We start from the raw sequence: 114,025 nt of genomic DNA on the forward strand, positions 1-114,025 counted from the left end.
TAGAATGATGAAAAATTGAAAAATCAAACTGAAAATGTGCTAAAAATGTTAGAGGATAAATGAGTTTGCCTTTTTGAGGATAGAAGGGGTTGTTTTTTGACAAGAGGTGCAATATCCAGTTGATATATTTTTTTCAATTGTCTATAATAGTCTATATAGACTGTCATAAAAATGACAAAGAAAAACAGGAGGAATCTCAATTATGATGAGAGGAATTAATACAACCGTTAGACGATTGAGAAGAAAAGTCTTTGAAGAGGTTGCTGCACTTGGTTTCAAAGCAGATGCGGATACTTTATGTGATGATATGGAAGCAATTCCGTACGCGATGGTGAATGACGAGACCGAGCAGTACCGTGACAGCGTATACCGTGCAAGAGCCGTTGTACGTGAGCAGGTGAGACTTGCGATGGGACTTTCACTCAGACCAGAAGATAAGCCGGTGCATCTGACTGCCGGTGTAGAAGCAAGTAACATCTCGGATAAGTATTATGAACCGCCGCTTATGCAGGTAATTCCATCTGCATGTATGCGGTGTGAAGCAAAAGGTTACGAGGTCAGCAACATGTGTAAAGGTTGTCTCGCACATCCTTGTATGGAAGTCTGTCCAAAGGGTGCAATTTCCATGGTGAATGGCAGATCTTACATTGATCAGAGCAAATGTATCAAATGTGGAAAATGTAAGAGCGTCTGTCCATATGACGCAATCTCCAAGAAAGAGCGCCCTTGTGCAAAAGCCTGTGGCGTTAATGCGATTGAATCCGATAAATTAGGACGTGCATATGTCAATCCGGATAAATGTGTATCCTGTGGTATGTGCATGGTAAGTTGTCCGTTTGGAGCAATTTCAGATAAATCCCAGATCTTCCAGCTTGCAAGAGCACTCACGGAAGGCGAACAGATCATTGCCGAGATCGCACCTGCATTTACCGGACAGTTTGGAGATAATATAAGTGCAAGAAACTTAAAAGCAGCACTGGAAGAACTTGGATTTTCACAGGTATATGAAGTTGCACTGGGTGCAGATATTGGAGCTGTGGCAGAAGCACATCATTACGTGGAAAAAGTTACAACAGGAGAACTGCCATTTCTTCTTACATCCTGTTGTCCTTCGTGGGCAATGCTGGCGAAAAAATATTTCCCGGATATGATCGACGAAGTTTCCCAGGAGCTTACACCTATGGTTGCAACTGCACGTACGATCAAAAAAGAACATCCAAATGCAAAAGTAGTATTTATCGGACCTTGTGCAGCGAAAAAACTGGAAGCTATGCGGAGAACGGTAAGAAGTGATGTTGATTTTGTTGTAACATTCGAAGAATTGCAGGGAATGTTCGATGCAAAAGGAATTGATCTGTCTGAATATGAGGCTGAATCGTCCTTCCATAATGCAACTGGAGCAGGACGTGGATATGCGGTTGCAGGTGGTGTGGCATCTGCAATCGAAAAATGTGTCAATGAATACTATCCGGGTGTGGAAGTAAAGATTGAACATGCAGAAGGTCTTGCAGACTGTAAGAAGATTCTTTCTATGGCCAAAATTGGCAAAATGAACGGATGCTTGATCGAAGGTATGGGATGTCCGGGAGGATGTGTAGCAGGAGCAGGAACGAATATTCCGGTACCAAAAGCACAGAAGAAAGTACAGGAATTCGTAAAAGCATCCAGCAAACAGCTTCCGCCAAAAGAGCTTGGTGAAATCGAATTAAAGTAACAGCGGGTGAAGATACTAAAACCCGTGAAGAGGAATCATAAGAAATGCTGTCAAAGGCGGAATTTCATGCATCCTTTAATTTAAAAGAGACTATAAAAGAGACAGGCGTAAAGATTGACAAAACGTCTGTCTCTCTTTATAATTAAAAGTTAGTATTGATAAAAATATTTATACTGATTTGATACATGAATGTAGAGCAGGAGGAAATTATGCAGAAGTATGGCGTAAACGAATTAAGAAGAATGTTTCTTGAATTTTTTGAAAGCAAGGGACATCTGGCAATGAAGAGTTTCTCATTAGTGCCACATAATGATAAGAGTCTGTTATTGATCAACTCTGGTATGGCACCATTAAAACCATATTTTACAGGACAGGAGATACCGCCGAGAAGACGAGTTACCACCTGTCAGAAATGTATCCGTACAGGAGATATCGAGAATGTGGGAAAGACAGCCAGACATGGTACTTTTTTTGAAATGCTTGGTAACTTCTCATTTGGAGATTATTTTAAAGATGAAGCGATTCACTGGACATGGGAGTTCCTTACAGAAGTAGTGGGACTGAATCCAAATAGATTATATCCATCCATTTATCTGGATGATGATGAAGCATTTGAGATCTGGAATAAAGAGATTGGAATTCCGGAAGAGAGAATTTTCCGTTTTGGAAAAGAAGACAACTTCTGGGAGCATGGAGCCGGACCTTGCGGACCATGTTCAGAAGTTTATTATGACCGTGGAGAAAAATATGGTTGTGGAGAGCCTGGTTGTACAGTAGGCTGTGAATGTGACCGCTACATGGAGATCTGGAACAACGTATTTACACAGTTTGACAATGACGGACATAATAACTATACAGAATTAGAGCAGAAGAACATTGATACAGGTATGGGACTGGAGCGTCTGGCATGTATCGTGCAGGACGTTGATTCTATGTTCGATATCGATACATTAAAGGCTTTAAGAGACCATGTATGTAACATGGCTGGTGTGGAATATCAGAAAGATGATAATACAGACACTTCTATCCGAGTGCTGACAGACCATATCCGTTCTGTAACATTTATGATCTCAGACGGTATTCTGCCATCTAACAGCGGACGTGGCTATGTATTAAGACGTCTGTTACGTCGTGCATGCCGTCACGGAAGACTTCTTGGAATCAAGGGCGCATTCCTGGTAGAACTGGCACAGACCGTTATCGATGGTTCCAAAGACGGATATCCGGAACTGGAAGAAAAGAAAGACTTTATCTTTAATGTAATCGCAAAAGAAGAAGCACAGTTTAATAAGACTATCGATCAGGGATTGTCTATTCTTGCAGACATGGAAGAAGAGATGAAGAAGAACGGAGAGACTGTTCTGTCCGGAAAGAATGCGTTTAAGCTTTATGATACCTATGGATTCCCAATTGATCTGACAAGTGAAATCCTGGAAGAAAAGGGTCTGACTTACGATGAAAAGGGATTCGAAGAAGCACAGAAAGAACAGCGTGCAAAATCAGAAGGAACGTTTGGTACACACACCTACAGTGGTAAAGATGCCAGCGTATATGATCAGTTGGATCCTGAATTATCTTCTGAATTTGCCGGATATGACCAGCTGGATGTAGAGTCTGAAGTAACAGCTATGACAAGCGAGACAGAAGTTGTAGATGCACTGACAGACGGAGATAAGGGAACGATTATCGTTGCCAAGACTCCTTTCTATGCAACTATGGGGGGGCAGGAAGCTGATAAAGGTATCATCTGCACAGAAGATGGTGAATTTGCAGTAGAAGATGTTGTGAAGCTTGCAGGCGGTAAATTTGGCCATGTAGGACAGGTTACAAAAGGTATGATCAAAGTTGGCGACAAGGTGTCTCTGAAAGTAGACAAAGAAAATCGTGCGCTTGCTGAGAACAACCACAGTGCGACTCATCTGCTTCAGAAAGCTCTTCGTATGGTGCTTGGTAATCACGTAGAGCAGGCAGGATCCCTGAACAATGCACAGAGACTCCGTTTTGACTTTACACATTTCTCTGCCATGACAGCAGAAGAACTTCAGAAGGTGGAAGATATCGTAAACGAAAAGATCCGCGAGAACCTGCCGGTTGTTATTAAAAATATGCCGATCGAAGAAGCTAAGAAAACAGGAGCTGCAGCTTTGTTCGGAGAAAAATATGGAGACATCGTACGTGTTGTAAGCATGGGTGATTTCTCAATCGAATTCTGTGGTGGTACACATGTAAGCAATACGGGCAGCATCATGGCATTCAAGATCCTGTCTGAGACAGGTGTAGCCGCCGGAGTACGTCGTATCGAGGCTCTGACATCAAAAGGACTTCTGGATTACTACAGTGCCCAGGAGAAGAAGCTTCACGAGACTGCTAAATTATTAAAAGCAACACCAGAAAACATTGAAGAAAAAGTAACACATCTGATGAATGAAAACAAAGCGTTGAAGGGCGAAGTGGAAAGCTTAAAGAGCAAACTTGCCAAAGATGCCATGGGTGATGTTATGAACCAGGTAGAAGAAGTAAAGGGCGTGAAGTTCCTTGCTGCAAACCTGGAAGGTGTAGACATGAATGGTCTGCGTGATCTTGGAGACCAGTTAAAAGAGAAGTTAGGAGAAGGTGTGATTCTGCTTGCTTCTGTTAATGACGGAAAAGTCAGTCTGATGGCGACAGCTACAGATGGAGCTATGAAACAGGGCGCACATGCAGGTAACCTGATCAAAGCAGTTGCCAAATTAGTTGGCGGCGGCGGTGGCGGACGCCCGAATATGGCACAGGCTGGTGGTAAGAATCCGGCAGGTGTTGCAGACGCACTGAAGGCTGCGAAAGAAGCATTAGAAGGGCAGCTTGCATAAAATTTTACAGTCAATTAGCTGAATTTTGCAACTTTTACCAAAGTGTAAGAAAGTTATTGACGTACAGAAAAAATATGTTATAATCATATGTAGTGCAATAAAAATACCCGATCAGTCGTATGATGCACAATATAGGACTGGAGGGGAGGTTAGGTGTGAGTCTATGTCAAATGTAATCGTTAAAGAAAACGAATCGTTAGATAGCGCTTTACGCAGATTCAAAAGAAACTGTGCAAAAGCTGGTATTCAGCAGGAAATTCGTAAAAGAGAACATTACGAAAAACCAAGCGTAAGACGCAAAAAGAAATCAGAAGCTGCTAGAAAACGTAAGTATAACTAATATGTGCAGAAATAGAGTGTCATGTGGCACTCTATTTTTTATGCCGAAGTATGCAAGAGAAGCTACCGGTGGCAAGTGGCAGCTTCTCTGTATCCCTAAGTTTTCTCAAAACATTTTCCAACTTTAGCATGGCAACACGGAAAAATATTTTTTAAGAATTTCAAAAAAGATATTGACGTTTTAAAAATGCAGGTATATACTGTGAATCGTTGAAAGGCAAAGGTGCCATACCCATTAGGGTGTGGTGCCTTTTTTGTTTCTCAACAAAATTCAGAATGGATGAAAGTGAGGAGTTTTATTATGAGATTAAAAGATACGGGGCTTACAGCAGAAGAGTTAAAGGACATGGTTAATAAGTACATGGTAGAAACTTATGAAAGATATGACTTTATTGCAGAAAGAGCAGAAGGCATGTATCTGTATGATGAAGAAGGTAATGCATATCTTGATTTTTACGGTGGAGTTGCCGTTAACAGTTGTGGTAACAGAAATCCAAAAGTCATCGCAGCAATCAAGGATCAGTTAGATGATATTATGCATACATTCAACTATCCATACACTATTCCACAGGCATTACTGGCAAAGAAAATTTGTGACACGATTGGAATGGACAAAATCTTTTATCAGAACTCCGGAACCGAAGCAAACGAGTGTATGATCAAAATGGCAAGAAAATATGGTGTGGATAATTTCGGACCAGAAAGATATCACATCATCACAGCAAAGAACGGTTTCCACGGAAGAACATACGGAGCAATGTCTGCAACAGGACAGCCGGACAATGCAATCCAGATGGGATTCAAACCAATGCTTCCGGGATTTGATTATGCAGAATATAACAATCTTGAAGATTTCAAATCAAAGGTAACAGAGAACACGATCGCAATTATGATCGAGCCAGTACAGGGCGAAGGTGGTGTACATCCTGCAACACAGGAATTCATCGAAGGACTTCGTAAATTATGTGATGAGAAAGATATGCTTCTTCTGTTTGATGAAGTTCAGACAGGATGGGGACGTACAGGAGCACCGATGGCATACATGGGATATGGCGTAAAACCAGATGCAGTATCCATGGCAAAAGCAGTCGGTGGCGGAATGCCATTAGCTGCATGCTGTGCAACTGAAAAAGTAGCCAAAGCATTTACAGCAGGAACACATGGTTCTACATACGGTGGACATTGTGTAACATGTGCCGCAGGTCTTGCATCTGTTACAGAGATTCTTGATAATCACTTAAGCGAAAATGCAAAAGAGATGGGCGAATACATGAAACAGGAACTTGCAAAACTTCCTCATGTAAAAGAAGCAAGAGGACGTGGTCTTCTGGTTGGATGCGAATACGATATTCCAATCGCTGTAGAAGTAAAACACGGATGCCTTGACAGAATGGCACTGATCACAGCCATCGGAGACAGCGTAAATCGTATGATCCCACCACTTATCGTAACTAAGAAACAGATTGATGAGCTGATGCTGATCATGAGATCTTCTATCGAAGATGCCACTGCAAAATACGAAGCAAAATAGAACGTAGATAAAGCAGCAATTAATATATGACGATACCATTTATTTGATTCATAGAACTACCTTCAGAAGAGACAGTTCCCCGCTGTCTCCTCATACATACCACGGTATGTACCACAAAAAAGATCCAACTGCAGTGTGTGACTGAATTGCAGTTGGATCTTTTGCTGTCCGCATAAATAATATGTAAGAAAACAAGATATCAGAATTGTTTTCTTATGCTGTTCCGGGTTAGTTATCGTCCTCATCCGGTACAGGCTCCGGAACTTCTGTGACACCGTTGTATTCAATATCCGGAAGTAATTCAAAATAAAAATCTTGATATTCTTTTGAAAGGGCTTCAATGATTTCTTTTTGTACGGCTTTAAATTTTGAAATCGAAATCAGGTCACGGTTCATAGTAATATAAACACTGATCCATAATTTCCGGCCTGTGCGTAAGATATCATAATAAAGTTTGGTATCTCCGTATGTGGCAAGAATCGGGGATACGATATCTTTGATCTCCTGGACGGTTTCCTCTTCCGGTGGAAGTAAAAACAGATCGCGAAGTCCTGAAATTACAGTTTTTACAGGTACTGGAAGCATAAAAAAGGAAAGGATAATGGCAAGGATTGGATCCAGATAAGGAATCAACGGCTGAAACCATGCCCCGTGGATCATCTGTGGTAAGAAGAAAGCAATACACATACCAAGAGAAGCCACTGAATCAATCTGCCATTCCTGAATCTCCATTGTCACGATCGGCGACGTCAGCTGCCGGTTCATCCGGCGCAGCAGGAATATTACAACAATGCTGACAAGTGTCGCACTCATTTCAAAATATGCAACCATAGAAAAGTTCACATGCTGGCCGCCATGATATATAATCTGAATGTTATTAATGATCAGTCCGGTTGTAACCGCAATCATGATCACACCTTTTACCACAACGAACAGCGATTCTATCTGCTGGTATCCAAACGGATGACTTTCACTGGAAGGCTTGTACATCAAAGGTACCAGGGAAAGTGATACAAACACCATCAGAATCTCAACGCCATCATAGACACTGTCAAGAAGAACAGCCTGGGATCGTGTGATAACCGCCATGACAATTTCCAGAATTACGAATATCGTACTTCCGGTAATCGAAACACGGAGTGCAGATTTTTCGTATTTTTGTTTATTTCGACTAGAATGCATAGTGCACCTTCTCCTTTGGAAGCATCGAATCAAGTTCATGGTACAGGCGGGCGATTGGAAGACCAACTACGTTGTTATAATCTCCCTCGATTCCCTTTACATGGATGGCAAATGCCCCCTGGATTCCATAAGCTCCCGCTTTATCAAGGGAATCCCCGCTGTCAACATAAGTATGCAGATCTTGCTTGCTGACAGGATAAAAGGTAACATCCGTTTTCTCATAAAAAGTATGTGCGATTTTCTGTCCACGGATCTGACCAATAAATGATACACCTGTATAGACCTGATGCGTACGGTCGGCAAGCATCGAAAGCATGTCGAATGCTTCTTCTTTATCTGCTGGTTTTCCAAGAATCTCCCCCCGGTACGACACTATGGTGTCAGCGCCGATGACAAGGCAGTTTTCGGATTGGTACTTTGGATTATGCAGTATCTGTGATTCGAATACATCAAGAGCTTTTTGATGCGCCAGTTCCATGACAACATCAGACGGAATATCTTTTGTGATCTTTTCCTCAATCGCAGATGGAATCACATCAAATGTAAATCCTGCCTGTGTAAGCAGCTCCTGCCGTCTGGGAGAAGCTGATGCTAATACGTATTTCATGTCTTTTCTCCTTTGACTATCATCATATATTTACATACTCTGGATATGTAAATGTATTATAGCATAATTCACAAGAAGCCGGAAGTTAATGTTCACACGATTTTGTCAATCCGGTTTTGCCAATGCTTCACATTTAATTCTTTTTAGTTAAAATTATATTGTTAAAAATTGCATTATAACTATATATCCGATATAATAATAGCAGTTGAAGGACTGGGAGAAAAATGTAAAATAGTCAGATAAATATTTATAAAAAACGGAGGTAGCTATTATGTACATCAGCGAAATCAGAACAAAAGCTCCGGCAGACGAAAGAATGCCATTAGAAAGAAAAATGTATGATACACTGGAAAAGTTAAAAATTCCATATGAACAGGTGGATAATGATCCTGCTTCGTCGATGGAAGAATGTTCGGCAATTGATAAAGCAATTGGAACAGAGATCCGTAAAAACGTGTTCTTATGCAACCAGAAGAAAACGACTTTCTTCTTATTAGTAATGCCGGCAAACAAGGCGTTTGATACGGCCTCTTTCAGTAAAAAACTTGGCGTATCGCATATGTCTTTTGCTCCACCGGAGAAGATGCTGGAACACCTTGGAACCACACCGGGATCTGCAAGTGTCGCAGGACTTCTTACAGACGAAGATGATTATGTACAGGTAATCGTTGATAAAGAAGTAGCAGAAGCAGAGTGGTTTGGATGTAATCCTGGCATTAACACCAGTCATCTGAAATTCAAAACCAAAGACCTGCTCCAGAAATTCCTTCCGGCAATTCATCACCGGGCAAGGATTGTAGATCTGTAAGGAAAAAGAACACAGGCAGGGAGTAGATATAAAAAAATCATGAAGACAGCAGAGGATTTAAGACAGTTGCTGGAAAGAATCGATCACAGAGGATATCCGGCATATAAAGAAACAAAAGGCGCTTATCAGTTTGGTAAATATATACTTTTTATAGATCATGTACAGGGAGATCCCTTTGCATCGCCATCCAGACTGCATATTCAGGTACCTGGAAAAACAGCAGGACTTCCACGGGAAGATTATGATCAGCCATGTAAAAAACTGGCTGTTACGGACTATATACTGAGAAATTTTTCCAGACAGATAGAGCGGTATTCTTTCCAGGCACATGGTTCAGGAAAAAGCGGAATCATTCAGGTATCCAGATGCGGACAGGAGATCCTGGAGCGGACCGCCTGCGAAATTAACGGAAAGTCCGGTGATATCATCGTAAGGTTTGAAGTTGGATTTCCTGCAAGGGGACGTACGATACAGTCGGGAGAACTTCGGAAAATCTTATATGATTTTTTGCCCGTATGTGTAGAAAAGGCGTTGCTTTACCGGAATATGAATCCTGATACAGTAAGAAAAACGGTTGAACTTTCCGTAGATCAGACATATATCCGCGAACAATTAAAGGCAAAAGATCTGATAGCATTTGTAGCCGATGGATCTATCCTTCCAAGAGAGTCCGGCGTTTCGTCAAAGCCGATGAAAGGTGCAATTCCGTTCGTATCACCGGAGTCTATGAAAGTAACGATGACACTTCCGAATAAAGGAGCCATTACCGGCATGGGAATTCCGAAAGGAATTACCCTGATTGTCGGAGGTGGATATCATGGGAAGTCGACACTTTTAAAAGCTTTGGAATGTGGCGTATATCCGCATATTCCGGGAGACGGAAGAGAATATGTCATTACCGATGCAACAGCGGTGAAAATCCGGGCGGAAGATGGCAGAAGTATCCGGCATACAGACATTTCCATGTTCATCAATGACCTTCCGAACGGAAAAGATACGCATGCTTTTGATACCGAAGATGCAAGTGGAAGCACTTCACAGGCAGCGAATGTAATTGAAAGTCTGGAAGCCGGTGCAACCGTATTTTTGATAGATGAAGATACCAGTGCCACAAACTTTATGGTAAGAGATGAACTTATGCAGCAGGTCATTCACCGGGATATGGAGCCGATCACACCTTTTATTGAACGAGTGCGTGATATTTACGAACAGTATGGAATCTCTACAGTACTGGTAGCGGGAAGCTCGGGTGCATATTTTCAAATTGCAGACCAGGTGATCCAGATGGAGCGCTATATACCAAAAGAGATTACAAAACTTGCAAAATCTGCAGCAGCGCAGTATCCGGAGCTTAAGTTTCCGGATGCAAAACCACAGATGCCATCTTTTGACCGCAGAATCAAAAAGAATCCAGGCATACGTCAAAAAGGGCGTGTAAAATTAAAAACACAGGGAAAAGATGCAATCTCTATTGGTTATGAAACGGTTGATCTGAGATATGTAGAACAATTAGTAGATACAGAACAGCTTAATACGCTGGCGCAGAGCCTGAGGTATCTGGAAGAAGAGATATTTGACGGGAAGAAGACGCTCCGACAGGCAGTCACAGAGCTTTCAAAGGTTCTTAAGAGACAAGGGATTGCAGGCATCTGTGAGGGGACAGTCGTACCGGGGAATCTTGCTATGCCGAGAACACAGGAGATTTATGCCTGTATGAACCGTTACCGTAAGCTCGGAACACCAGCCGATAAGAAAGGAAAGTAATAAATATATGAGAGTAATTGCAGGAAGTGCAAGAAGAACACAATTAAAGACGTTGGAAGGTATGGATACCAGACCGACTACAGACAGAATCAAAGAGACATTATTCAATATGATCGCACCGTATCTTTATGACAGTGTTTTTCTGGATCTGTTTGCCGGAAGCGGTGGAATTGGAATTGAGGCGTTAAGCCGCGGCGCTATGGAAGCAGTATTTGTAGAAAAGAATCCAAAGGCAATGGAATGTGTAAAGGAAAATCTGAAAAAGACACATTTTGAACGCAAAGGAATGACAATGCAGATGGATGTAATGACAGCATTGTATAAATTAGAAGGTGAAAAACAGTTTGATTATATCTTCATGGATCCGCCATATAATAAAGAACTGGAAAAAAGCGTATTAACCTACCTTTCCGGATCATCACTTCTGGCAGATGAAGGGATTATTATCGTAGAAGCTTCGAAGGAGACAAATTTTGATTACGCAGAAGAGCTTGGATATACAATCATAAAAGAGAAAGAATACAAAACCAATAAGCATGTATTTTTAGAACCTGCAGGAAGGAAAGAGATATGTTAAGAGGAATTTATCCGGGAAGTTTTGACCCGGTTACATACGGCCATCTGGACATTATAAAAAGATCATCCGAAATGGTGGATGAACTGATTGTCGGAGTACTGAATAATAAAGCAAAAAGCCCGTTGTTTTCCGTCCAAGAACGTGTTAAAATGTTAGAGGATGTAACAAAAGACATGCCAAATGTTAAGATTATTCCGTTTGAAGGATTACTGGTGGATTTTGCCCACAAGCTTGATGCAAAAGTCGTCATAAGAGGACTTCGGGCAATTACGGATTTTGAATATGAATTGCAGATGGCGCAGACTAATCATAAGCTGGCGTCAGATGTGGAGACGATTTTCCTTACGACAAATCTGAAATATTCATACTTAAGCTCCACCATGGTGAAAGAAGTGGCAGCTTTTGGAGGGGATATATCCCAGTTCGTGCCAGAATATATAGAACAACAGGTATGGAAAAAACAGAAAGCAAAAGCATAAAAGGAGAGTGCAGATATTATGAGTAGCCGTATTGAACAGATTATAGAGGAGATTGAAGAGTATATTGACAGCTGTAAATTTCAGCCACTGTCAACAACAAAGATCATTGTGAACAAAGATCAGATGGATGAGCTTTTAAGAGAGCTGCGTATGAAGACTCCTGATGAGATCAAACGTTATCAGAAGATCATTGCAAATAAGGATGCGATCCTGGCAGATGCACAGGCTAAGGCAGACAATATGATCCAGGAAGCAAAGATCCAGACAAGTGAGCTGGTAAGTGAGCACGAGATCATGCAGCAGGCATATGCACAGGCTAATGAGATCGTAACAACAGCTACAGAACAGGCTCAGCAGATTCTGGACAATGCAACAAGTGATGCCAACGAGATCCGTATCGGTGCGATCAATTACACAGATGATCTTCTTGCACAGGCAGAGGCATCCATCGGACGTACATTAGATACATACACAACAAAATATGACAGCCTGGTTAATTCTCTTCAGGAATGTTATGACATGGTCCGCAATAACCGAGCAGAACTTGAGATTCCAACAGAAGAACCTCAGCAGGAAGCAGATGACTATGTGCCAGAAGAGTATCCGGTAGAAGATTATCAGACAGAAGATTATGCAGAAGAAGATTATCAGGAAGCTGCTCCTGCAGAAGAATATGATGATCTGGCAGGCGAGGATACGATTGACTAATGTCAGACTAATACGTATAAAAGCAATAGACGTAAGCGGATATAAGGAGACTGGTTACCACAGCGGTGACCAGTTTTTCTGCTATATATGGAAGCATGGGTATGTGGGTTTCAGATGTCATGGAATGAGTCTGCATCACACAGCACCATCCGCCAAATGTAGTTAAAGAAGCTGAAAAGATGATCTTGTAGGCGGCCGGATAAGAAGACTGTGCAATCATACGGATTCCGGTGCTTAATTCCAGTGTTGCATATAGCAGCAGCGTAAACGGATGCTCTGGGAAGAATTCAGATAAAATCCGGATAGCGATGGTAAAGAGCATCATATAACCACCAATCCTGGTAAGTGCTTCAAAAGCATTCATAATACATACGTCAAAGAGATCTGCCTGTTTTCTTTGAACCGGATCAGATTCCAGGAAAGATAAGGAAGACTCTGTTATGATATTCCCAGGCAAAGAGTAACATTTCCGGAAAAGAAAGCTTGATAATACCGGGGAAAGAAAGAGGATCAGAAGGAAGGGTGTTGTCAGTGCCGGATCTTGCAGATTCTGCTGAACTACATAGCTGATCACGAATACAGGGCTGGTATTATTACAGAATGATAACAGATAGGCGGCTTCCTTATAAGTAATCTGTCCTTTTTTCAACAGATCAGAAGTCGTTTTAGCTCCGACAGGGTATCCACATAAAAATCCACTCAGGACAGCAAAGGATCCATAATAAGACGTAGCAAAGATACGACAAAGAACTGGAGCTGCCACCCGGCATATCCATTGAAGAGCAGAAGTATGTATCATGAGATTATTCAGTATCATATAGGGCAGAAGTGTTGGAAGAACTGTCTGAAACCATAAAAGCAGTCCTTCACTGGCACCAAGAAATACCGTTTTCGGATATAGAAGCATCAAACAAAAAAAGGATAGAAGAAAGATAGTCAATACACGATGTTTTATCATAACAGACCTTTCCATGGAACAGAGAGTTGTCAATGTATTTATATGATAAAAACCACAAAAGTATTAATTCCTATTGTCTGCACAGTGGGTGTTTCTATGCTGAGTGAACAGTAACTGCAAATTATGATTATGTGTGTACAGCCGCTTATATCAGTTGATTTTTTTAGAAGTCTGTTAGATAATAGATAACAGCGTAATGTAAGAAGGAGTGTAAAAAATGTCAGTATTAAGTGAAATAGAACCAAAAGAAGTCTTCCGCTTTTTTGAAGAAATCAGTGCAATTCCAAGAGGAAGCATGGATACAAAAAGAATCAGCGATTATCTTGTAAAATTTGCCAAAGATCGTGACCTGAAAGTGATTCAGGATGAAGTGAATAACGTTATCATCTTCCAGCCTGGAACAGAAGGCTATGAAGACAGTGAGCCGGTTATCCTTCAGGGACATATGGATATGGTATGTGAAAAAACATCGGATTCAGACCATGACTTTAAAAAAGACGGATTAAAATTATATGTAGAAGATGGATATCTGAAAGCAAAAGATACCACGCTTGGTGGAGATGACGGAATTGCTGTTGCGATGGCACTTACGTTAATGGACAGCAATGATATCCCGCATCCACCGGTGGAGGTCGTATTCACTGTTGATGAAGAACTTGGGATGGACGGCGCCGAAGCGATTGATCTGTCCGTATTAAAAGGGAAAAAACTGATCAATATTGATTCCGAAGAAGAAAGAACCTTAACCGTCGGATGCGCCGGTGGTGTGCGTTACCAGTCACTGATCCCGGTAGAAAAAGAAACTGTATCCGGAGAAAAGATTGAGATCCAGATCAAAGGATTACTTGGCGGCCATTCCGGAGAAGAGATTCACAGACAACGTGGAAATGCTAATAAAATGATGGGACGCCTGCTTTATCATATGGAAAGCAAGGCTGAAATTTACTTAAGTGAGATATATGGTGGATCCAAGGATAATGTCATCGCAATGGAGGCTGTGGCTTCTATTGTAGTTGCTGAAAATGATGCAGAAAAGATTGTTTCAATGATCCGTGATATGGAAGCTATCTGGAATACAGAATTCATGGGAGAAGAGCCAGGACTTACCGTAAATGTACAGACAACAAAAGAGAAAGATATCGAAGTGTTCTCAAAAGATACTACGAAAAGAGTCGTTGGATTCCTTGCTGCATGCCCAAACGGACTTCAGGAATACAGCCGTAAGGTAGCCGGTGCTGCAGAAACTTCCCTGAATCTTGGAACTGTAGAGATGAAAGAGAACGGTGTTGAAGCAGCATTCCTGATCCGCAGCTCTGTAGACAGCAGAAAACAGCAGATTCTGGAACAGGTAGATGCTGTGACAAAAGCTTTCGGCGGAACAGGAACAATTTCGAGCACTTACCCTGCATGGCAGTATAATCCGGATTCACAGCTTAGACCGATTATGGAAGCTGCTTATAAAGAAGTGTATAAGAAAGATCCAGAAATCTGCATCATCCACGGCGGACTTGAGTGTGGGCTGTTCCTTGGGAAACGCCCGGATCTTGACTGTGTATCCTGCGGCCCGGATGTTTTGGACATTCATTCCTTTAATGAACGTCTGGATATTGCTTCGACACAGAGAAGCTGGGAATTCCTGAAACTGGTTTTGAAAAACTGTAAATAGAAACGAACAATAAACAGTACTCATAAAATCAAACATCAAAAAGTTCAAGAGTACAATTAGAAATGACGGAGGAAAAAATATATGAATCTGCCAGCAGCATTTGAAGAAAAGATGCGTGCACTTCTCGGAGATGAGTTCGATGCGTATATCGCCTGCTATGAGGAACCAAGATATTATGGTATGCGTGTTAATACAGGAAAAATCTCCGTAGAAGAATTTGAAAAGATTTGTCCATTTGAGATAAAGAAAATCCCATGGATTGAAAATGGCTTTTACTATGATGGAGATAAAGTATCTCCGGCCAAGCATCCATATTATTTCGCAGGATTATATTATCTCCAGGAGCCAAGTGCCATGACACCTGCAAACCGTCTTCCGGTCGAACCGGGAGACAAGGTACTGGACGTATGTGCAGCACCGGGTGGAAAAGCAACCGAACTTGGAGCAAAACTGAAAGGAGAAGGAGTTCTGATCGCCAATGATATCAGCAGCTCCAGAGCGAAAGGCCTTTTAAAGAATATCGAAGTATTCGGTATTGGAAATGTCCTGGTACTAAGCGAAGAACCGGGACGTCTGGAGAATTATTTTACCGAGTATTTTGATAAGATCCTGATCGATGCACCTTGTTCCGGAGAAGGAATGTTCCGGAAAGACAAGAAGATGGTAAAAGCATGGGAAGAACACGGGCCGGCATTTTTCAGTAATCTGCAGAGAAATATTATCCTGCAGGCTGCGAGGATGTTAAAACCAGGTGGTCTTATGCTGTATTCAACATGTACATTTGATCCAAGTGAAAACGAAAAAATCATTGAACACCTGAAACGTGAATACCCTGAGTTCCATGTCCTGGCAATGGAACCATATGAAGGGTTCTGCCCGGGCATACCGGAAGTAACAGAAGAAAAAGACGAAGAGCTTCGTAAAACCGTCCGCATCTTTCCTCATAAGATGAAGGGGGAGGGGCATTATGTTGCATTACTGCAAAAAGGTGACCCACTTCCGGTAAGAGAATTAAAAGCAAAAAAGAAAAACGGAAAGCTTCCGGCAGAATTAGAAGAATTCATGAAGCTGGTATCATGGAAGCTGGACGCATCCAGACTGGATATCCACGGTGAACGTATCTATTATATGCCGGAGGGACTTCCGGATGTAAGAGGCATCCGTTTCCTGCGGACAGGACTTTTACTTGGTGAACTGAAAAAGAACCGTTTTGAACCAAGTCAGGCATTTGCTATGTGTTTAAAGAAAGAAGAATATACACAGATCATCGATCTTCCGTGCGAAGACGAAAGAGTCAGACGCTACCTGAAGGGCGAAACCCTTGACGTAGATGACCTGACAGAACGGAAAGAAAAGGGCTGGTACCTGGTGTGTGTAGATGGCTTCCCACTTGGATGGGGAAAAGTATCTGGTGGAACACTGAAAAATAAGTATCTTCCGGGATGGAGGCTTTGTTAACCATGATGCGTCTGGATAAATATCTGGCGGAAATGGGTATCGGAACCCGTCAGGAAGTGAAAAAAAAGATCAGACAGGGCAACATATCTGTAAATGGGACCGTTGTAAAGGCCGCTGATACAAAAATCGATGAAAACCAGGATGAAATTATGGCAAACGGCCAGCCGGTTTCCTATGTGTCTTATGAATACTATATGCTGAATAAGCCAGCCGGAGTAATTTCCGCAACAGAAGACAGGAAAGATACAACGGTTCTGGATCTGATCAAAGACAAAAAAAGAAAAGATCTCTTTCCGGTAGGAAGACTTGATAAAGATACCGAAGGACTTCTTCTGATCACCAATGACGGGGATCTGGCACACAGGCTTCTTGCTCCGAAAAAGCATGTAGATAAAGTATATTATGCAAAGATCCGTGGAAAAGTAACAGAAGAAGATGTAAAACAATTCGAAAAGGGTCTTAATATCGGAACAGAAGACAAGCCCGAGATGACCAGACCCGCAAGTCTTGAGATACTGACAAGTGCAGATGAATCACAGATCAGACTTACTATTCATGAAGGAAAATTCCATCAGGTAAAAAGAATGTTTCTTGCCGTTGGAAAAGAAGTGACTTATCTGAAGCGTGAACGTATGGGAACTTTATGCCTGGATGAAAACTTGAAGCCGGGAGAATACCGGCCGTTAACCAAAGAGGAGATGGAACATGTCAGAAAATAGATTTTTACCAATCTGCAAAAAAGATATGGAAGAACGGGGATGGGACCAGCTGGATTTTGTATATATTTCCGGTGATGCGTATGTAGATCATCCGTCTTTCGGACACGCCATCATCACCAGGCTTCTGGAGGCACATGGCTTTAAAGTAGGGATCATTGCACAGCCGGACTGGAAAGATAAGAACAGTATTACGATTCTCGGAGAGCCGCGGCTTGGATTTATGGTTTCTGCCGGTAATATGGACTCCATGGTGAACCACTATTCGGTTTCAAAAAAACACAGAAGAACCGATGCATATACACCGGGTGGTGTCATGGGAAAACGTCCGGACTATGCGGCAGTCGTATATAGCAACCTGATCAGACAGGTATATAAGAAAACACCGATCATTCTCGGCGGGATCGAAGCGAGTCTGCGCAGAATGGCTCATTACGATTACTGGTCTGATAAATTAAAACGATCTATACTGCTGGATTCCGGAGCAGATCTGATCTCATATGGAATGGGAGAGCATTCCATCATTGAGATCGCTGAAGCATTAGACAGTGGAATTGCTGTCAGTGATATTACATTTATCCCCGGAACGGTATATAAAACTAAGAGTCTGGAAAGTGTGTATGATGCGGAGATCCTTCCGGGATATGAAGAAATGAAACAGGACAAGCTTTCTTATGCGCGAAGCTTTTATGTACAGTACTGTAATACAGATCCATTTTCAGGAAAAAGACTGGTCGAGCCGTATAATGATCATTTATACGTTGTACAGAATCCTCCGGCCACACCACTTTCACAGGATGAGATGGATGACGTATACGGACTTCCATATATGCGGACCTATCATCCTTCTTATGAAAAGGACGGAGGCGTACCTGCCATCTCTGAAGTAAAATTCAGTCTGATCAGTAACAGAGGATGCTTTGGAGGATGTAGTTTCTGCGCGCTGACGTTCCACCAGGGACGTATTATGCAGGTCAGAAGTCATGAATCCCTGCTGGATGAAGCGAAGATGATCACACATGACAAAGACTTTAAGGGCTATATCCACGATGTAGGGGGACCGACGGCGAACTTCCGGCAGCCATCCTGCCAGAAACAGCTCACACGAGGTGTATGTAAAAACCGCCAGTGTCTGTTCCCGAAACCTTGTCCGAATCTGAAAGTCGACCACAGAGATTATGTAAAACTTTTGCGGGAGCTGCGCGATATTCCAAAAGTAAAGAAGGTATTCATCCGTTCCGGAATCCGCTTTGACTATGTCGTAGCCGATAAAAATGATACATTTCTGGAAGAACTTTGCCGTTATCATGTAAGCGGCCAGCTGAAAGTAGCACCGGAGCATGTATCGGACGACGTTCTTAAACTCATGGGCAAACCGGAAAATGGTGTATACAAAGAATTTGTCCAAAAATATAATAAGATGAATCAGAAGATTCATAAAGAACAGTATCTGGTACCGTATCTGATGTCTTCGCATCCGGGATCTAAGATGAAAGATGCGATAGAACTGGCGGAACACATCCGGGACCTTGGCTATATGCCGGAGCAGGTACAGGACTTTTATCCGACTCCTTCAACGATTTCTACCTGTATGTATTATACGGGAGTTGATCCAAGAAATATGCAGCCGGTATATGTACCGAAGAATCCACATGAAAAAGCGATGCAAAGAGCACTGATCCAGTACCGCGATCCAAAGAACTATGATCTTGTCATGGAGGCTCTGAAAAAAGCACACCGCATGGATCTTGTCGGCTTTGACAAACACTGCCTGATCAGACCAAGAAAAATGGAAGGAAAGGCATCATATAAAGAAAATAACGGAAAAAAGAGCAGCAAAGATAACGATGCAGAAGCTAACAATAAACGTCGTACAACCAGCAGCCGCAGCAAAAACACGAAAAAGTTTTCTAATACAGGTGCTGTGAATCACAAATCAAACCATAAGAAAAAAGCAATACGAAATGTACACAAGAAGAGGTGATCCTATGAACATTGCAATTGTTACAGGCGCTTCATCCGGAATGGGTAAGGAATTCGCACTTCAGATTCCGCATCTGTATAAGAATCTGGATGAATTGTGGGTGATTGCCAGACGTACCGGACGGCTGAAAGAACTTCAGCAGGAAATCCACATTCCCTTACGGATCTTTGACGGTGATCTTCAAAGAGATTATATATTTGAAAAAATAGAACGTGAACTTTCGCGTAACGAAGCCAATATCCGTATGCTTGTAAACACAGCCGGATACGGAAAAATCGGTGTCATAAGTGAATTGGATACAAAGGAGCAATGCGGAATGGTTGATTTGAACTGCAATGCATTAACCCGTATGACCTGCGTATGCCTTCCATATATGAGAAAAGGCAGCCGGATCATTCAGCTGGCTTCTGCGGCTGCATTCTGTCCACAGCCTGGATTTGCCGTTTACGCAGCATCCAAAGCTTATGTATTAAGCTTTTCCCATGCACTTGAAAAGGAAGTCCGTAAAAAAGGAATCTCTGTTACAGCAGTATGTCCAGGCCCTGTGCGTACAGAATTCTTTGACCGGGCAGGTTCGCTGGTATCCGGCGAAAAAGAAGCACTGTGTGCAGATGCCAGAGACGTCGTAAAACAGGCACTGATCGACAGTGTACATGGAAGAAGTATGTCTGTATACGGCGCGTCCATGAAGGCATCAAGAATTCTTTCCAAAATACTTCCGGACTCGCTGCTGGCATGGGCCATGATGAAAATAAATCACATATAAGGAAGAGATAAGGAACGAAAAACACAAAGGAGCTGTCATCCCCGGACTTGTTCTGAACAGATGACAGAAAAAATGAGGCGGGGCATCATTATAGAATTTATATATAGAAAAGGACTGAAAATATGAAGACAGAAAAAGGTCAGAAAGGCTATCTGAAAGCCAGAAAACAAAAATATCTGATAGCGTCGGTCGTAGAATTTGCGGTTGTGATCGCTGTATTTGTTACAGGATATATCCAGACAGGTTCCAGACTGAATCTCCTTACGGTTGTTGCAGTCGTTGGATGCCTTCCGGCAGCAAAGATGCTGGTAGAATTCATTACCATGGCACCATACAAGGGAATATCAGATGAAAAATATCAGAAATTAGAAGAACATGCACCACTCATTTTACGTGCTTATGACATGATCATTACCAGCTCACAGAAAGTCATGCCTCTGGATGCGGTTGTTGTATCCGGACATGTGATCTGTGGTTATGCAAGTACCCCCAAGACAGACGAAACTGTACTTGCACAACACATGAAAGAAATATTAAAAAATAATCATTATGATAAAATGACGATAAAAATCTTCCATGATTATAAAGCGTTTTTATCCAGAGCAGAAGGCATGAACAATATTGCTGCTGTAGAGAAGAATGAATCATTACGAAGAGAACGTGCAATTTTGAAAATCATATTAAATATCTCGATGTAAAATCGTATAAAATTATATAAATTTACATCAAACGAGCAATCACAGGAGTGAACACTAACATATGAAAGAACTTATCATTCATGATAATGAAGCCGGACAACGGCTGGATAAACTGCTTCGGAAATATCTAAGTGAAGCACCGGGGAGTTTTATTTATAAGATGCTCCGTAAGAAAAACATTGTATTAAATGGTAAAAAAGCAACCGGCAATGAACATCTGAAAAAAGGAGACAGTGTAAAGCTGTTCCTGGCGGATGATACCATTGCCAAATTCCAGGCATCAAAGCCTGAACATGTGCAGCAGTTAAAGGGAACCGTAAAACCCGATATTATATATGAAGATCACAATGTTCTGTTTATCAACAAGCCTTCCGGGATGCTGTCACAGAAGGCAAAAGAATCGGATATCTCCGTTGTAGAAAATGTAACCGCCTATCTGTTAAATTCCGGACAACTCACAAGCGAAGACCTGCGTACCTTCAGACCTTCCATCTGTAACCGTCTGGACCGAAATACGAGCGGACTGATCGTTGCCGGAAAAAGTCTGGCCGGCCTGCAGCAGATGGGAGAATTATTCAAAGAACGTACTTTAAAAAAATATTATCTGTGTATCGTAAAAGGCAGAATCCAGGAGCCTGCACATATCCGTGGATACCTTTACAAAGATGAAAAGACGAATACCGTCCACCTCTCATCCAGACAGTTAAAAGACAGTCTTCCAATCGAGACGGAATATATGCCAATCGCATGGAATGCAGAAATGACATTATTAAAAGTACATCTGATCACCGGGCGTACCCATCAGATAAGGGCCCATCTTGCAAGTACCGGTCATCCGCTTCTTGGAGATTATAAATATGGCAACAGGAACTGGAATGACAGGTATAAAAAAGACTGGAAGATCGAAGATCAGGTACTTCACGCATATCAGTTAAGCCTTCCGGCAATGGAACAGGAGCTTGAAAATCTTTCCGGAAAAACATTCTACGCAAAAGTACCGGATCTATTCTGGAACTTGATAAAGGAGACGGCATGGGAACATGGAACTCAAGAGGCCTTAGAGGTTCTACACTAGAAGATATGGTCAATCGTACCAATGAATGGTATCTGGAAAAAAATCTGGCACTGATGCAAAAAATCCCGACACCGATCACACCGGTACGCATGGATAAAGAACACAGACAGATCACTCTTGCATACTTCGACCAGAGGAGTACGATTGATTATATCGGAGCTGTACAGGGAATACCGGTATGCTTTGACGCTAAGGAATGCGTGGCAGAGACATTTCCACTTCAAAATATTCATGAACATCAGGTAGAATTCATGAAGAATTTTGAAAAACAGCAGGGAGTTGCATTCATTCTGATCTATTATTCATCAAAAGATCTGTTATATTATATGCGCTTTGAAGAGCTATATAGATTCTGGATGCGGGCAAAAAAAGGCGGAAGAAAGAGTTTCCGTTTTGATGAACTGGATGAACGGTTTTTTATGAAATTTGCAAGGGGATGTTATGTTCCGTACCTGGATTCTCTAAATCTTGATCTGGAACTGCGGGATGAACTTGACAAAACGGATGAAACTGCGTATAATGCAAAGTGATTTTTTAACATGGTAGCACACTAAAGTGCACGAGAAAATATAACAATTTGGAGGACATATGAAGAAAAAACTACATACTCCGGAAGGAGTCAGGGACATATACAACGTAGAATGTGGTAAAAAACTTGCGTTAGAAGAAAGACTTAAGAAAGTATTTCATTTATATGGATATCACGACATCCAGACTCCAACGATTGAATATTTTGATGTGTTCCGTGAGGAAATCGGAACAACACCGTCAAATGATCTTTATAAATTCTTTGACAAAGATGGAAATACACTTGTATTAAGACCAGATATCACACCATCTATTGCAAGAGCATCTGCAACATTATTCAAAGACGAGCATCTTCCGATCCGTCTTTGCTATACAGGTAATACATTCGTCAATCATTCAAATTATCAGGGAAGACTTCGTGAAACAACCCAGATGGGAGCCGAGCTTGTAGGAGATGATTCTGTTGAAGCAGACGCAGAGATGTTAGCACTCGTGATCGAATCCATGCTGACGATCGGACTGAAAGAATTCCAGCTCTGTGTAGGTAACGTAGACTTTTTCCAGAGCATCATTGAAGATGCTAATCTGGATGAAGAAGCAGAGGAAAGAGTCCGTGAACTGATTGGAAACCGCAACTACTTCGGTGTAGAAGAATTTCTGGATAACATTCAGGCAAAGAGAAGTGCAAAAGAGGCATTTGGCGCATTAAATGAACTGATCGGTGGTGTTGAGATTCTGGAAAAAGCTGAAAATCTTGCACCAAATTCCAAAGGAGTCATGGCAATCAGACGTCTGGAGAGAATCTATGCGACACTGCGTCAATATGGCGTTGAAAAATTCGTGACATTTGATTTTAGCATGACAGGAACCTACGGTTACTATACAGGTATTGTTTTCAGAGGCTATACATATGGAACAGGAGATGCGGTAGTAAAGGGTGGACGTTATGATCATCTGATTGAAAAATTCGGAAAGAAATCACCATCTATCGGTTTTGCAATCGTAATCGACGAACTTGTAAATGCACTGACACGTCAGAAAATCCGTATTGTATATCCTAGAAAGAATACAATCATTGTATATGCTGACGGAAGACAGATTGAAGCAATCAGACTTGCGAAAGATTTCCGCAGAAAATCAAAAAATGCTGAATTGCTTAAGAAAAATCCGGTATGTACACTGGAAGATTATATCCGTTACGGCAATGACTTTTATGCAGGCAATCTGGTCTATATAGAAGAATCCGGAGATGTAACAATGGTGAATCTGGCTACCGGAGAGAAGAGAGTCGTAGAAAGTCGTGAATAGTGCAGATAGGAGTTAGACATTATGAGATACCTGACATTTGCCCTTGGCAAAGGCCGTCTGGCAAAACAGACATTAGAATTATTTGAAAAAATCGGAATCACCTGTGAAGAGATGAAAGATAAAGATTCCCGGAAACTGATCTTTACGAATGAAGAATTAAAACTTCGTTTCTTCCTCGCAAAAGGACCGGATGTACCGACTTATGTAGAATACGGTGCAGCTGATATCGGGGTTGTTGGAAAAGATACCATCCTGGAAGAAGGACGTAAAGTACATGAAGTACTTGATCTTGGATATGGAAAATGTAAAATGTGTGTATGCGGATATAAAGATGCGGCACCGCTTCTACAGCATCACGAACTGATCCGTGTAGCAACAAAATATCCAAATATTGCGAAAGATTATTTTTATAATACCAAGCATCAGACGGTAGAAATCATTAAACTAAACGGATCTATCGAGCTGGCGCCGATCGTAGGACTTTCCGAAGTGATTGTTGATATTGTAGAAACAGGATCTACCCTTCGTGAAAACGGTCTGGAAGTGTTAGAAGAGGTTTGTCCTCTCTCTGCAAGAATGATCGTAAATCCAGTCAGCATGCGTATGGAAAGTGCAAGAATCAAAGATCTTCTTACACGACTCCGTGAACAGATTAACAAATAAGAAATAGACAAATATGAGAGGATGGCGACATTATATGAGAATACAGCGTTTAACAAAAGATGCAAAAGAAAATCTTCTGGAAGATCTTCTGAAGAGAAGTCCGAATAATTACGGACAGTACGAGCAGGGGGTACAGGAGATTCTGGATCATGTAAAAGCCGGAAAAGACGAAGCAGTCTTTGAATATACAAAAAAATTCGATCACGCAGATATCAATGCCGAAAATCTAAAAGTAACAGAAGCTGAGATTGAAGAAGCATATAAAGAAGTAGATCCTGAGCTTGTAGAGATTATCCGTAAAGCTTTGAAAAACATCCGTACTTATCATGAGAAACAGAGACAGTATAGCTGGTTTGACAGCAAACCGAATGGAACCATTCTGGGTCAGAAAGTTACACCACTTCACAGAGTCGGTGTATATGTACCGGGCGGAAAAGCCGTATATCCATCCTCTGTACTTATGAATATCGTACCTGCTAAAGTGGCCGGTGTAGATGAAATTGTTATGGTAACACCTCCTGGAAAGGACGGGAAAGTAACAGCGAATACACTTGTTGCAGCCCATGAAGCCGGTGCAGATGTCATCTATAAAGTAGGTGGTGCACAGGCAATCGCAGCACTTGCTTATGGAACAGAGAGCATTCCAAAAGTAGATAAGATCGTAGGACCTGGAAATATCTATGTTGCGCTTGCAAAAAAGGCCGTATACGGACACGTAAGTATTGACGCCATTGCCGGACCAAGTGAGATCCTTGTAATTGCCGATGAGACAGCGAATCCAAGATTTGTTGCAGCAGATCTCTTATCCCAGGCAGAACATGATGAACTTGCATCTGCAATTTTAGTTACAACATCAGAAGAACTTGCTAAAAAGGTATCTGATGAAGTGGATGGTTTCTTAAAAGAGCTTTCAAGAAGTGAGATCATTCAGAAATCCCTGGATAATTATGGATATATCCTTGTGGCAGATACCATGGATGAAGTGATTGATATTGCAAACGAGATTGCATCCGAACATCTTGAGATTCAGACTAAGAATCCATACAATGTGATGACAAAAGTAAGAAATGCAGGAGCAATCTTTATCGGAGAATATGCAAGTGAGCCTCTGGGAGATTACTTTGCCGGACCAAACCACGTACTTCCGACAAATGGAACTGCAAAATTCTTCTCACCATTATCCGTAGATGATTTCATTAAAAAATCAAGTATCATCGGATATTCCGAAGAAGCACTCAGGGAAATCCATAAAGACATAGAAGCATTTGCAAAAGCAGAGCAGCTGACGGCACATGCCAACTCTATCAAAGTACGTTTTGAAAACGAAGATTAGAGTAAAAATCCCGGCAAACGCCGGGAGCACTTAAAAATAACTACAGGGAGGCGAGGAGCTATGAACAGAACAGTCACCAGAACAAGAACCACCAAGGAGACAGACATTACAATAACTCTGAACCTGGACGGAACAGGAAAGGCAGAGATTGATACTGGTATTGGTTTCTTTGATCATATGTTAAATGGTTTTGCAAGACACGGGCTGTTTGATCTGTCCGTTCATGCAAAAGGAGATCTGGAAGTTGACAGTCATCATACAATCGAAGACACCGGAATCGTACTTGGACAGGCAATCTTAGAAGCAATCGGGGATAAGGCCGGTATCAAACGGTATGGACATTTTATACTCCCAATGGACGAGACTCTGGCACTTTGTGCCGTAGATCTCTCCGGAAGACCTTATCTTAATTATAATGCGGAGTTTACTTCAGATAAGATGGGCGGTATGGATACCGAGATGGTACGGGAATTTTTCTATGCTGTTTCTTACAGTGCGATGATGAATATTCATCTGAAGATTCTCGATGGCATAAATGACCACCATAAAGCAGAGGCTCTTTTTAAAGCATTTGGAAAAGCGCTAGATATGGCAACCATGGAAGAGCCAAGAATAAAAGAGGCATGGACTACAAAGGGAAGCCTCTAAAAGGAGACACGGACAGACTATGAGCTATAAAAGATTAATACCATGTATCTTCATCAAAGAGGGAAAAGCTGTAAAATGGTTTGGTGATGACACCGTTGTATCGGACGACGTGATCGGACTTGCAAAATATTACAGCGACCACGGAGCTGATGAATTGATCGTACTGGATCTGTCAGTTTCTGATGAAGAACACGACGAAGCAATCAATCTCATGAAACGGATGAACCGGGTAATCCGGATCCCGATGATTGCAGGTGGAAATATTAAAAGACAGGAAGACATCAAAAAAATCCTGTACGCAGGTGCCAAGCGTGCCATGCTTAACTTTTCTAAGCCAGACAGTGTAAAACTCATTGAAGATGCTGCAAAACGGTTTGGAAAAGAAAAAATCGCTGTATCTTTGTATGATTTTGATGCATTGTTCAAACATCAGCATCTGATCCAGGATTATAGCAGTGAGATTATCTTCATGCACAGACTGGATCTCAACTCGATTATGAATGTTACAGATGTACCATGTGTGATCATCACAGATACAGAAGAGGAATCAGAATTATTTAAAATATTAAAGTGTCCGGGCGTACGGGGATTATCCGGTAAATATGTAAGCAGGACAGATATGGATTTTGTTGCATTTAAAGATAAATGCGCCGGGGAAGATATTAAGATGACTTCTTTTGAAAGTATGATGGAATTTTCACAGTTTAAAACCAATGATCAGGGACTTATCCCGGTTATCGTACAGCATTATAAGACACAGGAAATCCTGATGCTGGCTTATATGAACGAAGAATCGTTTTACGAAACGATCAAAACCGGAAAGATGACTTATTTTAGCAGAAGCCGTCAGAAATTATGGGTAAAAGGAGAGACCAGCGGTCACTTCCAGTATGTAAAATCACTGACGATCGACTGTGATCTGGACACACTGCTTGCAAAAGTAGACCAGATAGGTGCAGCCTGCCATACCGGTAATCCGACATGTTTCTTCCAGCCGCTGGTTGGAATGGACTACGATGAATCAAATCCTCTCAGAATTTTTGAATCTGTGTATGCTACCATTGCAGACCGTAAGGAAAATCCAAAAGAAGGTTCGTATACGAATTATCTTTTCGATAAAGGAATCGATAAGATTCTTAAGAAAATTGGTGAGGAAGCAACAGAAGTTGTCATTGCAGCAAAGAATCCAAATCCAGAAGAAGTCAAATATGAACTGGCTGATTTTCTGTATCATGCGATGGTGCTGATGGTGGAAAAAGGACTGACATGGGAAGACATTGTAAAAGAGTTGGCTGACCGCTAATTGTTATCGAAAGATATCATTTGCAGACCGTTTCTGATATACCTGTTCTTTTCGCATGACAGAAGCTTTTCATTCATATAATAGTTCTGAGGTGAGTGCATGTGAATGAAGCAGCGCAAAGAAGGAAAGAACTTCTGGAACAGACACGGTATATGTATCAGGAAACAGAGCTTCCTGCAGTACATCCAAGATACAGTTCATGGTATGGTGAACTGTATAAAACAGAAAAAACGGAACAAGGAAGTTTCGGATTACGTACATTTATCTGTATGATTTTATTTGCAGTATTTGTCTTTATGCAGAACGAGGGGAAAGATATCCTGCATGTAAGCTGTGCGAAAGTCATACAGGAAGTCAGTCAAAACACTGACATTACCGATGTATGGAAAAAATTACCATAGTGGAGTAAATTTGAGACCGTTGGTTAAAAATTGAAACTAACGGTCGTCTTATATTGAGGAGGAATACATATGTTAAAATTATGGATTGTTGGCGCATCCGGTCAGATAGGAACTGCTATTAATGAAGTACTGGACCCATTAGAGATGGAAGTATTCAACACAGATAAAGATGAACTGGATATCACGAATACCGATGAGGTTCTGAACTTTGGAGTCATCAACCGTCCTGATGTCATCATTAACTGTGCGGCTGTTACAGATACCGATCTGTGTGAAAAAGAACCAGAACTAGCATACCGTGTAAATGCACTTGGTGCAAGAAACTTAAGCATTGTAGCAAGAAAAACAGGTGCCAAGATGGTACAGATCTCTACGGATGATGTATTTGACGGAATCAGACATACCCCATATACAGAATTTGATGATACGAATCCAAAGACCGTATACGGACGTTCCAAACGTGCAGGCGAAAATTATGTAAAGGAATTTACCCATAAGCACTTTATTCTTCGGAGTAACTGGGTATATGGAAATGGTAATAACTTTGTCAACAGAGTGTTACATGTAGCAGATACCAAAGATGAGCTTCTGGTCGCTTCAGATCAGTTTGGTTCACCGACAAGTGCAAAGGATCTGGCACGCATCATTCTGTATCTGATCCAGACCAATGAATACGGAACTTATCATGCAACCTGCCAGGGAGTATGTAACCGTTATGAATTTGCACAGGAAATCTTAAAGCTTGCAGGAAAACAGATCAATCTGCGTCCGGTTATGACAAGTGAGTCAGATCTTTCTTCCGCAAGACCGGCCTATGCGGTACTGGATAACTTCATTCTCCGCATCATTAATGTATATGATATGCCGGAATGGAAGACTTCACTGAGAGAATATATGAATGAAAGAACGGAGGGCTAATATGGGAGAGACACAGAAGAAGGAAAAGAAGAAAATAGGACTTACAACGAAGATTTTTATTGCATTGCTCGCAGGAGCGGTATTTGGAATCGTTTTATGTTATGTGGTTCCAAGTGGACATATCAAAGATGACATTATCGTAGAAGGCGTACTGTATGTGGTCGGCCAGGGCTTTATCAAACTGATGAAGATGTTGGTTGTACCACTGGTATTCTGCTCGCTCGTGTGCGGAAGTATGTCGATCGGAGATACGAAGAAGCTTGGTACAGTCGGTGCAAGAACACTGATCTTTTATCTGGCAACAACAGCACTTGCGGTTACCGTAGCATTGTCTGTCGGAAACCTGATCAATCCGGGTGTGGGACTGGACATGAGCACGATCAAGACCAATGCAGCATCCGTAGAAACTATGAAGGCGACTTCGCTGACAGATACACTGTTAAATATTATCCCGGATAACCCGATTAATTCTCTTGCAAGCGGAGAGATGCTGCAGATCATCGTATTTGCATTGATCATCGGTGTGATCCTTGCAAAATTAGGAGAACGTGCAGAGACAGTTGCGAACTTCTTCAGCCAGTTTAACGATATTATGATGGAAATGACGATGATGATCATGGCACTTGCGCCAATTGGTGTCTTCTGCCTGATCAGCCGCACATTTGCAAATATCGGATTCAGTGCATTTGTACCGCTGGCAAAATATATGATCGGTGTATTGATCGCACTGGCAATCCAGTGTTTCGGTGTATATCAGATATTACTGAAAATATTTACCGGATTGAATCCTATGAAATTTATCAAGAAGTTCTTCCCGGTTATGGCCTTCGCATTCTCAACAGCAACATCAAATGCAACGATTCCGCTGTCAATTGATACCCTGTCCAAGAAGGTGGGTGTATCTAAGAAGATATCATCCTTCACCATTCCTCTTGGAGCGACCATCAATATGGATGGTACTTCGATCATGCAGGGGGTAGCCGTTGTATTTGCCGCACAGGCATTCGGAATCCACTTAAGTATGACAGATTATATTACTGTAATCGGAACTGCAACACTTGCATCCATCGGTACGGCCGGTGTGCCAAGTGTAGGTCTGGTAACACTGACAATGGTATTCAATTCTGTCGGACTTCCGGTTGAGGCAATTGGTCTGATCATGGGTATCGACCGTATCCTGGATATGACAAGAACTGCCGTTAATATCACAGGTGATGCTGTATGTACAACGATTGTTGCACACCAGAACAAAGCATTGGATAAGAGTGTATTCTATGCGGAAGAGAATTAGTATAAAATAACGGAATACTAAAGTATGCAAGAGAAAATATTTATTTTCTCAAATATATTTCCAACAAATAAAAACGTATCTTAGAAATGCTTCCCTTTCAAGCAGAGAGGGCATTTCTGAGATACGTTTTTTGATACCTGAGCATGCAAGAGAAGCTGCAACGTAGAAAGTTCCCAGTATACAAAATATGAACCAGCCTCTCGTATATATCAAAATATACAATAGAAGTTCCTGGCTGCAAGTGGCAAATTTTTGTATCACTATCTATTTAAAAGAATCACTTTACAGATAATGATACCTGTCTTTCTGGCGGATGAAAAATGTAATGGTCATGATAAGTGTCAGCGCCTCCGCAACACTGATCGCACTCCAGATACCGTTGATCCCGAACCAGATTGGGAGCGTCAGCACCATGATAACCTGGAACACTAATGTTCTAAGGAACGAGATGACAGCCGATATCAGACCGTTATTTAACGCGGTAAAGAACGATGATCCAAAGATATTAATACCAATGATCAGGAATGCAATGGCATATACACGGAAGCCTTGCAGTGTCATAGCGTACAGACCGGCATTGTAACCGACAAATATCTTAGACAGAACAGGTGCCAGTAACTGTGCGGCACCGAACAGGATCACGCCCCAGACCAGTATGATTGACATACTTTTTTTATACAGATTTTTAAGCTCTGCGTGATTTCCGGCACCATAATGATAGCTGATAACCGGGGCACAGCCAATCGCATAGCCTAAAAAGGTGGCAACAAAGATAAAATTGACGTACATAACTGCACCATAAGCAGCAACACCATTTTCTCCTGCAATCTTCATGAGCTGGAGATTGTATAATGCATTGACTAAGGACATGGACAAGTTAGTCATGAGTTCCGAGGAACCATTGGTGCAGGTCTTAAAAAACACACGTCTGTCGAATACCGGCTTTACAAAGTGAAGGAGGCTGTCGTTCTTACGGAAGAAATATACCACCGGGAGCAGACCGCCGATAAATTCACTGGTCATGGTTGCGAACGCGGCGCCTGCAATTCCAAAGTGTAATACACCGATGAACAGGGCATCGAGAACAATGTTTGTACAACCGGCAGCCACAATGACCTTCAGTCCAAGCTGGGGTTTTCCGGCAGCCACAAAGAAACTCTGGAAGACATTCTGTAGCATGAAGGCGGTCAGGGATATGCAGGAGATCCGTCCGTAAAGGGTACAATAATCAATCAGATCACCGGCGGCACCAAATGCCATGACAATCCGCCTCATAAATATAAAACTGAGAACAGATAACACAAATCCTCCGATAGCGGCAATCGTAACCAGCATCGAAAAATACTGATTTGCCAGTTCTTTCTTTCCTTCACCAAGGGTTTTTGATACAAAGGCACTTCCTCCGGTACCGATCATAAATCCGAGTGCACTGATTCCCATCAGGTAAGGCATAATAAGATTCACGGAAGCAAATGCTGATTTTCCCACAAAGTTCGATACAAAGATGCCGTCCACTACACTGTAGATGGAAGTAAATACCATCATAATAATGGAGGGCAGGATAAAACGAAGTAATTTTTTATAGGTAAAATGCTCTGAGAGCTGAATATTCATACGTATTCTCCTTTTTTATATTTACTGATATGGATGTTTACAATGAATGTAAATGAAAACATATAAGCTAAGTGATTATATGTTGTTTTTGATGTTCTGTCAAGGAAAATGTCTTTACACATATAAAACGAATTAATAATTAAATGTTCACAAACGATAAATCTATGCTACAATAAAAATTACGGTTTTATGCTTTAATTGAAGATATTACTATAAAAGGAGAGAGTTGTTTTGAAGAAAAATAAATATGAGATTGATATGTGCAATGGAACCATCATGGACAAATTGATTTCATTTTCCATACCACTGATGCTGTCAGGAATCTTACAGCTGATGTTCAATGCGGTGGATATCGTGGTAGTGGGACGTTTCAGCGGAAGTCAGGCGCTCGCAGCGGTGGGTTCGACAACGGCACTGATCAATGTGTTTACCAATCTTTTCATCGGAATCTCATTGGGAGCAAATGTACTTGCAGCGAGATATTATGCGGCCGGAAAAACAAAAGAAATGTCGGAGACGGTACATACGGCTATTGCACTTGCTCTGGTAAGCGGAGTGGTGATGGCGGTGACCGGAGTGGTCTTTGCCAGAGGCGCGTTGGAAATTATGGGGACGCCGGAGGATGTGATCGGTAAGTCTACGCTTTACATGCGGATCTATTTCTGCGGTATGCCATTTTTTATGATGTATAACTATGGAGCAGCCATATTAAGGGCCGTGGGTGATACCAAACGTCCGTTGATCTTCCTGATCGTATCCGGAGTGATCAATGCAGTATTGAATCTGTTCCTGGTCATTGTATTCCATCTGGATGTAGCAGGTGTTGGGATCGCAACTGTGATCTCTCAGCTGGTATCCTGTATTCTTGTACTGCGCTGCCTGCATCACACAGAGAGCAGTTATCAGCTTCACCTTGCAAAGCTCCGGATCAGATCCGTGTATCTGAAGCAGATCTTCGAAGTTGGGGTTCCGGCGGGAATCCAGAGTACGGTAATCAATATTTCAAATGCGATGCTGCAGTCATCGGTCAATTCTTTTGGATCGATCGCAATGGCAGGATATACGGCGTCGAATAATATTTTCGGATTCTTATATGTGTCGGTGAACTCCTTCACGCAGGCCTGTATGAGCTTCACAAGCCAGAACTACGGAGTGAAGAAATTAAAACGTATGGACAGGGTTCTGATCGACTGTATGATCCTTTCGGTTGTGGTAACACTGATTCTCGGAAGCAGTGTGTATGTATTCGGACCGGAGCTTCTGCACATTTATAGTGATCAGGCAGATGTTATCCAATACGGTATGGAGATATTCTCCTATACAACTGTTACGTATTTCCTGTGCGGACTGATGGATCTGTTCCCTGGAGCACTGAGAGGAATGGGATATTCCACAGTACCGATGATCCTTTCTATTATTGGTACGGTCGGAGTCCGGATCATCTGGATCTATGGACTGTTCCCGTCGCACAGATCACTGACCTTTTTATTCCTGTCTTATCCGGTATCCTGGATCGCGACAATTATTATGCAGGTGATCTGCTTCTGGTTTGTAAGGAAGAAGATTCACAGGACGATGACGATTACTGCAGATTAAAGCTACATAAAAATATAATATGAGTGTAAGAACATATTACAGAAGGCTCCCTGAGGTTTATAGCTTCAGGGAGTTTTTTGAAAATCTTGTAACAAAATATGAGTTCATGCGTCTAATAGATAACAGAAGGGAGGTGACAGGTACTTGAAGCTTGAGTTGGAAGAGATTTATAAAACCTATTTTCAGGATGTGTATTATTTCGTCCTCGCAATGAGTAAGGATCCGCATATTGCAGAGGAGATCACACAGGAGACATTTTTCAAAGCACTAAAAGGAGTAAAGCATTTTCAGGGAAAATGCAGTATCAAATCCTGGCTGTGTCAGATCGCCAGGAATGAATACATTTCTTATACCAGAAAAAAACACTGTACGGATCAGGAACTGACAGAACAGGCATATGGAGACGGAAAAACGGAAGGACCCGAACAACGTATGATTCGGAAGGACGAAGCCATGACGGTTTATCAGATCCTTCATTATCTGGACGAACCTTATAAAGAGGTATTTACACTAAAGGTACTTGGCGAATTAAATTATAAAGAGATTGCACAGATATTTGGAAAACAGGAGACATGGGCGAGAGTTACCTATCACAGGGCCCGTGTGAAGATTCAGGAGATTCTGGAAAGGAGGAGTACATAATGGTAAAGATTCCATGTGAGATCATTAGAGATCTGCTGCCATTATATCAGGATGATATATGCAGTGAAAAAAGCAGAACTGCAATAGAAGAACATATAAAAGAATGTGAATCGTGCAGGAAATATCTGAAAAAAATGGAAGGTGAGATTCCGATAGAAACAGATAGAATAGAAAGCACAGACGAGGAGTGGAAAGGATTCCGGGAGTTTTCGGAAAAAGTCTCAAGAAAATTAAACAGAAGGATCGTTATGGCGTGCGGAGTTGCTTTCCTGATATGTATGATGCTGACCGTGGCTCTATATTCGGATGCCTTTCAGTCTTATCATTTGTCAAAAATCGCGGCAGAGGATATAAAGGCAGAAGAAGTGTACCAGTTAAAGGATGGCAGACTGTATATACATGTACAGAGTAAACGAAGAATCACAGGACTGTCTTATCCTCAGACAGATATGGACACAGATACGAATACGGTGGCAGGTAAAGATGCGGTTGAAGCTGTACGCGAACCAAAGAATACTGTTGCATATGAAATATCTATGGATTCCAGTTTAAATCCGTTTAAAAAACTGATGTATATTACATTCAAAGAGGTAGCATATGTCATTCCATTTGAAGATGGACAGATTGTCGCAGAAAATGGAACAAAGATATCGGAATTTGACTATATTGGAAGTCCGGGGGAGAAAAAAATCCTGTGGCAGGAAAATGATGAGGTTAAGAAAGCACCGGCAAGAGTCGAAAAATTTGTGAAAGAATCATTGGCAAAAGAAGATGATCCGGTAGATGAAAATGCGGTGAACGTTTTCTGGATAAATCCAAGTATGCCGATCCAGTGATATGGAATGTAATTCCATGATATTTGGCAGTATTTAGAGGAGATTTAGTGTGTTCAACCATAAGTGGAGTGCTTTTCTGAGTGAAATATGGCATAATAAAGCCGACAGGAGGTGACGCATATGGTTGAACCATTAGAACTTGGAAGGTTTATATCGACATGCAGGAAGGAAAAGAATCTGACACAGAAGCAGCTGGGAGAAGAACTGGGCGTGACAGACAGAGCTGTGTCAAAATGGGAGAATGGAAAATCATTTCCGGACATCAGTCTGATTGAGCCGTTGTGTCAGATATTGGATATCAGTGTTAGTGAATTTATGCTTGGAAAAAGAATTGAACCGGAAAAATATCAGGAAGAGACAGAAAAAGCCTGGATAGCTTCGTTGGATGAACCATTATTGTATAAAATCCAGATGATCATATACATATTACAGATAGCTGCGGTTGCAGTATTACAGATTCCGCTTTTTGCACATGGAGTAATGCGAGTGAATGTTATATGTGCAGGTGTATGGTGTGCGCTTGTCTTTGCAGTATATTATCTGGATAAAAAGATTCCGGAAAGGAATCTGCGATATTCAAATCCGTGGATAGAAGGTATATTTTCAGTACTTTATTTCCTGAGCATTATGTTAGGGTTCTTTTTACGTAAAGATGAATGGGGAACATTACCGATGGCGGAACAGATGTCGCTTTGGGCGATGATTGTTGTTGGAGGTGTTTTTGTGTTTCTTGTGCGGGTGTGTTCGGCTAGGAAGAAGAGGAAAGTAAATTGATTAACTTCCGCCGCCAGTCACGACTTGAAGAACACCGTATAGGACACTTCTAGTGAATGTGGAATGAAGTTAGAAATACTTAGAGCGTGAAAATTTACGTTAAACTCAAATTACGAGTTGTCTGAACCCCGAACGGGGTGAGTTCTCGTAATTTGAGTTTGTTCTTAGTAAATTTCCACGCTCTTAGTGTTTCTTCCTCATGGAACCTGAACAAGAAGTGTCCTATACTGTGTTCTTCAAGGACCGAGAGGCCAACTCCGTTAATCAACTAAATAGAAAATAATTCTTGTGCATGTATCTCCACAGCGATATAATAAAAGAAAAACGTGGAGTGATCATATTGAAAAAAACATTATACCATGGTTCGCAAAATATCATTACAATGCCACAATATGGAAAAGGTGCAAGAAATAATGATTATGGAAAAGGATTTTACTGTACAGAAGAGATAGAACTTGCCAGAGAATGGGCGTGTGCAAAGCAGACAAATGGATATGTTAATTGTTATGAATTAGAATTATCTGAGTTGAACATATTAAATTTGAACAGTTCAGAGTACAATATTCTGAACTGGCTGGCATTACTTGCAGATAACCGGACATACTGGCAGAGGGGAAGTATTGCAGAAGAGGCAAAAAAATACTTGAAAGATAATTTTTTGCCGGATATTTCAGAATATGATGTGATCATAGGATACCGGGCGGATGATTCATATTTTGCTTTTGCACAGGATTTTGTTGCAGGTGTTATATCGATGCAAAAGCTTGCAGAAGCAATGAGGCTTGGTAAGCTGGGAGAACAGATTGTGCTCAAAAGTCCAAAAGCATTTGAACAGATAAAATATCTGGGGCATGAACTGGTGGATGCTGGAATATATTATGCAAGAAAAAAAGAACGGGAAAGAGAAGCGAGAAAAGAATATCGGCTCCGGCGCAGTCAGAAAGCAGATATTCGGGAACTATTTATTCTGGATATCATGAGGGAGGAAATGAAAAATGATGATCCACGCTTATTCTGAAGATTATCTGGTATCAGCACAGAGAATATTAGGAGATATGCTTGATTATGCAGTTAATACGTATGCATTTGATCCGGATTCATTTTATCAGATGTTTCTTGTGTCCGATGTTTCTTCACAATTTCAGGATGGCAATCCGACATACGTTGCCGGGAAGACCGGATGTGAGATTGTAAAAGAGATTATACATTCTGCAGGAATAGAGATGCAGGAATTAGAGGATGAAATGTATCTGGATAAGTCACCAGAATACTGGGCAGGCTGGGCACTGGCATATTATCAGTGGTATACAGGAAGAACGTTTATAAAGATATACAAAGTAGTGTCTGTACAGGAACTCTTAAATATGTATGATGTCTATCATGAAATGGATATTCAAAAGTTTGTCGATGAGATAAATGAACGATGGGAGGCCTTTTATACAGAAACCAATCTGAAAAGAATAAGATTAATTTCCGGGTTATCTCAGAGAGAACTGGCAGAATTATCGAATGTACCACTCAGACAGATTCAGCTTTTCGAACAGAGACAACGGGATATCAACCATACCAGAGCTATCGACGTACTGAAACTTGCGAAAATTCTGGGATGCAAAAGTGAAGAATTACTGGAAATCTGATTCAGATATGAGAATGGAGATAATATAGAAATTACCAGAGGAAAATTCATGAGAAAAACTACAATTATAACCAACGTACAAACCCGGCTCTTTGAGCTGCAAGACTTAAAATACCGTGATTTTCACGCAAAACTAATGCCGACAGTCAACAAAGAAAAGATCATCGGCGTTCGGACACCGGCACTTCGTATATTTGCGAAGAATTATGGAAAGACAGAAGAAGCAAAAGAATATCTGAAGATATTGCCGCATCAGTACTATGAAGAAAATAACCTGCACGGACTTTTAATCGAACAGATCAAAGACTATGATATTTGTCTGAAGGAAATAGACCGTTTCCTCCCATATATCGATAACTGGGCGACCTGTGATATGCTTGCGGTTAAGGTAGTGAAGAAACATCTGGACACCTTCATAGATGAAATATACCGGTGGATGGAATCTGACCATACATATACCATCCGGTTCGGTGTTAATATGCTGATGCGGTATTATCTGGAAGATGCATTTCGAATGGAATATCCGGAAAAAGTAGCACAGATCCGTTCGGAAGAATATTATGTAAATATGATGCGTGCATGGTATTTTGCGACGGCACTCGCAAAGCAGTATGAAAAGATATTACCATTTATCGAGGAACAAAAATTAGATGTCTGGACGCATAATAAGACGATTCAGAAATGCATCGAAAGCTACCGGATCACGCCAGAGCAGAAAGAGTATCTGAGAGGGTTAAAGATTAAAAAATGAAATCCATATCCATTTATACGATCACAAGAAATCAAAATATCGAACAGCTGCAAAAACTGGAACGTCAGTTATCGGGAAGAGACCATTTTCTGAAAATACGGGAATGGGAACTGGAAAGTATGAAAGCACTGACAGCCGAATTGGAAACCTGCATGGAGGATGTATATGCACTTCGTTTCTTTTATTCGTTTCAGATTCCGAGACTGGGAAAAGAATTTGATCTTCTGCAGATCAAGGAAGATCAGATTATTAATATTGAATTAAAAAGCGGTGTGGTATCGGATGAGGCCATTCGCAGACAGCTTTTGCAGAACCGCTATTATCTGTCGGTGCTTGGAAGAACGATTCATTCGTATACTTATATCAGCAGTCAGAACCGTCTGGTAAGACTGACGAATCATGATCATATAGCAGAAGCAGATTGGGATGAATTATGTAGACTTTTGAAAAGAGAAAGTCTGGATTATGACGGGAATATCGAAGCATTGTTCCGTGTAGAACTCTATCTGATCTCACCACTCAGAGAGCCGGAACGCTTTTTACAGAAAGAATATTTTCTGACGGCACAGCAAAGAGATATTGAACGACAGATTCTGAAAGAAATCCGGACAAAACATTCCGGCTATTACTGGTTCAGCGGACTTCCGGGGACAGGAAAGACGTTGCTTCTGTATGATCTGGCAATGAAATTGTCAGTGCGTCAGAGGGTTTGCATGATTCATTGCGGGGAATCAGGGAATGACTGGAGACTTTTGCATAAACGTCTGCGCCGGATAGAATTTCTGTCTGCCGGTCAGTTATCACTTCAGACAGTTAAGCAGACGATAACCAAAAATGTGTGTACGGAAGAACCATCTGATAAATTTTTAGAATCATACAGTGCTATTCTGGTGGATGAAGCACATCTGCTTTCCATGGAACAATTAAAGATATTAGAAGAGCGTAAAAAACAAATCCCGGTAATCTTCTCCAGTGATACGGAAGATATGATCTCGCCTGAAGAACTGGATCGTGAAATACCGCAGCGGCTTGCCGGTCTGCCGGATGTGCAGAGCTTTCATCTGACAAATCGTATCCGTACAAATGCAGAGCTATCTTCCTTTATCCAGAATATGATGGATTTGTCACGTAGGAAAGGGAAGAATGGTTATCCAAATATTGAAGTAGTGTATGCGAATGATGATACAGAAGCAGCATATTTGTTACAAGGCTATATGAGACAGGGCTATCTTATGAATTCAGATGAGAGGGATGTGAACCGCCTGGCGGTCGTGATGGATGAACGGTATTATTATGATGAGGACAGTTATCTCCGTACGAGAAAGATTTGTGAAGATACTTATGAGACAACTTGTACAACAATGTGTAGAGACAGGAAATCAGATATAAGGATTCTTTTTCACCAGTTGAATCAGGCAAAAGAGAAACTGGCGATTGTGATCAAGGATAATCCGGAAGTGTATGATACGATTTTGAATCTATTACAGAAAGAAAAATTGCCTGGTTTCGAAATGCATGGTATAATATCTCTCATGTAAAATATTAAATCAGAGAGGTTTTTACAATGGGAGAAAAAAATTACAGTAAAGTACCTGTATTTGAAAATGGACTGGCACAGCCTGTTTTCAAATTCACGGACGGAAAGACAGGAGAAAACTATGATCCTGCCACATCAAGTATCGTAAGATACTGCGTATATGTGGAATCTGACTACGACATGGACGGTGATGGAAAAAGAGATCTCGTCAAAGCATTTATTCAGGTTCCGAGAAGTGCTGTAGAAGGCAGTTATAAGGCGGCAACATTATATGAAGCACGTCCGTACTGTGCAGGGGTTCAGGCAGACGGATACGATCATATGAAAGAAGTAGAAAGCAAAGAATACCGCAAATTTGACTTTGCAGATCTTGACAAAGAAGTGCCTGCACGTATTCCGGAGGGGACGATCAGTGCCATGGATCTTGCGTTAAAGGCAGATCCGGCAGACTGGTATTATCCTGATAAAGGAAATAATAACAGCATGGTATATGAGAATCTGGATAATTTTAATTATTATCTGGTACGTGGCTTTGCAGTGGTCGTAAGTGCAGGATTCGGAGCACTTGGTTCAGACGGATTTAACTATGTCGGCTCCGAATATGAACGGGATGCGTTTAAGTTTGTTGTGGAATGGTTACATGGTGACAGAGTGGCTTATGCAGACCGTGAAGGAAAGATACAGACGAAGGCAGACTGGTCCAATGGAAATGTTGCCATGACCGGAAGATCTTATGCCGGAACCATGCCATTTGCAGTTGCAACCACAGGTGTGGAAGGACTGAAAACAATCGTTCCGGTTGCGGGTATCGCAGACTGGTATACACAGCAGAATATGCAGGGTGCACAGCGTTACTGGCCAAAAGAGATGCTGAATAGTTTCCTGGCATATTTCTGTTCCAGCCGTTATAATGATGAGACATTGTCAGAAAAACAGTTGGATGATATTGCAGCATTCCATCATGAGTTGAGTCTCCAACAGTTAAAATGTGGATTCGATTATAATCCGGAATTTTGGGGAGCCGGAAATTATCGTCTGCATGCAGACCAGATCAAGTGCAGCGCACTGATCGTACATGGATTCAACGACGAAAATGTATCTACAAAACAGTTTGAAATGATGCATACCGCATTCGAACAGGCAGGGCAGACAGTGAAGCTGCTTCTTCATCAGGGGCCGCATATCACCCCGACTATGCCAAATAAGAATTACGGAATCCTGATCGATGGAAAGTTCTATGATGATATCGTAAATGAATGGATCTCCCACTATCTGTATGGAGTAGAAAACAGTGCCGAAGAGATGCCGGAAGTACTTGCTCAGACGAACTATGACCAGAAAAAATGGGAAACAGAAAGTGCATGGAAAACAGAGCATACCATAAAGCTTACTTCAAAAGAAGAGAGTAAGACAGTGATTGATACAGACTGGGAAAAAGCCGGTGTCAGTGCAGAAAACTTCGATGATGTGATGGCACTGAAGTCTACAAATATGGCTCAGCGCTATGTGACAGATCCATTTGAAAAAGCCGTGACTGTACAGGGAACTGTATGCCTGAACTTAAAGGCAGCATTAAAAGACGGTAATATTGAAACAGATTTCGATCCGGAAAACAGAAACGATGTAGATACCCTGACCATGCAGCTTGGAGCATCCAAAGTATCTGGTAAGATGGATGATGTAGAGATCGCGGTGCTTCTCTGTGATGTATGCGATGAAGAGTTCGACAGTATCCAGACCGTAGACCCGGAAAGAAACATCGTTCCGGTAACGACGGTAAAAGAAGGCGGAATCATGAATGGCGGAGATCTTCCGGCATTTGATGAGGCAGAATTCAATACCGTACATAAAAAATACCGCGTGATCACACGTGCATTTGCAGATCTGTGTAATCCGGAAGCAGGTTATGCGCCGGAGACAGCACAGAACAGTATCGAGCTTAAAAAGGGCGAATATCATGATTACAGCGTATATCTCAATGCGACAAGATATACCGTAGAGCCGGGACACAGACTTGCAGTGGTTGTTGCAACAGAAGATCCGGTGAACTGCCTGATCCATAAGACATATTCAGTAGAGATTGATGACAGTTCTGTGATCGTGGAAGTTCCTGTGACAAAAGCGTGTGAGGACATGGGACTGAATAAAGCAGAATAGATGGAATATCTATCGGAAATGAGAAAAGTACGAGCTGCTGGTTGAAAACAGGATCACAACGGATGCAGTCTATCTGGAAGACGGGATTAAGATTCAGGCAGGGGCAGAGACTATTCAGGATGTGAAGACACGGATCATGGATATTGGAGAAATGTAGAATGAAAAAGTTGTAGAGACCATCTGACATTATTCGGATGGTCTCTTCTGCCATTTCTTTATGGTTATACCGTTCCGGTAATTGTCAGAGTGCTGAATCCCGGATTAGAACTCCATTCACCGGTAGTCTCGTTGACGGTAAATGTTGCTGCAGGAACAGTAACTTTTCCGGCACCGGTAGCAAAAGTACCGATAGTTTTATCATAAGTGTAGTCTTCACCTTCTGTCCATGTGCTTCCGTTAAAGGTGACAGTCAGATTAGAAAGTATTGGATTAAACGTATCGGTAACGATTACGGCCGTGGCTTCATTTGCAGGAACGTTTCCTTCATTCTGAATCAGGAACGTGTAGGTCAGGCTTCCGTTTTCAGTAACAGGTACCGGACTGATAGATTTTGTGATACCTAAGAGCGGCAAGGCTTCTGCATTTACTGTTTCCTTAGCGGTGATAGAAGTAATGCCGTCTCCGCTTGCAGTAACCGTATTTGTAATGAATGATTCATTGGCGAGAGGAGCGTATTGATTTACAGCTGTTTCATAGACCAGTGTCAGATTGCCATTTGCAGGAACAGTTAATCCAGAGAAGACAAGCGGAGGACCTGCGGTTACAGCAGGTGCAGCCTGTAACGTTCCGTTTGTATAGTATTTTACTGTGTTATCCAGATACGTTAACGGTGTCAGTGAAGTAGTAGAAAATGCATACGCACCAAGGTCATCTGTGAGTGTAAGTCCTGTAATCGGAGCGGTACCGGAGTTAATAATACTTATAATATAGGTGACGGTACCTCCCGGATGATAGGTATTTTTTACTGCAGTTTTCGAGATTGACAATACTTCGAGAATCTCACCGACGGCAATATTTGAATTAGTAACAGAATTTCCGTAACGGAGTTGTGCCTGGTTCGTAAATTGAGCCATATTTTTAACCTTCCTTTCATATATGTGTCTATAGTATAATATATGTCTGTCGAGTGAAATTGTCCGGAGAGTCTTTGGAGAAGATTCACAAAAATCGGACATTTCTAAAATTTATATTGAAAGCATGAAAATTGTAATCACTATTTACCAAAACAATCACTTCATGTTACAATGTGATACGTATATTTCTAAATAAAATACTTGTTTGAGCCAGCCTTCCAAATTTAAAAGCGCAGTACCAAACCGAATCATATGTGATTAATTGTAATTAATCCTCACCAAATAAAAGCAATTAGTGACATCAAAAAAGGAATTGTCGTAAAAGGCCGATTTTGGAAGATCAAAACAAAAAAATGATTATAAAAAAACAATTAAAAAACTAAAGAAAATTTCAATTTTATATTCAAATTAGCAAGCACGTGTTTTGTTTAATATTCACAATAATCAAGGAGAAATCATGAGAAAATTAGCATTAACTGATGATATTTTACTAAAAATAGAGAAACCAGCACGCTATATTGGCAACGAAGTAAACTCTGTGATGAAGGATAAGAAAAAGGTTGCCATAAGGTTCGCCATGTGCTTCCCGGACGTGTATGAGATCGGTATGTCGCATCTGGGCATCCAGATTCTTTATGATATGTTCAATAAGCGCGAAGATGTGTGGTGTGAACGTGTCTATTCGCCGTGGACGGATCTCGATCAGATTATGAGAGAGAGAAAGATCCCGTTATTTGCACTGGAATCCCAAGATCCGATTAAGGATTTTGATTTCCTTGGAATCACAATCCAGTATGAGATGTGTTATACCAATATCCTGCAGGTACTGGACTTAAGCGGCATCCCACTGGCAGCAGAGGAAAGAACGGACGAAGATCCGATCGTAATCGGCGGCGGTCCGTGTACGTATAATCCGGAGCCGTTAGCGGAGTTCTTCGACCTGTTCTATATGGGAGAAGGCGAGACAGTCTATGATGAGCTTCTGGATGCTTATAAGAAGAATAAGAAGCGTGGCGGAACGAGAAAAGAATTTCTGGAGATGGCAGCAAAGATCGAAGGAATCTATGTTCCTGCATTCTATGATGTAACTTATAAAGAAGACGGTACGATTGAAAGCTTCCGTCCGAATAACCCGCATGCAAAAGAAAAGATTAAAAAGCAGGTAGTCATGGATATGAGCAGTGCAACATATCCGGAGAAGCCAGTCGTTCCGTTTATCAAGGCAACACAGGACCGTGTCGTACTTGAGATTCAGAGAGGCTGCATCCGTGGATGCCGTTTCTGTCAGGCGGGAATGTTATATCGTCCGACCCGTGAGAAAGATATAGAAGTACTAAAAGAATATGCTTATAAAATGCTTAAGAATACAGGGCATGAAGAGATTTCCTTAAGTTCCTTAAGTTCCAGTGATTACAGTCACTTAAGAGAGCTTGTAATGTTCTTAATTGAGAACTTTAAGTCGCAGGGAATCAACATCAGTCTTCCATCCCTTCGTATTGACGCATTTTCACTGGATGTGATGGGACAGGTACAGGATATCAGAAAGAGCAGCCTGACATTTGCACCTGAGGCCGGATCACAGCGTATGCGTAATGTGATCAATAAAGGACTTACAGAGGATGATATTCTTGGAGGTGCCGGACAGGCGTTCGACGGCGGCTGGAATAAGGTAAAGCTCTATTTTATGCTTGGACTTCCGACAGAGACGGAAGAAGATATGAGAGCTATTCCGGAACTTGCAGACAGAATTGCCAGACGTTATTACGAGATTCCAAAGGATCAGCGTAATGGAAAATGTCAGATTACAACGAGTACATCGTTCTTTATTCCAAAGCCATTTACCCCGTTCCAGTGGGCAAGAATGTATACAAATGAAGAATATATTTCAAGAGCTGCAATCGTAAAGCATGCGTTCAATGAACAACTTAACAGAAAGAGCCTGAAATATAACTGGCACGATGCGGAAGTTACTGTGCTGGAGGGTGTCTTCGCAAGAGGTGACAGAAAGACGGCAGCAGTGATCAAAGAAGCTTACCGTCTGGGATGTCTGTATGACTCCTGGAGTGATCAGTTTGATAATGACAAATGGATGCAGGCCTTTGAAAATACAGGAATTGATATTGCATTCTATAATCACAGAGAACGTCCGCTGGATGAAGTATTCCCATGGGATTTTATCGACATCGGTGTGACAAAAGAGTTCCTTAAGAGAGAATGGAACCATGCAATGAATGCAGAAGTAACACCTAACTGCCGTATGAAATGTTCCGGCTGTGGTGTTGCACAATGGAAAGGAGGTGTCTGTGTTGAAAATAAGAATTAAATTCCGCAAATATGGGGTGATGCGTTTCATCGGACACCTGGACGTGATGCGTTATTTTCAGAAAGCAATCCGGCGTGCAGAGATCCCGATCGCATTTACAACCGGATACAGCCCACATATGATCATGTCATTTGCACAGCCGCTTGGAGTCGGTGTGACAAGTGACGGAGAATATTTTGATATTGAGATTACAGAACCAATTGCTTCTGAAAAAGCAGTTGCACAGCTGAATGCTGTGATGGTAGAAGGAATTGAAGTCATCAGCTTCCGAGAGATTTCATCGGATAAGAAAGCAAGTGGTATGACGATCGTAGCTGCTGCAGATTATAAAGTAACATTCCCGGAGACGTTCCAGCATGCAGAAGAGATCCGTACACTTCCAGAAAGCTGGAAAGAGAAAGTGGATGCGTTCATGGCACAGCCTGAGATTGTTGTATTAAAGAAAACAAAGCGTAGTGAAAAAGAAGTAGATATCAAACCAATGATCTATAAGATATCTGCGCTGGATGATGGTATCTATATGTATCTTGCAACCGGAAGTGAGCAGAATCTGAAACCGGATCTGGTAGCGGAAGCATTCTTAAAGTTTGCAGGTGAAGATCCGGAGACAACACCGGTGCATATTCACAGAATAGATGTGTATGCTAAGAATCCGGAAGCGAAAGACGGACAGACAGAGTTTGTTACTCTGGAAGACCTCGGAAAAGATATTTTATAAAATTAGAATTCCATCCATCTGACAGGAGTGATAAAATATGAGTAAAAAGGAAGTAAAGACAAATGCAATGCGTATGCTGGACCGTGCCAGGGTGTCCTATACGTATGAAGAGTATGAATGCGATGACTTCACAGACGGTATCCAGACAGCAGATAAGCTCGGATATGATCATGCGCTTGTCTATAAAACACTGGTTACAACCGGGAAGACCGGGAATCATTATGTATTTGTAATCCCGATCGAGGCAGAGATTGATTTTAAAAAAGCAGCGAAAGTAGTCGGTGAAAAGTCACTGGAAATGCTGCATTTAAAAGACCTGACGAAAGTAACGGGATATGTACGCGGCGGCTGTACAGCCATCGGTATGAAAAAACAGTTTCCGACTGTGATCCAGGAGGATGCAAAAGAACTGGAATATATGCATGTCAGTGGCGGTAAGCTTGGTATGCAGATCCGTCTTGCACCTCAAGATCTTCAGAAAGTCGCAAAAGCCGAATTTGCTGATGTGATCAGACAGTAAGAAGATAGTTTTCCGACAGGATTATAGATAAAATATTTTCCGGAATCTGATTAATGTATGTATATTTATGCAGTACTTCTAAAAATGAATCCTTATTTTTCTGCATATTAACACATTATTGCATTGAAGTGAACGCGAAAATGATGTAAGATAAATGCAGTTATGTTGTTATAAACAAAAGACAAAATTCATTTTTATGAAAATACTTGTTTGGAGGAATACGAAAAGAATATGAAAAAAGTTGTAAAATTTGGTGGTAGTTCGCTTGCAAGTGCCGAGCAGTTTAAAAAAGTAGGTAACATTATCAGAAAAGAGGAATCCAGAAGATATGTCATTCCATCCGCACCTGGTAAACGTACGCCGGATGATACAAAAGTAACAGACATGTTATACAGCTGTTATGGACAGGCTATCCTTGGAGAAGATGCTGAGAAAGATTTTGAAGAGCAGTTAGAAGCAATCAAAGAAAGATATAACAGTATCATCAGAGGACTGAATCTGGATCTGAGCCTGGATGAGGAATTTAAAACAATCCGTACAAACTTCAGCAAGAAGATTGGCCGGGATTACGCTGCTTCCCGTGGAGAATATCTTAACGGTATCATCATGGCTGCATATCTTGGATATGAATTTATTGATGCTGCAGAAGTAATCGTTTTTGATGAAAATGGTAATTTTAACGGAGACAAGACACACGAAATCCTTTCCGCAAGACTGGAACAGACAGAACGTGCCGTTATTCCTGGATTCTATGGTGCAAAGCCGGATGGAAGCATCCAGACTTTCTCACGTGGTGGATCCGACATCACAGGTTCAATCGTTGCAAAGGCAGTACATGCCGATATGTATGAGAACTGGACAGATGTATCAGGTTTCCTGATTGCAGATCCAAGAATCATCAAAAATCCAAAACCAATCGATGTAATTACATATAGAGAACTGCGTGAGTTATCCTACATGGGAGCAACCGTTCTTCACGAAGATGCTATTTTCCCGGTACGTAAAGAAGGAATCCCGATCAATATCCGTAACACCAATGCACCGGAAGATAAGGGAACACTCATCGTAGAAGATACCTGCAGAAAACCTCGTTTCACAATCACAGGTATTGCAGGAAAGAAAGATTTCGCATCTATTACGATTGAAAAAGCAATGATGAACTCCGAAGTCGGATTCTGCCGCAAGGTTCTGGAAGTATTTGAGAACAATCACATTTCCATTGAACATATGCCGTCTGGAATCGACACTATGACTATCTTTGTTCATAGAGATGAGTTCGAAGAAAAAGAACAGGATGTCATTGCCGGAATCCACAGAGCAGTAGAGCCGGATTTCCTGGAACTGGAATCAGATCTTGCTCTGATCGCAGTCGTAGGAAGAGGTATGCGTGCTACACGCGGTACTTCCGGACGTATCTTCGCAGCACTTGCACATGCAAATGTTAACGTAAAAATGATCGACCAGGGATCCAGTGAGCTCAATATTATCATTGGTGTCAGAAGTCATGATTTTAATGCTGCAATCAACGCAATTTACGATATCTTTGTAAATACAATGATTTAATCATTCGTTTACTAACTGTATCCGCTGACCAGAGTCAGCCGGACAGTTAGATTAATTAAAAATTGGGGAGGCTTTTATTAGCTATGAATATTATGTTTTTTCTAAAGCCGAAAAGAGATCTGGCCTACATCTATGATTATCACACATTACGCCAGGCTTTGGAGATTATGGAATATCACAAATACTCCTGTGTACCGATATTAAATAAAGAGGGGAAATATATCGGATCTATCACAGAAGGAGATCTTTTATGGTCGCTGAAAGAACTGAACATCTTTAATATCAAAGAAGCAGAATCCATCAGTATCATGAAGATCAAACGCCGTGTCGATTATCAGTGTGTCACTGCTGAATCGAACATGGAAGATCTGATCGGCCGTGCAATGGAACAGAATTTTGTACCGGTCATTGATGATCAGGAACATTTTATTGGTATTATTACCAGAAGAGATATTATTGGTTATTGTTATGATAAATTGAAAGAATGTGGAGAACAAGATGATCATTGATTTTCATACACACATATTTCCAGACAAGATAGCCGGGCGTACGCTCGACTATCTTTCTGGTATTATAAATTCCAGACCGTTTGCGCCTGGTTCTTATACCGGACTTCGTGCTTCCGGCGAACAGGCGGGCGTGGATATATCTATTGCGCTCCCTGCCGTGACAAAAGTATCACAGATTGATTCTGTCAACCGTTTTGCTTCCAGATACCTGGAAGGTCCTGTGATTTCCTTTGGCGGAATACATCCGCAGGCTTCTAATTACAAAGACATCTTACATGATATCAAAAGCATGGGATTAAAAGGGATCAAATTACATCCGGATTATCAGGACACTTATTTTGACGATATCCGCTATGAACGGATCATTGACCGTGCCTCCGAACTGGGGATGATTACCGTTGTTCATGCCGGAGCCGATCCAAAATGTCCGGATGATGTACACTGCACACCTCAGATGGCACGTAAAGTAATTGATGAAGTAAGACCGGAAAATCTTGTACTTGCCCATATGGGAGGTCTCGTAATGTGGGATGAGGTCGAAAAATATCTGGTAGGACAGGATGTATATTTTGACACTGGAGTCGTACTGGACCGCATGCCACAGGAACAGTTTATCCGAATGGTACGCAGTCATGGTGCTGACCGCATTTTATTTGGAACGGATTCACCATGGGCAGATCAGAAAAACTTTGTAACGATATTAAATTCTATGCCGCTTACATCTGATGAGAGAGAAGCGATATTTTCCGGAAATGCCATGAAGCTGCTTGGTCTGTAAGGATAATTTTATTGTTTTTTCGGCTTAAAATCGTCTGGGTGAAAAAAATAGCAAAAATATAAAAATTATTTCCAATAACACTTGATTTTTCAAAAATCATATGCTATTATCTTCTAGTATGCCGCACAGCGAGGTTGAAGTTCTGCTGAAATCATCAGTCAGACACCGTAACTGGCGAGTAATGATAATAGGAGGTGCCATATGTACGCAATTATAGCAACAGGTGGTAAACAGTACAAAGTAGCCGAAGGCGATATCATTAAAGTAGAGAAACTTGGTGTAGAAGCTGGAGAAACTTTTACATTTGACCAGGTTCTTGCAGTAAGTGACAACGGATTAAAAGTTGGTAACCCAACAGTTGAAGGTGCAACAGTTGAAGCTTCTGTAGTTGAGAACGGTAAAGCTAGAAAAGTTATCGTTTACAAGTACAAGAGAAAATCTGGATACCACAAGAAAAACGGTCACAGACAGCAGTATACTGCAGTTAAGATTGAAAAAATCAACGCTTAATATTGGAGAGCATCCATGATTCATGTAACGATCTTTCAGAACAAGTACAAAGAGTGTGTAGGTTTTCAGACAGAAGGACATGCCGAATATGCAGATCCCGGACAGGATATTGTATGTGCCGCTGCTTCTATTCTGGTGATCAACACGATAAATGCAATTGAAGAATTCACGGAGGATGATGCAAGTCTGATTTCCGAAGATGAGTCGGGAATGATTTCCTATCATCTGAATCATCCCTCGAAGGATGCACAGCTTTTGCTGAATACGATGATACTTGGTCTCGAACAGATGGTAGATGATGACAACTATGCAGAATATATTGATTTAACATTCGAGGAGGTGTAACAACCATGATGAAATTAAACCTTCAGTTTTTCGCTCATAAAAAAGGTGTAGGTTCTACAAAGAACGGTAGAGATTCTGAGTCTAAGAGACTTGGTGCTAAAAGAGCTGACGGACAGTTTGTAAAAGCTGGTAACATTCTTTACAGACAGCGCGGAACAAAGATTCATCCAGGAATCAATGTAGGACGCGGCGGTGACGATACATTATTCGCACTCGTTGATGGCGTTGTAAGATTTGAAAGAAAAGGAAAAGATAAGAAACAGGTTTCTATCTATCCAGTAGCTTAATTATGAGTTGAAAAAGTGCGTTGCAATGATTAACTTCTTTCGGTTATGATGCAGCGCGCTTTTTTTAACTTCCGTTTATTTTATATAGATGAAAGGAATACAGTATGTTTGCAGATAGAGCAAGGATATTTATTAGAGCAGGTAAAGGCGGAGATGGACATGTAAGTTTCCGTCGTGAGAAGTACGTGGCGAATGGCGGTCCGGACGGCGGTGACGGCGGACGTGGCGGTGACGTTATATTTGAAGTCGATGAGGGACTGAATACACTTCAGGACTACAGACATAAAAGAAAATTTACAGCAAAAGACGGTGAACAGGGCGGAAAGCGCAGATGTCATGGTGCAGACGGTGAAGATATTGTCCTGAAAGTTCCAGAAGGAACCGTTATCAAAGAATCAGAATCCGGAAAAGTCATTGCAGATATGTCCGGAGATAACCGCAGACAGATCATCTTAAAGGGTGGTAAAGGCGGCCTTGGAAATCAGCATTTTGCAACTGCAACCATGCAGGTTCCAAAATATGCGCAGCCTGGCCAGCCTGCAAAAGAATTATTCGTAGATCTGGAATTAAAAGTCATTGCAGACGTAGGGCTTGTAGGTTTCCCAAATGTTGGTAAATCTACATTCTTATCCCGTGTAACGAATGCACAACCGAAGATTGCGAATTACCATTTTACAACTTTGAACCCGAATCTTGGAGTTGTTGACCTCCCAGATGCACCGGGATTTGTCATTGCAGACATTCCTGGACTAATCGAGGGTGCTTCTGAGGGAGTGGGACTGGGCCATCAGTTCCTTCGTCACATTGAACGTACCAAATTGATGATCCATGTAGTAGATGCAGCTGGTACAGAAGGACGTGATCCGGTCGATGATATCTATAAGATCAACAATGAGTTGAAAGCTTATAATGCTGATATCGCCAATCGTCCGCAGGTAATTGCTGCCAATAAGATCGACGCGATTTATACAGAAGATGATCCGGTTCAGCGTCTGAAAGATGAATTTGAACCACAGGGTGTCAAAGTATTCCCAATTTCCGGCGTTACCGGACAGGGAATCCAGGAATTACTTTACTATGTATCGAACGAGTTACAGCATCTGGATCAGGAAACAATCGTATTCGAACAGGAATATTTCCCAGAAGAGGAGATTCCAATGAACGATCTTCCATATACGGTTGAAAAAGAAGATGATATGTATGTAGTAGAAGGACCGAAGATTGAGAAAATGCTCGGTTATACTAATCTGGATTCCGAAAGAGGATTTGCATTCTTCCAGAAATTCCTCAAAGAATCTGGTATTCTGGAGCAATTAGAAGAGGCTGGAATTCAGGAAGGTGACACAGTACGTATGTATGGTCTGCAGTTTGATTATTATAAATAATATGTGCAGACATTAGAATAAAGGAGAAAGAAATGACAACAAAACAGAGAGCTTATTTAAAAGGTCTTGCCATGAATCTGGAACCGATTTTTCAGATTGGTAAAAACAGCATGACACCGGAAGTTACAAAAGCAATCCAGGAAGCCCTGGATGCAAGAGAGCTGGTTAAGATCAGTGTCCTGAAAAACTGTGCTGACGATCCACGTGCCATCGCTGAAGTAATTGCCGAGCGTACACGTTCCCAGGTTGTCCAGGTTATCGGCAAGAAGATCGTATTATACAAAGAAGGTAAAGACAAACACAAGAAGATTGAACTGCCAAAATAAATTCAGGTAGGAGATTCGATTCAAATGAAAATAGGAATCATGGGAGGAACATTTGACCCGATCCATAACGGTCATTTAATGCTTGGCCATGCCGCTTTTAGGGCATTTCACCTTGACAAGATATGGTTTATGCCAAACGGAAACCCTCCCCACAAAAAAAGTTCTACAATAAAATCAAGTGCACAGGACCGGATGGAAATGACACGCCGCGCGATTGCGCCTTATCCGGAATTTGAATTACAGCCATATGAAGCATTACGCCAGGAGGTTTCCTGTTCTTATCAGACAATGGAATACTTTCATGTGCAATATCCGGATGATGAATTCTATTTTATCATCGGTGCCGACTCTCTTATGGCAATTGAAAGCTGGGTTCATCCGGAACGCTTATTTCCAACCTGTACGATTCTTGCCACCTATCGTGATGAGATCCGCACAAAAGAAGCTATGCTTGAACAGATCAGACATCTGAATCAAAAATACCATGCGAAGATCCGGCTGCTTGAGACATCCCTCATGCCGGTATCTTCCCATGAGCTCCGTGCGAAGATGAAAGCAGGAGTGCCGGTTGAAGCATATATCCCGGCTTCTGTAGAAACTTATATTCAGGAACAGAATTTATACAAAAAAGAAGGAAAAGAGTAATGGATGACAAGATTTTGAAATTACAGCATACATTAAAAAAAGAACTCGATGAAGATCGTTATCAGCATACCCTCGGAGTGATGTATACCTCTGCATCTATGGCCATGCGTTATGGCGCAGACGTTACACAAGCGCTTTTAGCCGGTTTACTCCATGACTGCGCAAAATGTATCCCTGGTGATAAAAAAATCCATCTCTGCGAAAAATACGGCCTTCCTGTATCAGATGTAGAATATGAAAACCCAGGTCTTTTACATGCCAGACTTGGTGCATATCTTGCAGAAAAAAAATATCATATTCATGACCAGGAGATTATCCATGCAATCAGCAGTCATACAACAGGACGTCCTGGTATGTCTCTCCTGGAAAAGATTGTCTTTATTGCAGATTATATCGAACCCGGAAGAAGAGAACTTCCAAATATGAAAGAAGTCCGACCTCTGGCTTTTAAAGATATTGATCAATGCCTTTACCGCATTCTGGAAGATTCCCTGGTCTATCTTAATAGCAGGAATATCTCTGTAGATCCTATGACACAGAAAACTTACGATTATTATAAAAACGAACTAAAAAAGGAGGCATAATCCTATGAATCAGGCGAAAGAAATGGCACGTATTGCATTTGAAGCGCTGGAAGATAAGAAAGGAGAAGATGTCTGTGCAATTGATATCTCATCCGTATCCGTTCTTGCAGATTACTTCGTAATTGCAAACGGAAACAGTGACAGCCAGGTACGTGCACTTGTTGAAAACGTAGAAGAGAAGATGCATAAAGCCGGCTATGCCGCAAAAGAAACCGAGGGACACAGAAGTGGCGCCTGGGTTCTGATCGATTTTGGCGATATCATTGTTCACATCTTTGATAAAGAGAACCGTCAGTTCTATAATCTGGAGCGTATCTGGAGTGACGGAAGAAAAATTAATGATGTAAATGAATTATAATTCTATAAAAACATCATATGCATAACACAAAAGCATCATATGATATAATATGTTATTCATATATCATTCATCCGGGTATTATACTTCGTAGAATGATATATGAATATTTTTTATTATATTGTACGATGCTTTTAAAATAAAATATTCTAATTAAAATTTAATTTGATATCTAATTGAAAAACCGGAAAACGCCTATTACTTTTCCCATAATCTGCACATCTTTTACAATGATCGGCTCCATGGTATCATTTTCCGGCTGCAGTCTGTATATTCCTTCTTCTTTAAAGAATCTTTTTACAGTTGCTCCATCTTCAACCAGTGCAACTATCATCTCACCGTTGTCCGCAACAGAAGTCTGTTCTACAAGTACGTAATCCCCATCCAGGATTCCTGCATTGATCATACTTTCTCCATGTACCTTTAACATAAATGTCTGCTTATTCGGCATATATTCCATCGGAACAGGGAAGTAGTTCTCGATATTCTGTTCTGCAAGAAGTGGTTCCCCTGCAGCAACATGCCCTATGATCGGAACATTTACCATTTCACGACGATTAAAATTAAACGAATCATCCAGAATTTCAATTGCACGTGGTTTTGTAGGATCCCTTCTGATGTAACCATTTTTTTCAAGAGTCTCAAGATGAGAATGAACAGAAGAGGTCGACTTCAGATGTACCGCCTCGCAGATATCTCTGACTGAAGGTGGAAATCCTCTTTCCAGTATCTGTGATTTTATATATTCTAGTATTTCCTGCTGTTTTGCACTTATTTTACCCTGTGCCATATGTATACCCTCCTTAAAATTTTCTTTCCGATGGATGTGTATACTTTATTTTACCATAGTACAGCCAAAAACGCAAACAGATGTTTAGAAAATATGTTCGAAAATTTTATTGACAAACGTTTGTTCTGTGTATATAATAGCAGTGTAGAGAACAAACGTTCGCAATTGATGAATTTCCGCGTAATCTGTCGTTTTTAGTAGAGGATGTCATCAATCGATACTCTTTCACATATTCATATCATTGAGGAGGGCATTTATATGAACAGAGAAAACAGACCATCTGGTAACAGCAATAACAAAAATCACAAAAACATACCACAAAAGAACAGCAGACGTAAAAAGAAAGCAGCATATAAACTTGCCGGCATACTCTTAACAGTCATAATTGTTATCGCATTAAGTGTTTTTCTCAGCGACCGACTGGTGAGTGCACATGACAATGCCGGTAGTCATTCATCCGACAGACCAAAGTATTATAAAAGTATTCAGATCAAAGCCGGCGATACGTTATGGCAGATTGCAGAGCAGAATATGTCTGATGAATATGATTCCATTACGGATTATATCTTAGAAGTAAAGCGGATCAATAATCTTGCATCAGATAACATTCAGTCAAGTCAGTATCTGATGATTCCATATTATAGCATGTAGGAATATGGAGCCAATATTGTTTATCCCCAATATTACAAAATATAAAGTAACAGTATAAAATAACAGTAGTACAAAAACTGATACACAAAATAAAAGCTGAAACACTTACATAATAGCAGCTTACATCCGAGGCAATGAATGAAAAAAGTAGTTCATTGCCGATTTCTAAGTGATTTCAATCTATACGACAAATACCAATTTTTCCAATAGATGTAGACGTACTCACGCATATCTGCTATAATTATATTGATTTTCGGGTTCATTGCCGATTTTCGAAATCACAAAATTTTGTTGTATTTTTATCTTTTATTGATTACTTATTTTATTTTCATACTATTTATTTTATGATCTACGATTTATAAATGGAGGTTTCTTATACTTATGATTGACTATTCATCCGATAATACAGCCAGCACGGCTACCAACAAAGTTCATACATATCATGAAAAAAATCAAATTGACCAGACACTTCGTTTGCGTGAAGTTTTAAAATCGTTGCCACCTTTTGTTAAGGACTATTTTCGTGCAATGGAACCAAAATCATCCGTCCGTACACGTATCAGCTATGCTTACGATATCCGTGTGTTTTTTCATTTTCTTTTGGAAAATAATCCTGTATACAAGAATTATACTCTGGACCAGTTTACGCTTCAGGATCTGGAAAGTCTGGAACCTGTTGATATTGAGGAATATCTGGAATACCTGAAGGTTTATAAACGCGATGATGACGGCGAACTTATTACCAATGGTGAAAAAGGCCTTGCCCGGAAAATGTCGGCACTTCGAAGTTTTTATGGATATTATTACAAACACCGTATGATTCAGAAAAACCCGACTCTTTTAGTCGACATGCCAAAACTACACGATAAAGCAATTATACGTCTGGATACAGATGAAGTTGCTATGTTACTGGACTTTGTGGAATCTGCCGGTCAGCATTTGTCCGGTCAGGCTCTTGCATATTATAAAAAAACCCGTGAACGGGATCTTGCAATATTGACACTTTTACTTGGTACAGGAATCCGTGTCTCTGAATGTGTAGGACTTGATCTGAAAGATGTTGATTTTAAGAACAATGGAATTATGGTAACCAGAAAAGGTGGCAGCCAGATGGTTGTATATTTTGGCGATGAAGTTGCCAAAGCTCTTCAGAATTACATAGAAGGTGATCGAAAAGCTACTACGCCCCTCTCCGGCCATGAACAAGCTCTGTTTTTATCCACACAGCGCAAACGCATGGGTGTCCAGGCGATTGAAAATATGGTCAAAAAATATGCCCGTCAGGTTACTCCTAATAAAAAAATCACCCCCCATAAGCTGCGTAGTACCTATGGTACTTCCCTTTATAAGGAAACCGGTGATATTTATCTGGTTGCCGATGTCCTCGGGCATAAAGACGTTAATACAACGAAAAAGCATTATGCTGCCATTGACGATCACCGCAGACGCGTTGCTGCATCTGCCGTAAAATTGCGTGAATTATAAGCTAAAACAATATACACCACTGCCCTCTCTGCCAACTCAATTTACCGCAATACACAACTTCCTTTATATATTATTTGTCTTCAAAAACTTCTGGGCTGTCAGATATTCATAAGAATTAAAATTCCTGTAATTAATATCTGACAGCCCAGAGGTTTTACATTATTTACTATTTATTTACTTTTTAAGATAGTTTTTAAGAGTTTTACATCTCTCTTTCATCTATACTTTGTTATAATTATAATTTCGGATCGGTTATGCTCTCTCTTAATGCTACCAGCTGTTCAATTGCTTCTGCTGTTCCATCAATACCAAGGATTGAGCTGTCAAGACAGATATTATAACTTTCTGCAGCTCCCCATTTTTTGTTGCTGTAATAATTATAATAGCTGGAACGTCTTTTGTCTGTTTTCTTAATAAGTTCTTTTGCTTTTGCATCTGTCAGGTCATAGATTCTTGCGATTCTGCGGATACGTGCATCCATATCTGCATGTATAAATACACTCAATACGTTGCTATATTCTTCCAATGCATAATCTGCACATCGTCCTACAAGGATGCACGGTCCTTCATCCGCAATCTTACGGATTGTGTCAAACTGTGCCAGGAATATCTTATGGTTGATTGGCATATCTGTATAACTTGAAGATGGATATCCAAATGAGTAAGAATCCATTACCAGTGAATAGAGAAAGCTATTCGTCGGTTTTTCATCATGTGTTTCAAACAATTCTTCGCAGATACCACTTTCTTTTGCAGCTCGTTCTAACATTTCCCTGTCATATAACTTAATTCCCAGATCTTCCGCAACCTTATATCCTATCTGGCGGCCTGCACTTCCATATTCCCTACCGATCGTAATAATTGTATTCGTTTTTGCCATATAAATCACGCTCCTAAAAATAGTATATGTATATTATACAGCAAACTTAGATAAATGTATAGAATTTTCGCATAATTTAACAACATTTATTCCTTAGTCTGTCTAATAATTCAGAGAAGTATTCCGGAAGTGGTGCATTTACTTCCAGATATTCTCCTGTTCTTGGATGTATTACCCCTAATGTCTTCGCATGCAGTGTCTGTCCCTGAAGTCCCTTAAACGGACATTTCTTTGGTCCATACACCTCATCTCCCACCAGCGGATGCCCGATGCTGGCCATATGTACACGGATCTGATGCGTACGGCCGGTTTCAAGCTGGCATTGAATATAAGTATACTCTCCAAAACGCTCTAATACTTTATAATGTGTCACTGCATTCCGTCCGTTCTTACAATGCGTACTCATCTTTTTCCGGTCCGTCGGATGTCGTCCGATTGCTGCATTGACCGTCCCTGAGTCTTCTTTTATGTTGCCGTGAACGATTGCTACATAAATTCTCTGGATAGAATGCTCTTTCAACTGCTCCGACAGACTCTGATGTGCCATATCATTTTTACATACAACCAGTGATCCGGTCGTATCCATGTCAATCCGGTGGACGATTCCCGGACGCATACATCCATTAATTCCAGAAAGTTCATTACCACAATGATACATCAATGCATTGACAAGTGTTCCGGAATAATGTCCGGGTGCAGGATGCACAACCATCTGTTTTGGTTTGTTGATCATGATCAGATCTTCATCTTCATACAGAATATCTAATGGAATGTCTTCAGGCTCTATATCCGGCTCTTTTGCCTCTGGCATAGTTACTTCTACCCTGTCTTCAAAAGAAAGCCTGTAATTGGATTTTACAGGCTTCTGATTGACTTTCACATATTCCTCTTTGATTAATTTCTGTATATAAGATCTCGATCTGTCTTCTAACTCTTCTGAAAGATAGCGGTCCAGACGCTGCCCCTCTGTATTATGATCGATGAAATACTCTTTCAAGTTCTTCCTCCTTATAATAAAACAAAACTAATACTATCAGCAAAAATGCTGCAACTGTTACATAGATATCCGCAACATTAAAAATCGGGAAATTGATCAGTTTAAAATAGAAAAAATCAACTACGTAATTCAGTCTGATGCGGTCAATACAATTACCAAATGCTCCAGACAGGATCAATACTGCACAAATACGAAGCGGCAGATACTTTTTTTCCATCGGAACCTTCCCATAAAACCATATTACAACAAGCGAGATTACTAGCACGCTGATGTAAAAAAAGATTCTCTGATTCTGAAACAGGCCAAATGCAGCTCCTCTGTTTTCCAGATATTCCAGTTGGAATACATTCCTGATCAGGACATACGCTGATTGTCCTTTTAGTTGCTGTACAACGATTTCTTTGGTAAACTGATCCAGAAAGACTAATATACATACACTAACAACGGCCATCATATAGTGTCTGATACGACCGTTTTGCTTATTGCTATTTTCAATACTCATACGCTTTCATACTCCTCGACATGCTACTATATAATCTGACATTTCTATGATCAGATATATTTACGAACAGAGACCATATAACGTCCCTTTTTTGTTTCTGACAGAATTCCCTGATAAGATATTCTTCCTGTTTTTCTTACAGAAATGATGTCGCCATCTTTCAGACGGTATCCATTACTGGTAATTAATTTTCCATTTACAAATACATTTCCTGCTTCAATCTGTGGTGTGATCTTACTTCTGGAAACCGGATACGCAAGCGCAAGTACACTGTCCAGACGGATCGATGATACGGTTCCCTTTAATTCTTCATACCGTGGTTCATAATCCATCGCAAACTGGTCACTCAGTGCCGTCTTTATATTTGTATGGCGGATCTTTGTCAGATTATCCATGACATACTCCACCATTTCTTCTTTTACAAATATAACTGCTCTCTGGTCTTCAACAATAATATCACCTATTTTGCACCTTTCAATTCCTAGATTCATTAGTGCTCCAAGATAATCTCTGTGATTTAATTCTTCCGCAAAACGCTTGTTAGCCGGCGTGATTTCTATTGTCCGAACAGGATATTCATAATCATAATAAAGAGCATCAGGTAGAAATACAGCCATCTGACGCTCTGATAAGTCATAGCCACCGTATGTCTCGTATTGAGATAAAAACATATCTTTCGGTGTCGTATGAAGAATATTCAATTCATTCAAATTAAGAAAGTCAGAAAATACAACGATTCCTCTGTTATATGCCAGCCGTGATAACTCTATCAGCCGTTTCTGCAACATACTTTCTTCTTTATTCATAATTAAAATCTAGACCTCATAGACGAAGAATCCAGGGATGTATTAAGAAGATCCTGTAAATCTCCGGAAATGTCTACATTTGTAGGTGTTACCAGGAATATGTAGTTTGAAATCTTCTGAAGATTTCCACTAATTGCAAATGTAGCACCTGAAGTAAAGTCAATGATACGCTGTGCAATTTCAAGATCCAGACCTTCCAGATTCAGGATTACTGTGCGTCCGCTAAGTAATGTCTCTGTAATTTCTCTTGAATCTTCTACAGAAGTTGGTTTAATCACACAGACTTCCATATTAACAGTCCTTCTTGCAGGCTGGCGCATCGGAGTTACTTTATTATTAGCGAATGAAGATTTTACTTTTGCTGATCCATGATCTTCTTCTTCGTATTCTTCCGTTTCCCTTTCTACTTCTTTTTTCGGTCTGTGGAAGAAACTTCTCTTTGGTTTCTCTTCATACTCATCTTCATATTCGTCATCATCGAAGAAATCATCATCATCAAAATCGTCTTCTCCGTCATCTAACTTCATGATATTTAAGAACTTATCTAAAACACCCATTTTTTAATAAATCTCCTATCTTCCGTTTATACTTGCTGCGTGTAGTCACGCGCTCCAAAAATTCCGGTTCCTACACGGACCATAGTGGCCCCTTCTTCTATGGCAACCTCATAATCATTTGTCATACCCATAGAAAGAATGCTCATAGTAATATTATCAATGTTTTTCGCTGCTATGTCAACAGATAATTTCCGTAATTCCGCAAAAATCGACCTGTTTTCTTCCGGATTCTCCACAAATGGTGCAATTGTCATCAATCCTTTTACCCGGATATGTGAAAATTTTGAAATCTGTTCAACAAACTCCGGAACCTCTTCTGGCATGAGCCCGAATTTACTTTCTTCTTTTGCTACATTTACTTCAATCAAAACATTGGCTGTCACATTATGCTTTTCTGCTTCTTTATCTATCGTTTCTGCCAGACGGATAGAATCTACTGAATGGATCAGATCTACTTTATCAATAATGTATTTTACCTTGTTCCGCTGCATATGGCCGATCATATGCCAGTGAATATCTTTTGGCAGGACTTCATACTTTGATGCCAGCTCCTGTGCTTTATTTTCTCCATTTACGCGAACACCGAGCTCATATGCCTCCTGAAGCATTTCCACTGGTTTTGTTTTGCTTACTGCAATCAGTGTTACTTCTTTCCTCTTTCTTCCGGCACGGTCACACGCTGCCTGAATATTTTCCTCGACTTTTTCAAGATTTTCTTTTAACATATATTACCACTCCTTTTTAAGATACCACATCGCCCTCATGGACATCTTTTCCATTTAAAGCAATGTGATCATAATTTGACAGTCCATAATTATCGCCATTTTGTATAATATAATACTCATCACTTTCGCACAGAATCTGTATCTGTCTGAACACAGCATAACCACGATTAATGTTATAAACACCTTTTAGTTTTCTGGTTTTTTTAATTTTATAGCTGTCTTCAGAATCTGGTTTGCGAAGTGTTGTATTTTCTTTAAAATCATCTTTACTTACATATACCAGTCCATTGATGGCATCCCGGTAATAAATGTTAATGGACTGAAATTCTGCATGTTCTTTTCCGGTGTCAACCAATACTCCGGTAGCATTGCTATTCCCACCCTGTGTCAGATAGTCGTCCGGAATCACATAAAAACTTTTTGTTGTAACAGCCGATTTTGGAATTTTAAGTCCCGACTGGTCCTCTAAAACTAATTCTACATCCACAAAACGGTCTTGCGCATAACGTACCATAGAATTGTCAAATGTCAGATAACCAAGATACGATCCATTGACCTTTTTTACAGAAAATACAGCTGTCATCGTCTCATTATCTTTCGGGAACCTCACCTGTACACTCAATGCATCCTTTAATTCTTTTGCAGTCTGCTTTCCAAGCGGCACGATCAAGGTCCAGTCATCATCACTGACAATTTTATATACCGGATCACCGGATTTGATCTTTGTATTATTTTTCTGCTCTGTTTTGTTATAATTTTTTTTACTCAACATTTCCGGTGTCACATCAGCCGGTTTTATATTCTCAAATCCATCGGTTGAGTACAGAATAATTCCATCCGCTTCTGCAGAATAAATTGCAAGCCCGTCGGTATCCGAATCCACCATCTGAGCCAGCTGCTCTTGCTTGCTCTGATTTGACTTGCCATCCAGTATACTGTCGATAGAACTGCGAAGTGTATAGATATCACTAAAACTTTCATCTACATAATTTTCACAAAATGTCTGTGTCTTCTGTCGAATCGAGTCCTGCTCTGCAGATGTAAGTTTCTGTGTCTTTTTTTTGTCCTCCTCAAATTGAAGTTTTTGATCTGAGAGAGCATAAACTTCAGTTTTCGCACCCACTTTACTTCCTTCTGATACGAAATAATTCACATATCCCTTTCCATCCGAACGTATGACGGTTTCATTACGCAATGCCAGTCCTGTATACGTACTATCCCGCAAAATAGACCCTTCTCTTACCTCATAAACGGATATATGTTGTGCTGTCAGATATAATAATACTGTCATCACAAGATAAATAAATACAACACCAAAAATAATAATTCCTATATTAACATGCTTTTTCTTCTGGTACACCTTTATATTGGATGCATCATTTCCAGTCAAAATTCATAGCCTCCTGTTCTGTACTCATTTACTCCAATAAAATTATTCTAATAATTTTAAAGCAGCGCCATCCAGATAGTGAAACCTCTTTCCCTGATAGCTGTCCGCTGTCTCCATCATCAAAAAAAGCTTATCCCGCAGCTTCCACCAGCTGGTATTCCAATTGCAGAATACCGCATCTTTTTCCGGAATACGGCTAAACAAACGCTCAACTGCTATATCTGGCTTCAGATATTCCAAAAATAACATTAACCGCTGCAAATATTCTTCTTTTGAGCATAGCGTTATTGTATCATTTTCATACGCTTCGCACAACTGCGTGTTTTTTGCAATATACAAAGAATGTACTTTTACAATCTGGATTGGAAGTGCAGACAAGATCTTTGCAGTTTCTATCGCGTCAATCGTTTCATCTGATGGAAGATTCAAAATAACATGTGTACATATCTCAAACGAATATCTGCTGATACGAAGAACTGCATCGATGAACTCGGCCAATCCATGTCCACGTGATATGTATTCTAATGTACGGTAATTAACTGTCTGTAGTCCAAGCTCTATGGTAATCTGTATTCCGGTTCTTCCCCGTATTTCATCCAGGACATCCAGATAATCTTCCCTGATACAATCAGGTCTGGTAGAAATTGCAATTTCCACAATATCCGGAACCTTTGCCGCCTCTTCCATATATTTACGGAATTTTTCAAGTGGCAGAAATGTATTGGTATAATTTTGAAAATAAGCAATAAACTTATGTGCATGATAACGTCGTTCAATATATGTCCTTGTTTTCTCCAGTTGTTCTGCCACCGGTACACTCTGTTCCATTGCTTCGAATCCGGTTCCATTTTCCGCACAAAAAGAACATCCTCGACCTGTAATTCTGTTCGGACAGGTTACCGGCAGATTAACCGGAAGCTTATATACTTTCTCGCCATATCTTTTTTTTAGATAATCCGAATACGGATAATATCGTTCATTTTCAGCCATTATTTTATTCCTTTCAAAAATAGTGTATATTAATTCCCACTTCTGTTCATACTGATAGCAGAAGATAAAAGGAGGATACTTACATGAAATGGTTTGATAATACGGCACTTACACTTGTTATCATCGGTGCACTTAACTGGCTTCTGGTAGGGGTATTCCGTCTCGACCTGGTAGCCCTTATCTTCGGAAATCTGACCTGGATTTCCCGCATTATCTATACTTTAATTGGTTTATGCGGGCTTTATCTGATCAGCCTTTATGGAAGAATAAAAAGTTCGTCCTAAAAAAGGGGTATCCGTTATCAGGATGCCCCTTTTCAAATTTTTTATTCTGGAATTGCTTCTACGATTGCCGTCATATCTTTATATAAGAGAGACTTGGTATCTGCATTCATCACAATAGAAATATATGGATGATCATCCTCTTCTGTCAACAGGATCAGACAGTTTCCTGCTAAATCCGTAGTTCCGGTTTTTCCACCAATTACAGTTACATTATCCGGCTTTGCGGCCTCTCCGGTGGCATAAAAGTTCGTCGGCTCCCATGTTACACTCCGGACGGTTCCATCACTGCCTTTAATATTGACTGTATGTGATTTCGCACGGATAATTTTTACAAAATCATCATGCTTGATACACTCATTAAATATCAGATAAAGATCATAAGCTGTTGTATAATGATTATCGTTATGTAACCCATTTGAATTAACGAAATGTGTTCCGGTTGCCATCAGTTTTTTTGCTTCTTTATTCATCATGTCTGCAAATGCTTCTTCGCTTCCGGCTATGTAATCCGCAATTGCCACTGCATTATCATTTCCTGAATGAAGTAATAATCCATACAACAGATCTGACAATTTCATCTGATCACCCGCTTTGATTCCGCAAGTCGCCTCATCCGCAGCAAAATTACTTACATCTGCATCCTGAGACACTGTTACGACATCTGACAGATCTGCATTTTCCATTGCTACCAATGCTGTCATAATCTTTGTCGTACTTGCCGGATATACTTTATCAAACATCTGATAAGAAAAGTCTACTTTTCCGTTATCAACATCGAACAGAGCTGCTGAATGTAATGTACCTGTCTCCGTTTTTGTGATTCCTTTCAGATCAACATCATCCGATGCTACACACAGATCTGAAGCAAATAATTTCCCTTTGTATACATTTTTATTATAATTTTCTGTTTCATATTCTGCCACAACACCTTTACCGCCGAAGATAGTTCCTACACCAGAACATCCTGTTGCCACAACAGTGGTAAGTGAAAGCATGGCTATCATTTTTGAATATCTACCGATACATCTCACGCCAGTCTAAGTCTCCTCTATCTATTGCTAATATAATAATTTCAGCCGTAGCAAGATTGGTTGCCAACGGGATATTATAGGTATCACACATACGGATAACATCATTCAGATCTGGATCATGAGGCTTTGGATTTGATGGTTCTCTTAAGAAAATCAGTGCGTCAATGTCATTCTGTGCAATCTGAGCCCCAAGCTGTTGCTTTCCTCCTAAAGGACCTGCGAGATATTTATGAACCTTCAAGTTCGTAACTTCTTCTATTAATCTTCCGGTTGTCCCTGTTGCATAAAGATTATGTTTACTTAATATACCTCTATATGCAATACAGAAGTTCTGCATTAATGCTTTTTTCGAGTCATGTGCTATCAGACCTATATTCATTGTCATTCACTCCTTACTGGTATTTTTTCGGTTGTAATCCAACGTTCAAGACAAGTCCTATTCCAATATATAAACTTACAAGAGATGTCAGACCATAGCTGACAAATGGTAATGGAACTCCGGTATTCGGCAAAATTTTAGTAGCAACACCAATATTGATAAAACTCTGTATGCCGATCAGCCCTCCGACACCACAACATATAATTCTTCCTGCAAGGTCTTGCGATCGTATCCCAACTAAGATACATTGTATCACAATTAACAGTAATAACGCAATAATTATACATCCTCCAACAAAGCCTAATTCTTCACCGATGATTGCAAATATAAAGTCCGTCTGAGGCTCCAGTATAAAGTTACCATTCTTTACAGAGGTTGTCGTATTGTTATTCAGTCCTTTTCCGGTAAGTTGTCCAGATCCGATGGCCATAACAGAATTTTTCTGCTGATATGCTTCATCACTTTCATACTTCTCAGGCTCAATAAATGCAAGGATTCTGGCCTGCTGATAATCCTTCAGAATTTTCTGATTTGGCTGGACAACAATGCTTAGAAAAATAACTGCAACCGGTATAAGAATCACCAGAACCGTTCCGATGAATTTATAACTAAGTCCTGCTACATAGATCATCAGGCAGATCATAAGTGCTGTACAAATTGTAGTGGAAAGATTTGGCTCAATTAAAATAAGTGCCAGTGGTATTCCTGCTAATACAGCATACTTTATCAATGTAAATTTATCACTGACCTCTTCTTCATGTTCCATCAGGAACTTGGCAAAAAATATAATAAGTAATATCTTTGCCACCTCTGATGGCTGGAACTGCAGAAAACCAATCTTGATCCATCTGGTTGCACCATTTACATTTTCACCAAAAAGTTTTACTGCCACCAGCATAATGATCGAAAGCACATACAATACCCAGTAAAAGTTTATAATCCACATATAATCAATCAGTGAAACTACGATCATGGCAACCATTCCAATCACTACTCCGAGAATCTGTTTGCTCTGAAGAGATGATTTTGCACTACCTACAACCAGAATACCAATAACTGACAATATTGCTACAAGTGCTACAATTCCGAATTTATAATTTTTTAAATGATATGGTTTAGTAAATCTATGTGATCTCACGTTTCTTCTCCTGCTATTTTTATCACTACTTGTGAACGGGTAATCTCTACTTGAAAATTCTCTTCAGTAATCTCCATATATTTTGAAAGGGTTTCGTACAAATCTTTACAGATGTGTTCATATGCAGATGGAGTACACTGTACCCGGTCTGACACAACCAACGCCTTCAGGCGGTCCTTTGCAATGGACACAGAAGAATTTTTCAACATATCAGAAGCCTCCTAATTCTTCTTGAATGCATGGGAAAGTCTTGAAAAGAATCCTTTTCCTGCCTCCATGTTCATATAAGGGACTTCCATACCCATAATACGTTTGCATATGTTCATATATCCAGTTCCGGCTTTTGACTCCATTCCAATTACCGGCTCTCCCTGATTCGTGCCGATTACAACTTGCTCGTCGTCCGGAAGAACACCGATCAACGGAACCGAAAGGATCTCTGTCACATCATCAACCGACATCATATCCCCACGTTTAACCATATCCATACGGATACGGTTAATGATCAGATCAATCTGTTTGATGTGGTTTTGCTCCAAAAGACCTATGATACGGTCTGCATCCCTGATAGACGATACCTCCGGTGTCGTAACTACCAGTGCCCGGTCAGCTCCGGCGATGGCATTTTGGAAACCTTGTTCGATTCCCGCAGGGCAGTCCAGAAGTATGTAGTCAAATTCTTCCTTTAACTCTGCTGTCAGTTTTTTCATCTGTCCAGGCGATATGGCTGACTTGTCTTTTGTCTGTGCGGATGGCAGTAAATAAAGATTTTCATATCTGCTGTCACGGATCAGTGCCTGCTTCAAGCGGCAGCTTCCTTCAATTACATCTACCAGATTATAGACAACCAGATTTTCCATTCCCATTACAACATCCAGATTTCTAAGTCCAAGATCTGTATCGATAATGACTACTTTTTTATCCAGTTTTGATAATCCGGCTCCTATATTGGCAGTTGTTGTTGTCTTTCCAACCCCGCCTTTTCCAGATGTAATTACTATAACTTCGCCCATGAATAACTTCCTCCTATAACTGGTTTTACTTCAATTTCTCCGATACGCAGTCTCTTCGGCTGCATATGAAGTGCTGCGATCACAGCATCTTTACGCCCCGTAGCTCCGGCGATCACGGTTCCATAGATGGTCCCTGTTACAATTACATTGCCCTTGGAGGCAACAGTAGCTCCCTCCTCAATATCACCGATGATCACTATGCTCTGTTCTGATTCCAGAACCTGTCTTCCTCTTAAAGTACCTTTATAGAACTGTCCGTCTCTTTCATGGACTGCTTCCAGACTTTCATCCAGCAGTTTTTTATGGACCTGTTCTGTAACCGTATTTTTTTCAATAATACACAGTATCTTTATATCAGCAGCCGACTCGATTGTCTCCGTCAGCTGCTGTTCTTCTTCTTTTGTGAAAGAACGGCCTTCATATTCCACGATCATCTTTGCATGATTAAAAAACTTTGTTGCTGCCTTAAATTTCCCACTTACATCCTCTAAAAGTTTTTCAAACGGGTGATCCGGATTAAAATATATGGTAATGCCGTATTTGTTACTCTTGATGAGTACAGAGTCTTTCACATAGAATCATCCTTTCTTTTTTAATCACCAGCACCTGTTCCTGTACTGATACCTGAAGCTTCCCCTGTAATCAGTTCGTCCTCCGGTGTTACCTGATAATAGTATTCCATAACATCATTTCCGACCTCCGCTGCAAATGTTGAACTGTAACCATTCGCAATACGGATTGCAAATGCAATCTCTGGATCATTGCTTGGCGCAAATCCAACAAACAATCCATGGTCCGGATGTGTCTTACTCTGCTGTGCTGTACCCGTTTTTCCGGATAACTGCACATTACTTGCATTCAATTTTGTAAAGATATCTCCATGTTCTGAAGTTACAACTGCCCTCATACCTTCATGCACAGCATTCCACGTACTTGATGATACATCTGTAATCTTATTTTTCACTTCAGGAGTATAATCTTCTACTACATTGCCTTTGCTGTCTGTTACTTTATCAAGAATGCTTAAATTATATACTGTTCCTTCATTAGCAACTGCAGTAATATATCTTGCCAGCTGACTGGTTGTATAGTTATTCGTACCTTGTCCAATCGCAGATAATACTGCGTTATCATCTGAAATCTGTGGTTCTGATTCCGGAATCTCCATGCCGGATGTCGCCCCCAGACCAAATTCCTCTGCATATTTCTGTAATCTCGCAATTCCTCGTTCACTTGAGTAATAATTCTGCGTCGTTTTGTTATCTGTTGTATCTCCGGTTTCCTGTGCTTCACCTGCACTGTTTAACCCAAGTCTGTAACCGACCTCATAGAAGAAATCATTACATGAATGCTGAATTGCCTGCGATACTTTCAAATTACCATGTGCAGATGGATAAATCCAGCATCTTGGATTTGGAGTTACTCTTTTATATACTCCCGCACAGGTAATATACGTATTCGTATCTATCACACCTTCTGTCAATCCTGCGATTGCCGCAAGCGGCTTGTAAGTAGAACCAGGCGCTGTCTTTTCCTGTGTCGCATTATTATAGAATGGACGTGAACTATTCGTAAGCAATTTACTGTAATAATCAGAATCCATAGTATTTGCAAGTTTATTGTTGTCATATCCCGGATAAGATACGCACGCAAGTACTTCTCCGGTCTTCGGATCCGTCGCTACCATAGAACCGGTACAAGGCTCCAGACCAATCTGTCCAGGTGTGATCTGTAATGACTGGATCTTACTACGCATAAAATCATAGGCTGCAACCCTTCCGGCTCTTAACCCATTATACTGCGCCTCATCCATTTCCAGGACTCCCTGTTCATAAAGCATCATACATACCTGACGTCCTGTTATAGTTCCGGACTTGATCATATACCGATATACCAGCTTATCAAAGCTGTTGTCCGTATTGATATAATCCATAATATAGTTCACGATTCCCTGATATACTTCGCTTGAATCCGAATATTGTTCATTCGAATTCACATAATTCTTCAAAAGGGATGTATCTACCCAGTTTTTGGAAATTGCATAATTCAGGTACGTATATACATTAATGGATTCATCTTCTTTCCAGGCTTTATACGTATCATCATTTGTATCAATCGCTTTTGACATCAATACACCGGTTCCATTTGTCAGGACATCCGTTACAAGATAGGTCAGATAAGCCTGTACTTCTTTTGGCTGATCACTGTAAGCAGCAGCCTTTTGATTATTAAAGATATCAGTAAGTGAATTCTTCACCGTTTCTTTTCTGCTGGCAAATAATGACGCAACCTGTTTTTCAGCATCTCCGGCATTTGCATCAGAAAAATGCGTCATATCAAGAACATCATTTCCTATCATTGCATTATATACATCACCAATCGGAATAACCACATCACTTCCGTCATCTACCTTATTACGGTCAAAATCCAGGCTGTTCTGAATCTTAGTAAGTAATACACCCGCCAATTCCTGTTCCAGAATGTTGTATGCTGCTTTCTGAAGGTTTGCATCAATGGTCAGATACAGATCATTTCCTGCTTTCGGCGTTTTTCCTTTTACCGTTTTTATAACCTTACCTACATTGTTAACGTAGAGTTTTTCGCTTCCTTTTTTCCCTTGCAGCTGTGCATCCATGGTTTTTTCAATTCCAGATTTACCAACTGTATCGGTTTTACTGTATTCTTCCTGCTCAGACTCACTCAATGCATCGAACTCTTCCTGGGAAATCTGTCCGGTATAGCCAATGATATTTGCAAAACACTTACTGTCGGTATACTTTCTGAGCGTTTCTTCTTCTACATTGATTCCTGATAATTTGTCAAGATTTTCCATTACATCTGCAACAGTAGCTTCACTGACATCTTCGGCAATTGTTGTTGAGATATACTTCTGATAGCTGTTCAGCCAGATCTGATAACGGATATTGATCAGCTTTAATACCATCGATTTTTCCATATTCTCTTCGTCAATTCCAAATTTCTGCTTGTCTGTGCAAAGATAATGAATCACCTCATCAGCTGTCAGTGCTTTTTGCTTTGCAGACAGCTGATCGATCGTAGCTTTTCCATACACATCCGCAATAAAGCGTAATTTCTGTGTCTCATTTTGAGCAACAAACTGATAATTATTATTGCTGTCAAGAATAATACCAAAGTTATTAATCACGGTATCTCCGTTAGATTCTACCATCTCAATAACTGTCGAAATAGTTTTATTCAGTACTTTGTTCTGCTGTGCGATACTGTCATAAGATCCATTATCTTCAATCGTTACCGAATAAGCCAGTTCATTATAAGCGAGCAGTGTACCATTGCGGTCATAGATATTTCCTCTGGTTCCCTGTATCTCTTTTGTCTTCTGTATCTGCAGTTTATAATCATCGAGATACTCCTGCCCTTTTACAATCTGTAAATAGAATATTCTCTGTACCAGTATGGCTGACGTAATGCAAAACACAACGATCAAGACGAATATTCGAGATTGTACGATTCCTGCAATTCCGGATTTTATCCGTTCCCATAAACTATACAAATTTGCTTGCACTCCTTTGTTCTTCTGCTTCTAGTTTCTTATTAATGTGTAATATAATCTGATAAAGGACTAATGTTACCAGAATCGTGTATACCAGTTCCGGCAGAATTATCTTTCTCAGATACGCTTCAAAAGCAAAGTCCCCCCGTAAAAGATACATACAAAAGTATGTAACCAAGCCATATATCAATTCACTGACTGCAATCAATGCAATCGGTAATTTGACATCATCGTCATAAAAAAGTCTGCGAAGTGATCCATTCATATAGCCGATCACTGCAAAAAGTAATGTGTAAAATCCAAGGGTATTCCCCCAGAACACATCTATCAGGAAGCCAGACACCACACCTACTGCAAGGCCTTCTTTTTTCCCACGCATCAGACCAAGCGAAGACGTAACAATAATCAACAGATTCGGCTTGATCGACGCAAATGATAACTTGTGAAATAGTGTACATTCCATAAGAAAGCAGACTATAATAATAATAAAAGTTATTACTTTTCTTTTCATATATAGTTCTCCTTTACTGACCGTCTCCGGATTCCTGCTTTACAAGCTCATTCTTGGTTGTTGTAATCACAAGTACCTCCTGAAGCTTTGTAAAATCAACCGCAGGCGTAATATATCCCGATCTGGTCAGATTATTAGAATCTACCTTTATATCACTGACATATCCGATAAACAATCCCTGTAGGAACCGGTCGCTGACATGAGAGGTAACAACCTGCTCACCAACTTCTATTTTATTATCATTATTTGCCAGTTTTTCAAAACGGATTCTTCCATTTTCCATCTGTTTCAGATCACCTCTTACGACACAGGTATCTGATGTTGAAAGGATCATGGCACTGATATTACTTTCATCATCTATGATCGAACGAACTCTTGCATAATGCGGGCCGACCTCTGTCACAATACCTACAAGACCACTTCCAGCAAGTACATTACAGTTTTTCTTAATTCCATCCTTGCTTCCTTTATCAATTGTAAAATCACTGAACCAGTTTGTTCCGTTATTGGAAATGACATGTGCACCGACTTTCTTATAATCAGAATAATTTTCATCCAGTTTATACAATTCTCTCAGTCTTTCCAGTTCGTATTGTTCCTGACGAAGTCTTGTATTATCGATTGTCAGATCGTCTACTTTCGACTGCAGCTTTTTATTTTCTTTTTTCATATCCTGCAAGGTTTCAAAGTTATCTGAAAGATCACTCATATAGCGCCCTACATATCCAATTCCTTTTTGCATCGGAATCACTGTATAATTTGCAACAAAGCTGATTGGTCCATTCCCTCCAGTGATGCGCTCAACTCCCATTAAGATAACGCAGATCGTAATAACGATCATCAGCCAGTATTTACTTGGAAGGGAAGATTGATTATTTGTCTTCATTATCTCATCCACCTATAATTATCTTCTATCATTGAAAATGCCAGTTTTTTTAATTCTTTTGACATAATAATGCGCTTCAATCCATTCACTGCGCAGATATCCGGCTGAAGTGCAGATCTTGACTTAATCCCTACCATCTGCTCGATATACAATTCCAGCCCCGGCATATTTGCAAGTCCTCCTGTCAGGAATATTCCATTTTCATAGATTGCTTTTCGTACCTCCGGAGGTGTTCTGTCTAATAAAGAATTAATTGATTTGACGCATTCTTGCAGATGTTCCTTCATTGCAGCGCGTACCAGTGTGATCGAAATTGGTTTTCTCATCGGAACTCCTGTAATCAGATCACGTCCCGCTACAGAAAGCACTGCATCTGATCCTCTGGCAAACACATCAAAATTCTTTCTTAATACCTCGGCTGTCTGCCGTCCAATCAGAAAGTCATGACTATGTTTTACCAGATTAATGATTCCCTGATCATAAGTAGAACCACCAACCTTAAGTAATCGGTTAAGTACCATTCCTCCACCTGCAAGCACAGATAATTCAGTCGTCTCACCACCAAAGTTTACAATCATAATTCCTTTTGTATTCTGAATATCCAGGTTCAGTCCTACCGCATCTGCAATGGACCGTTCTACAATATTTACCTCTTTCGCCTTCGCTGTCGAGTGGATGACCAGATCAAAAAAGGCTTTTTTCTCTACTTCCGTGACATCTGTCGGAACTGCAATTACATACTCAGATCCTCTTGAAAATTGTTTCCCTCTTTTCAAAAGATTCTGTAGTAGAAACTGCATATCATTGAATCTGGAAATGACCCCCTCCTTCATAGGAAATGTGATTTCAATATTGGATGGTGCTTTTCCATACATACGAAACGCATCATCTCCTACTGCAAATATATCGCGATCACGGTTATCTTTGAATGCGATCACATTTTTTTCTTTCCAGATTGTATCTTTTTTCTTATCATAGACCTTGATCTCATAAGAGCCAAGATCTAATCCGTATACATTTCTTGCCATCTGACAGAATCCTTTCTATCCTACAGCATTCCCTCTTCCCGAAAACTAATATAACAATTATTGCCAATCACAATATGATCTAACAGTTCTATTCCGATCAGTGCTCCTGCATCCAGAATTCTTTTTGTTGTCAGCATATCTTCCCGGCTTGGAGTTGGGTCACCGCTTGGATGATTGTGTAAAATTATAATAGACACAGCATTTTTTTGTAATGCTTCTACAAACAGCTCTCTTGGTGTGATCAGAGACGCATTCACAGTTCCTTTTGAAATAGTTGTCTCACCAAGAAGCCTCGCTTTTGAGTTTAGCATCAATAGCTTCATATGTTCCTGCTTTTCGTGCCGTAAATCTTCCATATAATATTTAGCAATCGTTTTTGGATCTGTAAAGCTTACCATTTCGTGATACGAAGCCTTTGCAAGTCTTTTTGCAAGTTCCGATATGCACGAAATCTGTATCGCTTTTACATTCCCGATTCCTCTGATTTTCATTAAGCGTTCTTTATTGAACTGGTGAATTCCAAGAATCCCGCTTTCTCCGGCATGATACAGGATCCGTCTGGATAACTCTATGGCATTTTCACCTCTGGTTCCTGTTCTTAATAACACTGCCAGCAATTCAACATCGCTTAAACTTTCTGCCCCCAGGCGAAGACACTTTTCATATGGTCTTTCCTCTGGCGGCATTTCTCTTATGGTATTTGATTGATTCATAGCTTTTCTTTAGATTCGCACGACACTCATACCTGGAAACTGCCCTGACAGTTTCCTTTGCATACTTAAGTATACAAAAGTCTTCACTCTCTGTATAAGTTACAAGAAACGATATATGATAATGGAAAGAATCACGCCAATGATACTTGCCATGGTTATGTTTATCGAAAGCCCGAATGTAACGACCAACACTCCCAGGTTTAGAACGATTGGTTCGTCTATCCCGAAGGATTGTCCATAGCTCAGCCAGGATAATGCCGGTATATCTTTTGCCAGCGTTCCGATAAAGCCACCAAGAACAACTCCTGCTAACATCAGCAGAAATAAAGCCCAGGCGTTTTTACTTCCTGCACCTTTCATATGTACTCCTCCTCGTTTTTCCTATCTAAAAACTCAATACATTTTATCATATTTCAGAAAAAGTGTATAGGTTTATCCTATTAAAAAATTCTTAAAGTTATTTTCATTTTTTGTTTAAATATAGGCGTTTTTTATAAAAATTGTCACTAATTTGTCACAAACGGGCGATATATAGCAGCAATCATTTCCGCAATCTTCATTCCGTCCATAGCAGCTGATGTGATTCCACCCGCATATCCAGCGCCTTCGCCGCAAGGATAGATTCCTCTAAATTCACTTTGCAGCGTTTCATCTCTGGTGATACGCACCGGTGACGATGTTCTGCTTTCCACACCGGAAATAACTGCATCCGTTCTTGCATATCCCGGAAGCTTCTTATCAAATGCAAGCACTCCTTTTTCCAGAGATTCTGCAATGATCTCAGGAAAGATATTTCTTGTATTAGCCAGTTGGTACTTCCCTTTCATCTGAGGAATGACTTCCCCGAGTTTTACCGATTTTTGATTTTCACAGAAATCACCAAAAAGCTGGACCGGAATCTTTCCGTTACCTTCCCTGTATGCTGCTTCTTCCAGTTTTCTTTGAAATTCAACGCCTGCAAGTGGTTCATCACTTCCGAAATCTTCCGGTGTTACGGTGACAATTACTGCACTGTTGGCATTTTTCCCATCACGCTTACTGTAACTCATTCCATTTACCACAAGTCTGCCTGGTTCAGAAGATGAATTTACCACATAACCACCCGGACACATGCAGAATGTATAGACTCCTCTTCCATTTTCCAGACTGGCAGTCAGTTTATAAGGCGCCGCCGGAAGTTCTGTCTGATACTTTCTGGAATATGATTCCCCATACTGATCTTGATTGATCATTTCCTGCGGATGTTCCATGCGCACACCAACAGCAAAAGATTTCGCCTGCATTGGAAGCCCGTGTCTGTACAGCATAGCAAATGTATCTCTCGCACTGTGTCCGATTGCAAGTACCGCCAGTTCTGTCTCCAGAATATATGATTCTCCGTTTTTTAAATCCTGTACTTCCAGCGCTTTCAAAGTCTCTGTACCGTTCGTCTTCTCAGTCCGGATATCAGTAACCTGTGAATAAAACCGCACCTCTCCGCCGTGTTCACAGATATACAGCCGCATTTCTTTTACTACCGAGGACAATACATCTGTACCGATATGTGGTTTACTCTGATACGTAATCTCCTCCGGAGCCCCATGTCTGGTAAAAATCTGCATAACTTCTCTTCCACGGCCGTCTTTGTCTTTTACGAGCGTATTCAGTTTTCCATCCGAAAATGTTCCAGCCCCGCCTTCTCCAAACTGTACATTTGATGCAGGATTTAATACTCCTGTCTTCCAGAATGTTTCCACATCTCTGGTACGTTCCTCTACATCGGCTCCCCGTTCAAGAAGAATCGGGCGGTAGCCATGCATTGCAAGCATATAACCGCAGAACAGGCCTGCCGGTCCGGTTCCAATGATTACCGGGCGGTGTTCTAATACCACTTCTCCGCTATCAGGGAAATGATAAATATTTGGCTTAACCTGGAATTGTACCTGCTTGTTTTTTACATTTTTTCTTACTTTTGCTTCGTCTTTCACCTGCACATCGACAGAATACACATAATAAAGCTCCGGCTTTTTTCTTGCATCGACCGACTGCTTTCTGATCTGCAGTTCAAGAAGTTCGTCTCTTTTAATACGAAGTGTTTTTAATACTTTTTTCTCCAAATCTTCCTTTGTATGCTCTATATCCAGTTTCATCTGGTTAATGCGAATCATGCTCTGCTCCCCTTATCTACTTCACTTTTTAACGTTTACATTTTGCCGCAGCAGCACCGGCAAGATATCCCGTTGCCCATGCCCATTGAAGATTATATCCACCACAGATTCCATCCACGTCCAACAATTCTCCTGTCAGGTAAAGATCTTCTATGTATCTGGATTCCATAGTATCCGGATTGATTTCTTCGGCACTGATTCCTCCTGCGCAGACCTGCGCATTATCAAATCCATTCGTAGTCTCAATTGTTACTACGTTTTTCTTTATTGCCTGCACAAGACTTTTCATCTGTTGTTCCGAGATTTCGCCTACTTTTGTATGCATACGGATACGTGCCTGCTCCAGAAATCTTGGAATCATTTTCTGATGAAAAATACCTAGAAGATACTCTCCGCTATTCATCTGTTCCCGTCCTTCTTTTCTCTTTAAAAGAAGTTCCAGAAGTTCCTTTTCCGATTTTTCAGGAAAAAAATCCATCTTTACTTTCACTGTTTTTTTGCGATATAGTGCTCCGGAAATAAAACGGCTAATCTGAAAAACCGGTATTCCGGATATTCCATATGCGGTGATCTGAACCTCACCATGATCGGATGCGGTTTCTTTTCCATCACAGATTGCAGTTACTTCAGCATCTATACGGACTCCCGCAGCTTTTACAAATGGATGATTCTTCACTTTCAGCTGTACTAACGCAGGCACCACCGGTACCATACTGTGTCCCAGACTTTTTGCCAGTGCATAACCGCTTCCATCCGATCCAAGCTTTGCATTTGCCTTTCCACCGCAGGCCAGTATAACTGCATCCATTTTCTGCTTTTTACCGGCAGATCCTGTTTTCACCCAGAAACCTCCTGACACAGGCACTACCTCCGTAACCTGTGCATCCGTACAGACCCGTACATGCAGGCGTTCCAGCTCCAATTTTAGTAACTCCAGTACAGTAGAAGCCTGATCCGACATAGGATATATGTAGTTTCCTCTGGTTTTTGTCATAAGACCGAGTGATTCGAAGAATCTTAACGTATCTTCATATCCAAACCGGTCAAGCACCTTTTCTACTGCCGGCATATATTCACTTCTGAAATATGCCGGTTTCATATCTTTATTAGTCAGATTGCATCGCCCATTGCCGGTCGCAAGAATCTTCCTGCCAGCCGCATCTTTTTTTTCATATACCGTGATCTGTGCCTGATGATTTGTTCTTGCCGCTGCAATTGCCGCCACAAGTCCGGAAGCACCTCCACCGATAACTGCAATTTTCTTCATCTGAGATTCCTCTTTCATCGTTTTCATCTATTTATTATAAATTAACAATTCCTGCTCTTACGAGGTATTCCAGAGACATTAATATACCAAGCTTTGCATGTGGCCATGTAAGTCCCCCCTGGAAATAAACCGCATACGGCGGCTTGATCGGTCCATCCGCACTAAGCTCTATCGATGACCCCTGTACAAATGCTCCGGCTGCCATAATGACATCCGAATCATATCCCGGCATCGGCCATGGCTCAGGAGTAACATAAGAATCCACTGGTGCAGCAGCCTGAATTCCCTTGCAGAATTCAATTACTCCTTCTGGAACTCCAAACTCTACCGCCTGGATAATATCATGTCTGCTCTCTGTTCCATTCGGAATTACCGGGAATCCAAGCTTTTCATAAATGTTCGCAGCAAAAATAGCTCCTTTCAACGCCGAAGCTGCCACGGTCGGTGCAAGAAATAATCCCTGGTAAAAATCTTTCATCACGCCAAGTGAAGCTCCTACCTCTCTTCCAAGTCCCGGAGAAGTCAGACGATATCCACATGCATCGATCAAATCCCCACGCCCTGCAATATATCCACCAATCGGTGCAAGACCGCCGCCCGGATTCTTAATCAGAGAACCTACTGTCATGTCCGCTCCGACATCACTTGGTTCTATTGTCTCAACAAATTCACCATAACAGTTATCCACCATACAGATCAGATCTGGTTTAATCTCTTTTACAAACGCAATCAATTCCCCGATCTGCTTTACCGAAAAGCTCGGTCTGGTCTGATATCCTTTGGAACGCTGAATCGCAACCATCTTCGTCTTGTCATTGATTGCCTTTTTAATATTCTCGTAATCAAATGTACCATCTTCCAGCAGATCCACCTGGGAGTATGTAACGCCATATTCCGCAAGCGAACCATTCGATGGACGGATTCCGATCACCTCTTCCAGAGTATCATATGGCTTTCCGGCTGGTGCCAGAAGTTCATCTCCAGGTCTTAAATTCGCAGCAAGTGCAAGAGAAAGTGCATGTGTTCCGCAAGTAATCTGCGGGCGTACCAGCGCACTTTCCGTATGAAAAATAGACGCATAAACCTTTTCCAGTGTATCACGTCCCTGATCGTCATATCCATACCCACTGGCGTAATTAAAGCATCCCGCACTGACACGGTTATCCTGCATCGCTTTTACTACTTTCAGCTGATTATATTCCGCTACTTCATCAATTTTCTCAAATCTGTCCTTCAGATCCTTTTCTATATTTTTTCCAAACGAAAGTACGGTCTCCCGGATTCCCATTTCGTTATAGATTGTATTCATTGATATCATTCTAAATTTATGTCCTTTCGTATTTTGATTTTCTTTTATATTGCTTCTGCAATCTTAAACCGCAGCGACTCACACATTGCATCGAATGTCGGATTGATAGATGGAATTCCCCGGAGTACGGCTGCTGCCTCCTGATATTTTTCCATATCATAAAGAAGTGAAGCCCTGTTGAGATCAAACATTGCCTTTTCTCCCTCATAACGGATCATATGCTCCAGTCCGAGAAGTTCTCTGTACGCAAAACCGGTATCCTGGCTTCTGGAATATATGTCCATCAGTTCATTCATTTTACGTAAAAATTTGGATCTGCCTCTCATCTTTTTTCTCAGCATATTCTTCCCTCCAGATGTGATATCATTGCTTTTAGGATGTTCTCTTCATCGTAATCATATACATCCTTGTGAATCCACGTAACCTGACGCTCCCGCCTGAACCAGGTCAGCTGCCGCTTTGCAAAATGCCTGGTATCACGCTTAATCCTATACACCGCCTCTTCAAGACTGCATATACCGTCCAGATAATCAAGGATTTCTTTATATCCCAGCCCCTGCATGGACACCATATCCCTGGTACATCCAAGTTCTTTCAGATGTTTTACCTCATCTACCAGACCTTCTTCCATCATAAGGTCCACACGCTGATCAATCCGTTCATACAGCTTTTCTCTCGGCGCATCCAGAACAAAATATGTGAATTCATACGGTGATTCTTTCTGGCGCTCTTCTTCGTTATGCTCAGACATTTTCTCTCCTGTCTGGTGATAATATTCCAGCGCCCGTATAACTCTTTTTACATTATTTGCATGAATATCTTCTGCCGATTTTTCATCAACCGCCTTTAACATATCATGTAGATAAAGGCTTCCTTTTTCCTTTGCAAGTGTTTCTAATTGTTCTCTGTATGTATCGTCTTTTGGTGTCTCTGTAAAATCAATATCATAAAGTAGTGCCTGTATATAGAAGCCCGTTCCGCCAACCACGATCGGAATATGTCCATTTGCATAGATCTGTTCCATTGCTTTTTTCGCCATCTGTTGAAAGCGGACCACATGAAATTCCTCCCATGGCTTCAATTCATCTACCAGATAATGGGGAACTCCCTGCATCTCCTCCGGGCGTATCTTTGCTGAACCAATGTCCATGTATTCATATACCTGCATAGAATCCGCAGAGATGATTTCTCCGCCAATTGCTTTTGCAAGTCCGATGGACGCTTTTGTCTTTCCTACAGCCGTAGGTCCTGTTAGAACTACTAATGGTTTCTTCGTCATATCTATACTATCCTCTTGAATTTCTTTTCCAGTTCTCTCTTTGTCATTGCAATGATCGTCGGTCTTCCATGTGGACAATGATATGGATTATCCAGTGAAAGAAGTTCTCCGATCAGCGCATCTACTTCCTGTATCGAAAGCTTCATATTCCCCTTTACCGCCGCCTTGCACGACATAGACGCAATCTTCTCATCAATCAGGTCCAGTGAAAGATTTCTCGTGATTTCATCCGAAAGACTATCTATCATCTCCATAAGAAGATCTTTTTTTGCAATGCTGAACAGATTATCCGGAACCGCACGGACAGCATAGGAATCCTGTCCAAATTCTTCTATTTCAAATCCGATACGTGTAAACTGATCCATATAGGTTTCCAGAAGCTCCGCCTCCTGCATGCCAAGTGTCAGCACAATCGGTGGACTGATCATCTGGGAGGTAAATTCTCTTGTTTTCATGGATTTTAACGTCTTTTCATACAGGACACGTTCATGTGCCGCATGCTGATCTATGATATAAAGGTTATTGCCATACTCTACCAGCCAGTATGTCTCAAACACCTGTCCGACTACTTTATACTTCTGCATAGCCTCTCTTGTCAGCAGATTATCTTCAAAAAGCTCCATCTGTTTTGCATTTTTAGCTATGTCTGTATATTCCTGCTGTACATTCTGTTTGTTCTGCTCCTGAGACTTTTCCGGTATAACACTGGACTCTTCCGGTACAACATTAGCCTCCTCCGGTGAAGACAGTTGTTTTTCCGCCATATATACATTTTTCTCTTCCCGTACAACATTATACATACCAGCTTGTTCTGCGTTCTTTGATATATACTGGCTTTCTCTCTTCACATTTTGTAAGGCATCTTTTTTACTTTCTGCCGTATTTTGCTGCATATCTGATGCCTGATTTTGCAAGCTTTCCTGATTTTTCTGTAAAGAATCCTTCGAAGCTTTCCGCTCTTCATATTCTGCCATCACACGTTCTTTCATCTTGTCCATAAAATAATCAAGATTCCGTTCCTGCGGTGGTGGAATAACAGCCTTTTTCACTTTCTGCTCCGTTCTCACCGGTGCAGCCTTTGGCTCCGGCATCTCTACATGCGGGATCAGCTGTTTTTCATGTAATCCCTGCTCGATTGCCGCATAGATCGTATTATAAACTTCCTGCTGATTATTAAAACGCAGCTCCATCTTTGTCGGATGCACATTTACATCTACGTGTTCCCCGTCGATTTCTATATGAAGTACTACGAACGGATACTTGTGCTGCATCGTAAAATCTTTATATCCATCTTCAATTGCTCTGGCAATGATATTGTTCTTTGCATAGCGTCCATTAATATAATAATTTTCAAAATTACGGTTTCCTCTGGAAATAACCGGCTTTCCAAGGAATCCTGTAATCTTAATTCCGTTGCTTTCATAATCAGCATTTAAAAGATTTGCCGCAATTTCCCTTCCGTAAATATGATAGATCACATCTTTTAATTTCCCATTTCCAGAAGTGTGTAGCTTTGACTGTCCATTATTAATAAACTGAAATGAAATATGTGGATGAGAAAGTGCCAGCCTGGTCATCAGATCCCCTACATGACTTGCCTCAGTCATCGGTGTTTTCAGGAATTTTCTTCTCGCCGGCGTATTATAGAATAGCTGACGGATGATAAAGGTTGTTCCATCCGGTGCTCCGGTATCTTCCAGATCTTCTTCTTTTCCGCCCGCAATACGGTACAGCGTTCCAAACGTCTGATCCTTCGTCTTTGTGATCAGTTCCACCTGTGATACCGCTGATATACTCGAAAGCGCTTCCCCACGGAACCCCAGAGATCCTATATGCACCAGATCATCCACGGAACGTATCTTGCTCGTAGAATGGCGCAGGAATGCAGAACGGACATCTTCTCTGTCTATTCCGCATCCGTTATCTGTAATTCTCATAAATGAGATCCCGCCTTCTTTAATCTCGACCACAACCGCTGTCGCTCCGGCGTCAATTGCATTTTCCACCAGCTCTTTTACTACTGATGCCGGTCTTTCAATCACTTCTCCGGCTGCAATCTTATCAATTGTAATAGGGTCCAGTACCTGAATCTTACTCATATATTACCACCTGTTCTTCAGTTTGTTCTGAAGCTGATATAACGTATTCAGCGCATCGATCGGCGTCAGATTCGCAAGATCCAGTTCCTTGATCTCCTGGATCACATCATCATCTTTTACCGTATCAAACAGAGACATCTGCGCCAGATCCACTTCATCAAAATGTTTTGCCTTGGGTTTACTATGCTCCTGTCCTTGTACAGCAATGTCCTTGATATGTCCGGTTACATCTGCCTGTACCAGTTCTTCTACGATTTCCTTTGCCCTGTCTGTTACCGACTGCGGCACACCTGCAAGTCTTGCAACCTGGATTCCATAGCTCTTATCTGCTCCACCTTTGACAATCTTACGAAGGAAGATGATATCATCCCCTTTTTCCTTTACTGCGATACAGTAATTATTCACATTATCAATCTTACCCTCTAATTCGGTAAGTTCGTGGTAATGCGTTGCAAATAACGTCTTTGCGCCAAGCAGTTTACTGTTACTGATGTATTCAATTACTGCCCACGCAATACTGAGTCCGTCAAACGTACTGGTTCCACGACCGATCTCATCCAGGATCAGAAGGCTCTTACTCGTTGCATTCCTTAATATATTCGCCACTTCCGTCATCTCTACCATAAACGTACTCTGCCCGCTTGCCAGGTCATCAGAAGCTCCCACACGCGTAAATATACGGTCAACCACACCAATATTGGCAGAAGAAGCCGGTACAAAAGAGCCAATCTGCGCCATCAGGACAATCAGGGCCGTCTGTCTCATGTATGTCGACTTTCCTGCCATATTCGGTCCTGTAATTACAGAGATTCTGTTCTTTTTATCATTCAAATATGTATCATTGCAGATAAACATGTCATTGGAAATCATCTTTTCCACTACCGGATGACGTCCGTCTTTAATATCGATCACTCCACGGTCATTCATCTTAGGTCTGACATAATTATTCTGTTCTGCAACCAGTGCCAGTGATGCAAATGCATCCAGCTTTGCAATTGCCTTGGCTGTATTCTGGATTCTCACCACTTCTTTTCCAATCGTATCCCTGACTTCGGAATACAATTGGTATTCCAGAGCATACAGCTTATCCTCCGCACCAAGAATGGTATCTTCCAGTTCTTTTAATTCCGGAATGATATAGCGTTCTGCATTGGCAAGGGTCTGTTTTCTCGTATAATAATCCGGCACCAGATCTTTGAAAGAATTTGTAACTTCCAGATAATACCCAAAAACCTTATTATACTTGATCCGCAGATTCTTAATCCCTGTCTTCTCCCTTTCGTCAGATTCCAGTTTCGCAAGCCATTCTTTTCCATCGGATTTTGCACTACGAAGCTTATCTACCTCCGCATTATAGCCATCCTTAATAATCCCGCCTTCCTTCATGGCAATCGGCGGATCTTCTTTGATGGATTCACTGACCAACGTACACAGATCTTCCAATGTATCAAGTCCATCATACAGTTCTTTTAAAAGCGGTGTCTGCATATCGCTTAAGATACATTTGATATGTGGGAGCATCGCAAGAGAACTCTGGAATGCGATCAGATCTCTTGGATTCGCTGACTGATATGTAATCTTACAAACCAGACGTTCCAGATCATAGACCGGAGACAGGTACTCTCTGATCTCTTCCCTTGAAATCGCATTTTTCATCAGCTCATCCACTGCATCCAGACGCTTCTCGATCGCATTTTTATCAATCAACGGCTGCTCGATATATTTACGAAGGGCTCTTGCCCCCATTGCCGTCTTCGTCTTATCCAGCACCCAGAGAAGAGAACCTCTTTTCTGTTTGTCACGGAGTGTCTCACACAATTCTAGATTACGTCTTGTAGAACTATCCAGAAGCATATATTTTCCAGAAGCATAGATCGTCAGATGGGAAATGTGTGACAGATCTCTTTTCTGCGTTTCTACCAGGTACTGAAGCAACGCCCCTGCAGCAATCACTCCGCAGTCATAATCTGCAAGTCCAAGGCCTTCGATCGTTCCTGCATGAAAATGTTCTTTCAGTATTCTCTCACAGATTGCATCATCAAAATACCAGGAATCCAGGGAATATACCGTGATACCAAGTTTTTCTTTTAACAATTCAAAATCCATGCCACTCATATAGAACGCCTCATTACAGACCAGTTCTGACGGCATGAATTTGTAAATCTCATCAAATAATTTTTCTGCATTTTCAATCTCTGTTACCATGTACTCGCCTGTCGTTACATCTGCAACAGATACTCCAAAACGGTCCGAAACATAGGCAATACACATGATATAATTATTCTTGGTCTCATCTAATGCCTGTGTATCCAGGTTCGTTCCCGGTGTTACAATTCTTACAACATCTCTTTTTACAAGTCCCTTTGCAGTCGCCGGGTCTTCCATCTGTTCACAGATTGCTACTTTATAGCCTTTTGATACCAGCCGGTTCAGATATCCGTCTACCGCATGATAAGGAACGCCGCACATTGGCGCACGTTCCTCTAATCCACAGTTTTTTCCAGTTAATGTTATCTCAAGTTCTTTCGAAGCAGTCAGCGCATCGTCAAAGAACATCTCATAAAAGTCTCCCAATCTATAAAAGAGGATGCAGTCCGGATATTCCTTTTTCGTCTGCATATACTGCTGCATCATTGGTGTTAATTCTGCCACTTTTCTTCTCCTCTTGTCTTTTTTGTTTTTACATTTCATTATAGCATTTATATTTTGAATTTGAAAGGATAGATTTTCTCACAAAATGTGGCTTCTCTTCTCCATATAAGAAATGAAGAATATTCGCACTTAGATATATCCCGACCGCACACAGCACGGAAAATAATATCATAAACGGCAGACAAATCTGGCCAAACAGCTGAAACGGCATCCGGCTGTAATCCCACACATGAAGTGCCAGCCATTTATTCACGATAATCCCGGTTATAAACTCCATGGCGGTTACGAAGATACTGCATCTTATGACCTGCCTGAAAAAATCATCCCGCCAATGCACCACACGTCCCTGATAGGTAAAAAACATCATACAGATTCCACCCAGTACGAACATCGACCAGTGTGAAAATCCACGGAAGATAACCTCTAATGAATAATAGATCCATCCTCCCACACCCCATAAAAATAAATATTCACTGATTTTTTTCATACAAAAACGCCCTCACTATCTTGTTAATTACTACATAGTTTGAGCGTTTTCTTTCTGAATTATAATACAATTATTCTGCCAGTTCTCCCAGATAATAGAAACCTTTGCATTCTGTCAGTCTGACATCAGCCAGACGGCCGATCATTCCCTTATCTCCTTTGATATGTACCAGAAGATTATTACTTAATCTTCCTGTTACCATAGTCGGATCATGATCACTTACCGATTCGATAAGCGCTGTCTGAACAGTTCCTTCATGAACCGAGCATACCTCAGCAGCAATCGACTGTACTTCTTTTAACAGTCTGTCAAAGCGGTTCTTCACCACATCTTCCGGCACCTGGTCTTCCATTACAGCAGCCGGTGTACCAGTACGCTTAGAATAGATAAATGTAAATGCACTATCGTACCGGACCTTTCTTACAATATCCATCGTCTCTTCAAAGTCTTCTTCCGTCTCTCCCGGAAATCCCACGATGATATCCGTTGTAAGCGAAATATCCGGCACAGCCTTTTTAATCTTCTCTACCAGTTCCAGATACTGTTCTTTGGTATAATGACGGTTCATCTTCTTTAAGATACGGCTGCTTCCGGACTGTACCGGCAGATGCAGATGTTTACAGATTTTCCTGGATCTTCCCATTACTTCAATCAATTCATCGGACAAATCTTTTGGATGCGACGTCATAAAACGGATACGTTCCAGTCCTTCAATCTGTTCGATCTTTTCCAAAAGCTGTGCAAAGGTGATTGGATTTTCCAGATTCTTTCCATAAGAATTGACATTCTGGCCAAGCAGCATAACTTCCACGACACCATCATCTACAAGCTGGCGGATCTCTGATATGATTGCTTCCGGATCACGGCTTCTTTCTCTTCCCCTTACATACGGTACAATACAGTAACTGCAGAAATTATTACAGCCAAACATGATATTGACTCCTGATTTGAACGAGAACTTACGGTCATTCGGAAGGTTCTCTACGATCTTATCTGTATCTTTCCAGATATCGATCACCATGCGCTGTGATTCAAAACGTGTCACAATGAGTTCTGCAAATTTAAAGATATTATGTGTTCCAAAGATAATATCTACATAACGGTAGCTTGTTTTTAATTTTTCTACTACTTCCGGCTCCTGCATCATACACCCGCAAAGCCCGATCATCATATGTGGATTTTTTTTCTTTCTCGGCTTTAACTGTCCCAGACGGCCATATACTCTGGTATTCGCATTCTCTCTTACGGTACACGTATTAAAAATGATAAAGTCAGCTTCCTCTTCCGGTGCTTCTACATAACCAATCTTTTCGAGAATTCCACACAGCTTTTCTGAGTCTCTGGCATTCATCTGACACCCAAACGTCGTAACGCAAAATGTCATCGGACGTCCCAGCTCTTCAGACTGCTTCTGTACATATGCTTTTGCTTTTTCCATATAATAATATTGACGTGCAGTATCATCTACAGGCGGTTCTTTTGTAATATCTATATCGTAATTTACATTATTAGGCATTATCCGTAACTCCTTTGTATTATTTAAAAATCAATTAATTATTATATCGTGAATCGCCATACTTTTCAACGAGAATTTAGACAAACTGCTGTCTGTTCTCATCATATTCATAATCAATTGCCTTTAAAGTATTTACAATCTCTTCTTTTTCTACATCCAGATCATCACACAATGCATCCAGATCATAATAATAATCCCTGAGCTTTGTATTCACTACGCTTAATAACAGCATAGGATCTTTTGGTAATCCATTTGCCATCCCGCACACTCTCCTTTGTAAATATATTTGTTATAAACAAAAATTATCTTCCATCTCTTCCAATGGATATATGCACTCCTCTGTCACAATTTTCTGAGGACGGATATCATATTCCTCCCATGGAATCTCCGGATACATCTGAAGTTCAAATGCTACGGCAATTGCATAAAGCTCTGGGTGCTTTTCCAGATATTTATCATAAAATCCGCCGCCGTATCCAATCCGGTGTCCATCTTTATCAAAGGCAACTCCTGGCATGATCATCAGCCCTTCTTTTCCATCTGCCTTCTGTTCTCCTGCAGGTTCAAGAATTCCATAGACCCCTGGTTCCAGTTCCTGTCTGCTTTCTACAAGATAGAATTCCATCTCTGATCCTTCTACCTTAGGAAGCCATACGTGCTTTCCAAGCTTCCACGCTTCTTCCATAAGAAGTTCGGTTCCAACTTCACCATTATAATTCACATAACAATAAATATCCGTCTCTTCCAGAAATCGTGGATGCCGGATGATTTTTTCTGTAATCTCCTTTGTAGCTTCCTGCCACGCAAGCGGGTCCATTTCTTTTCTGAGACGGATGATCTTATGTCTAATTTCCTTTTTTGTTTCCAAATTTCTCACCCAGATTCGTAATACTTCCATCCTGTTCTTTGATAGAAATGTTGTTAAGCTGTCCTCTTAAGTTTCTTTTAAAAGAATCAATGTATTCTCTTCTTAAGATCTGCTGTTCTTTGAGTTCTGCTTCCGTTAATCCTTCTGCTTTTGATTTGTGATACAATTCATTGATTCTTGCTACTTTTTTATCGTCCATTATCTTTTGTCCTTTCCATTTATCTATCATTAAAAATATCCATACCCATATAATCTAACTGGAATAATTCTCCAGAAATCCATATAAAGCCTGTGTGTTTTCGATATATTTTCCGTTTTTTATTTCTTTTTGAATTGTTTCCGGTAATTCTGAAAAAAGAATGTCTGTATATTCATACGCTGTTTTTTTATCTTTCAGATATACGACAACATATCCATTACGCTCCATCAGATAATAACAGTCTTCTTTTAATGCCTGTCCGTCCGCAGTGACTGTAGTCTGTTTCTCATCTGCTGCCTTTCGCTGTTCCTGCGCTTTTATCTCTGCCCTTAACTCTTCTTTTTCCCTGTTTAAGCTCACCTGGTACGCCGCAGTAACTGCACAGGCCATCAGTAACATGCATATCAAAAAACCAATACCATACTTATTTTTCATAGATAAGACTCCTTTTTTGGTACAGTATTGGTCTATATGAATGGATTTATACAATCTTTCTCAGTGTTTTTTCGATCAGAAGTCCCTCTCTTTCAGGAAAATCATATTTTTCACTTTCTCTTATACATGCGCAGACAAATGCATGCGATGCCTGTACACTTTCCAGCAATGTATTTCCCTGCATGATTTTTGCAAGAAACATTCCGTCAAAAGCATCTCCCGCGCCGTGGAATTCCTTTAACACTTCTCCATTGCCGATATAAAGAAATGCGTCATCTTCGTATAACACGATTCCCTTCTTGCAGTCATCTTTTGGAACGCTGGTAACGATCATATCTTTCGCCCCTGCTTTACGCAGTTCCTCGCAAAGATGTAGCACATTTCTGTGATTTCCCGTAATCTGATATTCCTTTCCTGCCAGCAGATACATTTCTGTCAGGTTCGGAAGAATAATATCCGCATATGGAAGGAGCTTTCTCATCGCCGCTCCATAAGTTTCATCAAAATTTGAGTAATATTTCCCATGATCTCCCATGATCGGATCTAATATAACCCTGGTTCCCGGGAACTGGCTGATAAAGTAAATTACCGCATCAATCGTATCTGCATTGCCCAGATACCCGACAAATATCGCATCAAATGCAATCTCTTCTTTTTTATAATGATCGGCACATGCTCTTATATAATCTCCCGGAACGTGAAACACAGCCGGCGTTCCATAGCCTCCAGTGTGTGTCGACAGAAGAACCGTAGGAACCGGACACGCTTCAATACCCATCATACTAAGAATCGGTGTCATATTCATCGTTGCTGCTTTTCCCACACCACAAATATCATGTAATAATGCAATCTTTTTCACTGGTCTCATCGTCTTATCTGTATTCTCCTCTTATCAAATGTAATTTCCGGCATATTTTTACCAGAAGTGCGCCCTTTGGCATTCCCTTTAATTCACTTTCTGTAATTCCACCCAATGCAACAATTGCAACACCGTAAGTAATTACAGCAGCTACCAATGCCAGAAGTGTCGCAATATATGGACTTATAAACAATTCGAATATCAGATGTACCAGCATTGCAATCACACCCATAATAACCGCTGCAAGAGCCGGAATTGCAAATGTCTTTTTCTTTTCCTGTACATATCCGATTCTGCTGCGCAGTGCTTTTGCATTCAGGATACAGATCGCACCTGCAAATATAATTTTACTTAATACGACTGCGTAAATGTTCCATTTTAATACTACCAGCATAATAAACAGAGCCACAATATGTATTGCCAGTGAGATTGCTGCGTTCTTAACCGGAGTCATCATATCGTCCAATCCCTGTAATACAGAGTTTGTAACCGTCGACAGGCAGAAGAACACAACGGACAGTGCTCCCAGCTGAAGCATCAGTGCAGCAGTTGTATTGTCCTGTGTAAAATACAATAAATCCAGAATTGGTTTTGCAAGCGTAACAAAACCAACTGCACACGGAATCGCAATCAGCATGTTAAAACGGCTGACCATGTTGATCTTATCATGTACCTGCTTTCTGTTTCCCGTCTGTACAGTTGCCACAAGACTTGGTACAAGGGATGCCGCAAGTGCACTGGATATTGAAAGTGGAACATTGATCAGTGTACTATACTGTCCCTGGAAGATACCAAGAAGGCTTGCATACTCTTTCTTTGTGAATCCCTGCGCCGCCATAATATTATTAAAAAGTGCCGTATCTACAAAGTCACTGATATTATATACCGTTGCACTTAAGATAACCGGTGCGATTGTAATAAACAGTACTTTGTATACTCTTTTATATCCTTCGGTTCTTTTAGATGTATCATTTTTCATCTTGCGTTTGAAGACTTTATTATACGCAAGGAATACGATCCCGACAAATATAAGCGCACTCAGTGCACCAAGAACAGTTCCAAGTGTTCCACCTGCTGCCGCATACGCCGGACCAAACGACTTATCCCCATGTGTTTTCCCAACTGCTTTTCCTGCATTCAGTAACACATACGCACCTACGATAGATACAACCGCATTTACGATCTGTTCAATTACCTGTGAAATTGCTGTCGGGATCATCGTTCCGATTCCCTGGAAAAATCCACGCAGCACACCAAGCAGTGCTACGACCAGGATACAAGGTGCCAGCACGCGCAGCGCATAAGCACTTTTATCCAGATGCATAACCGTTGTTGCTATAAAATCCGCACCAAAGAACACAAGCAAAGCAACCAGACCACCTGCCAGAAGTGCAAATGTCATTGCCCCACGGAAGATCTTATGTGCATTTTTATACTCTCCTACTGCAACTCTCGCCGATACCAGCTTTGAAACCGCAAGCGGCAGACTGTACGAAGTCAGCATCAGAGCCACCGAATAGATGGAAAAAGCTACCGAATAATAACCATTTCCTTCCGTTCCAATGATATTCAGAAGCGGAATACGGTAAAAAGCCCCGATCAGCTTTGTGATAACTCCCGCGATTGCTAAGATCGATCCCTGCACCAGGAAATTTTTCTCATTTTTTTTACGTTGTTCAGACATACATCTACTAACTCCATCATTTTGTAAAATTTATTCCGATCACTATCTTGGAATATCCAGACGTTCCATGATCTCTCTTTGTTTCTGTTCCATCACCTGACGTTCTTCTTCTTCCATATGATCATAACCTGTTAAGTGTAACACAGAATGTGCAATAAGAAAAGCATATTCTCTTCTCGGACTGTGTCCGTACTCTTCTGCCTGGGAGAGGACTCTTTCTTTGGATATTACGATATCCCCAAGCGTCAGTTCCCCACTTTCCGGATCAAAACAGTCTTCCTGCTCTTCCAGAAAGTCAAATGTACCAGGACTTGGATAATCGATCATTGGAAATGATAAAACATCCGTTGCCCGGTCAATTCCCCTGAATTCTTTGTTCATCTCATGGATCTGTGCATTTTCTGTTAAAAGCAGATTCACCTCTGCCTCATATGGGCATCCCACATAATCCAGCGCCTCTTCTACTACTTTTTTTGCCAGTTCTTCACACTCCAGAGGAAGCTTTACCTCCCCTTCTTCTTCAAAATACAATGTCATGATCTTCGCCTCTTATCTTTTCCTTTATACTTTGCATCACTTCCGCGACGGTTCTCGTGTTTACTTTCATAATCTTCATAAGCCTTAACAATTCTCTGTACCAGTGGATGACGTACAACGTCCTTACTCGTCAGATGACAGATGCTGATATCCTCAATATCTTTTACAACTCTTGTCGCAACATCAAGTCCCGATACCTGACCGGATGGAAGGTCTTTTTGTGTCGCATCTCCTGTAATGACCACCTTAGAACCAAATCCGATTCTCGTAAGGAACATCTTCATCTGCGCAGGTGTCGTATTCTGTGCTTCATCCAGAATAATAAATGCATTATCCAGGGTACGTCCTCTCATATAGGCAAGCGGTGCAACCTCAATCAGACCTTTTTCCGAATTCTTCATAAAACTCTCGGCTCCCATGATCTGATACAGTGCATCATAAAGCGGACGAAGATACGGATCGATCTTACTTTGAAGGTCTCCCGGAAGGAATCCCAGCTTTTCACCTGCCTCGATAGCCGGTCTTGTAAGAATGATTCTTCCTACTTCGTTATTCTTAAATGCAGTAATTGCCATTGCCATTGCAAGATATGTTTTACCTGTTCCCGCAGGACCAAGTCCGAACACGATCATCTGTTTACGTATCGCATCCACATATTTTTTCTGTCCCAGCGTCTTCGGTTTGATCGGCTTGCCCTGCAGGGTATGACAGATAATGTCTTTGTCGATCTCCAGAACATTTTCCTCACTGTCTTCCATTACAAGTGCCAGTGTATAATCTACATTCTGTTCCTGAATGGTATTCCCTCTTTTGGAAAGTTCTACAAGCTGGTCTAATACTTTTTTTGCCTTTTCTACTTTCAGTGCATCTCCCATGATTTTTACACTTTCCCCCCGCGCGATCAAGGTGACATGAAGTGCACGCTCTATTTTTTTTGCATATGCATCAAACTGCCCGAACACATTTGCCTCGTGCTCCGCAGGTATATCGATGACTGTTTCCATTAATCCCATGCATCAATCTCCATTCTTCGTTTCTTTTTCCTCTTCCGTATGCAGAACAGGAACCGGTGCCCCGGGTACCTGCTTTGCGACAGAACATCTGATCCTTAGTGTTCCTTTTGCATAATACGTCCCGGACCCTGTGTATATTTTAACATCATTCTGGATAATTTCTACCCCTTTTTTCTCCATTTCTTTACAGTCCCGGTGAAAATCCGCTGATAATATAGCTCTTGCTTTCTTTACAGAATAGTTCCTGTTCATTTTTTTATACGGAAGTATTTCCCTTCTTTCTATGATAACCGGAAGGACATTGGCAATCCGGATCTTCATCTGATGCGTCTTTTTTACATAATATTCATAAGTATTCTTCGTCTGTCCAAGTGTTCCAATACATGTTCCGATCCTGACTGCGTATTCTCTTTTCCGGATTGTCTGGATCCCATCCATGTAATATTTTTTTACAGGATAGGTTTCGGAAAGTTCCCGTTGATAGTTTACACTGGTTTCTCCAATAATATCTGCATCCGAACTACATGCCCGGTAACCGGTTACTTCTTTTTCATCATTACAGATCGCAATCTGCCCAAAGACCAGTGTATCTCCTTTTTTTACCGTGTCGCCCGGATGTACGTTGGGGGTTCCGGATCTTGTTACGACTTTTATAATTCTGCAGTTTTCTGTTGCAACAAGATCGGTGTGTTCCTCTTGCTTTTTGTCCTGTTCTGTCATCCCATCTTCGTTTTCCTTGATACGGACGACCAGACGGCATCCGTCAACCGATGCTGATACCCATATGATCTTATCGTAATGTTTTCTAAGTTCCTGTACGATTTTCTGACAATCCACCTGCTTTTTTCTCATTCCTTCTTCCACTTTCTGTGATGCCAGAAACCGTTTTAATGTCTCTTTTGTATATGCAGAGTTCCCTTTGATATCTACATTCCATATATATCCGGACAGGTTCCACATCATAACCATACACAAAAGAATTCCGCCAAACAAAAGATATCTTTTTCTATATCGGTGTAAAAGAAAAGGAAGACCGTTACGCTGTATAATCAAAACCTTCGTATCCGTCTTCCTGACAATCTCTTTTAACCTGCGGAATCCATCGATCGTAAGATTCATCTCATACGCTCCCCGGACCCGTTTCAGATTCCATATATATATCTTTTTATAGCGGCAGGCATTCAGGAACCGCTCTGGAGAATAGCCAGTTACACGGATTCTGACATAACCTTTCAGATACCAGATGACATTTTCAAACAATCCATTTCCTCCTACTTCTGGTATTCAATCGTCTTAATCTGACCATGGATCATCATTTCATCATTCGTATAGTATATAACTTCCAGTCCTTTCCCTTGAATCCTGATCTGTCCGCATCTGGACTGCAGCCGGATCAGCTGGTCTGTGTATTCTGTCATTCCCCTGTAATTTTCCACACATATATCGCAGGTTCCTGTAATTGTAAGAATCGGGAGCCCCATTGCTACATCTTTTGGGACTCCCGACACCTCTGCCGCTTTTTCTTTCCATTCCTTATGTTTCATAAAAATACCGCTTCGGTAATTTGTATTACTCTATGCACCACGGCTCCTATATATGACTTTCGGATTATATTTTACTGTCTTAAGCCTTCTGGATCCATGCTGCTTTTCTGTATTTCATGATAGGCTTCGGCATAAAAATATTCCTGTGAGTTCACCGGTGCTTTCTCGTTGATCACACGCTGATAATTACCATCCGGGCCAAGCTGTCTTGCTTTCTGATTATCCGAAAGCATAATATCAAACATCTCCTGTAATTTTTCCTGCAATTTAACATCGTATACCGGAGCTGCAACTTCTACACGTCTTACCGTATTTCTTGTCATGAAATCTGCCGATGCAATATAATATTTTCTCCGTTCCTGACTTCCGAAAATATAAATTCTCGAGTGTTCCAGGAATCTTCCAACAATGCTGATGATACGGATATTTTCTGTCTTTCCTTCTACTCCCGGCAGCAGACAGCAGATACCACGGACGATCATGTCAATCTTCACACCTGCTTTTGAAGCTTCAATCAATTTATCAATAATCTTTTTATCTGTCAGGGAATTCAGTTTAAATCCAGCGTACGCTTCTTCCCCGTTTCTTGCATGTGCAATCTCCTCATCCAGCATATCCAGGACCTTATTCTGCAGGCACTTCGGAGCAACGAGCAGATGCTTGGAATGCTCTACCACCTCTCCTTTTGATAATGCCTGAAATACATTCGATGCCTCCAGTCCAATCTCTACATTTGCAGTCATAAGAGACAGGTCTGTATACAGACGGGAAGTCTTTTCGTTATAATTTCCTGTACCGATCTGTGTAATGTATTCAATCTGTCCACCGTTTTTCTTTGTGATGAGACAAAGTTTTGAGTGCACTTTATATCCATCCAGGCCATAGATTACCTGACATCCGGCGTCCTCCAGACGTCTGGACCATCCGATATTATTTTCCTCATCGAATCTGGCTCTGAGTTCTACTAACACTACCACTTCTTTTCCGTTTTCTGCTGCCTCTATCAAAGCTTCTACAACTTTACTTTGCTTTGCAACGCGGTAAAGCGTCATCTTTATCGAGATAACATCCGGATCTTCGGCAGCTTCTGTCAGAAGATGCAGGAACGGCCGGATGGATTCATATGGATAAGAAAGGAGTTTATCTTCCTCTTTGATCTGCTCTATGATACTTTTCCCATCCCGAAACTGATCCGACTTCTGCGGTGTCCTCTTTGGGAAATATAACTCTGTATTTTTTCTGAGCAGATCCTGGATCTGAAATACAAAAGACAGATCAAGCGGTGTCGATGACATAAACACATGACTTTCATCCAGCTCCAGAAAATCACACAATACCGCAATTCCCTTTTTATCTATTTCCCTGGAAAGTTCCAGACGGACCGGTGCCAGTTTCTTACGCTGTTTGATCAGTCCTTCCATGAATTCACGATAATCCAGATCTTCGTCATATAATGCATCTGCATCGATATCTGCATTTCTTGTAATACGAAGCAGGGATTTGGACTTAATCTTATATCCTTTGAATACAACCGGTGCAAAATGAAGAATCAGTTCTTCTGCCAGCATGTAAGTGCCCGGCATTCCAGGTACCGCAATCAGTCTTCCAAATATGTTGCTGGTACATGGAATGATTCCGAGACGGTCTTTCTTTCCTTTTGTTCCAAGAACAGCAACGGCATAAATTTCTTTATTCTTTAAAAATGGAAATGGCTGTCTTCTTCCCACTACGGTAGGTGAGATCAAAGGTGCAATCTCCGACTCAAAATAGCGTTCCAGATAAAGAGCTCCTTCCTCATCCAGTTCATTAAACCGCAGGATACGGATCCCCTGTTCTGCCACCCGTGCCATCAGATCTTCATATACCGCTTCTTTTCTTTTATTGATCTGTCTGGTACGTTTTAGGATTGCATCGATCTGCTCCTGTGATGTCATACCTGTCTTATTTTCACAGATGACTTTATCCAAAAGAGTCTGATCATACAACGATCCGACACGCACCATAAAGAATTCATCCAGATTGCTCTGGTAGATGGAAGCAAATGTCAGTCGTTCACACAGTGGAACCTCCGGATTTTCCGCTTCCTCCAACACTCGTTCATTGAATTTCAACCAGGAGAGCTCGCGGTTCATATATGTTTTACTCATAGTTTTATTACTCACCTTTCCATTTGTATTTTATTTTTTTGTTTTCCTGAATGTTTATTCCAGTATTCCTAACATAGCATAGTATTTCCAAACTCTTATTAGCTTTATGTTAAATCTATGTAAAATATGATTTTATTTATTTTTTGCTTCCATTCCACAATAATTCCGAATAAGATCATTTTTAATCTGTTTGCGTGTTCTTCTTTTATACCAGCTGTATAAAAGACTCTTGCAAATCGGAAAAATACTAACATTTTTACCATAGTTTTCCGTGATTATTGGTGCTATAATGAGTCATATTATTTACTAGGAGGTTTTATCTATGCATACATCAGTTCTTGTTTTGATCATATTGGCACTTGTTATTGTTGCATCGGTCATTACATCCATCATTACATATTTTATTTTGGCCGGAAGGAACAAACGCATCCGTCTTGCCGAACAGTACCGCCAGCTTGGAATCACCGAACAATATCTGAAGATTCAGGAAGACATCGAAAGATATATCAAGTCAGAAAATATCAAGCTCACAACTGCTTCTCCTGTAAAAGCTCCGGATTTTGCATCTGCGAATGCTGCCGATACCGAGGCTGGATCGAAAGATCTATGGTTTATTGTACGTGGAAAAGATAAGAATACATCAGAAAAGATTTTTGAATACTGGCACTTCGTATCAGATCAATCCATCTGGCGATGTATACAGCGCCAAAAGAAAAACTAAATATACAGAGAATCTGCCACTGGCAGCATACTTAGGTATAAAAAAACAAAATCTGTTCTTACAGCTTCATAGACATAACAAAATTCCGGTAGTATATATCATAAACTACTCCAAAGGTAATCTTATTGATATCACACTACCGGAATTTTTAATTTTTTATCTGTTCTTTTTTATACACTTTTTGCTGTGAGAATCCTCTACCTCTTACTTCATTCACATTTCCAATGATCATAAATGCATGCGGATCCACTTCCTGCACAAGCTGATTCAAACGCATCAGCTCTCGGTTCGAAACCACAGTAAGAATCATCGGCTGATCATTTTTCAAATATCCTGTCTGTGTATACACAAGCGTCGTTCCGCGGTCAAGTCTTTCTTGTATCAGACGGTTCAGTTCTTCATACTTTTCAGACATAATCTCCACTTTTGTTCTGGTTGATCCCATCAGAAGAACTTTGTCTAAGATCACCGTATAAATCAATACCAGTAAGATTCCATATACAATTTCTTCTTTATTCGTAAACAGCATCTGTGAAATCAGGATCACAAAATCAAATACATATAACATCACGGACACCGGAAGTCCGAATTTCTTATTCAGTACTAATGGTGGAATATCCATTCCTCCGGTTGATGCGCCGCACCGTATAACGATTCCAATTCCCATACCGATCATCAGACCACCGCATATGGTTGACAGCATCTTGTCATCTGTTACATTCTGGATCGCCGGCATCTGCTCAAGTACCCCTAAGATAACCGGATAATAAAATGTACTGACCAGTGTCGTAAGTGCAAATTTCATTCCAAGAACCACTGCCCCAAGTAAGAACATCAGTGTATTAAAGATTAATACAAATGTATGGATCGGAAGTCCAAAATAATGATGGATTGCAATACCAAGTCCTGTCGTTCCACCTGTGATCATATCATTCGGCAGAATAAACATAACGATTGCCAGTGCATAAACTGTATTCCCCAACAGGATCATACACAGATTTTTTAAATTAACTTGCTTCATAGTTATACCCTCTCCTGACATTTTCATCCTTATCAGTATAAAGGATGATACTTTCTGAAACAAGATTTTTATCGTATCTTATGTAAATTTTTCTGTTGATTTTTTACAGAGATTATTCGTGTTCTCACATTTTCAAATCAGTCCAAGCTTACAAAATGCATTCCACAATCCGTCTTCATCTACATCATCAGTGATCAGATCGGCCATCTCCTTTATCTCTTCTCCACCATTTCCCATTGCCACTCCTGTTGCACAGCATGAAAGCATCGGAATATCAACTTTTGCATCACCAAATGCAATCGTATCTTCCACAGATGCCCCAAGATATTCAAGAAGTGCCAAAATGGCAGAGGATTTATTAATATTTTTCAATCCAATATCTCCAAAGAGTGCCGTCTCACCTCTTCCGCCCCAGGTACCATTCTGAAGATTCACAAACACTTTGCACGCTTCTTCATAATCCTGGTAACTATTCAGTATATAAGAAATCTTATTAACATCCCTGCGGTAAAGTCCGCCTCCAAATATCATATCCGGAAATGCTTTTCTTACTGTAATCTGTTCAGCATCCGGATTCGCCTTTCTTCTGGCGTACTCCTGCATGACAGGACCTGCTGCCGTTTCAAAATTTCTGCTGGCAAATAATCCTTCATTGCTCTCCAGATAAAATTCAAGTCCCTTTTTCATCAGCCAGTCTACAATCTCTGTACACTGTTCTTTACTAAATGTCTTATGAAAGACAATCTCTCCTGCATGCTCTACGTAACTTCCGTTTCCGCCGATCATGCCATCCAGTCCTATTTCCCATAGTTCCGGATATACTTCTGCTTTACTGCGTCCGGTACAAATATATACTTTATGGCCATTTTTTCTGGTCTTTCGAATTGCTTTCACTGCGGATTCCGGTATGTGATTTTCATAATTTACCAGCGTACCGTCTACATCCAGAAATATGATTTTGTTCATTTATAATTCTTCTCCATTTGTCTTGATTACATTCTGGTACCAGTAAAATGATTTTTTCTTCAGACGTGCAAAATCTCCGGTTCCGTCATCATAACGGCCTACATAGATCATACCATAGCGTTTTGCATATTCACCGGTAGATGCAGACACCAGATCAATACATCCCCATGGTGTATATCCCATCAGATTTACTCCGTCTTCCACTGCAAGCTTCATCTGTTCGATATGTTTTCTTAAATATTCAATGCGGTAATCATCCTGTATGGTTCCATCTTCTTCAATGGTATCTTTTGCTCCCAGGCCATTTTCAACAACCATAAGTGGAAGTTCATAGCGGTCGCTCAGATCATTTAACGCATAACGCAGACCTTCCGGATCAATCTGCCATCCCCAGTCGGATGCTTTCAGATAAGGATTCATTACCCCGCCGAGGATATTGCCTTCCCCGCTTTCTTTTGTCGGATCTGCTGTCTGGCAGGAAGACATATAATAAGAAAAGGTAATAAAATCAATCGTTCCGTTTTTCAGAATTTCGTCATCTCCCGGTTCTTTGGTGATGGTTACGCCCATCTCTTTTAACATGTTGTCTGCATAAGCAGGATATGCTCCCCTTGCCTGTACATCCGTGCTGAAATAGTTATATATACGATTATATTTCTGACACTCCAGGACATCTTTGGGATTGCAGGTCAGAGGATAACTACTCATATAAATCATCATGTTTCCAACTTTGTACTCCGGGTCGATTTCATGCGCCATTTTTACAGCAAGTGCAGATGCCACAAACATATGATGCAATCCCTGGTATCTCTGCTGTGGAATGTCCGGCTGGTTCATGAATTCTGTCGGATTCTCAAGGTCATTTAAGATTCCCTGGTTCAAAAGTGCTCCCATTGGTGCAACTGAACTGTTGATCTCATTGAATGTCAGCCAGTACTTTACTTTTCCTTTATAGCGTGTAAAAATTGCACGGCAATAATTCAGATAATAGTCAATCATTCTTCGGCTGACCCAGGCATTACATTTCTTTGTCAGCCCGAATGGAACTTCATAGTGAGAAATGGTGATTAGAGGTTCGATTCCATATTTCAAGCATTCATCGATCACTTCTTCGTAATGCCTAAGTCCAGCTTCATTTGGCTCACTTTCATCCCCGTTTGGGAAGATTCTTGTCCAGCTGATAGAAAAACGATAGCATTTAAATCCCATCTCGGCAAATAATGCAATGTCTTCTTTAAAACGGTAATAATGCTGTATTGCATCATGGCTTGGATAAAAAGTTCCTTCTTCCAATACTGGTGTAATACGCTTGCTCTGTCCGAATTTTCCTCCGGTACAGATATCTGCAACCGATACTCCTTTGCCATCTACATTCCATGCCCCTTCACACTGGTTAGCGGCTGTAGCGCCGCCCCAGAGAAAATCTTTTGATAAGCTCATTTTTTATTTACCTCCGATAATAATTTTATCGTTCTTTATTGCTATACTGTCAAATTCATCTGCATTTGTTACGATCACCGGTGTCTGGATCTCACATCCTGCCTTTTTAATTGCATCTATGTCAAATTCTAACAGAAGATCACCTTTTTGGAAATGTTTTCCGTCCTGAATATGTGCAGTAAATGGTTCCCCGTTCAGCTGGACGGTTTCAAGTCCTACATGAATCAAAAGCTCTACCCCATTATCTGATTTAAGTCCCATCGCATGTAAAGTATCAAAGATGTTCTCGCATACACCATCAAACGGAGCATATACTTTTCCCTCTTCCGGCACTACTGCCAAGCCTTCTCCAAGGATTCCTGCTGCAAATGTAGGATCTTTTACTTCTGAAAGTGCGATCACTTCGCCTTTGATGGGAACACTGATCTGCATTTCACCTGTTAAACCTTCTGATACCTCTGCAGTTTTCATATCTTCATTCTGTTCTATCTCTTCTAAGTCATTTGTTTCATTTTTTGTCATAATTATAGATAATACAAATGCTACAACAAAGCTTTCAATTAATACAGCAATTGCACAAATTATATTCTTACCACCTTCCGGTGAAACAAACTGTACAATGGCTGTCAGACATGGAGTTGCAAAAGCATATGCCTTCAATGACATAAATCCTGCCATAAGTCCGCCGATTCCACTTGCAATACAAGCAGCAATCATTGGTCGTTTTAATTTTAATGTGATACCATACATAGCCGGTTCTGTAACCCCTGCGAGAAGTGCAGAGATTCCTGCCGGGATTGCCATTTCCCGGATATTTTTATCTTTTGTTTTTACAGCCACTCCAAATGTCGCACCTGACTGTGCAATATTACTTGCAAGCATTGCCGGAAGTAATAATACATCATATCCTGGATTTGCCAGAGACATCAGGCAGGCCGGTACAAACGCCCAATGCATACCCGTCATAACAATAAACGGCATCAGTCCCGAAAGAATAAGCATTGCAAGCCATGGTGCAAATCCATAAATCCCATTGATCACAAACTGTAATCCATTTCCTATCATAAGACCAAGTGGTGCCAGTACACAAAGTGTAATCGGTGCTGTGATTACTACGATCAGAAGTGGTTTCAGGAAATTCTTTGACCATTCCGGTGTAATACGGTCTACCAGTCTCTCAACATACATCAAAAGAATTGTTGATAACATAGCCGGAATAATCGAAGATGAATAGCTTCCATGCACTACCGGAATCACTCCAAATAAATGTGTCGCCTTATCTCCGCCAAGTAACGTGATTACATCTGGATATATCAGTACAGACGAAACCATTACCGCCAGATAAGAATTACAATTTAACTTCTTAGAAGCTGTAAATGCTACCAGAACCGGCAAAAAGTAAAACGGTGCATCACCAAGGGCGTTCATTAAAATATACGTATCACTTTCAGATGAAAGCAGATTTAAAAGCGTTGGTCCAAAGATTACTAATAATACCTTTATCAGACCACCTGCAATAATTGCTGTAAATAACGGTGTCATACATCCTGCGATAAAATCAAGAGCTGCAACAACCGGATTTATCTTTTCTTTTTCAGCGGCCATATCATCATCCATGGCCACAGTATCAGTAGCGCCACTGATCGCAACCAGTTCTTTGTAAACCTTTCCTACGGAATTTCCGATAATAACCTGATACTGTCCGCCTGCAATATTTGTTCCCATAACACCTTTTATGCTTTCCAGTTTTTTCTTATCCGGAATACTCTGATCTTTTAAGACAAAACGTAATCTTGTCATACAATGTGTTACGGATGTAATGTTCGCACTGCCACCAACTGCAGCAAGTACTTCTTCTGCAATCTGTCTGTTCTTATCTGCCATTTCTTTCTCTCCTTTTCTTCTTTTTCCTTCATTCCAAACTTCATGTGTATTTTTTAACCACACAATATAATCTGCCAAACTTCACAGTTCCTTACGAGCGCTTTGAACAACCGGCAGCTTCTCGTGTATACTTTGGTATTAAAAAACCTCCCACAACCGACGTACGAATCCCGTAACATCTGTCATGAAAGGTAATGCCCGATTGGTTACAATCCTTCTCTTACACATATTCTGTTGATATGAAGCATCAGATACATTTTTTCTTCCTTGGAAAGTCTGATGTCAAACTTATCCTGGAAATATGTTTCAAACAAGTCTACACACTCTGCAATTTCCGGAAATTCCTCCCGGATGGACTGATACATAATTCCATTTTCTGTATCCAGGGTCTGATCTGATGCAATTCTTTTTAACAAATACATCAAATGCGAAGAATATCTTGCAAAATTAAACGAATCTCTCTCTATCACAATTCCAATTGTATCTTCCACAATACTGATCGTATCTTCCAGAACTTCTTTATACCACTTCTGCATAGAAGAGTCCTTTTTGCTCTCTGCACTGTTTCTCGCATTTACAAAGCTCATCGCAATTCCAGAAGCTTCATTTTCATTCAGCTGTACCGCAAATCTTCTTTCTATCTGACGCACAGCATATTTTCCAAGTTTTGCTTCTTTTGGAAATGTCTGTTCAATCTCATAAATCAATGGCATCTGCACATATATATTCTTTCGTGCACGCTGAATGCAAAAATTAATATGATCTGCCAGTGTCAGTACAAGATTAGGATTCAGCTCATATTGTAGTTCGTTATGTGCGATATCCACCAGCTTTGCCGTAAAATGAAACACCTTTTCCGGTAATTCCGTCAACAATGCGAGATATTTTTGATCAATATCATAAAAAGTACGGTCTATCTGACTTAAATCTGTAATTTCATACGGTACTTTGGGAAATCCTATTCCTTTTCCATATGCAATCAGTTCTTTTCCTTCTCCGTCGAGACAAATCGCGAAATTGTTGTTTAACTTTTTTATTACTTGCATCTTCTCTCACCCGTCCAGTGTCTTATCTTTTCTGTATATAAAAATAAACCCTCCAAGACATAAACACCTTTACTGCTATCGTGTATCGGTGTCATCAGTAATGCCTCAAAGAGTTACAACCCAAATGACAGATATATTATAACAAGGCTTGCTTTTTATGTCTATCTTTATTTTCCACAAATATGCGCTCCTGATTTTGTGCATATTTACATAATCAGGAGCGCTCCTGCTACATTTTCCTCGTCATGCCATTTTATTTATGATATGGCTCATGACTGATAATCCGATAACTTCTGTAAATCTGTTCCAGAAGGATTACCCGCATCAGCTGGTGTGGAAATGTCATCTTAGAAAAACTCAGCGCATAATCCGAACGCTTCAGCACTTCTTTTCCAAGTCCTATTGATCCACCGATAATGAATATAATGTGACTGGTTCCCTGGATTCCAAGTTTATCGATTTTTTCTGCCAGTTCTTCTGAGGTCAAAAGCTTTCCTTTGATTTCAAGTGTAACCACATACGCATCGTCTTTGACGTATTTTAAGATCCGTTCTCCTTCTTTGTCACGGATACCACCTTCTACCGTTTCACTTGCGTTATCTGGTGTCTTTTCATCCGCCACCTCGATGATCTCCAGTTTACAGTAGCGGCTCAGTCTTTTACTGTATTCTGCAATTGCATCCTTTAAATACTTTTCTTTTATCTTTCCTACGGTAATTAATGTTATCTTCATTCCACTTTTCTTTCTATCTCTATTCTTTATTATGCATACAATTATTCTTTTGCCATATTGGTTTCTGCAATTATGCAGTCCATTATCTTATACATTTTTACTATATCAGCTTCCTGCTATTCTGTTATCTGATACATATATAACTCATGCAATGCCCTTGTCGCACAAATGTATTTTGCCTGATTCAGCATAGGGTTTCCCACATCCTTGAATACACCAAATACCTGGTCAAATTCCAGACCTTTTGCAAGATAAAAAGTTGTAACAGTAAGTCCTTTTTTAAAGGCAGAACTGTTACGGTCAATATAGTGCACTTCTTCACCACGTGATTTTAACACCTGATATAAAGTAAATGCTTCTGCTTCTGTCATAGCAATGATGGCAGCAGTTTCATATTCGTCTTCTCCCAGTTTTGCTTTCGAAAGAATTTCATCCAAAATCGCATCCTCTGTTTGGAAGTTCTCTTCTACCACTTCTTTTCCATGACGTTTTAAAAGTTCTACATCCTTTACACCAGTCAGTTTCTCTGCATATCTTGCAATTTCCATGGTATTTCTGTAACTTTTATTCATTACAATCTTACGTATCTTCTGATCGAACACTCCCGGGAGGAACTGTAATACATCACGCATCTGCTCATCAAGTGTCTGCGCTTTATCTCCTAAAATTGTCATTCTACACTTGAATATCTGATTCAGTATCACATACTGAAGATAAGAATAATCCTGCATCTCATCAATAACCAGATGCTTGATATGGTTATGCACGGCTTTTCCTGTCAGGCGGTATTTCAGATACAACACCGGGAATACATCTTCATATTCCAGTTTGCGTTTTTCATATTCTACATCTGGAAGTGCCTGATATCCGCACTCTTCTAAAAGCCACCCGTAAATCTTGTAAATATCCTTTGTTACATACATCTTATCAAATTTATCCTGTACGATCAGAAGTTCTTCTTCCGACAGATCACGTCCAAGCAGGGTCTCATATTCATCTACACAATAATCCCTGATTGCATCCATACGTCCAAGCAGTGGTGCATTCTGGAATTTAAAATAGAATAAATTAATAAGTTCTTCTTCTGTCTTTTTAATTCCTTTATATTCAATCGCATGAAAATCCATCAGCTCATCTTCCAGTCTTGCAAGAAAGCTTTCCATCAGACCGACGAATCCTTCCGACTGCTTTTCTTCAAACCTCTCTGTCAGATATGGATCCTGAAGTTTCATCGTCCTCTCAAGCTGGTCGTAACGGTCTTCACAGTCAGGCACAATTCCTTTTAACTCACGGTATGCAAACAGATCAAAACTCATCTCCTGAATATTTTCTTCTCCAAGTTCCGGAAGGATATGGGAAATATAATCCGAGAACACACTGTTCGGAGAAAGGATCAGTACATTCGAAGATTTCAAATGCTCTCTGTCATGATACAACAGGTAAGCAATACGATGCAGCGCCACCGAAGTCTTCCCGCTTCCAGCTGCCCCCTGGATTGCAAGGATGCGGTCGTGTGTATTACGGATGATTGCATTCTGTTCTTTCTGGATCGTACGCACGATATTTTTCAGCTGTACATCACTATTTGTTCCCAGTTCCTGTTTTAGGATGTCATCATCAATCTTGGTATCACTTTCAAATGCATAGATCATCCTGCCGTTTTTTACTTTATACTGCCATTTGGCAGCTATCTCACCTTCAATTGTCCCGGCCGGTGCTTCGTAAGATCCCGGTCCCTTATCATAATCATAAAAAAGCCCGCTGACAGGTGCTCTCCAGTCATAGATCAGAGGAAGCATACCTGTACGCTCCGCAAAGTTTCCGATTCCTATATAAAAGATCTCCGGTTCCTCTTCCCCATCATAGATAAAATCAACACGTCCAAAGAACGGTGCTTCTAACATCTTGCGGAGACGATGTCGCATCTTCTGTTTTTCCTGATTATCATTTACCTGATGTAAAAGCGCCTGTTGGTTATCGTAATTCTCATAACCGTATTCATCCATCTCGGTGTAGTTCTCCCAGTAATATTCATTCATACTCTGGATATCTTTCTGCCCTGCCTCAATGGACGCATCTACTTCTGCCAGTCGTGTGCGGATTTTTTCTGTTACTTTATTTAAAAAAATCTTTCCATCTGTTAAATCTAATTCTGCCATAATCCCCAACCTGTCTTTTTTAATAATTCTTATCTGATTTTCTACTTCCTGTCTTTTTATCTTATCCACTCAATAGTCCGGCATATACTTTCTACTTTTTTATAAAATCTGCTACTGCCTTTTCGTAATACAGGCGGATAAAATATGTTTCTTCATAATACCACATACCGCCATTCTTATTCAAGTCTATATCTTTTTTATACGCTAAAACCTCCGCACAAAAATTGCTGCCCTTCCATAGCTATCGGATTCTTAACACTTCACTAAATGCTCCATTTCCATTAGTCTTCCTGTCGATATATTCCCAACAAAAAAACGATGGAACCTTACATGAATACAAATGTAAAATTCCATCGTTTTTATAACTTCAGATTATATTAATCCAAGACTACCGGTTATGCATTTTTCTGAGAAAGGTATTCGTGAATACCTTTTGCTCCTGCTTTTCCGGCTCCCATAGCAAGAATTACAGTTGCAGCACCTGTTACAGCATCTCCACCTGCGAATACGGCAGCCTTTGAAGTCTGTCCGTTTTCTTCTTCTGCTACGATACATTTTCTCTTATTTGTCTCAAGACCCTTTGTTGTAGAAGAAATCAATGGGTTTGGAGATGTTCCAAGAGACATGATAACAGTATCTAATTCAATCTCATATTCAGAACCTGGAATCTCGATCGGACGTCTTCTTCCGGAAGCATCCGGCTCACCCAGTTCCATCTTGATAACTTTCATACCTTTTACCCATCCATTTTCATCCACAAGGATTTCTTTTGGATTGGTAAGAAGATCGAACTGAACGCCTTCTTCTTTTGCGTGATGTACTTCTTCTACTCGTGCAGGAAGCTCTGCTTCGCTACGACGGTATACGATATGTACTTCTGCGCCAAGACGAAGGGCTGTTCTTGCAGCATCCATAGCTACGTTACCACCACCGACAACGGCTACTTTCTTGCCGGCTGCGATTGGTGTATCGTAAGAATCATCGAATGCTTTCATAAGATTACTTCTTGTCAGGTATTCGTTTGCAGAGAATACTCCGTTGGCTGTCTCACCCGGGATTCCCATGAACATTGGAAGTCCTGCACCGGAACCGATAAATACAGCTTCAAAATCTTCCTCTTCCATCAACTGGTCGATCGTTGTAGACTTACCGATAACAACGTTTGTCTCAAATTTAACGCCAAGTTCTTTAACTTTTTCGATTTCTTTCTTAACAACTTTCTGTTTTGGAAGACGGAATTCAGGAATACCATATACAAGAACACCGCCAAGTTCATGCAGTGCTTCGAATACAGTTACTTCGTATCCAAGCTTTGCAAGGTCGCCGGCACAGGTAAGTCCTGACGGACCGGAACCGATGACTGCTACTTTATGTCCGTTTGTCTTTTCTGGTTTTTCTGGTTTGATATCATTTTCCAGCGCATAATCTGCGACAAATCTTTCCAGCTTACCGATGGATACTGCGTCGCCCTTGATACCACGGACACATTTACTCTCGCACTGTGATTCCTGAGGACATACACGTCCGCAGATAGCAGGAAGTGCAGAAGACTGACCGATCACTTTGTAAGCCTCTTCGATATTACCTTCTTTGATCTCTGCGATAAATGCAGGAATGTTGATGGATACAGGACATCCCTGGATACATCTTGCATTCTTACAGTTCAGGCATCTTGTTGCCTCTTCCATCGCTTCTTCTTTATTATATCCATAACATACTTCTTCAAAATTTGTAGCACGAACCTTTGGTTCCTGCTCTCTTACTGGAACTTTCTTTAATACATCTGCCATCTTACTCGTCACCTCCGCACTGACCGCATCCACCGTGATGCGTATCGCCTTCCTGTAATTTCAGCATTGCACGACCCTCCTGAGTCTTATACATCTGCTGTCTCTTCATTGCCTCATCGAAGTTAACAAGGTGTCCGTCAAATTCCGGACCGTCTACACAGGCAAATTTAATCTCATCACCCACATGCAGACGACAGGCACCACACATACCAGTTCCATCTACCATAATAGGGTTCATACTTACGATTGTCGGAATCTCCAGTTTCTTTGTCAGAAGGCATACGAATTTCATCATGATCATTGGGCCGATTGCGATACAGACATCGTATTTATTTCCCTTCTCGACAAGTTCTTCTACCATTGTAGTAACCATTCCGGCATGTCCATAAGAGCCATCATCTGTACATGGATAGTAATTTCCTGATACAGCTTCCATCTCTTTTTCCAGAATCAGCATATCTTTTGTCTTAGATCCAATGATAACATCCGCATCCACACCATGCTCATGCAGCCATTTTACCTGTGGATATACCGGTGCTGCCCCGACACCACCGCCGACAAACAGGATCTTTTTCTTTTTCAGCTCTTCAATATCTTCATCCACCAGCTCTGAAGCATTTCCCAACGGACCTGTGAAATCGCGGAAATAATCTCCTGCTTTTAATTCTTTCATTTTTGTTGTGGATGCTCCAACCGGCTGGAATACGATCGTAATAGTTCCGGCCTCTCTGTCATAGTCACAGATTGTCAGAGGGATTCTTTCTCCTTTTTCATCCATCTTTACAATGACAAACTGTCCCGGTTCACAATGTCTTGCTACACGAGGAGCTTCTACATCCATCAGAAAGATGTTAGCAGTTAATTGTTCTGCTTTTAAAATTTTGTACATCTTATTTCCTCCTAATTTCAAATATTACTATTATCATAATACGGCTGTTATCTTTTCGCAAGTAAAAGTATAAAAATACAGTATATTGTCAGAATATAGCAGGAATCCTGTCCGGATTTTCCATGCCATTGTGATATCTTGAACCTGCGAAATCCGGCAATAACAGATATTTTTCCGGCACATAAGTGGACAGAAAACGGCTGTCACACAACTCCATGTGACAGCCATCTGATATAAATGATCTACTTACTTTTCGTATCCGTCTATCTAAAAGTCAACTTCTGTTCCGTAGTATGTGCATGTAAATAATTTAGCCATTGTTGCAGGGTCAATTGCTCTTGGGTTCGATCCTGTACAGGCGTCACCAACTGCAAGTTCTGCAATCTTATCCAGTTTTTCTTTAAACTCATCTTCGTTAATGCCGAACTCTTTCAGAGTCTTAGGAATATTCATCTTCGCATTGAACTCGTCAATCTTTGCACATAAGCTGTTGATCAGAGCTTTTTCAGATGTTCCAGGAAGTCCCATTCTGCGTGCAATCTCTGCATAACGGGATGCAGCTACTTTATCTTTCGCATTGTATTTGATTACATATGGCAGATAGATTGCATTGGCACATCCGTGAGGAATATGTCCGGTTGAGAATGCTGCTCCTGTCTTATGAGCCATAGAATGCACGATACCAAGTAACGCATTTGAAAATGCCATACCTGCAAGACATTGTGCGTAGTGCATCTGCTCTCTTGCTTCCATGTTAAGGTTGTAAGATGCCGGCAGATAATCCAGAACCATCTCGATTGCCTGTAGCGCAAGTGGATCTGTAAATGGACAGTTGAGTGTTGATACATAAGCTTCAATCGCATGTGTCAGTGCATCCATTCCTGTATAAGCAACCTGTTTCTGAGGAAGTCCTGCTACCAGATCCGGATCAACGATTGCAACATCTGGTGTGATGTTAAAGTCTGCCAGAGGATATTTGATTCCTGTATTGTAATCTGTGATTACGGAGAATGCTGTTACTTCTGTTGCAGTTCCTGATGTAGATGGGATGGCTGCAAATTTTGCTTTCTGACGAAGTTCAGGGAAGCTGAATGGTGTGATGATATTTTCAAATGTCTCATCCGGATACTCGTAAAATACCCACATAGCTTTGGCTGCATCAATCGGAGATCCGCCACCCATTGCTACGATCCAGTCAGGCTCGAACTCCTGCATTACTTTGGCACCTTTCATAACCGTCTCTACAGATGGGTCTGGTTCCACGCCTTCGATCAGCTTAACTTCCATTCCACCTTCTTTCAGGTAGTTCACTGCTTTGTCCAGAAATCCCTGACGCTTCATAGATCCGCCGCCGACTACGAGGACAGCTTTTTTACCTTTCAGATTCTTTAATTCGGATAAACATCCTTTTCCGTGATAAACATCTCTTGGTAATGTAAATCTTGCCATTTCAAACACGCTCCTTTTAAAATATTGTGTTAATCTTTTAACACAATTGTACTACTCGCGAATTTCTTTTTCAAGTCTTTGGGGCGATAAAATTGTGATTTTTTTAATATTATAGTGTATTTCTTCTATCTGTTTGTTACTTCTATATAACAAATGTATATTTAGAAGATTTTTTTCCGATTTATAGCTTTTTGATGTTTGTTAAAATATCTCTTATCTTAACTACTTTTAGTTGTATTTTTGTTGCTTTTCTGTTGTAACAAAATATCTTAGTTTTAAAAATTTTAAAATCTGCAAAAATTCTTTTCTGTTTCAAAAGATTTCGCTTATTTAATAACGATTAAAAATCATTGATAAGCATTAAGTATTACATATTTTTGCCAAGGACAGCTTTAACTGTTTTGCAACATACTGGGTTCCATTGTCGAAATAGCACTTATCAAATCGGCCAAACTTCAGGATTACCTTATGAAAAGTGTCTTCCACGATGGTTTCTTCCTGATTATCATAGAATTGTGAAGCCAGGATCATTCTGGAATGATCATCAATCGCAGAAGAAAGATAGGTTTGTACCATGGCTCCATTTTTCCCAATGGGAAGTTTCGGGCCATACTTGATATCTCCCTGGACTAACATCATTCGATGCGACTTGCAAAAACGTTTTGATGAGCTTCTTCTTGCATCTTGATAAATATCCATATGAGCAGAGCCGAATCCGGCCTGATATAGGTGCCGTTGTAAAGTTGGACGCTTTAATACGCCCGGAGCGACTTTTCCTTCTGATTCGAGAATAAAAATGATCTGTTCTACAGATCTGCGAGGGACCTCTCGTCTGAGTTGGATTGCTTCTTGCAGGATTTCATCGTAATTATCAGGCATCACTTCTTTTTTATACCGGACACGTTCTGCCGGTTTTAATCCTTCAAATCCTTTTTTCTGATAAGCATTGACATATCTACGTAATGTACGTTCGGATAATCCGTTCTGTTCTGCCAGTTTACTTCGCAATTCTCTTACCGCAGCCGGATCAATATTTTCATCCAATAGTGGTGAGATCATCGTATACTTCTGTAAAGCAATTTCATCACGGTTCTGCTTTCTTATTAAAGCTGTATTTTGATTCATAACTGTATGTATCTCCTTTCTGAGATCATCATACAGTCCTTTTCCCGGACAGTGAAAACAAAGTCGGTAAAACTCACGAATAGCATGGCTGTAAAGAATTCCCCGAATTATATAGGTAACGGAGAATGGTTCTCAGCCAGGCATCTGGCATGGAACTCTTTATGTGACCGAGCAATGAATTACTGAATTTTAACAGTTCCTCTTTAAAACCCAGTAATCTGTAACCAATCGATTTCATATGTCCTTCTATGTTGAATTGATTTAAAATAAACCAGTGATGCCAGCGGAGCATCGTTTTTTCGGAAGGATAAATTTCAGAATCTTCATCATCAGGATTAACGATATCATCCAAAACGCCAGAGATTGTTTCCTCATTATAGTGTTTATACGGAACCAGACAATCTGGCAGCATCCGGTGAATTCTCTTGCATTTCAGATTATTGCATCTGTGTCTCGGGATTTGAATCCATTCATGAGAACCATCTTCGTAGCGGATGATTCGTTTGCAGTAATCTCTGAAAATCAAATTTCCTATTCGACATACAGGACAAAGAAATTCATTGCTCTCTTGTAAAAATATGTTGTCCAATCCGGGTGTAATCTGTTACAATAAACATGGTTATTGACCAGGGTTCCAGAGTACGATCTTGCTAGGAGGGTGCTTTGGAACCTTTTCCTTTTTCTTGATAAGGACAGTATACTAATCAATTGGTGGACAATCAAGCAGATCTGGATTTGGACAATTTAGGAGATCATAAACACCGAACAATGACAGAAGGATTAAAATACAGAACAGGTAGTATTGGAAAAGAAAAGGACTATATCACACGTGAGGGGATATTCCGATATATGTGGATGAATACAGAATTAACAGTAGAGCACAAAAACTTTATTTATGATCATTATCCAGCGGTTTGGGAACTTCATTGTTGTATAAAAGAGTTTCGAAATATTTTTAAAAAGCGAAATGTTCCGCTACTATACTTGTTTATAGAAAAATATTGCAAAAGCAAGATTAAAGCACTAAAGAGTTTTGCAGAAGGATTAAAAAGAGACATAGATGCGGTTGAAAATGCGGTAGTCTATGATTATAGTAATGGTTTTGTCGAAGGGACAAACAGTCGGTTAAAAATGATAAAACGAACAATGTATGGACGCTGTAGGAAACGTTTACTAGAGGCAAAACTTAGATATGTGAGGAAATGTAAAAACGGATAATTGCGGAAGAACCATTTGAACCGTAATATTCAACGATGGACACCCTTGCTGTTCAGCTATACACTTCCTCGTTGCCTAGGCGTGTTCGGGACTTGCACCCGTTAGAGCGCGCCCATGGCGTGCAAACAAAAAGGCAGCCACGATTTCTCGTGACTGCCGTTACATAGATTTAATGATTTTGATTATAGTATTCCATAATAAGCCTTTGTAGTTCCATAAGAATAATCCCAACTTTGTAACATTCCATTTTTATAGAGCATACTTTGGATCCGTTGTTATTGCTATCAGAAAAGATAACAAAATTCTTTCCACGATCACTAAAATAATTACATTTTGAGTGAGCAACAGCATTTCTAATATGGCGGAAATAGTCAATTTTTTCGCAGCTATCTTCATTGTCATAAGTTGACATTGTTTCCGTTTCGATTAGCGTACTTACTAATGGATTTATTCTTTCAACATAAGTTTCTAACACGCTGTAAGCCGTTCTTGAAAGGGTTTCTCTTGGAACAGTTAATAATGCATAAAGCATCATCTGCATTGTTGCCGGATTTCTAAGACCGAATTGGGTAAGAATATTCTTAATGTTCTTATTTGAAAATGACAGTTGCTTATAGTAATCGCTTTCCAAGAAATTTGCGTTACTCAATTCACCTAAAAGTGATGTGGTTGCTAAACATTGTAACAATAATGATTCCTCTTGACTAATTGTTGACATAATTATCCTCCATAATAATTTAGTTAATACATTTGCTTAAAAGCTTTCCGTATTCGTCCGATATAAAATTATCGTACCGTTCAGCGATTTTCTCAACGTGCTTGCTGACTGCGCTGGGCGTTTTGAAACCAACTGCGGCAGCGATTTCTTTCAGGGAATGACCGTCATAGCGCATCTGTAAAATCTTGCTGTCTACCCCGGGAAGTTGGGCTTTGAAATCCTCCATGTAAAACTTATGAATTATCTCAGATTCAAACTCGCTGCGTGGATCAGCAATATCAAAAAGCAACTCGCCGTCAACAGTAGTTCCTTCTTCCAAAAGCTCGTCAAAGGAAATGTGCTGTGCGGTACGGCTGTGTGTCCAGGAACGCATGAAGTCCTTTTTGTTGATATTCTTTCCTGTATAGTCATTGACCTGACGGGTATTCCAGATTTCATCAATCATCAGCTGCCAGTTTTGTTCCAGCACAATCAGATCTGTGAGGTTGCCTACCAGATTGCCAAAGTGCTGGTAACTGAGCCACGGCAGTTCATCGTCCTTGTCTGAATAATCCGGGCTCCGTGTCCCGGCTGTCCGGACTCAGGGGTTCTTCCGCACGGGAATATTCACATACTATTTTATTTTTCTATTTTCATTGGAATACTCAGTCAGAGACACTGTAAATCATCTTAAAGCACTTGCCATTATCGTAGTAATTGAATACGATTCATGAACAAGGTTTATTTTATATAAGCACTTGCAAATCAGCACCAGTTTGTAATTATTTCATTATAAAATTGTTCCTTATCTCCGGTTCTCT

Annotated in this window: 114 protein-coding genes; 54 read left to right on the forward strand and 60 right to left on the reverse strand. The window is 40.7% G+C overall.

Annotation, left to right across the window (positions count from 1 at the left end; translation table 11 throughout):
- Positions 1-202 precede the first annotated feature (202 nt).
- The 4 genes from ACWJAF_RS04655 (at position 203) to ACWJAF_RS04670 (ending at position 6,433) form a co-directional block, all read left to right on the forward strand.
- Positions 203-1,714, forward strand: coding sequence for a 4Fe-4S dicluster domain-containing protein (locus ACWJAF_RS04655; protein ID WP_296091621.1), 1,512 nt, complete (start codon positions 203-205; stop codon positions 1,712-1,714).
- 209 nt (positions 1,715-1,923) lie between these two features.
- Positions 1,924-4,563 carry an alanine--tRNA ligase gene (gene alaS, locus ACWJAF_RS04660; protein WP_448862515.1) on the forward strand — a complete coding sequence of 880 codons (2,640 nt, stop codon included), beginning with the start codon at positions 1,924-1,926 and terminating at the stop codon, positions 4,561-4,563.
- 163 nt (positions 4,564-4,726) lie between these two features.
- Positions 4,727-4,903, forward strand: a complete 177-nt coding sequence (rpsU, locus tag ACWJAF_RS04665) for a 30S ribosomal protein S21 (RefSeq protein WP_005603101.1) — start codon at positions 4,727-4,729, stop codon at positions 4,901-4,903.
- Between the two features lie 300 nt (positions 4,904-5,203).
- Positions 5,204-6,433, forward strand: a complete 1,230-nt coding sequence (locus tag ACWJAF_RS04670) for an aspartate aminotransferase family protein (protein WP_448862518.1) — start codon at positions 5,204-5,206, stop codon at positions 6,431-6,433.
- A gap of 228 nt (positions 6,434-6,661) precedes the next feature.
- Here the strand turns inward: ACWJAF_RS04670 and ACWJAF_RS04675 are convergent, their stop codons facing one another.
- Together ACWJAF_RS04675 and ACWJAF_RS04680 are read right to left on the reverse strand one after the other, a co-directional pair.
- Entirely contained in the window at positions 6,662-7,615 is a 954-nt protein-coding gene (locus ACWJAF_RS04675; protein WP_448862520.1) for a cation diffusion facilitator family transporter, read from the reverse strand.
- Positions 7,605-8,222 (reverse strand): Maf family protein, encoded by a 618-nt coding sequence (locus ACWJAF_RS04680; protein WP_448862522.1) that lies wholly within the window; start codon positions 8,220-8,222, stop codon positions 7,605-7,607. Before ACWJAF_RS04680 ends, ACWJAF_RS04675 begins: the two co-directional genes overlap by 11 nt.
- A gap of 271 nt (positions 8,223-8,493) precedes the next feature.
- On the opposite strand from ACWJAF_RS04680, the gene ACWJAF_RS04685 reads away from it, so the two are divergent.
- The 5 genes from ACWJAF_RS04685 to ACWJAF_RS04705 are packed head-to-tail and all read left to right on the forward strand — an operon-like array spanning position 8,494 to position 12,558.
- Positions 8,494-9,030: a prolyl-tRNA synthetase associated domain-containing protein gene (locus tag ACWJAF_RS04685; RefSeq protein WP_296033427.1), complete on the forward strand. Its 537-nt coding sequence runs from the start codon at positions 8,494-8,496 to the stop codon at positions 9,028-9,030.
- 39 nt (positions 9,031-9,069) lie between these two features.
- Positions 9,070-10,794 (forward strand): ABC-ATPase domain-containing protein, encoded by a 1,725-nt coding sequence (locus tag ACWJAF_RS04690; protein WP_448862524.1) that lies wholly within the window; start codon positions 9,070-9,072, stop codon positions 10,792-10,794.
- Positions 10,795-10,801: 7 nt separating this feature from the next.
- Positions 10,802-11,371: a 16S rRNA (guanine(966)-N(2))-methyltransferase RsmD gene (rsmD, locus tag ACWJAF_RS04695; protein ID WP_448862526.1), complete on the forward strand. Its 570-nt coding sequence runs from the start codon at positions 10,802-10,804 to the stop codon at positions 11,369-11,371.
- Positions 11,365-11,850, forward strand: a complete 486-nt coding sequence (gene coaD, locus ACWJAF_RS04700) for a pantetheine-phosphate adenylyltransferase (RefSeq protein ID WP_296033423.1) — start codon at positions 11,365-11,367, stop codon at positions 11,848-11,850. Before rsmD ends, coaD begins: the two co-directional genes overlap by 7 nt.
- Before the next feature lie 18 nt (positions 11,851-11,868).
- Complete coding sequence (locus tag ACWJAF_RS04705) at positions 11,869-12,558, forward strand: ATPase (protein ID WP_296033422.1); 690 nt, start codon at positions 11,869-11,871, stop codon at positions 12,556-12,558.
- 7 nt (positions 12,559-12,565) lie between these two features.
- Here ACWJAF_RS04705 and ACWJAF_RS04710 read toward each other — a convergent pair whose 3' ends face one another.
- Positions 12,566-13,531, reverse strand: a complete 966-nt coding sequence (locus ACWJAF_RS04710) for a nucleoside recognition domain-containing protein (RefSeq protein WP_448862527.1) — start codon at positions 13,529-13,531, stop codon at positions 12,566-12,568.
- A gap of 202 nt (positions 13,532-13,733) precedes the next feature.
- Between ACWJAF_RS04710 and ACWJAF_RS04715 the strand changes: the two genes are divergently transcribed.
- From ACWJAF_RS04715 to ACWJAF_RS04790, 16 genes are all read left to right on the forward strand, one after another.
- On the forward strand, positions 13,734-15,182 hold the full coding sequence (locus ACWJAF_RS04715; protein WP_448862529.1) for an aminoacyl-histidine dipeptidase: 1,449 nt from the start codon (positions 13,734-13,736) through the stop codon (positions 15,180-15,182).
- An 81-nt stretch (positions 15,183-15,263) separates the two neighbouring features.
- Entirely contained in the window at positions 15,264-16,640 is a 1,377-nt protein-coding gene (locus ACWJAF_RS04720) for an RsmF rRNA methyltransferase first C-terminal domain-containing protein (RefSeq protein ID WP_448862530.1), read from the forward strand.
- 2 nt (positions 16,641-16,642) lie between these two features.
- Positions 16,643-17,359: a pseudouridine synthase gene (locus ACWJAF_RS04725; protein WP_296033417.1), complete on the forward strand. Its 717-nt coding sequence runs from the start codon at positions 16,643-16,645 to the stop codon at positions 17,357-17,359.
- Positions 17,346-19,340, forward strand: coding sequence for a YgiQ family radical SAM protein (locus ACWJAF_RS04730; RefSeq protein WP_296033415.1), 1,995 nt, complete (start codon positions 17,346-17,348; stop codon positions 19,338-19,340). The genes ACWJAF_RS04725 and ACWJAF_RS04730 overlap by 14 nt, the downstream gene beginning before the upstream one ends.
- A 4-nt stretch (positions 19,341-19,344) precedes the next feature.
- Positions 19,345-20,106, forward strand: a complete 762-nt coding sequence (locus ACWJAF_RS04735) for an SDR family NAD(P)-dependent oxidoreductase (protein ID WP_448862533.1) — start codon at positions 19,345-19,347, stop codon at positions 20,104-20,106.
- 122 nt (positions 20,107-20,228) lie between these two features.
- A complete protein-coding gene (locus tag ACWJAF_RS04740; RefSeq protein WP_448862534.1) occupies positions 20,229-20,804 on the forward strand; it encodes a hypothetical protein in 576 nt (191 codons plus the stop codon).
- 61 nt (positions 20,805-20,865) lie between these two features.
- The gene (locus ACWJAF_RS04745; RefSeq protein ID WP_448862535.1) at positions 20,866-21,879 is read left to right on the forward strand and encodes an RluA family pseudouridine synthase; all 1,014 of its coding nucleotides are present in this window, start codon (positions 20,866-20,868) and stop codon (positions 21,877-21,879) included.
- Complete coding sequence (locus tag ACWJAF_RS04750) at positions 21,837-22,409, forward strand: Holliday junction resolvase RecU (RefSeq protein WP_296091635.1); 573 nt, start codon at positions 21,837-21,839, stop codon at positions 22,407-22,409. The genes ACWJAF_RS04745 and ACWJAF_RS04750 overlap by 43 nt, the downstream gene beginning before the upstream one ends.
- Before the next feature lie 58 nt (positions 22,410-22,467).
- Complete coding sequence (gene hisZ, locus ACWJAF_RS04755) at positions 22,468-23,715, forward strand: ATP phosphoribosyltransferase regulatory subunit (RefSeq protein WP_448862538.1); 1,248 nt, start codon at positions 22,468-22,470, stop codon at positions 23,713-23,715.
- 21 nt (positions 23,716-23,736) lie between these two features.
- Entirely contained in the window at positions 23,737-24,378 is a 642-nt protein-coding gene (gene hisG / locus ACWJAF_RS04760; protein WP_296033332.1) for an ATP phosphoribosyltransferase, read from the forward strand.
- Positions 24,379-24,412: 34 nt separating this feature from the next.
- Entirely contained in the window at positions 24,413-25,711 is a 1,299-nt protein-coding gene (gene hisD / locus ACWJAF_RS04765) for a histidinol dehydrogenase (protein ID WP_448862540.1), read from the forward strand.
- A gap of 60 nt (positions 25,712-25,771) precedes the next feature.
- The gene (hisB, locus tag ACWJAF_RS04770) at positions 25,772-26,359 is read left to right on the forward strand and encodes an imidazoleglycerol-phosphate dehydratase HisB (RefSeq protein WP_448862542.1); all 588 of its coding nucleotides are present in this window, start codon (positions 25,772-25,774) and stop codon (positions 26,357-26,359) included.
- 19 nt (positions 26,360-26,378) lie between these two features.
- Complete coding sequence (gene hisIE, locus ACWJAF_RS04775; protein ID WP_448862544.1) at positions 26,379-27,662, forward strand: bifunctional phosphoribosyl-AMP cyclohydrolase/phosphoribosyl-ATP diphosphatase HisIE; 1,284 nt, start codon at positions 26,379-26,381, stop codon at positions 27,660-27,662.
- A 101-nt stretch (positions 27,663-27,763) separates the two neighbouring features.
- The gene (locus ACWJAF_RS04780) at positions 27,764-28,063 is read left to right on the forward strand and encodes a hypothetical protein (RefSeq protein WP_296033339.1); all 300 of its coding nucleotides are present in this window, start codon (positions 27,764-27,766) and stop codon (positions 28,061-28,063) included.
- A gap of 69 nt (positions 28,064-28,132) precedes the next feature.
- A complete protein-coding gene (gene rfbD / locus ACWJAF_RS04785; RefSeq protein ID WP_448862546.1) occupies positions 28,133-28,981 on the forward strand; it encodes a dTDP-4-dehydrorhamnose reductase in 849 nt (282 codons plus the stop codon).
- A 1-nt stretch (position 28,982) separates the two neighbouring features.
- A complete protein-coding gene (locus ACWJAF_RS04790) occupies positions 28,983-30,272 on the forward strand; it encodes a dicarboxylate/amino acid:cation symporter (RefSeq protein ID WP_448862548.1) in 1,290 nt (429 codons plus the stop codon).
- Positions 30,273-30,554: 282 nt separating this feature from the next.
- Here ACWJAF_RS04790 and ACWJAF_RS04795 read toward each other — a convergent pair whose 3' ends face one another.
- Positions 30,555-31,886 (reverse strand): MATE family efflux transporter, encoded by a 1,332-nt coding sequence (locus ACWJAF_RS04795; protein WP_448862550.1) that lies wholly within the window; start codon positions 31,884-31,886, stop codon positions 30,555-30,557.
- A 258-nt stretch (positions 31,887-32,144) separates the two neighbouring features.
- Between ACWJAF_RS04795 and ACWJAF_RS04800 the strand changes: the two genes are divergently transcribed.
- From ACWJAF_RS04800 to ACWJAF_RS04845, 10 genes are all read left to right on the forward strand, one after another.
- On the forward strand, positions 32,145-33,482 hold the full coding sequence (locus ACWJAF_RS04800) for an MATE family efflux transporter (RefSeq protein WP_448862643.1): 1,338 nt from the start codon (positions 32,145-32,147) through the stop codon (positions 33,480-33,482).
- A 19-nt stretch (positions 33,483-33,501) separates the two neighbouring features.
- Positions 33,502-33,630 (forward strand): hypothetical protein, encoded by a 129-nt coding sequence (locus ACWJAF_RS04805; protein WP_448862552.1) that lies wholly within the window; start codon positions 33,502-33,504, stop codon positions 33,628-33,630.
- A complete protein-coding gene (locus ACWJAF_RS04810) occupies positions 33,627-34,124 on the forward strand; it encodes an RNA polymerase sigma factor (protein ID WP_448862554.1) in 498 nt (165 codons plus the stop codon). Before ACWJAF_RS04805 ends, ACWJAF_RS04810 begins: the two co-directional genes overlap by 4 nt.
- Positions 34,124-34,960: a zf-HC2 domain-containing protein gene (locus tag ACWJAF_RS04815; RefSeq protein WP_448862556.1), complete on the forward strand. Its 837-nt coding sequence runs from the start codon at positions 34,124-34,126 to the stop codon at positions 34,958-34,960. Before ACWJAF_RS04810 ends, ACWJAF_RS04815 begins: the two co-directional genes overlap by 1 nt.
- Positions 34,961-35,080: 120 nt before the next feature.
- Positions 35,081-35,734, forward strand: a complete 654-nt coding sequence (locus ACWJAF_RS04820; RefSeq protein WP_448862558.1) for a helix-turn-helix domain-containing protein — start codon at positions 35,081-35,083, stop codon at positions 35,732-35,734.
- Between the two features lie 331 nt (positions 35,735-36,065).
- On the forward strand, positions 36,066-36,752 hold the full coding sequence (locus ACWJAF_RS04825) for a DUF3990 domain-containing protein (protein WP_448862560.1): 687 nt from the start codon (positions 36,066-36,068) through the stop codon (positions 36,750-36,752).
- Positions 36,730-37,371: a helix-turn-helix domain-containing protein gene (locus ACWJAF_RS04830; RefSeq protein WP_448862562.1), complete on the forward strand. Its 642-nt coding sequence runs from the start codon at positions 36,730-36,732 to the stop codon at positions 37,369-37,371. The genes ACWJAF_RS04825 and ACWJAF_RS04830 overlap by 23 nt, the downstream gene beginning before the upstream one ends.
- Before the next feature lie 48 nt (positions 37,372-37,419).
- The gene (locus ACWJAF_RS04835) at positions 37,420-38,121 is read left to right on the forward strand and encodes a DNA alkylation repair protein (protein ID WP_448862564.1); all 702 of its coding nucleotides are present in this window, start codon (positions 37,420-37,422) and stop codon (positions 38,119-38,121) included.
- Positions 38,118-39,659: an AAA family ATPase gene (locus tag ACWJAF_RS04840; protein WP_448862566.1), complete on the forward strand. Its 1,542-nt coding sequence runs from the start codon at positions 38,118-38,120 to the stop codon at positions 39,657-39,659. Before ACWJAF_RS04835 ends, ACWJAF_RS04840 begins: the two co-directional genes overlap by 4 nt.
- Positions 39,660-39,685: 26 nt before the next feature.
- Entirely contained in the window at positions 39,686-41,815 is a 2,130-nt protein-coding gene (locus ACWJAF_RS04845) for a CocE/NonD family hydrolase (RefSeq protein WP_448862568.1), read from the forward strand.
- Positions 41,816-42,036: 221 nt separating this feature from the next.
- Here the strand turns inward: ACWJAF_RS04845 and ACWJAF_RS04850 are convergent, their stop codons facing one another.
- A complete protein-coding gene (locus tag ACWJAF_RS04850; RefSeq protein WP_448862570.1) occupies positions 42,037-42,888 on the reverse strand; it encodes a hypothetical protein in 852 nt (283 codons plus the stop codon).
- Between the two features lie 457 nt (positions 42,889-43,345).
- Here ACWJAF_RS04850 and ACWJAF_RS04855 point away from each other — a divergent pair, with 457 nt between their 5' ends.
- The 14 genes from ACWJAF_RS04855 to rsfS all read left to right on the forward strand — a co-directional run bounded on the left by ACWJAF_RS04855 (position 43,346) and on the right by rsfS (position 53,739).
- Entirely contained in the window at positions 43,346-45,211 is a 1,866-nt protein-coding gene (locus ACWJAF_RS04855; RefSeq protein WP_448862572.1) for a TIGR03960 family B12-binding radical SAM protein, read from the forward strand.
- Positions 45,192-45,929: a TIGR03936 family radical SAM-associated protein gene (locus ACWJAF_RS04860; protein ID WP_448862574.1), complete on the forward strand. Its 738-nt coding sequence runs from the start codon at positions 45,192-45,194 to the stop codon at positions 45,927-45,929. The genes ACWJAF_RS04855 and ACWJAF_RS04860 overlap by 20 nt, the downstream gene beginning before the upstream one ends.
- A gap of 37 nt (positions 45,930-45,966) precedes the next feature.
- Positions 45,967-46,449: a Cys-tRNA(Pro) deacylase gene (ybaK, locus tag ACWJAF_RS04865; RefSeq protein ID WP_296092760.1), complete on the forward strand. Its 483-nt coding sequence runs from the start codon at positions 45,967-45,969 to the stop codon at positions 46,447-46,449.
- 231 nt (positions 46,450-46,680) lie between these two features.
- Positions 46,681-48,012 carry an aspartate kinase gene (locus ACWJAF_RS04870; RefSeq protein WP_296029581.1) on the forward strand — a complete coding sequence of 444 codons (1,332 nt, stop codon included), beginning with the start codon at positions 46,681-46,683 and terminating at the stop codon, positions 48,010-48,012.
- An 83-nt stretch (positions 48,013-48,095) separates the two neighbouring features.
- A complete protein-coding gene (locus ACWJAF_RS04875) occupies positions 48,096-48,521 on the forward strand; it encodes a CBS domain-containing protein (protein ID WP_448862576.1) in 426 nt (141 codons plus the stop codon).
- Positions 48,511-49,299, forward strand: a complete 789-nt coding sequence (locus tag ACWJAF_RS04880; RefSeq protein ID WP_448862645.1) for an amidohydrolase family protein — start codon at positions 48,511-48,513, stop codon at positions 49,297-49,299. Before ACWJAF_RS04875 ends, ACWJAF_RS04880 begins: the two co-directional genes overlap by 11 nt.
- A 201-nt stretch (positions 49,300-49,500) precedes the next feature.
- Positions 49,501-49,809 (forward strand): 50S ribosomal protein L21, encoded by a 309-nt coding sequence (rplU, locus tag ACWJAF_RS04885; protein ID WP_296029572.1) that lies wholly within the window; start codon positions 49,501-49,503, stop codon positions 49,807-49,809.
- A gap of 15 nt (positions 49,810-49,824) precedes the next feature.
- Entirely contained in the window at positions 49,825-50,154 is a 330-nt protein-coding gene (locus ACWJAF_RS04890; protein ID WP_296029570.1) for a ribosomal-processing cysteine protease Prp, read from the forward strand.
- A 5-nt stretch (positions 50,155-50,159) separates the two neighbouring features.
- Positions 50,160-50,441 carry a 50S ribosomal protein L27 gene (rpmA, locus tag ACWJAF_RS04895; protein ID WP_006426549.1) on the forward strand — a complete coding sequence of 94 codons (282 nt, stop codon included), beginning with the start codon at positions 50,160-50,162 and terminating at the stop codon, positions 50,439-50,441.
- A 104-nt stretch (positions 50,442-50,545) separates the two neighbouring features.
- A complete protein-coding gene (obgE, locus tag ACWJAF_RS04900) occupies positions 50,546-51,826 on the forward strand; it encodes a GTPase ObgE (RefSeq protein WP_296092754.1) in 1,281 nt (426 codons plus the stop codon).
- Between the two features lie 32 nt (positions 51,827-51,858).
- The gene (gene yhbY, locus ACWJAF_RS04905; protein WP_296029558.1) at positions 51,859-52,152 is read left to right on the forward strand and encodes a ribosome assembly RNA-binding protein YhbY; all 294 of its coding nucleotides are present in this window, start codon (positions 51,859-51,861) and stop codon (positions 52,150-52,152) included.
- A gap of 24 nt (positions 52,153-52,176) precedes the next feature.
- A complete protein-coding gene (nadD, locus tag ACWJAF_RS04910) occupies positions 52,177-52,797 on the forward strand; it encodes a nicotinate-nucleotide adenylyltransferase (protein WP_448862580.1) in 621 nt (206 codons plus the stop codon).
- Positions 52,797-53,381: a bis(5'-nucleosyl)-tetraphosphatase (symmetrical) YqeK gene (yqeK, locus tag ACWJAF_RS04915; protein ID WP_448862582.1), complete on the forward strand. Its 585-nt coding sequence runs from the start codon at positions 52,797-52,799 to the stop codon at positions 53,379-53,381. Before nadD ends, yqeK begins: the two co-directional genes overlap by 1 nt.
- A 4-nt stretch (positions 53,382-53,385) precedes the next feature.
- A complete protein-coding gene (rsfS, locus tag ACWJAF_RS04920; RefSeq protein ID WP_296029549.1) occupies positions 53,386-53,739 on the forward strand; it encodes a ribosome silencing factor in 354 nt (117 codons plus the stop codon).
- Between the two features lie 169 nt (positions 53,740-53,908).
- On the opposite strand, the gene lexA is transcribed toward rsfS, so the two are convergent.
- Positions 53,909-54,526, reverse strand: coding sequence for a transcriptional repressor LexA (lexA, locus tag ACWJAF_RS04925; protein WP_296029546.1), 618 nt, complete (start codon positions 54,524-54,526; stop codon positions 53,909-53,911).
- A 258-nt stretch (positions 54,527-54,784) separates the two neighbouring features.
- Here lexA and ACWJAF_RS04930 point away from each other — a divergent pair, with 258 nt between their 5' ends.
- Positions 54,785-55,177: a LysM peptidoglycan-binding domain-containing protein gene (locus ACWJAF_RS04930; RefSeq protein ID WP_448862583.1), complete on the forward strand. Its 393-nt coding sequence runs from the start codon at positions 54,785-54,787 to the stop codon at positions 55,175-55,177.
- A 381-nt stretch (positions 55,178-55,558) separates the two neighbouring features.
- Positions 55,559-56,662, forward strand: coding sequence for a tyrosine-type recombinase/integrase (locus tag ACWJAF_RS04935; protein WP_448862585.1), 1,104 nt, complete (start codon positions 55,559-55,561; stop codon positions 56,660-56,662).
- Between the two features lie 235 nt (positions 56,663-56,897).
- Here ACWJAF_RS04935 and ACWJAF_RS04940 read toward each other — a convergent pair whose 3' ends face one another.
- From ACWJAF_RS04940 to ACWJAF_RS04975, 8 genes are all read right to left on the reverse strand, one after another.
- Positions 56,898-57,542, reverse strand: coding sequence for a cytidylate kinase-like family protein (locus ACWJAF_RS04940; protein WP_448862587.1), 645 nt, complete (start codon positions 57,540-57,542; stop codon positions 56,898-56,900).
- A 76-nt stretch (positions 57,543-57,618) separates the two neighbouring features.
- Positions 57,619-58,539, reverse strand: a complete 921-nt coding sequence (locus ACWJAF_RS04945) for an RluA family pseudouridine synthase (RefSeq protein WP_448862589.1) — start codon at positions 58,537-58,539, stop codon at positions 57,619-57,621.
- Positions 58,514-59,041 (reverse strand): signal peptidase II, encoded by a 528-nt coding sequence (gene lspA, locus ACWJAF_RS04950; protein ID WP_448862591.1) that lies wholly within the window; start codon positions 59,039-59,041, stop codon positions 58,514-58,516. Before lspA ends, ACWJAF_RS04945 begins: the two co-directional genes overlap by 26 nt.
- Before the next feature lie 50 nt (positions 59,042-59,091).
- Entirely contained in the window at positions 59,092-59,847 is a 756-nt protein-coding gene (locus tag ACWJAF_RS04955; RefSeq protein WP_448862593.1) for a YlmH family RNA-binding protein, read from the reverse strand.
- A 2-nt stretch (positions 59,848-59,849) separates the two neighbouring features.
- A complete protein-coding gene (locus ACWJAF_RS04960; RefSeq protein WP_448862595.1) occupies positions 59,850-60,404 on the reverse strand; it encodes a cell division protein SepF in 555 nt (184 codons plus the stop codon).
- A 26-nt stretch (positions 60,405-60,430) separates the two neighbouring features.
- Positions 60,431-61,129, reverse strand: a complete 699-nt coding sequence (locus tag ACWJAF_RS04965; RefSeq protein WP_448862597.1) for a YggS family pyridoxal phosphate-dependent enzyme — start codon at positions 61,127-61,129, stop codon at positions 60,431-60,433.
- A 16-nt stretch (positions 61,130-61,145) separates the two neighbouring features.
- Positions 61,146-62,519, reverse strand: a complete 1,374-nt coding sequence (locus tag ACWJAF_RS04970; protein ID WP_296092743.1) for an HlyD family efflux transporter periplasmic adaptor subunit — start codon at positions 62,517-62,519, stop codon at positions 61,146-61,148.
- A 42-nt stretch (positions 62,520-62,561) separates the two neighbouring features.
- The gene (locus ACWJAF_RS04975; RefSeq protein ID WP_448862599.1) at positions 62,562-63,509 is read right to left on the reverse strand and encodes a TIGR01212 family radical SAM protein; all 948 of its coding nucleotides are present in this window, start codon (positions 63,507-63,509) and stop codon (positions 62,562-62,564) included.
- A gap of 83 nt (positions 63,510-63,592) precedes the next feature.
- Here ACWJAF_RS04975 and ACWJAF_RS04980 point away from each other — a divergent pair, with 83 nt between their 5' ends.
- Complete coding sequence (locus ACWJAF_RS04980; RefSeq protein ID WP_296029512.1) at positions 63,593-63,793, forward strand: DUF378 domain-containing protein; 201 nt, start codon at positions 63,593-63,595, stop codon at positions 63,791-63,793.
- Between the two features lie 41 nt (positions 63,794-63,834).
- Here ACWJAF_RS04980 and ACWJAF_RS04985 read toward each other — a convergent pair whose 3' ends face one another.
- From ACWJAF_RS04985 to ppk1, 32 genes are all read right to left on the reverse strand, one after another.
- Positions 63,835-64,824: a D-alanyl-D-alanine carboxypeptidase family protein gene (locus tag ACWJAF_RS04985; RefSeq protein ID WP_296092740.1), complete on the reverse strand. Its 990-nt coding sequence runs from the start codon at positions 64,822-64,824 to the stop codon at positions 63,835-63,837.
- Positions 64,808-65,203 (reverse strand): methylglyoxal synthase, encoded by a 396-nt coding sequence (gene mgsA, locus ACWJAF_RS04990; RefSeq protein WP_296029506.1) that lies wholly within the window; start codon positions 65,201-65,203, stop codon positions 64,808-64,810. Before mgsA ends, ACWJAF_RS04985 begins: the two co-directional genes overlap by 17 nt.
- A 13-nt stretch (positions 65,204-65,216) precedes the next feature.
- Positions 65,217-66,341, reverse strand: a complete 1,125-nt coding sequence (locus ACWJAF_RS04995; RefSeq protein WP_296029503.1) for an FtsW/RodA/SpoVE family cell cycle protein — start codon at positions 66,339-66,341, stop codon at positions 65,217-65,219.
- A complete protein-coding gene (locus ACWJAF_RS05000; RefSeq protein WP_296029500.1) occupies positions 66,338-66,550 on the reverse strand; it encodes a cell division topological specificity factor MinE in 213 nt (70 codons plus the stop codon). Before ACWJAF_RS05000 ends, ACWJAF_RS04995 begins: the two co-directional genes overlap by 4 nt.
- Positions 66,551-66,562: 12 nt before the next feature.
- A complete protein-coding gene (gene minD / locus ACWJAF_RS05005) occupies positions 66,563-67,354 on the reverse strand; it encodes a septum site-determining protein MinD (RefSeq protein WP_448862603.1) in 792 nt (263 codons plus the stop codon).
- Positions 67,339-67,926 (reverse strand): septum site-determining protein MinC, encoded by a 588-nt coding sequence (locus ACWJAF_RS05010; protein WP_296029493.1) that lies wholly within the window; start codon positions 67,924-67,926, stop codon positions 67,339-67,341. Before ACWJAF_RS05010 ends, minD begins: the two co-directional genes overlap by 16 nt.
- 20 nt (positions 67,927-67,946) lie before the next feature.
- Complete coding sequence (locus ACWJAF_RS05015) at positions 67,947-70,886, reverse strand: penicillin-binding transpeptidase domain-containing protein (protein ID WP_448862605.1); 2,940 nt, start codon at positions 70,884-70,886, stop codon at positions 67,947-67,949.
- Entirely contained in the window at positions 70,879-71,397 is a 519-nt protein-coding gene (gene mreD / locus ACWJAF_RS05020) for a rod shape-determining protein MreD (protein ID WP_296029487.1), read from the reverse strand. The genes ACWJAF_RS05015 and mreD overlap by 8 nt, the downstream gene beginning before the upstream one ends.
- Positions 71,398-71,410: 13 nt before the next feature.
- Positions 71,411-72,283: a rod shape-determining protein MreC gene (gene mreC, locus ACWJAF_RS05025; protein ID WP_296029484.1), complete on the reverse strand. Its 873-nt coding sequence runs from the start codon at positions 72,281-72,283 to the stop codon at positions 71,411-71,413.
- The gene (locus ACWJAF_RS05030) at positions 72,283-73,311 is read right to left on the reverse strand and encodes a rod shape-determining protein (RefSeq protein ID WP_296029479.1); all 1,029 of its coding nucleotides are present in this window, start codon (positions 73,309-73,311) and stop codon (positions 72,283-72,285) included. Before ACWJAF_RS05030 ends, mreC begins: the two co-directional genes overlap by 1 nt.
- Positions 73,312-73,331: 20 nt before the next feature.
- On the reverse strand, positions 73,332-74,024 hold the full coding sequence (gene radC, locus ACWJAF_RS05035; RefSeq protein WP_296029476.1) for a RadC family protein: 693 nt from the start codon (positions 74,022-74,024) through the stop codon (positions 73,332-73,334).
- Between the two features lie 99 nt (positions 74,025-74,123).
- Positions 74,124-74,384, reverse strand: a complete 261-nt coding sequence (locus tag ACWJAF_RS05040) for a DUF4321 domain-containing protein (protein WP_296029474.1) — start codon at positions 74,382-74,384, stop codon at positions 74,124-74,126.
- Positions 74,385-74,530: 146 nt separating this feature from the next.
- Positions 74,531-76,171, reverse strand: coding sequence for an NAD(P)/FAD-dependent oxidoreductase (locus tag ACWJAF_RS05045; RefSeq protein WP_448862608.1), 1,641 nt, complete (start codon positions 76,169-76,171; stop codon positions 74,531-74,533).
- Between the two features lie 28 nt (positions 76,172-76,199).
- Positions 76,200-77,438: an NAD(P)/FAD-dependent oxidoreductase gene (locus ACWJAF_RS05050; protein ID WP_448862610.1), complete on the reverse strand. Its 1,239-nt coding sequence runs from the start codon at positions 77,436-77,438 to the stop codon at positions 76,200-76,202.
- A gap of 34 nt (positions 77,439-77,472) precedes the next feature.
- The gene (locus ACWJAF_RS05055) at positions 77,473-78,756 is read right to left on the reverse strand and encodes a methionine gamma-lyase family protein (protein WP_448862611.1); all 1,284 of its coding nucleotides are present in this window, start codon (positions 78,754-78,756) and stop codon (positions 77,473-77,475) included.
- 35 nt (positions 78,757-78,791) lie between these two features.
- Positions 78,792-79,088, reverse strand: a complete 297-nt coding sequence (locus ACWJAF_RS05060; protein ID WP_296029464.1) for a hypothetical protein — start codon at positions 79,086-79,088, stop codon at positions 78,792-78,794.
- Positions 79,082-80,026 carry a tRNA (adenosine(37)-N6)-dimethylallyltransferase MiaA gene (gene miaA, locus ACWJAF_RS05065; protein WP_296029461.1) on the reverse strand — a complete coding sequence of 315 codons (945 nt, stop codon included), beginning with the start codon at positions 80,024-80,026 and terminating at the stop codon, positions 79,082-79,084. The genes ACWJAF_RS05060 and miaA overlap by 7 nt, the downstream gene beginning before the upstream one ends.
- 2 nt (positions 80,027-80,028) lie before the next feature.
- Positions 80,029-82,125 carry a DNA mismatch repair endonuclease MutL gene (gene mutL / locus ACWJAF_RS05070; RefSeq protein WP_448862614.1) on the reverse strand — a complete coding sequence of 699 codons (2,097 nt, stop codon included), beginning with the start codon at positions 82,123-82,125 and terminating at the stop codon, positions 80,029-80,031.
- A 3-nt stretch (positions 82,126-82,128) separates the two neighbouring features.
- Positions 82,129-84,777: a DNA mismatch repair protein MutS gene (gene mutS / locus ACWJAF_RS05075; RefSeq protein ID WP_448862616.1), complete on the reverse strand. Its 2,649-nt coding sequence runs from the start codon at positions 84,775-84,777 to the stop codon at positions 82,129-82,131.
- Between the two features lie 28 nt (positions 84,778-84,805).
- Positions 84,806-85,264, reverse strand: a complete 459-nt coding sequence (locus ACWJAF_RS05080) for a putative ABC transporter permease (protein ID WP_296029456.1) — start codon at positions 85,262-85,264, stop codon at positions 84,806-84,808.
- 70 nt (positions 85,265-85,334) lie between these two features.
- Positions 85,335-86,780: a tRNA (N6-isopentenyl adenosine(37)-C2)-methylthiotransferase MiaB gene (gene miaB, locus ACWJAF_RS05085; protein WP_296092723.1), complete on the reverse strand. Its 1,446-nt coding sequence runs from the start codon at positions 86,778-86,780 to the stop codon at positions 85,335-85,337.
- Between the two features lie 76 nt (positions 86,781-86,856).
- Positions 86,857-87,039 (reverse strand): DUF4250 domain-containing protein, encoded by a 183-nt coding sequence (locus ACWJAF_RS05090; RefSeq protein WP_448862619.1) that lies wholly within the window; start codon positions 87,037-87,039, stop codon positions 86,857-86,859.
- Between the two features lie 30 nt (positions 87,040-87,069).
- On the reverse strand, positions 87,070-87,657 hold the full coding sequence (locus ACWJAF_RS05095; protein WP_448862621.1) for a 5-formyltetrahydrofolate cyclo-ligase: 588 nt from the start codon (positions 87,655-87,657) through the stop codon (positions 87,070-87,072).
- Positions 87,626-87,847: a DUF896 domain-containing protein gene (locus tag ACWJAF_RS05100; RefSeq protein ID WP_296029227.1), complete on the reverse strand. Its 222-nt coding sequence runs from the start codon at positions 87,845-87,847 to the stop codon at positions 87,626-87,628. Before ACWJAF_RS05100 ends, ACWJAF_RS05095 begins: the two co-directional genes overlap by 32 nt.
- Positions 87,848-87,901: 54 nt before the next feature.
- A complete protein-coding gene (locus ACWJAF_RS05105; RefSeq protein WP_296029225.1) occupies positions 87,902-88,282 on the reverse strand; it encodes a hypothetical protein in 381 nt (126 codons plus the stop codon).
- A gap of 46 nt (positions 88,283-88,328) precedes the next feature.
- Positions 88,329-89,150, reverse strand: a complete 822-nt coding sequence (locus ACWJAF_RS05110; protein ID WP_296029221.1) for a pyridoxamine kinase — start codon at positions 89,148-89,150, stop codon at positions 88,329-88,331.
- Positions 89,151-89,154: 4 nt separating this feature from the next.
- Positions 89,155-90,825 (reverse strand): putative polysaccharide biosynthesis protein, encoded by a 1,671-nt coding sequence (locus tag ACWJAF_RS05115; RefSeq protein ID WP_296029214.1) that lies wholly within the window; start codon positions 90,823-90,825, stop codon positions 89,155-89,157.
- Positions 90,826-90,867: 42 nt separating this feature from the next.
- Positions 90,868-91,362: an rRNA maturation RNase YbeY gene (gene ybeY, locus ACWJAF_RS05120; RefSeq protein WP_296029212.1), complete on the reverse strand. Its 495-nt coding sequence runs from the start codon at positions 91,360-91,362 to the stop codon at positions 90,868-90,870.
- Positions 91,359-92,375 carry a PhoH family protein gene (locus tag ACWJAF_RS05125; protein ID WP_296029208.1) on the reverse strand — a complete coding sequence of 339 codons (1,017 nt, stop codon included), beginning with the start codon at positions 92,373-92,375 and terminating at the stop codon, positions 91,359-91,361. The genes ybeY and ACWJAF_RS05125 overlap by 4 nt, the downstream gene beginning before the upstream one ends.
- A gap of 3 nt (positions 92,376-92,378) precedes the next feature.
- Positions 92,379-93,635: a sporulation protein YqfD gene (locus ACWJAF_RS05130; protein WP_448862624.1), complete on the reverse strand. Its 1,257-nt coding sequence runs from the start codon at positions 93,633-93,635 to the stop codon at positions 92,379-92,381.
- Between the two features lie 11 nt (positions 93,636-93,646).
- Complete coding sequence (locus tag ACWJAF_RS05135) at positions 93,647-93,919, reverse strand: YabP/YqfC family sporulation protein (RefSeq protein ID WP_296029198.1); 273 nt, start codon at positions 93,917-93,919, stop codon at positions 93,647-93,649.
- 71 nt (positions 93,920-93,990) lie between these two features.
- The gene (ppk1, locus tag ACWJAF_RS05140) at positions 93,991-96,066 is read right to left on the reverse strand and encodes a polyphosphate kinase 1 (protein WP_448862625.1); all 2,076 of its coding nucleotides are present in this window, start codon (positions 96,064-96,066) and stop codon (positions 93,991-93,993) included.
- A 322-nt stretch (positions 96,067-96,388) separates the two neighbouring features.
- Here ppk1 and ACWJAF_RS05145 point away from each other — a divergent pair, with 322 nt between their 5' ends.
- Positions 96,389-96,787, forward strand: coding sequence for a hypothetical protein (locus ACWJAF_RS05145; RefSeq protein WP_448862627.1), 399 nt, complete (start codon positions 96,389-96,391; stop codon positions 96,785-96,787).
- Between the two features lie 148 nt (positions 96,788-96,935).
- On the opposite strand, the gene ACWJAF_RS05150 is transcribed toward ACWJAF_RS05145, so the two are convergent.
- The 12 genes from ACWJAF_RS05150 to ACWJAF_RS05205 all read right to left on the reverse strand — a co-directional run bounded on the left by ACWJAF_RS05150 (position 96,936) and on the right by ACWJAF_RS05205 (position 111,878).
- Positions 96,936-97,808, reverse strand: coding sequence for a YitT family protein (locus ACWJAF_RS05150; RefSeq protein WP_448862629.1), 873 nt, complete (start codon positions 97,806-97,808; stop codon positions 96,936-96,938).
- 132 nt (positions 97,809-97,940) lie between these two features.
- The gene (locus ACWJAF_RS05155; protein WP_448862631.1) at positions 97,941-98,774 is read right to left on the reverse strand and encodes an HAD family hydrolase; all 834 of its coding nucleotides are present in this window, start codon (positions 98,772-98,774) and stop codon (positions 97,941-97,943) included.
- Positions 98,775-100,214: a glycoside hydrolase family 1 protein gene (locus ACWJAF_RS05160; RefSeq protein ID WP_448862632.1), complete on the reverse strand. Its 1,440-nt coding sequence runs from the start codon at positions 100,212-100,214 to the stop codon at positions 98,775-98,777.
- A 3-nt stretch (positions 100,215-100,217) separates the two neighbouring features.
- Positions 100,218-102,098 carry a beta-glucoside-specific PTS transporter subunit IIABC gene (locus ACWJAF_RS05165; RefSeq protein ID WP_296029180.1) on the reverse strand — a complete coding sequence of 627 codons (1,881 nt, stop codon included), beginning with the start codon at positions 102,096-102,098 and terminating at the stop codon, positions 100,218-100,220.
- Positions 102,099-102,304: 206 nt separating this feature from the next.
- Positions 102,305-103,144, reverse strand: coding sequence for a PRD domain-containing protein (locus ACWJAF_RS05170; RefSeq protein ID WP_448862634.1), 840 nt, complete (start codon positions 103,142-103,144; stop codon positions 102,305-102,307).
- A gap of 253 nt (positions 103,145-103,397) precedes the next feature.
- Positions 103,398-103,877 (reverse strand): 23S rRNA (pseudouridine(1915)-N(3))-methyltransferase RlmH, encoded by a 480-nt coding sequence (gene rlmH / locus ACWJAF_RS05175; RefSeq protein ID WP_448862636.1) that lies wholly within the window; start codon positions 103,875-103,877, stop codon positions 103,398-103,400.
- Between the two features lie 116 nt (positions 103,878-103,993).
- On the reverse strand, positions 103,994-106,036 hold the full coding sequence (locus ACWJAF_RS05180; RefSeq protein WP_448862646.1) for a HelD family protein: 2,043 nt from the start codon (positions 106,034-106,036) through the stop codon (positions 103,994-103,996).
- A gap of 395 nt (positions 106,037-106,431) precedes the next feature.
- Positions 106,432-107,826 carry an NADPH-dependent glutamate synthase gene (gene gltA, locus ACWJAF_RS05185; protein ID WP_296029167.1) on the reverse strand — a complete coding sequence of 465 codons (1,395 nt, stop codon included), beginning with the start codon at positions 107,824-107,826 and terminating at the stop codon, positions 106,432-106,434.
- Between the two features lies 1 nt (position 107,827).
- Positions 107,828-108,715, reverse strand: coding sequence for a sulfide/dihydroorotate dehydrogenase-like FAD/NAD-binding protein (locus ACWJAF_RS05190; RefSeq protein ID WP_296029164.1), 888 nt, complete (start codon positions 108,713-108,715; stop codon positions 107,828-107,830).
- A 267-nt stretch (positions 108,716-108,982) separates the two neighbouring features.
- Positions 108,983-110,164, reverse strand: coding sequence for an iron-containing alcohol dehydrogenase (locus ACWJAF_RS05195; RefSeq protein ID WP_448862637.1), 1,182 nt, complete (start codon positions 110,162-110,164; stop codon positions 108,983-108,985).
- A gap of 360 nt (positions 110,165-110,524) precedes the next feature.
- Positions 110,525-111,289, reverse strand: a complete 765-nt coding sequence (locus tag ACWJAF_RS05200) for a DDE-type integrase/transposase/recombinase (protein ID WP_448862639.1) — start codon at positions 111,287-111,289, stop codon at positions 110,525-110,527.
- Positions 111,290-111,362: 73 nt separating this feature from the next.
- Positions 111,363-111,878 (reverse strand): DUF6431 domain-containing protein, encoded by a 516-nt coding sequence (locus tag ACWJAF_RS05205; RefSeq protein ID WP_226851808.1) that lies wholly within the window; start codon positions 111,876-111,878, stop codon positions 111,363-111,365.
- A 179-nt stretch (positions 111,879-112,057) separates the two neighbouring features.
- Between ACWJAF_RS05205 and ACWJAF_RS05210 the strand changes: the two genes are divergently transcribed.
- Entirely contained in the window at positions 112,058-112,507 is a 450-nt protein-coding gene (locus ACWJAF_RS05210) for a transposase (RefSeq protein WP_173785280.1), read from the forward strand.
- A gap of 169 nt (positions 112,508-112,676) precedes the next feature.
- On the opposite strand, the gene ACWJAF_RS05215 is transcribed toward ACWJAF_RS05210, so the two are convergent.
- Both ACWJAF_RS05215 and ACWJAF_RS05220 read right to left on the reverse strand, forming a co-directional pair.
- Complete coding sequence (locus tag ACWJAF_RS05215) at positions 112,677-113,225, reverse strand: HEPN family nuclease (protein ID WP_173819755.1); 549 nt, start codon at positions 113,223-113,225, stop codon at positions 112,677-112,679.
- 19 nt (positions 113,226-113,244) lie between these two features.
- Complete coding sequence (locus tag ACWJAF_RS05220; protein ID WP_329982487.1) at positions 113,245-113,670, reverse strand: hypothetical protein; 426 nt, start codon at positions 113,668-113,670, stop codon at positions 113,245-113,247.
- Positions 113,671-114,025: the final 355 nt, after the last annotated feature.

The organism is Dorea sp., assembly GCF_977044405.1.

Excerpts from the sequence above, each read along its gene's own strand:
- nadD (WP_448862580.1), top strand. The coding sequence starts at position 52,177 with ATGAAAATAGGAATCATGGGAGGAACATTTGACCCGATCCATAACGGT.
- mutL (WP_448862614.1), bottom strand. The coding sequence starts at position 82,125 with ATGAGTAAGATTCAGGTACTGGACCCTATTACAATTGATAAGATTGCA.
- ybaK (WP_296092760.1), top strand. The coding sequence starts at position 45,967 with ATGAGTAAAAAGGAAGTAAAGACAAATGCAATGCGTATGCTGGACCGT.
- mgsA (WP_296029506.1), bottom strand. The coding sequence starts at position 65,203 with ATGAATATAGGTCTGATAGCACATGACTCGAAAAAAGCATTAATGCAG.
- ACWJAF_RS04715 (WP_448862529.1), top strand. The coding sequence starts at position 13,734 with ATGTCAGTATTAAGTGAAATAGAACCAAAAGAAGTCTTCCGCTTTTTT.
- mreD (WP_296029487.1), bottom strand. The coding sequence starts at position 71,397 with ATGAAAAGAAAAGTAATAACTTTTATTATTATTATAGTCTGCTTTCTT.
- miaB (WP_296092723.1), bottom strand. The coding sequence starts at position 86,780 with ATGCCTAATAATGTAAATTACGATATAGATATTACAAAAGAACCGCCT.
- yqeK (WP_448862582.1), top strand. The coding sequence starts at position 52,797 with ATGGATGACAAGATTTTGAAATTACAGCATACATTAAAAAAAGAACTC.
- ACWJAF_RS05150 (WP_448862629.1), bottom strand. The coding sequence starts at position 97,808 with ATGAAGCAAGTTAATTTAAAAAATCTGTGTATGATCCTGTTGGGGAAT.
- lexA (WP_296029546.1), bottom strand. The coding sequence starts at position 54,526 with ATGGCACAGGGTAAAATAAGTGCAAAACAGCAGGAAATACTAGAATAT.
- ACWJAF_RS04930 (WP_448862583.1), top strand. The coding sequence starts at position 54,785 with ATGAACAGAGAAAACAGACCATCTGGTAACAGCAATAACAAAAATCAC.
- rplU (WP_296029572.1), top strand. The coding sequence starts at position 49,501 with ATGTACGCAATTATAGCAACAGGTGGTAAACAGTACAAAGTAGCCGAA.
- ACWJAF_RS04680 (WP_448862522.1), bottom strand. The coding sequence starts at position 8,222 with ATGAAATACGTATTAGCATCAGCTTCTCCCAGACGGCAGGAGCTGCTT.
- ACWJAF_RS04800 (WP_448862643.1), top strand. The coding sequence starts at position 32,145 with ATGTGCAATGGAACCATCATGGACAAATTGATTTCATTTTCCATACCA.
- ACWJAF_RS04955 (WP_448862593.1), bottom strand. The coding sequence starts at position 59,847 with ATGAATAAAGAAGAAAGTATGTTGCAGAAACGGCTGATAGAGTTATCA.
- rsfS (WP_296029549.1), top strand. The coding sequence starts at position 53,386 with ATGAATCAGGCGAAAGAAATGGCACGTATTGCATTTGAAGCGCTGGAA.
- ACWJAF_RS05045 (WP_448862608.1), bottom strand. The coding sequence starts at position 76,171 with ATGATTCGCATTAACCAGATGAAACTGGATATAGAGCATACAAAGGAA.
- ACWJAF_RS05000 (WP_296029500.1), bottom strand. The coding sequence starts at position 66,550 with ATGTTGAAAAATTCTTCTGTGTCCATTGCAAAGGACCGCCTGAAGGCG.
- yhbY (WP_296029558.1), top strand. The coding sequence starts at position 51,859 with ATGACAACAAAACAGAGAGCTTATTTAAAAGGTCTTGCCATGAATCTG.
- ACWJAF_RS05165 (WP_296029180.1), bottom strand. The coding sequence starts at position 102,098 with ATGGCAGATAAGAACAGACAGATTGCAGAAGAAGTACTTGCTGCAGTT.
- mreC (WP_296029484.1), bottom strand. The coding sequence starts at position 72,283 with ATGAAGACAAATAATCAATCTTCCCTTCCAAGTAAATACTGGCTGATG.
- ACWJAF_RS04840 (WP_448862566.1), top strand. The coding sequence starts at position 38,118 with ATGAAATCCATATCCATTTATACGATCACAAGAAATCAAAATATCGAA.
- ACWJAF_RS05030 (WP_296029479.1), bottom strand. The coding sequence starts at position 73,311 with ATGGCAAGAAATGTATACGGATTAGATCTTGGCTCTTATGAGATCAAG.
- ACWJAF_RS05215 (WP_173819755.1), bottom strand. The coding sequence starts at position 113,225 with ATGTCAACAATTAGTCAAGAGGAATCATTATTGTTACAATGTTTAGCA.
- rpmA (WP_006426549.1), top strand. The coding sequence starts at position 50,160 with ATGATGAAATTAAACCTTCAGTTTTTCGCTCATAAAAAAGGTGTAGGT.
- ACWJAF_RS05080 (WP_296029456.1), bottom strand. The coding sequence starts at position 85,264 with ATGAAAAAAATCAGTGAATATTTATTTTTATGGGGTGTGGGAGGATGG.
- ACWJAF_RS04880 (WP_448862645.1), top strand. The coding sequence starts at position 48,511 with ATGATCATTGATTTTCATACACACATATTTCCAGACAAGATAGCCGGG.
- ACWJAF_RS04975 (WP_448862599.1), bottom strand. The coding sequence starts at position 63,509 with ATGGCTGAAAATGAACGATATTATCCGTATTCGGATTATCTAAAAAAA.
- ACWJAF_RS05155 (WP_448862631.1), bottom strand. The coding sequence starts at position 98,774 with ATGAACAAAATCATATTTCTGGATGTAGACGGTACGCTGGTAAATTAT.
- ACWJAF_RS04855 (WP_448862572.1), top strand. The coding sequence starts at position 43,346 with ATGAGAAAATTAGCATTAACTGATGATATTTTACTAAAAATAGAGAAA.
- ppk1 (WP_448862625.1), bottom strand. The coding sequence starts at position 96,066 with ATGAGTAAAACATATATGAACCGCGAGCTCTCCTGGTTGAAATTCAAT.
- ACWJAF_RS04730 (WP_296033415.1), top strand. The coding sequence starts at position 17,346 with ATGTCAGAAAATAGATTTTTACCAATCTGCAAAAAAGATATGGAAGAA.
- ACWJAF_RS05050 (WP_448862610.1), bottom strand. The coding sequence starts at position 77,438 with ATGAAGAAAATTGCAGTTATCGGTGGAGGTGCTTCCGGACTTGTGGCG.
- ACWJAF_RS04685 (WP_296033427.1), top strand. The coding sequence starts at position 8,494 with ATGTACATCAGCGAAATCAGAACAAAAGCTCCGGCAGACGAAAGAATG.
- ACWJAF_RS04890 (WP_296029570.1), top strand. The coding sequence starts at position 49,825 with ATGATTCATGTAACGATCTTTCAGAACAAGTACAAAGAGTGTGTAGGT.
- ACWJAF_RS04830 (WP_448862562.1), top strand. The coding sequence starts at position 36,730 with ATGATGATCCACGCTTATTCTGAAGATTATCTGGTATCAGCACAGAGA.
- ACWJAF_RS05125 (WP_296029208.1), bottom strand. The coding sequence starts at position 92,375 with ATGGGATTAATGGAAACAGTCATCGATATACCTGCGGAGCACGAGGCA.
- ACWJAF_RS05055 (WP_448862611.1), bottom strand. The coding sequence starts at position 78,756 with ATGATATCAATGAATACAATCTATAACGAAATGGGAATCCGGGAGACC.
- ACWJAF_RS05200 (WP_448862639.1), bottom strand. The coding sequence starts at position 111,289 with ATGAATCAAAATACAGCTTTAATAAGAAAGCAGAACCGTGATGAAATT.
- ACWJAF_RS05210 (WP_173785280.1), top strand. The coding sequence starts at position 112,058 with ATGACAGAAGGATTAAAATACAGAACAGGTAGTATTGGAAAAGAAAAG.
- hisG (WP_296033332.1), top strand. The coding sequence starts at position 23,737 with ATGAGATACCTGACATTTGCCCTTGGCAAAGGCCGTCTGGCAAAACAG.
- obgE (WP_296092754.1), top strand. The coding sequence starts at position 50,546 with ATGTTTGCAGATAGAGCAAGGATATTTATTAGAGCAGGTAAAGGCGGA.
- radC (WP_296029476.1), bottom strand. The coding sequence starts at position 74,024 with ATGAATCAATCAAATACCATAAGAGAAATGCCGCCAGAGGAAAGACCA.
- ACWJAF_RS05220 (WP_329982487.1), bottom strand. The coding sequence starts at position 113,670 with ATGATTGATGAAATCTGGAATACCCGTCAGGTCAATGACTATACAGGA.
- ACWJAF_RS04705 (WP_296033422.1), top strand. The coding sequence starts at position 11,869 with ATGAGTAGCCGTATTGAACAGATTATAGAGGAGATTGAAGAGTATATT.
- miaA (WP_296029461.1), bottom strand. The coding sequence starts at position 80,026 with ATGACGAAGAAACCATTAGTAGTTCTAACAGGACCTACGGCTGTAGGA.
- rfbD (WP_448862546.1), top strand. The coding sequence starts at position 28,133 with ATGTTAAAATTATGGATTGTTGGCGCATCCGGTCAGATAGGAACTGCT.
- coaD (WP_296033423.1), top strand. The coding sequence starts at position 11,365 with ATGTTAAGAGGAATTTATCCGGGAAGTTTTGACCCGGTTACATACGGC.
- ACWJAF_RS04750 (WP_296091635.1), top strand. The coding sequence starts at position 21,837 with ATGGGAACATGGAACTCAAGAGGCCTTAGAGGTTCTACACTAGAAGAT.
- ACWJAF_RS04735 (WP_448862533.1), top strand. The coding sequence starts at position 19,345 with ATGAACATTGCAATTGTTACAGGCGCTTCATCCGGAATGGGTAAGGAA.
- ACWJAF_RS04815 (WP_448862556.1), top strand. The coding sequence starts at position 34,124 with ATGGTAAAGATTCCATGTGAGATCATTAGAGATCTGCTGCCATTATAT.
- ybeY (WP_296029212.1), bottom strand. The coding sequence starts at position 91,362 with ATGACATTGTATTTTGAAGAAGAAGGGGAGGTAAAGCTTCCTCTGGAG.
- ACWJAF_RS04795 (WP_448862550.1), bottom strand. The coding sequence starts at position 31,886 with ATGAATATTCAGCTCTCAGAGCATTTTACCTATAAAAAATTACTTCGT.
- ACWJAF_RS04875 (WP_448862576.1), top strand. The coding sequence starts at position 48,096 with ATGAATATTATGTTTTTTCTAAAGCCGAAAAGAGATCTGGCCTACATC.
- hisZ (WP_448862538.1), top strand. The coding sequence starts at position 22,468 with ATGAAGAAAAAACTACATACTCCGGAAGGAGTCAGGGACATATACAAC.
- ACWJAF_RS04965 (WP_448862597.1), bottom strand. The coding sequence starts at position 61,129 with ATGTTAAAAGAAAATCTTGAAAAAGTCGAGGAAAATATTCAGGCAGCG.
- ACWJAF_RS04745 (WP_448862535.1), top strand. The coding sequence starts at position 20,866 with ATGAAAGAACTTATCATTCATGATAATGAAGCCGGACAACGGCTGGAT.
- ACWJAF_RS04675 (WP_448862520.1), bottom strand. The coding sequence starts at position 7,615 with ATGCATTCTAGTCGAAATAAACAAAAATACGAAAAATCTGCACTCCGT.
- hisD (WP_448862540.1), top strand. The coding sequence starts at position 24,413 with ATGAGAATACAGCGTTTAACAAAAGATGCAAAAGAAAATCTTCTGGAA.
- ACWJAF_RS04670 (WP_448862518.1), top strand. The coding sequence starts at position 5,204 with ATGAGATTAAAAGATACGGGGCTTACAGCAGAAGAGTTAAAGGACATG.
- lspA (WP_448862591.1), bottom strand. The coding sequence starts at position 59,041 with ATGAGTATTGAAAATAGCAATAAGCAAAACGGTCGTATCAGACACTAT.
- ACWJAF_RS04845 (WP_448862568.1), top strand. The coding sequence starts at position 39,686 with ATGGGAGAAAAAAATTACAGTAAAGTACCTGTATTTGAAAATGGACTG.
- hisIE (WP_448862544.1), top strand. The coding sequence starts at position 26,379 with ATGAGCTATAAAAGATTAATACCATGTATCTTCATCAAAGAGGGAAAA.
- hisB (WP_448862542.1), top strand. The coding sequence starts at position 25,772 with ATGAACAGAACAGTCACCAGAACAAGAACCACCAAGGAGACAGACATT.
- ACWJAF_RS04835 (WP_448862564.1), top strand. The coding sequence starts at position 37,420 with ATGAGAAAAACTACAATTATAACCAACGTACAAACCCGGCTCTTTGAG.
- ACWJAF_RS04935 (WP_448862585.1), top strand. The coding sequence starts at position 55,559 with ATGATTGACTATTCATCCGATAATACAGCCAGCACGGCTACCAACAAA.
- ACWJAF_RS04960 (WP_448862595.1), bottom strand. The coding sequence starts at position 60,404 with ATGGGTGTTTTAGATAAGTTCTTAAATATCATGAAGTTAGATGACGGA.
- ACWJAF_RS04790 (WP_448862548.1), top strand. The coding sequence starts at position 28,983 with ATGGGAGAGACACAGAAGAAGGAAAAGAAGAAAATAGGACTTACAACG.
- ACWJAF_RS05145 (WP_448862627.1), top strand. The coding sequence starts at position 96,389 with ATGCATACATCAGTTCTTGTTTTGATCATATTGGCACTTGTTATTGTT.
- ACWJAF_RS05110 (WP_296029221.1), bottom strand. The coding sequence starts at position 89,150 with ATGAGACCAGTGAAAAAGATTGCATTATTACATGATATTTGTGGTGTG.
- ACWJAF_RS05060 (WP_296029464.1), bottom strand. The coding sequence starts at position 79,088 with ATGCTGAGAAAAAAGATGAGAGGCAGATCCAAATTTTTACGTAAAATG.
- ACWJAF_RS05105 (WP_296029225.1), bottom strand. The coding sequence starts at position 88,282 with ATGAAAAATAAGTATGGTATTGGTTTTTTGATATGCATGTTACTGATG.
- rpsU (WP_005603101.1), top strand. The coding sequence starts at position 4,727 with ATGTCAAATGTAATCGTTAAAGAAAACGAATCGTTAGATAGCGCTTTA.
- ACWJAF_RS05135 (WP_296029198.1), bottom strand. The coding sequence starts at position 93,919 with ATGAAACATAAGGAATGGAAAGAAAAAGCGGCAGAGGTGTCGGGAGTC.
- ACWJAF_RS05115 (WP_296029214.1), bottom strand. The coding sequence starts at position 90,825 with ATGTCTGAACAACGTAAAAAAAATGAGAAAAATTTCCTGGTGCAGGGA.
- gltA (WP_296029167.1), bottom strand. The coding sequence starts at position 107,826 with ATGGCAGATGTATTAAAGAAAGTTCCAGTAAGAGAGCAGGAACCAAAG.
- ACWJAF_RS05170 (WP_448862634.1), bottom strand. The coding sequence starts at position 103,144 with ATGCAAGTAATAAAAAAGTTAAACAACAATTTCGCGATTTGTCTCGAC.
- ACWJAF_RS04710 (WP_448862527.1), bottom strand. The coding sequence starts at position 13,531 with ATGGAAAGGTCTGTTATGATAAAACATCGTGTATTGACTATCTTTCTT.
- ACWJAF_RS04870 (WP_296029581.1), top strand. The coding sequence starts at position 46,681 with ATGAAAAAAGTTGTAAAATTTGGTGGTAGTTCGCTTGCAAGTGCCGAG.
- rlmH (WP_448862636.1), bottom strand. The coding sequence starts at position 103,877 with ATGAAGATAACATTAATTACCGTAGGAAAGATAAAAGAAAAGTATTTA.
- ACWJAF_RS04820 (WP_448862558.1), top strand. The coding sequence starts at position 35,081 with ATGGTTGAACCATTAGAACTTGGAAGGTTTATATCGACATGCAGGAAG.
- ACWJAF_RS04940 (WP_448862587.1), bottom strand. The coding sequence starts at position 57,542 with ATGGCAAAAACGAATACAATTATTACGATCGGTAGGGAATATGGAAGT.
- ACWJAF_RS04805 (WP_448862552.1), top strand. The coding sequence starts at position 33,502 with ATGAGTGTAAGAACATATTACAGAAGGCTCCCTGAGGTTTATAGCTTC.
- ACWJAF_RS05090 (WP_448862619.1), bottom strand. The coding sequence starts at position 87,039 with ATGGCAAATGGATTACCAAAAGATCCTATGCTGTTATTAAGCGTAGTG.
- ACWJAF_RS05195 (WP_448862637.1), bottom strand. The coding sequence starts at position 110,164 with ATGGCAAGATTTACATTACCAAGAGATGTTTATCACGGAAAAGGATGT.
- ACWJAF_RS04720 (WP_448862530.1), top strand. The coding sequence starts at position 15,264 with ATGAATCTGCCAGCAGCATTTGAAGAAAAGATGCGTGCACTTCTCGGA.
- ACWJAF_RS04980 (WP_296029512.1), top strand. The coding sequence starts at position 63,593 with ATGAAATGGTTTGATAATACGGCACTTACACTTGTTATCATCGGTGCA.
- ACWJAF_RS05190 (WP_296029164.1), bottom strand. The coding sequence starts at position 108,715 with ATGTACAAAATTTTAAAAGCAGAACAATTAACTGCTAACATCTTTCTG.
- ACWJAF_RS04725 (WP_296033417.1), top strand. The coding sequence starts at position 16,643 with ATGATGCGTCTGGATAAATATCTGGCGGAAATGGGTATCGGAACCCGT.
- rsmD (WP_448862526.1), top strand. The coding sequence starts at position 10,802 with ATGAGAGTAATTGCAGGAAGTGCAAGAAGAACACAATTAAAGACGTTG.
- ACWJAF_RS05160 (WP_448862632.1), bottom strand. The coding sequence starts at position 100,214 with ATGAGCTTATCAAAAGATTTTCTCTGGGGCGGCGCTACAGCCGCTAAC.
- ACWJAF_RS04850 (WP_448862570.1), bottom strand. The coding sequence starts at position 42,888 with ATGGCTCAATTTACGAACCAGGCACAACTCCGTTACGGAAATTCTGTT.
- ACWJAF_RS04655 (WP_296091621.1), top strand. The coding sequence starts at position 203 with ATGATGAGAGGAATTAATACAACCGTTAGACGATTGAGAAGAAAAGTC.
- ACWJAF_RS05180 (WP_448862646.1), bottom strand. The coding sequence starts at position 106,036 with ATGGCAGAATTAGATTTAACAGATGGAAAGATTTTTTTAAATAAAGTA.
- ACWJAF_RS05100 (WP_296029227.1), bottom strand. The coding sequence starts at position 87,847 with ATGGACGATAAAAAAGTAGCAAGAATCAATGAATTGTATCACAAATCA.
- ACWJAF_RS05040 (WP_296029474.1), bottom strand. The coding sequence starts at position 74,384 with ATGAAAGGTGCAGGAAGTAAAAACGCCTGGGCTTTATTTCTGCTGATG.
- ACWJAF_RS04690 (WP_448862524.1), top strand. The coding sequence starts at position 9,070 with ATGAAGACAGCAGAGGATTTAAGACAGTTGCTGGAAAGAATCGATCAC.
- alaS (WP_448862515.1), top strand. The coding sequence starts at position 1,924 with ATGCAGAAGTATGGCGTAAACGAATTAAGAAGAATGTTTCTTGAATTT.
- minD (WP_448862603.1), bottom strand. The coding sequence starts at position 67,354 with ATGGGCGAAGTTATAGTAATTACATCTGGAAAAGGCGGGGTTGGAAAG.
- ACWJAF_RS04740 (WP_448862534.1), top strand. The coding sequence starts at position 20,229 with ATGAAGACAGAAAAAGGTCAGAAAGGCTATCTGAAAGCCAGAAAACAA.